This is a genomic window from Paracoccus sp. SMMA_5_TC, assembly GCF_009696685.2.
GTDB lineage: Bacteria > Pseudomonadota > Alphaproteobacteria > Rhodobacterales > Rhodobacteraceae > Paracoccus.
The window spans coordinates 47,501-162,843 of record NZ_CP102356.1 but is presented as its reverse complement, the minus strand read 5'-3'; the positions used below and the strand labels follow the sequence as shown (position 1 = coordinate 162,843).

Annotated in this window: 91 protein-coding genes, 1 tRNA gene, 2 rRNA genes, 1 pseudogene and 1 riboswitch (2 of these 96 running past the window's edge); of the genes and pseudogenes, 53 read left to right on the top strand and 42 right to left on the bottom strand. The window is 66.3% G+C overall.

What is annotated here, in order from left to right:
- The 5 genes from GB880_RS14400 to GB880_RS14380 form a co-directional block, all read left to right on the top strand.
- Positions 1-650 carry the 3' portion of an aminotransferase-like domain-containing protein gene (locus GB880_RS14400; protein WP_154492685.1) on the top strand. 637 nt of this gene lie to the left of the window's left edge, so 650 of the gene's 1,287 nt are visible here — the last part of the coding sequence; its start codon lies off the left edge, out of view; its stop codon occupies positions 648-650.
- Positions 651-745: 95 nt separating this feature from the next.
- Positions 746-944, top strand: a riboswitch (cobalamin riboswitch).
- Between the two features lie 132 nt (positions 945-1,076).
- Entirely contained in the window at positions 1,077-2,978 is a 1,902-nt protein-coding gene (locus GB880_RS14395) for a TonB-dependent receptor plug domain-containing protein (protein ID WP_154492687.1), read from the top strand.
- On the top strand, positions 2,972-3,811 hold the full coding sequence (locus GB880_RS14390; RefSeq protein WP_263467419.1) for an ABC transporter substrate-binding protein: 840 nt from the start codon (positions 2,972-2,974) through the stop codon (positions 3,809-3,811). Before GB880_RS14395 ends, GB880_RS14390 begins: the two co-directional genes overlap by 7 nt.
- Positions 3,808-4,800, top strand: a complete 993-nt coding sequence (locus tag GB880_RS14385; RefSeq protein ID WP_263467418.1) for a FecCD family ABC transporter permease — start codon at positions 3,808-3,810, stop codon at positions 4,798-4,800. Before GB880_RS14390 ends, GB880_RS14385 begins: the two co-directional genes overlap by 4 nt.
- On the top strand, positions 4,800-5,582 hold the full coding sequence (locus tag GB880_RS14380; protein WP_154492691.1) for an ABC transporter ATP-binding protein: 783 nt from the start codon (positions 4,800-4,802) through the stop codon (positions 5,580-5,582). Before GB880_RS14385 ends, GB880_RS14380 begins: the two co-directional genes overlap by 1 nt.
- Positions 5,583-5,611: 29 nt before the next feature.
- Here the strand turns inward: GB880_RS14380 and GB880_RS14375 are convergent, their stop codons facing one another.
- The 7 genes from GB880_RS14375 to glpD are packed head-to-tail and all read right to left on the bottom strand — an operon-like array spanning position 5,612 to position 13,238.
- A complete protein-coding gene (locus GB880_RS14375) occupies positions 5,612-7,333 on the bottom strand; it encodes an ABC transporter substrate-binding protein (protein WP_154492693.1) in 1,722 nt (573 codons plus the stop codon).
- Between the two features lie 33 nt (positions 7,334-7,366).
- Positions 7,367-7,783, bottom strand: coding sequence for a DUF2160 domain-containing protein (locus GB880_RS14370; protein ID WP_154492695.1), 417 nt, complete (start codon positions 7,781-7,783; stop codon positions 7,367-7,369).
- A complete protein-coding gene (locus GB880_RS14365; RefSeq protein WP_154492697.1) occupies positions 7,783-8,586 on the bottom strand; it encodes a carbohydrate ABC transporter permease in 804 nt (267 codons plus the stop codon). Before GB880_RS14365 ends, GB880_RS14370 begins: the two co-directional genes overlap by 1 nt.
- Positions 8,586-9,473, bottom strand: coding sequence for a carbohydrate ABC transporter permease (locus tag GB880_RS14360; protein WP_154492699.1), 888 nt, complete (start codon positions 9,471-9,473; stop codon positions 8,586-8,588). The genes GB880_RS14365 and GB880_RS14360 overlap by 1 nt, the downstream gene beginning before the upstream one ends.
- A complete protein-coding gene (locus GB880_RS14355) occupies positions 9,473-10,555 on the bottom strand; it encodes an ABC transporter ATP-binding protein (protein ID WP_263467417.1) in 1,083 nt (360 codons plus the stop codon). The genes GB880_RS14360 and GB880_RS14355 overlap by 1 nt, the downstream gene beginning before the upstream one ends.
- Before the next feature lies 1 nt (position 10,556).
- The gene (locus tag GB880_RS14350; RefSeq protein WP_154492701.1) at positions 10,557-11,633 is read right to left on the bottom strand and encodes an ABC transporter ATP-binding protein; all 1,077 of its coding nucleotides are present in this window, start codon (positions 11,631-11,633) and stop codon (positions 10,557-10,559) included.
- Positions 11,634-11,654: 21 nt separating this feature from the next.
- Positions 11,655-13,238: a glycerol-3-phosphate dehydrogenase gene (glpD, locus tag GB880_RS14345; protein ID WP_154492703.1), complete on the bottom strand. Its 1,584-nt coding sequence runs from the start codon at positions 13,236-13,238 to the stop codon at positions 11,655-11,657.
- A 290-nt stretch (positions 13,239-13,528) separates the two neighbouring features.
- Between glpD and cysD the strand changes: the two genes are divergently transcribed.
- The 17 genes from cysD to GB880_RS14260 all read left to right on the top strand — a co-directional run bounded on the left by cysD (position 13,529) and on the right by GB880_RS14260 (position 43,832).
- Positions 13,529-14,464 (top strand): sulfate adenylyltransferase subunit CysD, encoded by a 936-nt coding sequence (gene cysD / locus GB880_RS14340; RefSeq protein ID WP_154550599.1) that lies wholly within the window; start codon positions 13,529-13,531, stop codon positions 14,462-14,464.
- Positions 14,464-16,386, top strand: a complete 1,923-nt coding sequence (gene cysN, locus GB880_RS14335) for a sulfate adenylyltransferase subunit CysN (protein WP_154492707.1) — start codon at positions 14,464-14,466, stop codon at positions 16,384-16,386. The genes cysD and cysN overlap by 1 nt, the downstream gene beginning before the upstream one ends.
- Positions 16,387-16,452: 66 nt before the next feature.
- Complete coding sequence (locus GB880_RS14330; protein ID WP_263467416.1) at positions 16,453-17,889, top strand: cryptochrome/photolyase family protein; 1,437 nt, start codon at positions 16,453-16,455, stop codon at positions 17,887-17,889.
- A gap of 90 nt (positions 17,890-17,979) precedes the next feature.
- Positions 17,980-19,053 carry a trypsin-like peptidase domain-containing protein gene (locus tag GB880_RS14325; RefSeq protein ID WP_154492709.1) on the top strand — a complete coding sequence of 358 codons (1,074 nt, stop codon included), beginning with the start codon at positions 17,980-17,982 and terminating at the stop codon, positions 19,051-19,053.
- A complete protein-coding gene (locus GB880_RS14320; RefSeq protein ID WP_154492711.1) occupies positions 19,050-20,102 on the top strand; it encodes an effector-associated domain EAD1-containing protein in 1,053 nt (350 codons plus the stop codon). Before GB880_RS14325 ends, GB880_RS14320 begins: the two co-directional genes overlap by 4 nt.
- Positions 20,099-22,867 carry an ATP-binding protein gene (locus tag GB880_RS14315; protein ID WP_154492713.1) on the top strand — a complete coding sequence of 923 codons (2,769 nt, stop codon included), beginning with the start codon at positions 20,099-20,101 and terminating at the stop codon, positions 22,865-22,867. Before GB880_RS14320 ends, GB880_RS14315 begins: the two co-directional genes overlap by 4 nt.
- A gap of 129 nt (positions 22,868-22,996) precedes the next feature.
- Positions 22,997-25,234 carry a hypothetical protein gene (locus tag GB880_RS14310; RefSeq protein ID WP_154492715.1) on the top strand — a complete coding sequence of 746 codons (2,238 nt, stop codon included), beginning with the start codon at positions 22,997-22,999 and terminating at the stop codon, positions 25,232-25,234.
- Positions 25,235-25,250: 16 nt separating this feature from the next.
- A complete protein-coding gene (locus GB880_RS14305) occupies positions 25,251-27,554 on the top strand; it encodes a hypothetical protein (protein WP_154492717.1) in 2,304 nt (767 codons plus the stop codon).
- A gap of 12 nt (positions 27,555-27,566) precedes the next feature.
- Positions 27,567-29,939, top strand: coding sequence for a hypothetical protein (locus tag GB880_RS14300; RefSeq protein ID WP_263467415.1), 2,373 nt, complete (start codon positions 27,567-27,569; stop codon positions 29,937-29,939).
- 21 nt (positions 29,940-29,960) lie between these two features.
- On the top strand, positions 29,961-32,417 hold the full coding sequence (locus tag GB880_RS14295; RefSeq protein ID WP_154494169.1) for a hypothetical protein: 2,457 nt from the start codon (positions 29,961-29,963) through the stop codon (positions 32,415-32,417).
- Between the two features lie 15 nt (positions 32,418-32,432).
- The gene (locus tag GB880_RS14290; protein WP_154550686.1) at positions 32,433-34,034 is read left to right on the top strand and encodes a phospholipase D-like domain-containing protein; all 1,602 of its coding nucleotides are present in this window, start codon (positions 32,433-32,435) and stop codon (positions 34,032-34,034) included.
- Positions 34,035-34,045: 11 nt separating this feature from the next.
- The gene (locus tag GB880_RS14285; protein WP_154494171.1) at positions 34,046-34,747 is read left to right on the top strand and encodes a hypothetical protein; all 702 of its coding nucleotides are present in this window, start codon (positions 34,046-34,048) and stop codon (positions 34,745-34,747) included.
- A gap of 15 nt (positions 34,748-34,762) precedes the next feature.
- Entirely contained in the window at positions 34,763-37,033 is a 2,271-nt protein-coding gene (locus GB880_RS14280) for a hypothetical protein (protein WP_154494172.1), read from the top strand.
- Between the two features lie 8 nt (positions 37,034-37,041).
- Complete coding sequence (locus tag GB880_RS14275) at positions 37,042-39,276, top strand: hypothetical protein (protein WP_154494173.1); 2,235 nt, start codon at positions 37,042-37,044, stop codon at positions 39,274-39,276.
- The gene (locus GB880_RS14270; protein WP_263467414.1) at positions 39,273-41,369 is read left to right on the top strand and encodes a hypothetical protein; all 2,097 of its coding nucleotides are present in this window, start codon (positions 39,273-39,275) and stop codon (positions 41,367-41,369) included. The genes GB880_RS14275 and GB880_RS14270 overlap by 4 nt, the downstream gene beginning before the upstream one ends.
- On the top strand, positions 41,366-42,895 hold the full coding sequence (locus GB880_RS14265; RefSeq protein WP_154494532.1) for a tyrosinase family protein: 1,530 nt from the start codon (positions 41,366-41,368) through the stop codon (positions 42,893-42,895). Before GB880_RS14270 ends, GB880_RS14265 begins: the two co-directional genes overlap by 4 nt.
- 4 nt (positions 42,896-42,899) lie before the next feature.
- Positions 42,900-43,832 carry a trypsin-like serine peptidase gene (locus GB880_RS14260; protein ID WP_154494533.1) on the top strand — a complete coding sequence of 311 codons (933 nt, stop codon included), beginning with the start codon at positions 42,900-42,902 and terminating at the stop codon, positions 43,830-43,832.
- A 15-nt stretch (positions 43,833-43,847) separates the two neighbouring features.
- Here GB880_RS14260 and GB880_RS14255 read toward each other — a convergent pair whose 3' ends face one another.
- The 12 genes from GB880_RS14255 to GB880_RS14200 form a co-directional block, all read right to left on the bottom strand.
- Positions 43,848-44,093 (bottom strand): cytochrome c3 family protein, encoded by a 246-nt coding sequence (locus GB880_RS14255; protein ID WP_195840853.1) that lies wholly within the window; start codon positions 44,091-44,093, stop codon positions 43,848-43,850.
- Positions 44,077-44,841 carry a hypothetical protein gene (locus GB880_RS14250; protein WP_195840852.1) on the bottom strand — a complete coding sequence of 255 codons (765 nt, stop codon included), beginning with the start codon at positions 44,839-44,841 and terminating at the stop codon, positions 44,077-44,079. Before GB880_RS14250 ends, GB880_RS14255 begins: the two co-directional genes overlap by 17 nt.
- 33 nt (positions 44,842-44,874) lie before the next feature.
- Positions 44,875-45,315, bottom strand: coding sequence for a c-type cytochrome (locus tag GB880_RS14245; RefSeq protein ID WP_154494368.1), 441 nt, complete (start codon positions 45,313-45,315; stop codon positions 44,875-44,877).
- Between the two features lie 13 nt (positions 45,316-45,328).
- Positions 45,329-45,778 carry a c-type cytochrome gene (locus GB880_RS14240; protein WP_154494369.1) on the bottom strand — a complete coding sequence of 150 codons (450 nt, stop codon included), beginning with the start codon at positions 45,776-45,778 and terminating at the stop codon, positions 45,329-45,331.
- Positions 45,775-46,302: a methylamine dehydrogenase light chain gene (locus tag GB880_RS14235; protein ID WP_154494370.1), complete on the bottom strand. Its 528-nt coding sequence runs from the start codon at positions 46,300-46,302 to the stop codon at positions 45,775-45,777. The genes GB880_RS14240 and GB880_RS14235 overlap by 4 nt, the downstream gene beginning before the upstream one ends.
- Before the next feature lie 30 nt (positions 46,303-46,332).
- The gene (locus GB880_RS14230; RefSeq protein WP_154494371.1) at positions 46,333-46,923 is read right to left on the bottom strand and encodes a redoxin domain-containing protein; all 591 of its coding nucleotides are present in this window, start codon (positions 46,921-46,923) and stop codon (positions 46,333-46,335) included.
- Positions 46,920-47,456 (bottom strand): MauE/DoxX family redox-associated membrane protein, encoded by a 537-nt coding sequence (locus tag GB880_RS14225; protein WP_154494372.1) that lies wholly within the window; start codon positions 47,454-47,456, stop codon positions 46,920-46,922. Before GB880_RS14225 ends, GB880_RS14230 begins: the two co-directional genes overlap by 4 nt.
- 1 nt (position 47,457) lies before the next feature.
- Positions 47,458-48,594, bottom strand: coding sequence for an amine dehydrogenase large subunit (locus GB880_RS14220; protein WP_195840849.1), 1,137 nt, complete (start codon positions 48,592-48,594; stop codon positions 47,458-47,460).
- A gap of 280 nt (positions 48,595-48,874) precedes the next feature.
- Positions 48,875-49,846 (bottom strand): cytochrome c, encoded by a 972-nt coding sequence (locus GB880_RS14215; protein ID WP_263467413.1) that lies wholly within the window; start codon positions 49,844-49,846, stop codon positions 48,875-48,877.
- Entirely contained in the window at positions 49,843-50,424 is a 582-nt protein-coding gene (locus GB880_RS14210) for an SCO family protein (protein WP_154494375.1), read from the bottom strand. Before GB880_RS14210 ends, GB880_RS14215 begins: the two co-directional genes overlap by 4 nt.
- Positions 50,421-52,190, bottom strand: a complete 1,770-nt coding sequence (locus GB880_RS14205) for a hypothetical protein (RefSeq protein ID WP_263467412.1) — start codon at positions 52,188-52,190, stop codon at positions 50,421-50,423. Before GB880_RS14205 ends, GB880_RS14210 begins: the two co-directional genes overlap by 4 nt.
- The gene (locus GB880_RS14200; protein ID WP_263467411.1) at positions 52,187-59,455 is read right to left on the bottom strand and encodes a hypothetical protein; all 7,269 of its coding nucleotides are present in this window, start codon (positions 59,453-59,455) and stop codon (positions 52,187-52,189) included. Before GB880_RS14200 ends, GB880_RS14205 begins: the two co-directional genes overlap by 4 nt.
- Positions 59,456-59,619: 164 nt before the next feature.
- Here GB880_RS14200 and GB880_RS14195 point away from each other — a divergent pair, with 164 nt between their 5' ends.
- A complete protein-coding gene (locus GB880_RS14195; protein WP_263467410.1) occupies positions 59,620-62,223 on the top strand; it encodes a C1 family peptidase in 2,604 nt (867 codons plus the stop codon).
- A gap of 77 nt (positions 62,224-62,300) precedes the next feature.
- On the opposite strand, the gene GB880_RS14190 is transcribed toward GB880_RS14195, so the two are convergent.
- Complete coding sequence (locus tag GB880_RS14190) at positions 62,301-63,752, bottom strand: NCS1 family nucleobase:cation symporter-1 (RefSeq protein ID WP_154492009.1); 1,452 nt, start codon at positions 63,750-63,752, stop codon at positions 62,301-62,303.
- A gap of 187 nt (positions 63,753-63,939) precedes the next feature.
- On the opposite strand from GB880_RS14190, the gene GB880_RS14185 reads away from it, so the two are divergent.
- Positions 63,940-64,590 (top strand): GntR family transcriptional regulator, encoded by a 651-nt coding sequence (locus tag GB880_RS14185; protein WP_229774312.1) that lies wholly within the window; start codon positions 63,940-63,942, stop codon positions 64,588-64,590.
- Between the two features lie 18 nt (positions 64,591-64,608).
- Here GB880_RS14185 and GB880_RS14180 read toward each other — a convergent pair whose 3' ends face one another.
- The 12 genes from GB880_RS14180 to GB880_RS14125 all read right to left on the bottom strand — a co-directional run bounded on the left by GB880_RS14180 (position 64,609) and on the right by GB880_RS14125 (position 78,209).
- Positions 64,609-65,592, bottom strand: coding sequence for a copper chaperone PCu(A)C (locus GB880_RS14180; protein ID WP_154492012.1), 984 nt, complete (start codon positions 65,590-65,592; stop codon positions 64,609-64,611).
- Between the two features lie 79 nt (positions 65,593-65,671).
- Positions 65,672-66,046: a DUF2946 family protein gene (locus tag GB880_RS14175; RefSeq protein WP_195840796.1), complete on the bottom strand. Its 375-nt coding sequence runs from the start codon at positions 66,044-66,046 to the stop codon at positions 65,672-65,674.
- Positions 66,047-66,194: 148 nt separating this feature from the next.
- On the bottom strand, positions 66,195-66,899 hold the full coding sequence (locus tag GB880_RS14170) for a GntR family transcriptional regulator (protein ID WP_154492018.1): 705 nt from the start codon (positions 66,897-66,899) through the stop codon (positions 66,195-66,197).
- Between the two features lie 113 nt (positions 66,900-67,012).
- Positions 67,013-68,680, bottom strand: coding sequence for a cis-3-hydroxy-L-proline dehydratase (lhpI, locus tag GB880_RS14165; RefSeq protein ID WP_154492021.1), 1,668 nt, complete (start codon positions 68,678-68,680; stop codon positions 67,013-67,015).
- On the bottom strand, positions 68,677-69,678 hold the full coding sequence (locus GB880_RS14160) for a 4-hydroxyproline epimerase (protein WP_154492024.1): 1,002 nt from the start codon (positions 69,676-69,678) through the stop codon (positions 68,677-68,679). Before GB880_RS14160 ends, lhpI begins: the two co-directional genes overlap by 4 nt.
- Positions 69,675-70,895 carry an NAD(P)/FAD-dependent oxidoreductase gene (locus tag GB880_RS14155; RefSeq protein WP_442793784.1) on the bottom strand — a complete coding sequence of 407 codons (1,221 nt, stop codon included), beginning with the start codon at positions 70,893-70,895 and terminating at the stop codon, positions 69,675-69,677. Before GB880_RS14155 ends, GB880_RS14160 begins: the two co-directional genes overlap by 4 nt.
- A gap of 151 nt (positions 70,896-71,046) precedes the next feature.
- Positions 71,047-71,769, bottom strand: coding sequence for an amino acid ABC transporter ATP-binding protein (locus GB880_RS14150; protein WP_154492027.1), 723 nt, complete (start codon positions 71,767-71,769; stop codon positions 71,047-71,049).
- Positions 71,762-72,412: an amino acid ABC transporter permease gene (locus GB880_RS14145; RefSeq protein WP_154492030.1), complete on the bottom strand. Its 651-nt coding sequence runs from the start codon at positions 72,410-72,412 to the stop codon at positions 71,762-71,764. Before GB880_RS14145 ends, GB880_RS14150 begins: the two co-directional genes overlap by 8 nt.
- Positions 72,413-72,423: 11 nt before the next feature.
- Complete coding sequence (locus tag GB880_RS14140; RefSeq protein WP_154492033.1) at positions 72,424-73,089, bottom strand: amino acid ABC transporter permease; 666 nt, start codon at positions 73,087-73,089, stop codon at positions 72,424-72,426.
- A 54-nt stretch (positions 73,090-73,143) separates the two neighbouring features.
- Positions 73,144-73,950, bottom strand: coding sequence for an ABC transporter substrate-binding protein (locus tag GB880_RS14135; RefSeq protein ID WP_154492036.1), 807 nt, complete (start codon positions 73,948-73,950; stop codon positions 73,144-73,146).
- A gap of 219 nt (positions 73,951-74,169) precedes the next feature.
- Entirely contained in the window at positions 74,170-75,798 is a 1,629-nt protein-coding gene (locus tag GB880_RS14130) for a peptidoglycan-binding protein (protein ID WP_154492039.1), read from the bottom strand.
- 230 nt (positions 75,799-76,028) lie between these two features.
- Entirely contained in the window at positions 76,029-78,209 is a 2,181-nt protein-coding gene (locus GB880_RS14125) for a malate synthase G (RefSeq protein WP_195840795.1), read from the bottom strand.
- 125 nt (positions 78,210-78,334) lie between these two features.
- Between GB880_RS14125 and GB880_RS14120 the strand changes: the two genes are divergently transcribed.
- The 4 genes from GB880_RS14120 (at position 78,335) to ilvD (ending at position 83,601) form a co-directional block, all read left to right on the top strand.
- The gene (locus GB880_RS14120; protein ID WP_154492042.1) at positions 78,335-78,700 is read left to right on the top strand and encodes a hypothetical protein; all 366 of its coding nucleotides are present in this window, start codon (positions 78,335-78,337) and stop codon (positions 78,698-78,700) included.
- Positions 78,669-80,948 (top strand): NADP-dependent malic enzyme, encoded by a 2,280-nt coding sequence (locus GB880_RS14115; RefSeq protein WP_154492045.1) that lies wholly within the window; start codon positions 78,669-78,671, stop codon positions 80,946-80,948. The genes GB880_RS14120 and GB880_RS14115 overlap by 32 nt, the downstream gene beginning before the upstream one ends.
- 412 nt (positions 80,949-81,360) lie before the next feature.
- Positions 81,361-81,537 (top strand): hypothetical protein, encoded by a 177-nt coding sequence (locus GB880_RS14110; RefSeq protein WP_195840794.1) that lies wholly within the window; start codon positions 81,361-81,363, stop codon positions 81,535-81,537.
- Between the two features lie 225 nt (positions 81,538-81,762).
- Positions 81,763-83,601, top strand: a complete 1,839-nt coding sequence (gene ilvD, locus GB880_RS14105) for a dihydroxy-acid dehydratase (RefSeq protein WP_154492048.1) — start codon at positions 81,763-81,765, stop codon at positions 83,599-83,601.
- Positions 83,602-83,635: 34 nt separating this feature from the next.
- On the opposite strand, the gene GB880_RS14100 is transcribed toward ilvD, so the two are convergent.
- From GB880_RS14100 to GB880_RS14085, 4 genes are all read right to left on the bottom strand, one after another.
- A complete protein-coding gene (locus tag GB880_RS14100) occupies positions 83,636-84,568 on the bottom strand; it encodes a pirin family protein (protein ID WP_154492051.1) in 933 nt (310 codons plus the stop codon).
- Positions 84,569-84,605: 37 nt separating this feature from the next.
- Complete coding sequence (locus GB880_RS14095) at positions 84,606-85,136, bottom strand: gluconokinase (protein WP_327077766.1); 531 nt, start codon at positions 85,134-85,136, stop codon at positions 84,606-84,608.
- A complete protein-coding gene (locus tag GB880_RS14090; RefSeq protein WP_154492054.1) occupies positions 85,124-86,500 on the bottom strand; it encodes a GntP family permease in 1,377 nt (458 codons plus the stop codon). Before GB880_RS14090 ends, GB880_RS14095 begins: the two co-directional genes overlap by 13 nt.
- A gap of 94 nt (positions 86,501-86,594) precedes the next feature.
- Positions 86,595-86,846: a hypothetical protein gene (locus GB880_RS14085; RefSeq protein ID WP_154492057.1), complete on the bottom strand. Its 252-nt coding sequence runs from the start codon at positions 86,844-86,846 to the stop codon at positions 86,595-86,597.
- A gap of 114 nt (positions 86,847-86,960) precedes the next feature.
- Here GB880_RS14085 and GB880_RS14080 point away from each other — a divergent pair, with 114 nt between their 5' ends.
- The 4 genes from GB880_RS14080 to GB880_RS14065 are packed head-to-tail and all read left to right on the top strand — an operon-like array spanning position 86,961 to position 90,667.
- Positions 86,961-87,554, top strand: coding sequence for a 2'-5' RNA ligase family protein (locus GB880_RS14080; protein ID WP_154492060.1), 594 nt, complete (start codon positions 86,961-86,963; stop codon positions 87,552-87,554).
- A gap of 9 nt (positions 87,555-87,563) precedes the next feature.
- On the top strand, positions 87,564-88,487 hold the full coding sequence (locus tag GB880_RS14075) for a YcaO-like family protein (RefSeq protein WP_263467408.1): 924 nt from the start codon (positions 87,564-87,566) through the stop codon (positions 88,485-88,487).
- A gap of 10 nt (positions 88,488-88,497) precedes the next feature.
- A complete protein-coding gene (locus GB880_RS14070; protein ID WP_263467407.1) occupies positions 88,498-89,940 on the top strand; it encodes a hypothetical protein in 1,443 nt (480 codons plus the stop codon).
- Between the two features lies 1 nt (position 89,941).
- A complete protein-coding gene (locus tag GB880_RS14065; protein ID WP_154492066.1) occupies positions 89,942-90,667 on the top strand; it encodes a hypothetical protein in 726 nt (241 codons plus the stop codon).
- Positions 90,668-90,940: 273 nt separating this feature from the next.
- Here GB880_RS14065 and GB880_RS14060 read toward each other — a convergent pair whose 3' ends face one another.
- The 3 genes and pseudogenes from GB880_RS14060 to GB880_RS14050 form a co-directional block, all read right to left on the bottom strand.
- Positions 90,941-91,561, bottom strand: a complete 621-nt coding sequence (locus GB880_RS14060; RefSeq protein WP_154492069.1) for a helix-turn-helix transcriptional regulator — start codon at positions 91,559-91,561, stop codon at positions 90,941-90,943.
- A gap of 367 nt (positions 91,562-91,928) precedes the next feature.
- A pseudogene (cas2, locus tag GB880_RS14055) lies at positions 91,929-92,161 on the bottom strand (CRISPR-associated endonuclease Cas2); the annotation flags it as partial.
- 1 nt (position 92,162) lies between these two features.
- The gene (locus GB880_RS14050) at positions 92,163-92,543 is read right to left on the bottom strand and encodes a CRISPR-associated endonuclease Cas1 (RefSeq protein ID WP_154492072.1); all 381 of its coding nucleotides are present in this window, start codon (positions 92,541-92,543) and stop codon (positions 92,163-92,165) included.
- Between the two features lie 94 nt (positions 92,544-92,637).
- Between GB880_RS14050 and GB880_RS14045 the strand changes: the two genes are divergently transcribed.
- The 21 genes from GB880_RS14045 (at position 92,638) to GB880_RS13945 (ending at position 112,532) form a co-directional block, all read left to right on the top strand.
- Positions 92,638-93,180 carry a Chromate resistance protein ChrB gene (locus tag GB880_RS14045; RefSeq protein ID WP_154492075.1) on the top strand — a complete coding sequence of 181 codons (543 nt, stop codon included), beginning with the start codon at positions 92,638-92,640 and terminating at the stop codon, positions 93,178-93,180.
- A 15-nt stretch (positions 93,181-93,195) separates the two neighbouring features.
- The gene (locus tag GB880_RS14040) at positions 93,196-93,393 is read left to right on the top strand and encodes a DUF1127 domain-containing protein (RefSeq protein WP_195840871.1); all 198 of its coding nucleotides are present in this window, start codon (positions 93,196-93,198) and stop codon (positions 93,391-93,393) included.
- 36 nt (positions 93,394-93,429) lie between these two features.
- Positions 93,430-94,635 carry an MFS transporter gene (locus GB880_RS14035; RefSeq protein ID WP_229774314.1) on the top strand — a complete coding sequence of 402 codons (1,206 nt, stop codon included), beginning with the start codon at positions 93,430-93,432 and terminating at the stop codon, positions 94,633-94,635.
- A gap of 30 nt (positions 94,636-94,665) precedes the next feature.
- On the top strand, positions 94,666-94,890 hold the full coding sequence (locus GB880_RS14030; RefSeq protein WP_154492081.1) for a hypothetical protein: 225 nt from the start codon (positions 94,666-94,668) through the stop codon (positions 94,888-94,890).
- Positions 94,891-95,078: 188 nt separating this feature from the next.
- A complete protein-coding gene (locus tag GB880_RS14025) occupies positions 95,079-95,762 on the top strand; it encodes a hypothetical protein (RefSeq protein WP_263467406.1) in 684 nt (227 codons plus the stop codon).
- 174 nt (positions 95,763-95,936) lie between these two features.
- Positions 95,937-97,244 (top strand): tyrosine-type recombinase/integrase, encoded by a 1,308-nt coding sequence (locus GB880_RS14020; RefSeq protein ID WP_154493863.1) that lies wholly within the window; start codon positions 95,937-95,939, stop codon positions 97,242-97,244.
- The gene (locus tag GB880_RS14015) at positions 97,231-98,088 is read left to right on the top strand and encodes a hypothetical protein (RefSeq protein ID WP_154493862.1); all 858 of its coding nucleotides are present in this window, start codon (positions 97,231-97,233) and stop codon (positions 98,086-98,088) included. The genes GB880_RS14020 and GB880_RS14015 overlap by 14 nt, the downstream gene beginning before the upstream one ends.
- A 123-nt stretch (positions 98,089-98,211) precedes the next feature.
- Positions 98,212-98,493 carry a hypothetical protein gene (locus GB880_RS14010; protein WP_195840819.1) on the top strand — a complete coding sequence of 94 codons (282 nt, stop codon included), beginning with the start codon at positions 98,212-98,214 and terminating at the stop codon, positions 98,491-98,493.
- Positions 98,490-98,714 carry a hypothetical protein gene (locus GB880_RS14005; RefSeq protein ID WP_154493861.1) on the top strand — a complete coding sequence of 75 codons (225 nt, stop codon included), beginning with the start codon at positions 98,490-98,492 and terminating at the stop codon, positions 98,712-98,714. The genes GB880_RS14010 and GB880_RS14005 overlap by 4 nt, the downstream gene beginning before the upstream one ends.
- A complete protein-coding gene (locus GB880_RS14000; RefSeq protein ID WP_154493860.1) occupies positions 98,707-99,174 on the top strand; it encodes a hypothetical protein in 468 nt (155 codons plus the stop codon). The genes GB880_RS14005 and GB880_RS14000 overlap by 8 nt, the downstream gene beginning before the upstream one ends.
- Complete coding sequence (locus GB880_RS13995; protein ID WP_154493859.1) at positions 99,171-101,624, top strand: DUF7146 domain-containing protein; 2,454 nt, start codon at positions 99,171-99,173, stop codon at positions 101,622-101,624. Before GB880_RS14000 ends, GB880_RS13995 begins: the two co-directional genes overlap by 4 nt.
- A gap of 339 nt (positions 101,625-101,963) precedes the next feature.
- Positions 101,964-102,476, top strand: a complete 513-nt coding sequence (locus GB880_RS13990) for a hypothetical protein (RefSeq protein ID WP_154493858.1) — start codon at positions 101,964-101,966, stop codon at positions 102,474-102,476.
- Entirely contained in the window at positions 102,466-104,274 is a 1,809-nt protein-coding gene (locus tag GB880_RS13985; protein WP_154493857.1) for a phage terminase large subunit family protein, read from the top strand. Before GB880_RS13990 ends, GB880_RS13985 begins: the two co-directional genes overlap by 11 nt.
- Before the next feature lie 172 nt (positions 104,275-104,446).
- Positions 104,447-105,478, top strand: a complete 1,032-nt coding sequence (locus tag GB880_RS13980) for a DNA cytosine methyltransferase (RefSeq protein WP_263467420.1) — start codon at positions 104,447-104,449, stop codon at positions 105,476-105,478.
- Complete coding sequence (locus GB880_RS13975) at positions 105,478-106,497, top strand: HNH endonuclease (protein WP_154493855.1); 1,020 nt, start codon at positions 105,478-105,480, stop codon at positions 106,495-106,497. Before GB880_RS13980 ends, GB880_RS13975 begins: the two co-directional genes overlap by 1 nt.
- On the top strand, positions 106,406-107,848 hold the full coding sequence (locus GB880_RS13970) for an Eco57I restriction-modification methylase domain-containing protein (protein WP_154493854.1): 1,443 nt from the start codon (positions 106,406-106,408) through the stop codon (positions 107,846-107,848). The genes GB880_RS13975 and GB880_RS13970 overlap by 92 nt, the downstream gene beginning before the upstream one ends.
- A gap of 218 nt (positions 107,849-108,066) precedes the next feature.
- Positions 108,067-109,362 (top strand): phage portal protein, encoded by a 1,296-nt coding sequence (locus tag GB880_RS13965; protein ID WP_263467405.1) that lies wholly within the window; start codon positions 108,067-108,069, stop codon positions 109,360-109,362.
- A 1-nt stretch (position 109,363) separates the two neighbouring features.
- Positions 109,364-111,166, top strand: a complete 1,803-nt coding sequence (locus GB880_RS13960; RefSeq protein ID WP_442793785.1) for a prohead protease/major capsid protein fusion protein — start codon at positions 109,364-109,366, stop codon at positions 111,164-111,166.
- A 1-nt stretch (position 111,167) separates the two neighbouring features.
- The gene (locus tag GB880_RS13955) at positions 111,168-111,377 is read left to right on the top strand and encodes a phage head-tail joining protein (protein ID WP_154493851.1); all 210 of its coding nucleotides are present in this window, start codon (positions 111,168-111,170) and stop codon (positions 111,375-111,377) included.
- Positions 111,378-111,380: 3 nt separating this feature from the next.
- Positions 111,381-111,725: a DUF2190 family protein gene (locus GB880_RS13950; RefSeq protein ID WP_154493850.1), complete on the top strand. Its 345-nt coding sequence runs from the start codon at positions 111,381-111,383 to the stop codon at positions 111,723-111,725.
- A gap of 177 nt (positions 111,726-111,902) precedes the next feature.
- Entirely contained in the window at positions 111,903-112,532 is a 630-nt protein-coding gene (locus GB880_RS13945) for a hypothetical protein (protein ID WP_229774415.1), read from the top strand.
- Positions 112,533-112,654: 122 nt separating this feature from the next.
- On the opposite strand, the gene GB880_RS13940 is transcribed toward GB880_RS13945, so the two are convergent.
- The 3 genes from GB880_RS13940 to GB880_RS13930 form a co-directional block, all read right to left on the bottom strand.
- Positions 112,655-112,731 (bottom strand) — tRNA-Met (locus GB880_RS13940).
- 37 nt (positions 112,732-112,768) lie between these two features.
- Positions 112,769-112,883: ribosomal RNA gene (gene rrf, locus GB880_RS13935) — 5S ribosomal RNA — on the bottom strand.
- A 91-nt stretch (positions 112,884-112,974) separates the two neighbouring features.
- Positions 112,975-115,343, bottom strand: a 23S ribosomal RNA gene (locus tag GB880_RS13930); it runs 467 nt beyond the window's last position.

The window sequence follows — 115,343 nt, the reverse complement described above, 5'->3', positions numbered from 1 at the left end:
CCTGGCTGATCGAGGACGACCCCTACGGCGTTCTTTATTACGATGGCGAACCCTTGCCGCGACTGCTGGAACTGTCCGCGGCAAGCCAGCCGGGGCGGCCCTATGATGGCCCGGTGATCTACATGGGATCGCTGTCCAAGGAACTGACGCCGGGCCTGCGCATCGGCTGGGTGATCGCCGCCCCCAGGCTGATCGCGGCATTGGCCACGGCCAAGCAGGGCACCGACATGTGCAGCAGCGGCCTGTCGCAGATGCTGGCGCTGCGCGCGCTGGAACTGGGGCTGACCGAACGCATCCGGCCCCGCATCCTGGAACTGTATCGCGCCCGCAGGGATGCGCTGTGCCAGGCGATGCAGCAGCATCTGGCCGATCTGCTGGACTGGCAGGTGCCCAGCGGCGGCATGTTCGTCTGGGCCACCGCCCGCGATCCGCGCCTGAACACCGATCTGCTGCTGGAACAGGCGCTGGCCCATGGCGTCTGCATCTCGCCCAGCAGCGTCTTTGACCCCGAGGGGCTGGACCGGCGCGCCCTGCGGCTGAACTTTACCCTGAACGAGCCCGCGCAGCTGGCCGAGGGTGCGCGACGACTGGCCCTGGCCATCCGCGCCACCCTGGCCCAGGCCGGCACGCCCAGCATCGCCGCCGGCTGATCCGCAAGCCTTGAACAGCCGGCCGCGCCCCTTCGTCGAAGGGCGCGGCTTGGCATTTCGGGCGCAGGATGCTTGACAGCCGGCCCCGGCTTGCGGCAAGGCAGGCCCGCTACGGTTCCCTGGTGCAAGCCAGGGTGAAAAGGGAACGCGGTGCGCCCTCGGGCAAGGCCGCGGCTGCCCCCGCAACTGTGAGCGGAGAGCAAAGGACCACCCCTGGCCACTGGGTCATCCCGGGAAGGCCGGTCCGCGCGATGATCCGCAAGCCAGGAGACCTGCCGCAGCACTCACCCATTTCCGGCGCGGGGCGCGCCCGGAAAGCGGCCCGACCGCAGCGGTGATTGTCACAGCGCGGGCTTGCGGCCGGTCGGCCCGGGGCGCGCGCGCCCTGCTAACCGCGGCCTTGCGCCGCGACCGAAAGGCCCGGACATGACCCTTGCCCGCAGTTCCATCCTTGCGCTGACCGCCGCACTGTCCCCGGCGGCCGCCCTTGCCCAGGACGCGATCACCCTGCAACCGCTGATCCTGTCGGCCGGTTTCACGCCGGTTCCCGGCAACGCCTATGGCCGCGCCTATACGGTGCTGGACGAACAGCAGATCGCCCGGCGCGGGTCCAGCCGCATCCAGGATGCACTGCGCACGGTGCCGGGGGTCTCGGTCAACAGCGTCGGCCCGTCCTATACCCAGCTGCGGGTGCGCGGCAGCGAATCGGGCCATGCGCTGTTGCTGATCGATGGCATCGAGGCCACTGGCAGCGCCGAGGAATATATCCTCAGCGGCTTGGAAACCGCCAATATCGAGCGCATCGAGGTGCTGCGCGGCCCGCAGTCGGTATTCTACGGCTCGAACGCGGCGGCGGGCGTCATCAATATCATCAGCCGGGGGACCGAACCTGGCCTGCACTATGGCGCCAGCGCCGAGCTGGGCAATGGCGCGGCAGCAACGGCCCATGTCAGCCATAACGGCGAAAGCGGCGGGCTGGCGCTGAACCTGTCGGCGCGCGACGACCACGGGTTCGACCAATCGGGCGACGGCGGCGAAAAGGACGGCATCAACCGCAAGACCATTGCGCTGTCGGGCTGGATCGCCGCCACGCCGGACTGGCGCATGGGGGCCAGCCTGCGCCGCGCGGATGAGAGCTACGGCTATGACGGCACCAACCCGGCGGCCATTGATCCGGCCGATTTCGTGGTCGACGACCCCAACGCCCACAGCGACCGCGACGAACGCCAGGGCGCCCTATGGACCGAATTCACGGCCCTGGACGGCCGGTTGGTCCAGCGGCTGGAATATCAGAAAACCGATTTTCGCCAAAGCTTTGACGACGGGCCGCAAAATCGCGGACGGGTGGCCAAGCTGAAATACCGCGCCACCGTGTCGCTCGACGGGCAGCCGGCGGCGCAGGCCGGCCACCTGCTGAACATCATGGCCGAGCGCCAGCGCGACGATTCCTCGGTCGCACCGGACTATCGGCGGCGGATGTCCTCGGTCGCGGTGGAATATCGCGGCTTTCTGGACAACGGGCTGGACGTGCAGGCGGGGTTGCGCCGCGACCTGAACCAGGTGTTCGCCGATGCCACCAGCTGGAACCTGGGGCTGTCCTGGGCGGTGCCGGACCGGCCGTTCCGGCTGCATGGGTCGGCCGGCAAGGGCATCGTCAACCCATCCTATTGGGAACTTTTCGCCGATGCGACCTACAGCGGCCCCTGGGGTACTTCGGTCTATCGGGGCAATCCGCTGCTGCGGCCGCAACAGAACCGCGGCTTCGATCTGGGGGTGGAATGGCAATTGCCCGACGACCGCGGCAGCATCGATGTCACCTGGTTCCGCGAGACCCTGCGCGACGAGATCGAGGACTATCTGGTCAGCAGCGACGGCACCACACAGTATTTCAGCTATCGCAACCAGTCGGGCGACAGCCCGCGCCAGGGGGTCGAGGTCAGCGCGCAGCTACGTCCGACCGATCGGCTGGATGTGGGACTGGCCTATACCTATCTGGATGCCACCAACCCCGACGGCAGCATCGAGCTGCGCCGGCCGCGCCACGAAGTCGGGCTGACCGCATCGCTGGCGGTTCTGGACGGGCGCGGCCGCATCACCGCCGATTACCGGCATGTTTCGGGCAATTACGACACCCGCTTCTTTGGCGATTACGCCACCGCGGAACTGCCGGCGATCAATCTGGTCAACCTGTCGGGCGGCTATGACATCGACGACAACCTGCGTGCCACGCTGCGGGTGGTGAACCTGTTCGACCAACGCCATTCCGAAAGCTGGGGCTATTACGGTCAGGGCCGCACCGCCTATGCCGGGCTGGAGGCGCGGTGGTAACGCGCCTGCTGGCCGCCGCTGTGTTGTTTCTGGCCGGGCTGACGGCACCCGTTCTGGCCGCGCCAGCGCGTGTGGTGTCGCTGAACCTGTGCACCGATCAGCTGGCGATGATGCTGGCCGCGCCCGGGCAGCTGGTGTCGGTATCCTGGCTGGCACGCGATCCCGCCTCCTCGGCCATGGCGGCCGAGGCGCGGCGCTATCCCGTCAACCGCGCCGGCGCCGAAGAGGTGCTGCTGATCCGCCCCGATCTGGTGCTGGCCGGCAGCTGGACCGCGCCTTCAACCTTGCGGATGCTGCGCGACCACGGGCTGCGGGTCGAGGTGTTCGCGCCGGACGCCGACATCGCCGGCATCCGCGCCAATATCCTGCGCATGGGCGCGCTGCTGGGCCGCCAGCGGCGCGCAGCCGACCTGCTGGCACAGTTCGACGCCGATCTGGCGGCGCTGACCGCCCCCGTGTCGCCCGGCCCACGCCCGCAGGCGGCGCTTTATGGTGCCAATGGCTACAGCGCCACGGCGGACAGTCTGGCCGGCCAGATCCTGGCCGAGGCCGGCTTTGACAATGTCGCCGACCGCATCGGCCTGTCCGCCGGCGGCCAGATCCCGTTGGAGCGGTTGCTGCTGGCCGCGCCCGATCTGGTGCTGCGCGACCGTCCCTTTCCAGGCCATTCCCGCGCCGAAGAGGTGATGGACCACCCAGCGCTGGACCGGCTGCGCGCGCAGGACACGCTGTTCGACGCCACCGGGCCCGAATGGGTCTGCGGCACCCCGCATGTGCTGCGCGCCATCGCAGGGCTGCGCGACGCGCGGCAAGTGATCGGCGCCCGACCGTGACCCGCCAAGACATCCCCCTGCTGGCACTGCTGGCGACTTTGGTGCTGGGACTGTGCCTGGCGTCGCTGCTGATCGGCCCGGCGCGATTGCCGCCCGGCGCCAGCCTGGCGGCGCTGTGGTCCGACGATGGGCTTTACGGCACCATCATGCGCGAAATCCGCCTGCCGCGGGCGCTGCTGGGTGGGCTGGTCGGCGCGGCCCTGGGGGCATCCGGCGCCGCGCTGCAAGGGTTTCTGCGCAACCCGCTGGCCGAACCGGGGCTGATCGGCACCTCGGCCGCGGCCGCGCTGGGGGCGGTGCTGGCAATGCAGGGGGGGCTGGCGGCGGCATGGGCGCTGGGGCTGCCTCTGGCCGCCCTGACGGGGGCGGGCATCGCGATGCTGCTGGTGCTGGTCCTGGCGGGACCGCACGGCACTGCGCTGGGGCTGATCCTTGCGGGCATCGCGATTTCGGCGCTGGCCGGGGCCGGCAGTTCGCTGGTGCTCAGCCTGTCGCCCAACCCCTTTGCCGCGAACGAGATCGTGTTCTGGATGATGGGATCGCTGGCCGACCGGTCGCTGCTGCACCTGGCCATCGCCGCGCCGCCGATCCTGGTGGGCCTGGCACTGCTGTGGCGGCTGGGCCGCGCCATCGAGGCACTGAGCCTGGGCGAGGACGCCGCAATGTCGCTGGGCGTGCATCTGCGCCGGGTGCGGCTTGTGCTGACCCTGGGCATCGCGCTGGCGGTCGGCGGCGCCACCGCGGTTGCGGGAGCCATCGGCTTTGTCGGGCTGGTGGTGCCGCATCTGCTGCGGCGCGCGACCCAGGGCAGCCCGGCGCGGCTGCTGCCAGCGGCGACACTGGGCGGGGCGGCCATGGTATTGGCGGCCGATATCGCGGTGCGGCTGATCGCGCCCGACCGCGACCTGAAGCTGGGGGTGCTGACGGCGCTGGTGGGCGCGCCGTTCTTTCTGCACCTGATCCTCAAGACCCGGCGCGAGGGCCTGTGATGCAGCTGCGACAATTGACGGTCAGGCGCAGGGATCGCAGCGTGGTGACGGGCATCGACCTCAGCGTGGCGCCGGGCGAATTTCTTGGCCTGCTGGGTCCGAACGGCGCCGGCAAGTCCACGCTGATGCGCGCGGCCTTGGGGCTGGTGGCTGCGGAGGGCCACAGTTCGCTGGCCCGCCTGCCCGCGGCGCAACGCGCCCGTGCGGTCGCCTATCTGCCGCAGGTGCGCGACATGGCCTGGCCCATGCCCGTCCAGGCGGTGGTGGCTTTGGGCCGTATTCCGCACGGCGGTAGCGGCAATGCCGCGGCCCGCAGCGCCGTCGAGGCGGCCATCGCGACCATGGGGTTGCAAGACCTGCGCCACCGTCCTGCCGACAGACTGTCGGGCGGGGAACTGGCACGCACGCTGATCGCGCGGGCGCTGGCGCAGGACACGCCGCTGCTGCTGGCCGATGAGCCGATCGCGGGTCTGGACCCGGCCGCGCAGCTGTGGGTGATGGAAGTCTTTCGCAAACTGGCCCGACAAGGCCGAACGGTCGTCGCCTCTTGCCATGATCTGGGGCTTGCTGCGCGGTATTGCACGCGGCTGGTGCTGCTGCACCAGGGAAAGATCGCAGCCGATGGCCCGCCGCATGAGGTGCTGACCAAGGCAAACCTGGCCCTTGTCTACGGCATTTCCGCGCATCTGGCGCAAGGCCCCGAAGGCCTGATCGTGCAGCCGCTGGCGCAACTGGCCACGACAGCACTGCATTCAGAAAAAAGGCAGGCGCCGGCGGAATGAACCGCCGGCGCCCTTCGTTTGCGCCCGGCTTATTGCCAGGACTTGATCAGCTCGTCATAGGAAATCGTTTCGCCCTGGGGCTTTTCGTTTTCCAGCGGACCCACGGGCGAGCCCTCGGCATCCAGCCATTCCTGCGGATCCTTTTCCTCGTTCAGCTTGGGGCCCAGGTCGCCCTGCACGCCCGAACGCTCGATCCGCGCCAGCACCTTTTCCTGTTCGGCGCACAGCGCATCCAGTGCCTGCTGCGGCGTCTTGGCACCCGACAGTGCATCGCCGATGTTCTGCCACCACAGCTGTGCCAGCTTGGGATAGTCAGGGATGTTGGTGCCGGTGGGCGACCACTGAACGCGCGCAGGCGAACGATAGAATTCGATCAGACCGCCCAGCTTCGGCGCGCGCTCGGTGAAGGATTTGTCCTGGATCGTCGATTCGCGGATGAAGGTCAGGCCGACATGCGATTTCTTGACGTCCACCGTCTTGGAGGTCACGAACTGCGCATAAAGCCATGCCGCCTGGGCGCGCTCGACCGGGGTCGATTTCATCAGCGTCCAGCTGCCCACGTCCTGATAGCCGATCTTGGTCCCCTCGCTCCAGTAAGCGCCGTGCGGGCTGGGAGCCATGCGCCATTTCGGGGTTCCGTCCTCGTTCACCACGGCGGTGCCGGGCTTGACCATGTCGGCGGTAAAGGCCGTATACCAGAACATCTGCTGGGCAATGTCGCCGCGCGCCGGGACCGGTCCGGCCTCGCCGAATGTCATGCCCTGGGCTTCCGGCGGGGTGTATTTCTTCAGCCAGTCGATGGCCTTGGTGACGGCATAGACCGCGGCCGCGTCGTTCGTAGCGCCGCCTCGCGCCACGCATGAACCGACCGGTCGGCTGTTCTCGTCGACGCGGATACCCCATTCGTCGACCGGCAGGCCATTCGGCTCGCCCTTGTCGCCCATGCCCGCCATGGACATCCAGGCGTCGGTGTAGCGCCAGCCAAGGCTAGGATCCTTCTTGCCGTAATCCATGTTGCCCCAGGCTTTTGTGGGACCACCCTCGATATAGGACATGTCCCGGCCGGTGAAGAATTCGGCAATATCCTCATAAGCCGACCAGTTGACCGGCACGCCCAGGTCATAGCCGTATTTGGCCTTGAAGTCGTCCTTGGTCTTCTGGTCGCTGAACCAGTCGTAGCGGAACCAGTAAAGGTTGGCGAACTGCTGGTCGGGCAGCTGATACAGTTCGCCATCCGGCGCGGTGGTGAACTTCAATCCGATGAAATCGTCCAGATCCAGGGTCGGACTGGTGAAGTCCTTGCCCTCTTCGGCCATCCATTTGGTCAGGCTGCGCGCCTGCTGATAGCGCCAGTGCGTCCCGATCAGGTCGCTGTCGTTGACATAGCCGTCATAGATATTCTCGCCGGTCTGCATCTGGGTCTGCAGTTTTTCGACGACATCGCCCTCGCCGATCAGGTCGTGGGTGACCTTGATGCCGGTAATGGCGGTAAAGGCCGGGGCCAGCACCTTGGATTCGTATTCATGCGTGGCGATGGTTTCCGACACCACCTTGATTTCCATGCCGGCCAGCGGCTTGGCGGCATCGATGAACCACTGCATTTCCTTTTCCTGATCGGCCCGCGACAGGGTCGACAGATCGCCGATCTCGGCGTCCAGGAATTTCTTGGCGGCCTCCATGTCTGCCCAGGCCGGGGCCCCGATGACCAGCAGCGCAAGTGCCATGGCCGTGGTGGTCTTGATGGGTCTCATGTCTTTCTCCCTGATGAGACGGCTTGTTATGGATCACACCCAGCGGAACACCGCTGCGGCATATGCAAGGCACAGTGCCAGGGCCCACCACAGCGGCGGACCGGCAAAGAACAGCCAGGCCAGGCAGATGAAGGCCGAGCCCAGAAGCGAGATGAACAGCCTGTCGCCGCGCGTGGTCTCGATGCGCAGGATGCCCATTCGCGGCGTTTCCGGGAAACGGATTGCCAAGATGGTAAACAGCACCAGCAGGCTGGCGATGACCCAGAAGAATACCGCGACCGGAAAGGTCCAGGCCATCCAGCCGCCGGGGATCATGGGGGCAAACCACTGTTTCTGGCCATCCACCACCGGCACTGCCCAGATCAGAAGGCCCATCACGGCGCCCAAGGTCACCACCGCGGCCGCATAGATCGCAGGCCAGTTCGCGCGAGGCGCGGCAAGATCGGTCATCACACCCTCCCCAGGGCGAAGCCCTTGGCGATGTAGTTGCGCACAAACCAGATGACCAAGGCACCCGGCACGATGGTCAGCACCCCCGCTGCGGCGAGCACCCCCCAATCCATTCCCGACGCGCTGACCGTGCGGGTCATGGTCGCGGCGATCGGCTTGGCATTGACGCTGGTCAGCGTGCGGCTCAGCAAGAGTTCGACCCAAGAGAACATGAAACAGAAGAAGGCCGCGACCCCGATCCCGCTGGCGATCAGCGGCATGAAGATCCTGACGAAGAACCGCGGGAAACTGTAGCCATCGATATAGGCAGTCTCATCGATTTCCTTCGGCACCCCGCGCATGAAGCCTTCCAGGATCCAGACTGCCAGCGGCACGTTGAACAGGCAATGGGCCAGTGCGACCGCAATATGGGTATCGAAAAGTCCGATCGATGAATACAGCTGAAAGAAGGGCAGCGCAAAGACTGCGGGCGGCGACATGCGGTTCGTCAGCAGCCAGAAGAACAGGTGCTTGTCCCCCATGAAGTTGTAGCGGCTGAAGGCATAGGCCGCAGGCAGCGCGACCGCGATCGAGATGACGGTGTTCATCACCACATAGATGATCGAGTTGACATAGCCCATGTACCAGCTGGGGTCGGTCAGGATCACCTGATAGTTCCGCAGGGTCAGCTGATGCGGATACAGGGTGAAGGCACCCGTGATCTCGGCATTGGTCTTGAAGCTCATGTTGACCAGCCAGTAGATCGGCACCATCAGGAACAGCAGATACAGCGCCATCACCAGCGTCGAGGATTTCAGGCGCATCACAGGGCCTCCGGAATGTCGGACTGGCTGCGGTCCATGTTGGTCATGACGGTGTAGAACACCCAGCTGACCAGCAGGATCACAAGGAAATACATCAGGCTGAAGGCCGCGGCCGGACCAAGGTCGAACTGACCCACAGCCATCTTGACCAGGTCGATGGACAGGAAGGTGGTCGAGTTCCCGGGCCCACCGCCGGTGACCACGAACGGTTCGGTGTAGATCATGAAGCTGTCCATGAAGCGCAAGAGCACCGCGATCAGCAGGACGCCCTTCATCTTGGGCAGTTCGATATATCGGAATACGGCCCAGCGGCTGGCCTGATCGATCTTGGCCGCCTGGTAATAGGCCTGCGGGATCGATTGCAGCCCGGCATAGCACAGCAGCGCGACCAGGCTTGTCCAGTGCCAGACATCCATCACGATCACCGTGACCCAGGCATCAAGCGGATCGTTGGTATAGTTGTAATCGATCCCCAGGGTCTTGAGCGTCCGGCCCAGCAGGCCGATATCCACCCGCCCGAAGATCTGCCAGATGGTGCCCACGACGTTGAACGGGATCAGCAATGGCAGCGCCATCAGCACCAGCACCAGGCTGGCCCAGAACCCTTTCTTGGGCATGTTCAGCGCAACGAAGATGCCCAGCGGCACCTCGATCGCCAGGATGATGGCCGAAAAGATCGCCTGCCGACCCAGCGCCTCGTGCAGGCGCGAGCTGTGGACCATCTCGTCGAACCATTCGAGGCCCGCCCAGAAGAATTCGTTGTTGCCGAAAGTGTCGTTGAAGGCGTAGTTCACCACCGTCATCAGCGGGATGATCGCCGAAAAGGCCACGATCACCAGCACCGGCAGAACCAGGAACCAGGCCTTGTTGTTCTGGGTCTTTTCCATCACTCAGCCCCCTTTTGCGCCGGAGCGACGCGCCAGTCGTCGGCATAGACGTTGATCTTGTGCGGCGTCAGCAGGACGTGGGGCTGCGCGGGCAGGGTCTGGCCCTCTGGCAGGACCAGGTTAAGCGGCTGCCCCGCCACTTCACCGCGGACCAGACGGTGGCGGCCGACATCCTCGACCCGCAGCACCTTCAGCGCCAGGCCGCTTTCTGCCAGCACGACATGTTCGGGACGAATGCCGATCTGCACCCGGCCCGACGGGCTGCCATGATCCCCCCCCAGGGCGACAACACTGCCATCGGCCAGTTGCGCCTGTCGCCCGCGCACCTCGGCCGGCAGGAAGTTCATTCCCGGAGAGCCGATGAAATAGCCCACGAACGTATGAGCCGGGGTCTCGAACAGTTCCTCGGGCGTGCCCATCTGCACCACCCGGCCTTCGTGCATCACCACCACCTGCTGGGCAAAGGTCAGCGCCTCGGTCTGGTCATGGGTGACATAGATCATCGTGTGGCCGAATTCGCGATGCAGCTGTTTCAGCTGCGTGCGCAATTCCCATTTCATCTGCGGGTCGATAACGGTCAGCGGCTCGTCGAACAGGATCGCGTTCACGTCCTCGCGCACCATGCCGCGGCCAAGGCTGATCTTCTGCTTGGCATCGGCGGTCAGGCCCATGGCCTTGCGCGACAGCATCGCCTCCATCCCGATCATGCGGGCGATCTGTTCCACCCGCGCCTTGACATAGGCCGCATCCTGGCCGCGGTTGCGCAACGGGAAGGCCAGGTTGTCGCGCACCGTCATGGTGTCGTAGACCACCGGGAACTGGAAGACCTGGGCGATGTTGCGTTCGGCCGTGGGCGCATCGGTCACGTCGCGGTCGCCGAACAGGACCCGGCCATGGCTGGGCGTCAGCAAGCCCGAGATGATGTTGAGCAGCGTGGTCTTGCCGCAGCCCGAGGCCCCCAGCAGCGCATAGGCGCCACCGTCGGCCCAGACATGGTCCATCTGCTTCAGCGCGTAATCCTTGTCCGATTGCGGCTCTGCCAGATAGCTGTGGGCAAGGTTTTGCAAGGTGATCCGTGCCATGTCATGCGGCCTTTGCATAAGCGGCGGCGGCGGCCAGCTGGCCCTTGCCGTCGAACAGATAGACGTGGCGCGGCTCGAGCCAGACGGTAACCGGCTGTCCGGCGGTCAGCGGATGCACGCCCTCGACCAGGCCCACCCAGCGGTCGCCGCCGTGATCCAGGTGCAGGAAGGTTTCCGAGCCGGTGATTTCGGTCGCGATCAGCGTGCAGCGCAGCTCTGCCGCGCCTTCGACCGGATGCAGGGTCAGATGGTTGGCGCGGAACCCGGCCGTATATTCGCCGTCCGACAGGCCGTGGAAGCCCGCCAGCACAGTGCCATCCGCCATGCTGGCCTGACCCGCGCGCAGGCGCAGGCTGCCGAAATTCATCGGCGGGTCCGAGAAAACCCGCGCCGTCGTCGCATCGCGCGGCTGACGATAGACCTGGGGCGTCGGGCCGAACTGGGTCACGCGACCTTCCCACAGCGTCGCCGTATGACCGCCCAGAAGCAGCGCCTCTTCGGGTTCGGTGGTGGCATAGACGAAGATCGCGCCCGACGCCTCGAAGATGCGGGGGATCTCGATGCGCAGTTCCTCGCGCAGCTTGTAGTCCAGGTTGGCTAGCGGTTCATCCAGCAGCACCAGCCCCGCGCCCTTGACCAGCGCCCGCGCCAGCGCACAGCGCTGCTGCTGGCCCCCCGACAGTTCCAGCGGCTTGCGCTGCAGCATCGGGGTCAGGCGCAGCATCTCGGCCGTCTCGCGCACCTTGCGGTCGATTTCGTCCTGCGGCCGTCCCAGGATGCGCAGCGGCGAGGCGATGTTTTCATAGACGCTCAACCCCGGGTAATTGATGAACTGCTGATAGACCATGGCCACGCCGCGATCCTGCACCCGCATCCCGGTGACATCCTGACCGTCCCAGAAGATGCGGCCGGTGCTGGGCTGATCCAGACCCGCCATCAACCGCATCAGGCTGGTCTTGCCCGACAGTGTCGGGCCCAGCAGCACGTTCATCGTGCCCTTCTGCAACTCCAGATCGGTGGGATGGATGTGAACCCGCCCCCCTACCGACCGCGATACGCCGCGTAACTCCAGCCCCATGTCGTTTTCCCAATCTCCACCCTATTCAGCCGCCGCATTCACGGTCGGCAGGTTCCGGACATAGGCCGCCAGCCTTTGCGCCTGCTCGTCCGTCATGTGCAATCCCAGTTTCGTGCGTCGCCACAGGATATCCTGGGCATCGCGCGCGAATTCCTCGCGCACCAGCCAGTTCACCTCGACCTCGGTCAGACCTGCGCCGAAATCCTGCCCCAGATCGGCGGCGCTGCGCGCACCGTCCAGCATCAGGAAAGCCTCGGTTCCATAGGTGCGCACCAGCCGGCGCTGTTGCCGGGCCGAAAGGAACGGATAAGCCGCCCCCAGCCGCGCCACCTGCTCATCGAAACCATCGACCGGGAAATCGCCGCCGGGCAGCGCCACCCCTGCCGTCCAGTCCGGGCCCGCCTGCGGAAAGAACCGCGCCAGCCGCCCCAGAGCGCTTTCGGCCAGGCGCCGATAGGTGGTGATCTTGCCCCCGAACACATTCAGCAGCGGCGCGCCCCGGTCATCGAGGCTGAGCACATAATCGCGCGTGGCGGCCGTCGCCGATTTGGCGCCATCGTTGTAAAGCGGGCGGACACCCGAATAGGTCCAGACCACCTGATCGGGCGTCACGGGCCGGGCGAAATACTGGCTGGCAAAGGCGCACAGATAGTCGCGCTCCTCATCCGTGCAGCGGGCGTCGCCGGGCGCGCCCTTGTGATCCATGTCGGTGGTGCCGATCAGGGTGAAGTCATCCTCGAACGGAATGGCAAAGATGATGCGCCCGTCGCTGCCCTGAAAGAAATAGCAGCGGTCGTGATCGTATAGCCGCGGCACCACGATATGGCTGCCGCGCACCAGACGCACGCCTTCGGTCGAGTCGATATGGGCAACGTCGCGGATGACGTTTTCCACCCAGGGGCCGCCCGCATTGACCAGCGCCCGCGCCCGATGCTGCCGCGGACCCGCCGGACCTTCGGTGCTGACCAGCCACAGATCGCCCTGACGTTCGGCGCGGGTCACGCGGGTGCGGGTCATGATCGTGGCCCCGCGCGCCTGCGCGTCACGCGCGTTCAACACCACCAGCCGCGCATCCTGCACCCAGCAGTCGGAATATTCCCAGCCCCGGCGAAAGCCCGGCTTCAGCGGCTTGCCCAGCGGATCGTTGGCCAGATCCAGACGCCGCGTGCCGGGCAGGATCTGACGGCCGCCCAGATTGTCGTAAAGAAACAGCCCCAGGCGGATGAGCCAGGCCGGACGCCGGCCGCGCATCCACGGCATGACCATCCCAAGCAGCCGCGAGGTCGGCGTGTCGCTGTCAAAACGCATCTGCGGCGAATAGGGCAACACGAAGCGCATCGGCCAGGATATATGGGGCATGGCGCGCAGCAGCGTCTCGCGCTCCTCCAGCGCCTCGCGCACCAGACGGAATTCAAAGAACTCGAGATAGCGCAGGCCGCCGTGGAACAGCTTGGTCGAGGCGCTGGAGGTGGCCTGCGCCAGATCGCCCATTTCGGCCAATGTCACGGACAGACCGCGCCCGGCCGCGTCGCGCGCGATACCGCAGCCGTTGATGCCGCCGCCAATGATGAACAGGTCGGCAATCTGCCCTGGTGCCGATGACAAGCCCGAACCCTCCCTTGTGCGCAACACAGCATCTGAACCGAAGGTGCAACAGCCAGATGACAACGGTCAAGCGTGAATTTTCGTTTATGATCGTTTTTTGTCGAAAAGGAACATTCGCAACTACATTCTTGCCGCAATCGCAAAATTTTGCTGCACGTGCAGCATGGATGTTCCCCCGGGTCGCGCATTGCGCACATGCGGGATGATACCGCCGGCAACCCCCCAATCGGACTTGGTATTGCTGTGAAAATCTGGCAAAGGACGCCCGACCGCAGAACAGGGGCATTTCCATGACCAGCCAGACCGCCGCCCGCGCCGAAACCGCAAGTTCGACCCTTACGCATCTGCAGCGGCTCGAGGCCGAAAGCATCCAGATCATGCGCGAGGTCGTGGCCACGGCCGAAAACCCGGTGATGCTGTATTCGGTGGGCAAGGATTCGGCCTGCATGCTGCATCTGGCCAAGAAGGCGCTCCATCCGGCGCCGCCCCCCTTCCCCCTGCTGCATGTGGACACCACATGGAAATTCCGCGCCATGTATGAATTGCGCGACCGCGCGGCCGAACAGGCCGGCATGCGGCTGATCGTGCACCACAATCCCGAGGCCATGGAAAAGGGCATCAACCCCTTCGACCACGGCAGCCTGCACACCGACATGTGGAAAACCGATGGCCTGAAACAGGCGCTGACGAAATACAATTTCGACGTGGCCTTCGGCGGCGCGCGCCGCGACGAGGAAAAGTCGCGCGCCAAGGAGCGGATCTTTTCCTTCCGCTCGGCCAATCACCGCTGGGATCCCAAGAATCAGCGCCCCGAATTGTGGAGGCTTTACAACACCCGCAAGGGCAAGGGCGAATCGATCCGGGTGTTCCCGCTGTCGAACTGGACGGAACTGGACATCTGGCAATACATCCATCTGGAAAACATCGACATCGTGCCGCTGTATTTCGCAGAGGAGCGGCCGGTGGTGGAACGCGACGGCCTGCTGATCATGGTCGACGACGACCGGTTCCGGCTGCGCGAAGGCGAAGTGCCGATGATGCGCTCGGTCCGCTTCCGCACCCTGGGGTGCTATCCCTTGACCGGCGCAGTCGAATCGACCGCCAAGACCTTGCCCGAGGTCATCCAGGAAATGCTGTTGACCACCACATCCGAACGTCAGGGCCGGGCCATCGACCACGACCAGACCGCTTCGATGGAGAAAAAGAAACAAGAGGGGTATTTCTGATGACCGCCGCGCCCAAAGACCCCGTCTACGTCACCGACGCGCTGATTGCCGAAGACATCGACGCCTATCTGCTGAAACATCAGCACAAGACGATGCTGCGGTTCATCACCTGCGGTTCTGTCGATGACGGCAAGTCGACGCTGATCGGCCGACTGCTTTACGACAGCAAGATGATCTTCGAGGATCAGCTGGCCAGCCTGGAACACGACAGCAAATCCGTGGGCACCCAGGGCGGCGAGATCGATTTCGCGCTGCTCGTCGACGGCCTGGCGGCCGAACGCGAACAGGGCATCACCATCGACGTGGCCTATCGTTTCTTTGCCACCGACAAGCGCAAGTTCATCGTGGCCGACACCCCCGGCCACGAACAATACACCCGCAACATGGTCACCGGTGCCTCGACCGCCGATCTTGCCGTCATCCTGATCGACGCGCGGCAAGGCGTGCTGACCCAGACCCGGCGTCACAGCTATCTTGTGAACCTGCTGGGGATCCGCAACATCGTGCTGGCGGTGAACAAGATGGACCTGGTCGACTACTCGGCCGAGCGGTTCTACGAAATCGTCAGCGACTATTCGCATTTCGCCAAGCAGATCGGCATGGAAAGCTTTCTGCCGATCCCGATCTCGGGGCTCAAGGGCGACAATATCGTCAGCCGCAGCGCCCAGATGCCCTGGTATCAGGGCCCGACGCTGCTGTCCCATCTGGAGGAGGCACCGGTCAACGACAGCCGGATGCAGGACCATCCCTTCCGCATGGCGGTGCAATGGGTGAACCGCCCGAATCTCGATTTCCGCGGCTTTGCCGGTCAGATCGGATCAGGGACGGTGCGGCCGGGCGATGCGATCCGGGTGCTGCCATCGGGCAAGACCACGACGGTGAAGGCCATCGTCACGTATGACGGCGACCTGGATCAGGCCGTCGCTGGCCAGTCGATCACCCTGACCTTCGCCGACGAGATCGATTGCTCGCGTGGCGATGTGATCGTTCAGGCCGATGCGCCTTGCGAGGTCGCCGACCAGTTCGAGGCCACCTTGGTCTGGATGGCCGAACAGGAAATGCTGCCCGGTCGGCCCTATCTGCTCAAGATCGGCACACAACTGCTGACCGCCTCGGTCACCGAGCCGAAATACGAGGTGAACGTCAACACGCTGGAACATCTGGCCAGCAAGACCCTGAGCCTGAACGCGATCGGCGTCGTCAATATCTCGACCGATCGGGCGATCCCGTTCGAGCCCTATGCCAGCAATCCCGATCTGGGCGGCTTCATCCTGATCGATCGCATGACCAATGCCACGGTGGCGGCGGGGATGATCCATTTCGCCCTGCGCCGGTCGCAGAACGTGCATTGGCAGGCGCTGGACATCGACCGCGAGGCCCACGCCAGCCTGAAGAACCAGAAACCCGCCGTCATCTGGTTCACCGGCCTGTCGGGTTCGGGCAAGTCCACCATCGCCAATATCGTCGAGAAAAAGCTGCATGCCCTGGGCAAGCACACCTTCCTGCTGGATGGCGACAACATCCGCCACGGGCTGAACCGGGATCTGGGCTTTACCGATGCCGACCGGGTGGAAAACATCCGCCGCGTGGGCGAGGTGGCACGGCTGATGACCGACGCCGGGCTGATCGTGCTGACCGCCTTCATCTCGCCCTTCCGATCCGAACGGCGGATGGTGCGCGACCTGATGGCCGAGGGCGAGTTCGTCGAGGTCTTTGTCGACACGCCGCTGGAGGTGGCCGAGGCGCGCGACGTCAAGGGGCTTTACAAGAAGGCCCGCGCCGGCCAGCTGAAGAACTTCACCGGCATCGACAGCCCCTATGAACAGCCCGAGAACGCCGAACTGGTGGTCAATACCGTCGATCTGACGCCCGAGCAGGCCGCCGAACAGATCGTGCAATATGTGCTGACCCGTCTGGGCTGAGACCATGGCGCATCCCGGTCCGCGCCTCGACACAACCGCAGCCGGCCACAGCCGGGAGGCGGCGCGATGAGCGGGGCCGGCCTGCTGTGGCTGTCGCGCAATTTCCGCTTTGCCGACAACCCGGCACTGCTGGCGGCGCTGCGCGACGGGCCCTTGCGGGCGGTTTTCTGCCTGGATCGGGCAACCCTGGCCATGGGCAGCGCGCCGCGCTGGCGGCTTGAATGCGCGCTGCGCGCCTTTGACGCGGAGCTGCGCCGCCGCGGCGGGCAAGGGCTGTTGCTGCTTCGGGGCGAGCCCGAAGAGCTGCTGCCCGAACTGATGCGGCGCAGCGGCGCGCCGCGCGTGCATCAGGCCGACTGGCCCGAACCCGCCATGCGCGCATTGCAGGAGCGGGTGGCCGCAGCGCTCGGTGGGGCGCTGGTGCTGCATCCGGGCCATCTGCTGGTGCATCCGGCCGCACTGCGCACCGGTCAGGGCGGCGTCTATCGCGTCTGGTCGCCGTTTGCCCGCGCGTTGCGGGCGCTTGGCCCCGACCGGCCGGCACCCCCGGCCCCGAACCCTCTGACCATGGCCGCGCCCTTGGCCGGGGGCGATCTGCCGATTCTGGACCTTGACGACCTGAATCTGGCGCCCGATCTGCACAGCGGTCGCGCGGTTCTGGAACGCTTTGCCCTGCCCGCCGGCGAAGCTGCGGCGCTGGCCCGGCTTGACGATTTCCTGGATCGGGCGGGCGATTATGCAAGGCTGCGCGACCGCCCCGACCTTGACGCCACCTCGGGCCTGTCCGAGGCCCTGGCCCTGGGGGAAATCAGCCCGCGCAGCATCTGGCAGATCGCCCGCGCGCGCGCCTCATCCGAACCTGCCTTGGCTGAGGGTATCGAGAAATTCCTGTCGGAACTGATCTGGCGCGAATTTGCCTGGCATCTGCTGATCGATTTTCCGCGCATGGACCGCGCGCCGTGGCGGGCGGAATGGTCGGATTTCCCCTGGCAGGGGCACGGTCCGGCCTTCGACGCCTGGCAGCAGGGCCGAACCGGCGTGGCGCTGGTCGATGCCGGGCTGCGGGAAATGCGGGTGACCGGGCGGATGCACAATCGCGTGCGCATGGTGGTCGCCAGCTGGCTGACCAAGCATGTGCTGACCGACTGGCGTCTGGGGCTGGCGCATTTCCAGGACAGCCTGACCGACTGGGATCCGGCCTCGAACGCGATGAACTGGCAATGGGTGGCGGGCTGCGGCCCCGATGCCGCACCCTATTTCCGCGTGTTCAACCCGCTGCGGCAGGCCGAGCAGTTCGACCCCGACGGCCGCTATCGCAAGACCTGGCTGCCGCAGGGCGGCACCGCGGACAGTCCCCAGGCCCGGGCCTATCTGGAGACGCTGCCCCCCGACTGGCAGCTGGCCCGCAACTGGCGGCCGGCCGCGCCCGAGCTGATCGCCCAGGGCCGACAAAGGGCACTGGACGCCTATCAGCAATTCCGCGATCGCCTTCCCGCCGGCTGATGCAACCATGACTTGCGGGTGACAGGTCGGGGCTTCTGCGCTAGGATTTCCCTGTCACTTTCGTTCTTTGGTCAAGACATCGGGCTTACCATGGACAAGACAAGGCTGCGCAAGGCCCTGCTGGCTGCCTTTCCCCTGCGCGAGCGCATGGCAATGCTGCTGGCCCAGTATTTCGACCGCAACTATGCCACGCTGACCGCCCCCGGCCCGCTGGATGTCGAATATTTCCAGATCATCACCCAGGCCGAGGCCGAAGGCTGGCTGCTGCCACTGGCGCGGGCAGCCTATGAATCGGTGCCGGGCAATCCGCTGCTGGCCGATCTGGTCCTGGCCGAGGGGCTCAGCAGCGCCCGCCCCCTGACCCAACGCCCTGCGGCGGGCGACAGCGCGCTGCAGCGGCTGGTTCGGGAACGCAGCGATTTCGTCGATGTTGCCGCCTTCATGGCGCGTCTGGCCGGGCTCGAGGGCCAGACCTGCCGCATCGAACGCGCCTTGCCGGCGCCCAAGGCCATCGGCACCGGCTTTCTGGTCGGGCCCGATCTGGTGATGACCAACCAGCACGTGATTGCCGATCTGACGCCAGCCGACCGGCTGCTCTGCCGCTTCGACTATCTGACGGATGCGCAAGGGGTCGAGGTGCGCGCGGGGCGGGTGCAACCTTTGGCCGAGGACTGGCTGCTGGCCTCGGCCCCGCCCGACGCCGCCGATTCCAGCCTGGACGAAAGCCTGGAACCCGAGCCGGAAAACCTGGACTTCGCCCTGCTCCGCCTGGCAGAGCCTTTGGGCGAGCAGCCCCGGCAGGGGCAGGAGGGGCCGGGCAATCCACCGCGCGGCTGGATGACGATCGACCCGACCATTCCCGCCGGGGCCGGCGACGATCTGTTGATCCTGCAGCATCCGCAGGGCGCGCCGCTGAAACTGGGCCTGGGCAGGTTGACCGAGCTGCGGGCCCACGGGCTGCGCTGGCGGCACGATGTTGCGACCGAACCGGGATCCTCCGGCGCGCCGGTGTTCAACCGCAACCTCGACCTGATCGGCCTGCACCATGCGGGCGACCCGAACTTTGCCCGCACCGCCGCCTTCAACCAGGCGGTGCCACTTGCCGCCATCATCGGCCGGCTGACCGGCCAGGTCGATCCCTTCTGGACCCAGGTGCCGCCATGAGGCTGAGCGGCGCCGAATGTCAGGAACTGCTGCGGGCGCTGATCGCCGCCTTCCCGCAGGCGGCCCGGCTGGACATGATCCTGACCGCCCCGCCGATCGAGCGGGCGCTGGCGCGCATCAGCGCCCCCGATACGCTGGACGTGCAGTATCATCGCCTGGTGCAGGCGGCCAATGACGAAGGCTGGATGGACCGGCTGTGCCAGGGGTTACGCCAGGCCGATCCGATCAACCCGGCACTGCTGGCGCTGATCGACCGGCTGACGGGGCCGCGCACCGCCGCCGCGCCGCAGCCGCATCTGGAACTGGTCCTGGACGGCGCGCCCTTCGTCAATCAGCACCCGCTGCGCCATGTGCTGCAAACCATGACCCAATCCTTCGGCCCCAAGGTTCTTCAGGTCACCGGTGCCAATGCCAGCGGCAAAAGCTACAGCCAGACGCTGATCGGCCATGTCGCCCGCAGCATCGGGGCCGAGGTCTATCATATCCCCATGGTCGAGCCGACGACCACCGCCCGCGACCTGGTCGAGGATATGGCCCTGTTCATGGACCTGGGCGCGCCGCCGTCCCTGGCCGACCAGCCGCAGGATTCGACGGCGGTGATGCGGATGGTGCGTTGGCTGGCGGCCATGGGTCGCAAGCTGGATCGCGACTGGTGGCTGATCCTGGACGGCTTCGATTCGCAGCGCATCGACGACAGCGTGACCATGCTGATGCACGGCCTGGCGCAAAGCATCGGCAATGGCCAGCCCGAACGCATGCGGCTGTTCCTGCTGGGCTGGGACCGACCGATTTCCGGCCCGCCGCCGGGAAGGATCCTGGAACAGGGCCTGCGCGCCTTTGCCCGCGAGGATCTGCGCGATTACCTTGACGCTCTGATCGGGCAATACGCCATGCCGGCAGACATGCATAGCACCGATGACATCCTGTCATTGTGCTATCAGGGCTGGGATGACAACAGCGAACCCTATGCCCGGGCGCAGGCCCTGACCCAGCGGATCCAGCTGGTCGCCCTGGCCGCGATCCAGGCGGCCCAGGGGGGGCAGCCATGAACCTGCGCGAATCGCTGGGCCGCATCAGCCTGACCGCCGCCCCGACGGCCGAGGCCACCCCTCAGGATGTCTGGCCCTGGGTCGAAGCCGCGGCGGTGCTGGTGCATTTCGACCCGCTGACGCTGCGGTCCCGCAGTGGGTTCCTGTCGCCGCTGTCACCGGAAATCCCGCAATTGATCGACCTGTCCCAGCCCAGCCTTGCCGCCCGTCAGTTGCGCCGGCTGCGTGACGATACACGCCGTCAGGCGCTGGCCGGGCTGGGCAACGCCGCCGCGATGCAGGCCCAGCTGGCACTGAACCCGCAGCCTGACCACCCGACGCAGCAGGCACTGGCCGCGCTGATCGCCGGGCCGTCGGCCACCGAGCCGCTGCTGCGGTCGCAGGATCCCGGGCAGCTGGCCGCCCTGGCCGAGGCCCTCGCCTGGCTGCAGGGCATCCTGCCCGACCTGCCAGATCCGCAGCAGGTGGCCCAGCAGGCGGCACGCGCGCGTCTGCTGGCACCGCTGCGCAAGCTGGTGGGCAGCCATTTCGCCGGCCGCGCCGATGTCCTGGCGCAGATTGCCGATCACCTGCGCCTGGCCCCGCCCGGCGCGGTGCTGATGGTCCAGGGACCGGGCGGCGTCGGAAAGTCGACCGTGCTGGCGAAATTCATTCTGGACGCCGTCGAGCACGATCCGAACCCGCCCACGGTGCTGCTGCTGAACCTGGACGATCCGCAACTGGTCATCGACGACCCGTTCACCCTGCTGCTCGAGGCCGGGCGCCAGCTGCGCATCCAGCACCCGGAACTGAACCCCGAACTGGACGGGATGCGCGATCACATCGCCTCGCTGCGGCTGCGCAGCCGCTCGACCGAGACGATGGAATCCGTCACCGGCGGCGCCGTTGACTGGCACGAGGTCAGCCGCATCGCCCGCGCGGCCATGGCCATCATTCCCGGCAACCAGCCGGTCTTGCTGGTCATCGACACCTTCGAGGAAGCGCAGACCACCGGCCCCAGCGCCGTCAGCCGCCTGATGCAACTGGTCGACAGCCTCAAGTCCGGCAACCCGCGGCTGCGCGTCATCATCGCCGGACGCGCGCAGGAAGATGGTCTGCCTGCCGAAAAGGTGACGCTGCGGGCACTGGACCCCATCGCGGCCCGCGCCGTGCTGGAAAAAAGCGCCGGGCTGGGGCCGCTGCCGCAAGCGGTCGCCGATCAGGTCTATGCCATTGCGCGCGGCAATCCGCTGGCCACCTATCTGGCAGGCCGGGTTCTGGCGACCGAGGGCCGCGACGCCTTTGCCGACAGCGCCCGGATGGCGCAACTGATTGGGCAGATTCGCACCGAAAAGGTGCAGGCGCAGCTTTACGGTCGGGTGCTGGGGCATATCCATGACGAACAGGTGCGACGGTTGGCCTATCCGGGGCTGGTGCTGCGCCGCATCACCCCCGACATCCTGCTGGCGGTTCTGGCCGAACCCTGCGGCGTGACCATTGCCGACAGCGATGCAGCGCAGGATCTGTTCACGCGCTTCGGCCATGAGGTTGCGCTGGTGCAGCCCGAACCCGGCACCGGCGCGCTGCGCTATCGCGAGGACGTGCGCCGGCTGGTGCTGACCGACCTGCGCCGCGATCAGCCGCAGCTTGCCGCCGACATCGATCGCGCGGCGGTGCGCTATTACCGCGACCGCCCGGGTGCCCTGGCCAGAGCCGAGGAGCTTTATCACCTGCTGGCGCTGGACAGCCCGGCCGAGGAGCTGGACCCCCGCTGGGACGAGGCGGCAGCGCCGCTGCTCTCTGGCGCGCTGGACGAACTGCCGCCCCGGGCGCAAATATGGCTGGCCAACCGCTTGCGCATCGACCTGCGCCCGGAATGGCAGGACTTGGCCGACCAGCAATCCTGGGAAACCTCGGCCGAACAGACCGCCCGCGCCCTGATGCGCGACAAGTTGCCGCAAGAGGCGCTGTCGGTCTTGAACCAGCGCCAGCAACGGCTGCCGGCATCGCCGCTGTTCCTGACCGAGGCCGAGGCGCTGGTCATGCTGGGTCAGCCAGAAACTGCGTTGCAGATCCTGCGTCAGGGCATCGCCAGCGCCGAAACCGCCGGCGACCGGCTGACGCAGGTGGCATTGCTGCTGGTGGAAACGCTGATCCATGAAACCCGCCGGGCATTGTTGCGCGCGGGACAGGCCGCCAGGCGCGCGGTGGACCTGGCGCAACTGACGGAAAACACGCCGGCGCGGCTGCGCAGCCTGATGGCGCTGTTGCGACTGCACCGCCACCGCCGCGGCCTGCCCGGACCCGCCCCGGAAACCCTGGTGGCCGAGGCCGAGCGGCTGTTGCGCAATGATGGCGTCATGGCCCAGCTTTCGGCCACGCCGGGGTTGATGCGGGAACTGGCGGCGGAACTGGGCATGCGCGACCCGCAGGTTCTGGCTGCCGCCCTGCGCGGCAGCGGTGCCGGCATCGCCCTGCCCCCGGCGCTGCGCGGCGCCAGCGCCGCCTCGATCGTCAGCGACCGGCGGGCGCGGCCGCTCTTGGGCGACATGCTGCTGCCCGATGAACCTTTCGCCAACGGCCTGGCGCTGGTCAACGACGCCCCGGACCGCCAGCACCGCTTTGCACGGGTGGCGCTGGTCTGCGATCTGATGGCCGCCGAAATCGATCACAGCCGCGGCGGCCTGCCGGCACGGGCGATGCGCGCCCGCCCGACCCCCTGGCGGCAAAGCCCGCTGGCACCCGATCAGACCGCCTGGGGCGATCTGGTGCAATCGGCGTTCTGATCCGGCGCAAGCGTAGCCATTGCTTTACTTTTTGCGGCCACTGGGGCATGATCGACCCATCCCAGGTACGAAAGATTTGTCTGTTCCGGCCCCTGCTTCCAGCGGGTCAGCCCAGCACGGAGTATTGGCATGCTTTCCCTGACGGATGGTTTTGAAATCGAGGGCGTCCAGTTCTTTCGCGACGACGAAGCCCCCGAGGTTTTCTATTACCTGCCCAGCACCGTCGCCCTGGCACGTAATCCCGACGGGTCGCCGCAATTCCAGTTCGTGCTGTATCAGGCCGGCCTGCCCATCGAGGGCAAGCAGCAGGGCGGCGGCTTTCTGGTGATGACCACGGTGCTGACCGCGCCCGCCGATGTGGTCGGACAAAAGGCGACCGACCGCGCACAGGCGATCCTGCGGGCCGAGGCGCCGTCGCCGGGCGCGCCGATTCCGACGCCCAAGATCCGTTCCGTGCCCTTCACCGGCGGCACGGCGGTGCTGCGCATCGCGCGCGGGCCGAACAACAGCCTGGTCGAACGCATCGATCTGGGCCGACCATCGCTGATCGGCAGCAACACGGTTTCGGTCGTGGCCGATTTTCCGCTCATGGGGGCCGAGGTCTTTGCCGACACTTTGCGCCAGGGCGGCGCCATCGCCGCGGTCGAATACAACCTGGAATTCGAGGTGCGCCTGCCCGCCGTGGTGATCGAGGCCCATATCGACGCCGGCCGCGTGCGCGAGGTGGTGGCGACCTATACCGAACAGGAAATCGTGGATGAGGATTTCTGGGGCGGCGATACCACGACCCAGGTGCGAAAGCGCACCGGCTACAGCGAATTCCTGCGCGAAAACAATCTGGTGACGCTGGATATTCGCGCCGGCTCGGCCCAGGTGGAACTGGACGACGACATGATCGCCGATCTGCGCGATTTTGCCCTGGGCGCGATGGACAAGTTCATCAACGAACAGTGGATGAATGTCGGCGGCATTCTGACACCCGAGGAACTGCGCAGCGAATGGCTGACCTTCATCAACGAGGACTTCCAGAAGAACTTCGACCTGACGCTGACGCAATCGGATGTGGTGATCCGCCAATACAACCCCAGCGCGACAATCAACCCGTCGTTCATTTCGGCGGATATCAAGGACTATCTGCTGATCGTGGACACGCTGGCGCATCCTTTCTTCAAGCGGCTCGAGGTGGATGTCTCGACCAGTTTCGATTTCGAGCGCTTCGACGATTACGTTCATTCCATCGTCGTGGACCTGACCTATGACAGCCCCGACGATACCGGCCGGCGCATCCAGAAGGCGGAAAGCTTCATCTTTACCAAGGACGACAACCGCCGGCGCAAGTTCGTCACCGCCAAGGGGCGCAGCAACGAATACCAGGTCACGGCCGAGGTGCATTACCGCAACGGCCCGATCCTGAAGCAGCGGTTGCTGAATGCGACATCGGTGGCTCCGGCCCAGGTCATCGCTGTGGCCAATCCGGGCGAAATCAACGTCACCTTCTCGGCCCCCGCCGCCGGGTTCGAGGGCGAGTTGCGCTCGATCGACATCGAACTGGCCTATGAGGATCGCCGCAGCGGCGTCACCCCCTTTGTCGAGGAACGCAGCCTGACCAAGGAGGCACCACAGGTCGTCATCCGCCGCCCGGTCTATTCGCCCGAGCTGAAGCCTTTCCGCTATCGTTTCACCCATGTGTTCCCCAACCAGAAGGTCTCGACACCCTGGATCGAGGCCCCGGCCGGCACCACCAACCTGCGCGTGCCCACCCCGTTCGAGGACCGGTTGATGCTGGATGTGGTGCCTTCGGCGGATTGGAGCGAGCTGGCCGGCATCCTGGTGTCGCTGACATACAACGATCCCGACAACGACCTGCGCACCCAGCAGTCGCTGTTCTTTGCCCCCGAGGATCAGGGCAAGATCAAGACCTTTTTCGCGCCCTTGAAGGATCCGGCGCGGCGCACGGTCGCGGTCAGCGAAACTCATCTGTTCCGCAGCGGCGTGGCGCGCAATTTCGCCCCGCGCGTGGTGCAGGCCAGCGGTGTGCCGGTGATCGTGGGCAATGCCCCGGGCGGGCTTTACCGGGTCACGGTCTCGGGCGACGATCTGGCGCTGGGAACGGATGTGCGGCGGGCAACGGTGTCGCTGTCCTATAGCGATCCGGTCAACAACGTTCTGGATACGCATGGCGTGCTGCTGCGCAATCCCGGCGACAGTTCGGTCTGGTCGGTGGCGCTGGCCGATCCCCAGCGGCTGGAATACCGCTATCGGGTCGACTACTTCATGGCCTCGGGCGAGCGGATCGCCGGCCAGGAACAGACCGCGAGCTTTGCCCACCCCGACGACTGGCTGTTTGTTCCTCCCCCCAACGGTTGAGGCAAGGGATGACGCCATGCTGTCCTTTGCCCCTCCGATCAGGCTGATCGCCGGCCACCCGGTTCTGGCCGACCACGACCGCGCCGACCTGTTCCATGTCCTGCCCGCAGCGCCGGCGCTGGCGCTGGCCGCCAATGGCGACCCGGCCTTTGGGCTGATGCGCTATCTGGGCGACGATGCCGGGGGGGCGGCGCTTGCCGGTGGGTTTCTGTCGCTTGCCACCGAACTGACCGTGCCTGACGGCGTTCAGGCACTGATCCGCCAGCAACTGGCCGATCAGATCGGTCGGGTCGTGCAACTGAGCCAACCGTTGTTCGACGATGGCCAGGTCGAGCTGGTGCTGCTGGGCCAGGCCAGCGGCGCCGACCCCGGCAGCAATCCCGGCCCCTTTCAGGTCGATGTGCTGGGCAGCGCGCGCCCCGCGATGGCCGGGCGCAATGCCGCCAGCTTTCAGGTGGCGCTGAACCACACCGCCGCCGCCTTCATCGAGGCGGCGGTTGGCGACCCGACCCTGCCGGCGCTGGTGATCTACCGCATGGCACTGACCGGCCTGCAACCGGGCTATCGCATCCAGGTCAATGGCGATCTGTCGCGTCTGCAAGACGAACTGGACGCGCGGTTTCGTGCCAATGTCTATTACCTGCGCGCAGACATCGCCCGGGAAACCCGGCTGGCGATGGCCGCGGCCGGGGTGCGGGTCGATACCGTGGTCATGGACGAAACCGCCCAGGACGATGCCGCGGCGGCCGAACGCGCGCTGCTGGACTGGATCACCGACAGCTTCTTCGATCCACAGCCCGTGCCACCTGCCCCGGCCGGGCCCGCCGCCGGCCTGGTGGACGGCCTGCTGGGCGGTGTCGCGGAACTGTTCGACACGCTGATGCCCGGCGCCTCCTTCAAGCTGAAATCCCGCCGGACCGAGGATCTGCGCCAGGTTCACGCCGTCTTGCAGCGCACGCTGGCGCGGCGACGCGACCTGGTGTTCCAGGCCACCCTGGGGGCCGAGCTGAACGCCCGCCGCATCGACGAAACCGGCGTCGAACGCGCCGACTGGCCCTCGCTGCGCGACCGGCTGATCGGCGGGGTGAACATCGCCGCCATCCCGCGCCGCGAAATCCGACTGGGCATCATGGACCGGTTCGCCAGCGACGGGCTTGCGGCGGTCGAGCTGGACATCGCGCTGTCCGCACCCGATGCGGCCGTGCCGCTGCACCCGCGCACGGTGGTGTTTCACGACGCAAACCAGCAGCACCTCTACGCCGTCAACCTGCTGGACCAGCCGGCGCGGCTGCTGACCGATCCCTATCACTATCGCCTGCGCTGCCATTACGATCCCGCCAGCGCCTTCGGCCCCCGCCCGACCGAGGAAGGCCCCTGGACCCAGGGCCGTGCTGGCGAGCTGATCGTCGATCCGCGCGTCGACGGACCGTATCGGCTGCGCGCACCGCTGCTGGCGGTGACGCCCGGCTTTCCCTTTGCGCAGTTCCCGCAGGTCTCGATCGATCTGCGGCGGGTCGAGGACGGCGTCGAAACCCAGCGCGGCGCGCTGCTGTTGCGCGCCGACACGCCCGAGGCGCGCTGGATCTTTCGCGGCCATGGCGCCCAGCCCGAACGGTTCCAGTTCCGCACCCGGTTCGAGCGCCCCATGCCCGAAGGCGGGCCGGTGATCAGCGACTGGCAGGATGAAACCGGCCTGCGCATCACCCTGCCCGACCCGCTGCCGCACCGCCGGCGCGCGACCTTCTTCGTCAGCCTGCCCTGGGCCGAGGTCGGCCTGGCCTTTCTGGAGATCCGCTATGACGACGACGCCAACGGGCTGCACATCGACGAACGCGTGACCCTGAGCTCCGATCAGCCGGTGGTGGACCGCGATTACGCCGTCGCCGACCCGGCGCTGGATCGGCTGCAGTTCCGGCTGACCGCGCTGATCCTGGGGCGCGGCTTCGTGCAGGGCGACTGGCGCGAGACCACCGACACCACCATCGTTCTTGGCCGCGAACTGGTCGAGATGCGCGCCGTGCGCCTTCGGGTGCTGGGCCTGCCGCTGGCCGCGCACGGCCTGGCCCAGCTGCGCCTGTCGGCCGAGGCCATTGGTCCCGGCGCGGTGTCCCTGCATCCCCATAGTGTCCTGGTCGACGCCGACCGGACCGATGGCGATCTGGGCGTCTGGAGCTTTCCGCGTTTCGTCCCGCCCGTCTCCGGCCTGCGGGTGCGGGCCGACTGGCGCAATGCCGACGGCTTTCCCGACAGCACCGGCTGGCAAGGGCTGGACCGCGATCTGGCGCTGTTCCGCGTCCCGCAGATGCGCTTTCAGCTATAGGGGAGGACGCCGATGCTGAGTTTCGAAACCCCGCATGTCGAAGCAGACGGCATCATCCTGTTCCCCGATCATGAGGATCCGCTGCTGTGGTATTACAGCGCCGCAGACCCGCGTCTGGCCATCGGCCCCGGCCGGCGGCCGATGTTCGACCTGTGGATCTATACCGAGGCGCTGGTCCACAGTTTCCTGGGCGGCACGCAGATTCCGCAGGAAATGGGCGGCGGCTTTCTGACCCTGGGCGTCAATTGCCGTCATGACGATGCGGCGTTGCGGCGGGCGCGCAAGGCGGTGGCGCGGGCGCTGTCGCTTGACGACGAGGACCGGGTGACGCTGTCGCCGATCCCCTATTCCGAGGGCAAGGTCAGCCTGATCGCGCTGGATGCGGTCAGCGCAGGCGGCGACACCGGCGCGGGCGAGCCGGCGGCCGGGCGGCCGCGCTTTGTCACCGCGGTGCTGGGGGCGGGCCGGCCGGCGCTGCTGGGCGATTTGCAGGCGATCTTTTCGATCTCGCTCAGCGACCGCGGCGCGGCCTTCATGTCGGGCATGTTCGAGAATGGCGGCATGCCGGTGGGCGTGGTCTATGAGCTGAGCTTTCAGGGGCTGTCGCCGGCGGTGCAGGTGGTTGTCCGCGCCGATATGGACAAGCTGCGCCAGCATTTCGGCGGCGGGCTGCAAGGCCAGGTGCAATGGTTCCGCGCCGATGTCTCGGCCGCGATCGACCAGCTGGTGCAGACGAATGCGGTGCAGATCGAAAGTTCGATCCTGCTTGATGCCGATGCCGCGCGCGAGGCCGAGGCCCGCGCACTCGCCCTGTTCAAGGAGGACATCATCCAGACCCTTTTCCGCCCCAGCCTGCCGCAGCCGCCGCAGCCGGCGCCGGGCCAGGGGCTGGGCCAGGCCATTGCCGCGCTTGGCGGCGCGGGGGCGGCCGCAGGCGGGGGCGCGGCCGCTGCCGGCAATGCCGCCGCTGCGGCAGCGACCGGCGGATCACTGGGGCTGACGCTGAAATTCCAGCACGAGACCGCCGATCTGTCGGGCGAGTTCCGCTATGACGCGCGCATGCCCAGCACCCGCACCGACGCGCCGCAGGCCTTTCTGCAGACGCTGATTGCGCCACAGGACCACGCCAGCCACACCACTGTCATCAACCTGGGCACCGCATCGGCGTTTTTCGACCGGGTCGAAGCCATCGTGTCCTTGCCCGAGGACGCGGTTTTTGCCGAACTGAACCTGCGCCAGGCCGTCGTCAGCATGAGCTATGGCGACGACGACCCGCAGCGCCCGCCCGAAATCAAGCCGCCGCTGATCTGTCGTCCCGGCGGCGAGCGCCACCGGCTGCTGGCCTTTCTGCGCAACGGCCGGCCCAGCATGGCGGTCAGCTATGACATTACCTATGAATTCGACGATCCGGTCGATGCGACCGTCGATGCCAGCCGCTATGTCACCCCGCGGCAAACGTCTAGCACCCGGGCGGTGATGATCGATCCGCGCGGCGATTTCGGCTATCGTCGGCTGGTGCTGCGCCCGGGCCGCATCCCGGCGGATGTGCGCGAAATCGGCGTCGAGGCCCGGTTTCGCACCGACTCGGGCGGGTTTGCGGCCGAGCGCCGCTTTCGCCTGCTGGCGCCCTTTGACCGGCCGGTGGCCGAGGTGGCGCCCGAAGGCGCCGACTGGCCGATCCGCACCCGGGAAAAAGGCTTTGGCCGCTTCGACCTGCGCCCGACCTATGTCTTTGCCGAGGGCGGCACCTGGACCGCCGCAAGCGACCAGGCGCGCGCGCCCCTGCACACGCTGGACGCGCCATTTCGCGGCGAACGCCAGCTGATCGTGCAACCCAACGTGCTGTCCCCCTCGGTCGAGGGGATCGATGTCGAGGTGGAATACAACGATCCCGCCGCCGCCTATGCCCGCAGCTTTCGCGCGACGCTGACGCCGCCCTTTGCCGCCCTGACCCTGCGCTGGTCGATCCTCGACCCGGCGCGACAGCAGGTGCGCATCCGCGCCACCGTGCGCGAAGGCGGCATCGTGTCGCGCGGCGATTGGGTGGAAACTCCGGAAACCATCCACATCGTCGGCACCGACGCGGCGCGCCCAGACCTGTTGACGTTGCGCCTGATCGGCGGCGATCTGGCCGCGGCGGGGCTCGACGCGGTGCTGGTCGAATTGCGCGCCCCCGACGAAACCGGCCAACCGCGCCTGACCGAACTGTTCTTTGGCCCCGGCGATCCGCTGACCGCGCAGGCCACGCTGATCCGCCGCCCCGGCCAGCCGCTGAGCTACGAATTCCGCACCCATGCCTTTCGCAGCACCGGCGACAGTGCCGTCAGCGACTGGCAGACCCGCACCGACGGCCTGCAACTGATCATTTCGCTAAGGACTCTGTGACCCCCGCAACCGGAGCTTGCCATGCTGGACCTCGATACCCGGTTCGAACTTATGGGCGTGACGCTGTATCGCGACGCCGACCAGCGCGACGTGTTCTTTTACCTGCCGCAGAACCCGACCATTCCGCGCGACCGCGCCGGGCTGATGTTCGACCTGATGCTTTATGAAAAGGGCGGGCAGGCGCAGGATCTGCAGACCGGCGGCTTTCTGACGCTGGCCGTCGCCACCGGGCTGGGGGCGCTGGAACAGCCGTTGCTGCGCGAATTGCGCCGCCAGTATGGCAGCCAGGCGCGGCTGGTCTCGATCCCCTTTACCGAAGGTTCGGTGCGGCTGGCGGGGCTGGATACCGGCGTGGCCCCGATCAACCCCGACGGCAGCGGCCCGCCGGCCAGCGACCCCGGCCCCACCGGCCTGCGCCTGGTCGAAAAGGTATTCGGCACCGCTGTTCCCAATCTTGACGGCGACAATCGCGCGGTGTTCTCGCTGCAACTCAGCGAAGAGGGCGCGGCCTTCTTCGCCGATCTTCTGGAACAGGGCCGCGCGGCGCGGCCGCTGATCGCCATCTACGACCTGAAATATACCGGCCTGCTCGAGGTCGAAAGCCTGCGCATCGAAATCGACTATGCGCGGGTCTATGATTTCCTGCGCACGCGGCTGGGCTTCAACGCCATCGTCGTGGCCGGCGAAATCGACAACATCGTCGAAGAGCTGCGCGACAATCAGTCGATCAGGATCGACGACACCGTGCGCAGCCTGGAATTATCCACCCCCGAGGCGCTGGCCCAGCGGCAGACCCGCATCGACGCGCTGGTCAAGGAACTGGCCACCGGCGCCTTCTTTGCGCCGTCGTTGAAGCTGGGCGATCCGTCGGTGAATGAAAGCGAGGTGTTCGCGGCGCCGGCCAGCGACGGCTCGGTCGGGCTGTTCCGCCAGGGGATGCCGGCGGCGATCGGCCAGGCCATCGGTCAGGCGATCAGCAGCCGCGAAATGGCCGGGCCCACCGACATCAACACCCCGCCCCCCGAGCCGGGCGAGGGCACGCCGCCGCCGGCCGCCAACAGCCAGGTCGCGGCGCAATCCTCGGCCATGGGGCACCCGCGCGCCACCTTTACCATGCGCCGCCTGCAACAGCGCGAATTGCGCAAGGTGGTCTATGACCTGTCGCGCACCACGGCGATGCAGCGGTCCACCGGGCCGCAGAACCCGCTGCTGTTCATGGGATCCGAGCGTGAGATCCGTAGCCGCATCCACAAGATCAGCCTGAACCACCCGTTCTTTGCCCGGCTGCGCATCGACGTGGACGCCGGCGGCACCGATTTCGCCGCCGAAGGCATCCGGGCGATGACGGTGCGGCTGCGCTATGGCCGGCGGCCCGACGGCCAGCCGCGCGAATCCGCCGATTTCATCCTGGACAGTGCCGATGATCGCGCCAGCTTTGTCTTTGCCCGCGACCCCGGCGCCGGCATGGGCTACGAATATCAGCTGACGCTGCATTACCTGCCGGGCTTCGGCCTTGGGGATACCCGGCAGACCCTGACCGGTCCCTGGACCCCGACCGAGGCGCGGCAGCTGTCGCTGCATCCGTCGATGCTGGCGCGGCGCCAGCCGATCACCCTGGCGCTGCCGCGCGCGGTGCCCCCCGACCTGGCCGAGGTGCGCGCCAGCGTCACCTACAGCGATCCCGACGGGCTGATCCAGGACAGCCGCAGTTTCGTGCTGCTGCCCGGCCAGCCGGGCGTGACCGTGCATGTCCGCCTTGCCGATGCCAATGATTCCGTGCGCATCGCCGCCGAGGCGATCTTTGCCGACGGGCGCAGCCTTGCGCTGCCGGAACAGATCCGCCCCGATCCGCAGGGGCTGCGCCCCACCGATCTGGTGCTGATGCCGGTGCCGGGCCGGCCGGCAGCGCAGTTTTCGGTGATGCTGTCGGACCCGCTGGACGAGCTGCGCTCGGTCCTGGTCGATTACGAGGTGCGCCAGAACGGCAGCCTGGTCGGCAGCGGCGGGATCGAGGTGACCGAGCCGCTGCAGGCCATGCCGGTGCAAGTGATCCTGCCCACGGCCGAGCCGCGCCCCGAGGTGCGGCTGCGCGAACGCCGCATCTTTGCCAGCGGCGGGATCGAAACCCTGCCCTGGCGCGTGCTCAGCGACACGCTGCAAGTGGTTGGCGTGCCGGCCGGCGATGTGATGGAGGTCACCTTGCGCTATGTCGGCCCGCCGCTGGCCACGCTGGGCGTCGTCGGGTTGCTGGTCAACCTGTCCTACACCGCCCAGGACGCCGACCCGGAATTTGCCCAGACCGCCAACCTGTTCGTCGAGGGCAGCGAGCCGGCGCGCTGGCTGGTGCGGCTGAAACAGCGCGGCGAGCGGCGCTTTTCCTACCAGACCGTCGTGCTGCTGCAAACCGGCGAACAGCGCGAACTGCCGCCCGTGACCACCGATGCCAGCCTGGTGCTGCTGCGCGTCGCCACCCCCTGACCATGAGGCGTTCCGATGAGTTTCGAGACCGACAGACAGCGCTACATGTTCGACAGCGAAACGGTGCAGGGCAGCGGCAGCTTGGGATCGGCCGGGGGGGCGGCGCTGGCGCAGCCTGTGGTGCCGATCCATCTGGCCAACGAGGTCGAACCGCTGCTGATGGGCCCGGCCTATTTCGCCCGGCTCAAGGCCGCCATCGACGCCCTGCCCAATGCCGGCCACCCCATCCTTTGGCTGGCGGGGTGGTGGTTCACGCCGCTGTTCTCGCTGGAAAAGATGACCGGCGGCCCCGAGATGACGGCGCTGCTCAAGGCCAAGTCGCGGGCCGGCATCGACGTGCGGGTGCTGGGCTGGGTGCTGGCTCCGGAAATGATGGCCTCGGCGCTGGTGCAGGGGCGCGCGCCCGATGCCTTTCGCACCAGTTACGGCACGATGCGCTTCATCAAGGAATTGCGCAGCGAGCCGACCCTGGCCGACAAGGTGATGTGCAACACCCTGTCCCACCCCGCCGGCGCGGTCCATGCCAAGCTGGCGCTGGTCGGCAACGACGATCAGATGACGGTGTTCACCGGCGGGCTGGATTGCGTGAACGACCGCCACGACCCGATCTGGCGCGATGTGCAGCTGCGGCTGACCGGGCCGGCGTCCCAGCCCGCGCATGATTTCTTTCGCGACATGTGGAACGAAATCCAGGCGCGCCCGGTGCGGCCGCTGTCGTTTTCGGTGACGCTGAACGGCGCCACCCACGCGATCAGCCTGGACAACCGCACCGCCGCCACCGCAGCCATCGCCGCGCGCAGCGTCGGTCGCGCCTCGGCCGGGCGGGTCCATGCCCAGTCGCTGCGCACGGTGCCGCAGTTCAATTTCCCCTCGCTGCTGGGCCTGTCGCCGGTGCCGATGAACGACCCTTGCAGCTTTGCCCCCGCCGGCGTGTTCGAGGTTGATCGCGGCTGGCGCGCGGCCATCGCCGGGGCCGAAACCTATTACTATGTCGAGGATCAGATGCTCAGTTCGGCGCCGCTATGCGATGCGCTGAACGCCCGCCTGCTGGCCGACGACGATTTCCGGGTGATCCTGGTCACCGGGCGCTTCGATCCCAACGACCCGCCCAGCGACATCGGCGCCTGGACCCGGGCGCGCGCCATCAATTTTCACCTGATGCGCGGCCTTGGCCCGGCGCAAAAGGCGCGGGTCGGGATCTTCAACCACTCGGCCAAGGTGGTGCATAGCAAGCTGGCGCTGGCCGACGACAAATGGGCTTTCGTCGGTTCGCCGAATTTCTCGGTCCGCTCGCAATTCACCGATTTCGAGCACGGCTTTGCCTTCATGGACGAGGCCGAGGCCGCCGTTCCCGCCTTTCGCCGCCAGCTCTGGGACAGCATCTTCGGTGCCCCCGCCCCTGATCTGGCATCGGCGCTGGACCGCTGGTTCGCCATCCCCGAGGGCGGCAGCCAGGGCGTGCTGCAGCGCATCCGCACGCCCCTGGCGGTGCCGGCCCTGGCCACGGTCGAACGCCTGGCCGCCGATGCGCTCTTTGAAATCGACAGTCGCCAGAACTGGGGCACCGATCTGTTCCTGATGCTTGCCGCCAATATCGGCGTGCCGGCTGGATCATAGAGGGGTTATCGATGCTGATCTTGTCCTCTGCCCGGATGCCGCCCGATCGCGACGACCTGGTGATATTTGACGACGACGGCGATCTCGGGCTGCACCATGTCTTGCCGCTGCGATTGCGTGTGGCCGAAGGCGCCACGCTGACGGTGATGGGGCGCGGCGCCCGTCACGAGCCACGCGCGATCCTGGGCGGTTTCTTCAATCTGCCGCTCACCGCCTGCCCACCGCCGATGCAGCGCCGGCAGATAATCGCGGCCTGGCTGGGCAGCGATCCCGACCAGCTGCGCCTGTCGCCGGTGGTGGCGGCGCTGGATCTCAGCGTGACCCTGTCTGCCGACGCCGGCGTGGTGGTCCGCCATGACGCTCCGAACTGGCAGGGCAGCGACATCGTTCTGTCGGGCGAGGTTCCCGTCGGCGAGGCGGGCGCCGCCTTGGCACGCGACTGGGACGCCGGACTGCCGCATCTGCAGGCAACCATGCGGCTGCGCGTGCAGGGTATTTCCAGCGCGGTCGAATCCGGCTTCAGCGACCAGCGGCTGCGGCTGATCCTGGCGCCAGGCCAGATACGCCACGAATCCCGCCAGGAAAGCATTCACAGCCGTCGTCGGGTCACCGGCGAACTGGCTCTGGCACCCCTGAGGCCGGTCCGCGCCGCCGACGGCGACGGGGGCATCGGCCTGCCGCCGTCTCTCTGGGCCGGATTTTCGGCCCCCTAGCAAAAGGAGAACCGTATGCTTTCCCTTTATGGCAGTTTCACGGTTCCCGGGGTGCCGGATGTCGTGCTGTATCGCGACGACGAAAACCCGCGCAAGTTCTACATGGTCTCGGGCAAGCCGCGGATCCTGCGCGCCGATCCCCGGGACCCGACCAGCCGGCCGATGCTGGACCTGATCGCCTATGTCCGCGACCTGTCCCAGCCCCGGCCGCCAAACGACGATGTCGAACGCGGGCAGTTGCAGATGACGGTGGGGCTGGCGATTTCGCTTGCCGAACAGACTCGCATCCGCGATCACCTGCGCCAGCGCCTGGCAGAAGAGGTCGACCGCGGCTTTCGCTTTCTGGGCATGCCGGTGCTTCCGGGCGAGCCCGAACTGGGTTATGCCCCTCAGTTCATCGGCGGCACGGCGGTTGCCACCACCTTTGGCGAGGAGCTGCAGATCGCCGCCCAGGGCAGTTGCCCGATCATGTCCACGGGCGTCAACAGCGCCAGCTTTTCCTATCAGCTGACCCAAAGCGGCGCCCGCCTGCTGCGCCAGACCATGGAAGAGGGCGTCCTGCCCATCCAGGTCCGCTATCAGGGGCTGATGATGATTGCCCGCATTCCGGCGCTGACCATCCGCATCCGCGCGGATCGGCAAGAATTCCTGGAACAGGCCCGACAGAACGCGATCATGCGTCGCTATGTCACCCTGGGCGGCGGCATCGTGCTGCGGCCGGTCTGGTATCCTCCGCCGACGCTGTCCAGTTTTCGCAGCAGCCATCACAGCCTGACGGTCGAAATCGACGACGGCGATTTCCGCGACGCCGACCCGTCCGAGGATCTGACCCAGGAACTGGAACGCATGGCCATGAACATCCTGCAGAACAACATCCTGCCGGGGTTCTTTGAACGCGCCATCCCCGCCGAGGACGAAACCGACGCGGAAAAGGATCGCGGCTACTGGTTTCGCGAAACCACCACAGACACCGGCAGCGTCGATGTCACCATCAGCCGCCGCGACGTGGTGCAGATCGAACATGGTGCCAACGCGATCCTGGGTGCCGAGCTGACGCCCGCCGATACCGCCGCCGCCATCGTCTATGCCAACCTCAGCCAGGCCAATATTCCGATCATGCGCTTGACGGTGGCGCCCAACATCAATTTCCAGATCGACCCGATCCAGAGCGTCAGCGTGTTCGTCGATTATGACCAGTTCGACGACATCCGCGGCCGGCGCATCCGCACGCAACGGCAATTGCAGCTCAGCCGCAACGGCGAACCGCAGCAATTCGCCTTCGAGCTGGCCATGAATACCGACCGCACGCCCAAGCTGGACTATCGCTATCGCACGGTGATCCATTTCGTCGGCTCGATGGTGACGGCCGAACATCCCCCGGCCGGGGGGTGGAATACCGCCAGCAGCGAATATCTGGTCATCAGCTACGCCCAGCTTGGACAGCTGAAGGTCGATCTGCTGCTGGCGCCGATGCCGCCCGAGGTCGCCTCGGTCGATGTCACGCTGACCTATCCCGACCCGGCGGCGCGCGGCGCGGTCAAGACGCTGACACTGTCGCAGGCCCAGCCCACCGGCAGCTGGCTGGTGTCGGTCCCGGCGGGCGGGCCGATCCGACCCTATCGGGTGGAGCGGACCTATCGCATGACCGACGGCACCACCCTGTCCTTGCCCGCCGACGAGAACGCCGCCGAGACGCTGACCATCACCAGCCCCTTCGAGGCGCGGGTGACGACCACCTTCGTCGGCCGCGGCGATTTCGCCAATGACGTGCAATCGATCCTGGTCATCGCAACTTATGCCGACCCCGCCCATGACCTGACCGAGCGTATCACCCTGACGCTGGACGGCACCACGCGCACCGCCCCCTGGACCGTGCGGTTGGCGGACAAGGATCTGCTGGATTTTGCCTATGACGTGCAGGTGCTGCGGCGCAACGGCTCGGAAAACCGCAGCAGCCATCGTGGCCGTCTGGGGGACGTGATCACCGTCGGGCCGACCGGCGCCGATGCGCTGGAAATCATCGTCGATGCGGAAATGGTCGACTGGGCGCGCTATGCGCGGGTGATGGTGACGCTGGACTATGCCGATCCCGACAACGGCCTGGCCCTGCGCAAGCCGATGCTGTTTTCCGACACCGGCCTCAAGCTGCAAAGCTGGACGGTGCTGCTGGCCGATCCGGCGCGGCGCGGCTTTCGCTACAGCGTGCGGCGCGTGGGTCGCAGTCCCGCCGACGACCTGACCGAACCGCCGGTCGATACCGAAGATCCCTTTGTCATCCTGCGATAGGTGTGCCGATGGACAAGGCCATTCTCAGCGTTTCGCCGGCTCCGCTTGCGGCGGTCGAGATCAGCCCGCGGCCGCGGCCGGCGGCAGCCGACATGGGCATGGTGATGCGCGCCGCGCGCATGGCCATGACCGCCGAGCCGGTGTTTGCCAGCGCCGAAGAACCGGTGGCCGACGGCCGCAGCTATCGGGCGCTGGACGGGCAAAGCTATGCGCGACCCGATCTGCGCCTGGGCGAGCGTCAGGGCAGCCTTCCGGGACCGGACGTGATGTTCCTGCGCGAACTCGACGGCGCGACCTATCTGCACATCGGCCTGGTCCAGAGCCTGCCCGAAGGCGCCCTGCCGCTGGGCAGCCCGGTCGGGCCGCCCCGCATCGACTGGAACGGCGGCAGCCTGCCCCTGCCCGAACCGACACCCGTCGATGGCGGCGGCTTGCGCATCCTGGCGCGGCTGACCCCCGATGACGTGGCGCGGCTGGTGGCGGCAATGACCGATGCCCATGCCGGGGCGGTGCTGGTCATCGACCATGTCGCCAGCTATCTGTTGCGCACCACCGCCGACACCAACCCGCATGGCCCAAGGCCGCGCCGGCCCTGGCAGCGACTGCCGCGCCTGCCGCCGGTGCTGATCGAACATCCCCGGCCCAACCCTGGCGAGGTGGTGGCCCTGCCCACCGACCTGTCCGGCGTCACCGGCACGCTGGCCATGCCGCCCGGACAGCTGTCGGGGCTGCTGGTGGCCGCAGAACACAGCCCCAGGGTGGCGGTGGCGCCCGTCAGGCTGGGCGACGGCGCCTTTGTCAGCGCCTCGGCGGTGATCGCACCCGAATTGATCGAACGCTGGCGCGACCGCCGCCTGATCGACATTCCCGAACTGACCCTGCCACCCGACAGCAGCAGCGAGCGGCGGGTCGAGACCCGGTTCAGCCGGCGACTGGCGTTTTTCTTCGATCGCAGCCTGGATCAGCACGCCGCGATCTTTCGCGCCATTGCCGGCCGCGCCGAACTGCCCGGTGAATGGCAGGACAGCGAATGGGGCACGCTATGCCCGGCCGAATTCGTCAATACCGTCTATCTGCTGCCGCATGAATTCCGCCTGTCCTATGACGGCGCCCGCGGCCTGCCGCATATGCTGCCGGTGCAGTATCAGGCCAGCGACGGCAGCCGCCGCATCCGCGTCATCCTGCGGGCCGAACCCTGGTTCGACACCACCCGCGTGGCCGGGTTGCAGGCGGCGCTGTCACGACAGACCGGCGGCGCCTATCTGCATCCGCAGGTGATCGGCGGCGGCATCCAGTCGGCGCGGCTGCAATTGCTGACCATCTTTCCCGAGGACATCGCCCTTGATGGCGCGGGGGACGGGCTGGCGGTCGACGTGACTACACCCTTCGACCTGACACTGGACCTGAGCGAGGAATATTACGCGCTGCTGGTCACCATCCTGACCGGTCCGGTCGGGCTGAACGGCTGGGTCGAGGCGGTGCTGACACCGGCAAGCGGCGACCGCCCGGCCAGCAGCCGGCGCATACCGCTGAGCCTCAGCTTCCAGCGGCTGGGCGCGCTGCCGCTGGAACGGCGCGTCGCCAGTGCCGCGATCAATCCCGACCGGGTCGAGATCACCAACCGCGCCGCCCAGCCCGTCACCCTGGCCCAGGCGCAGGCAGCGTTGCTGCTGCTGGATGCCAATGCGTTGCTGCCGGCCAATGTGCTGGCTGCTCAGCCGGCGGAAAGCCTGCCGATCACGCTGGCACCCGGGGCTCAGGCCGGGCTGACCTTTGCCCCGGTCTCGGCACCCGAGGGGGCGATATGGAACGCCGTGGTGCCGGTGCTGGCCGGGCTGGCCGTCGATCTGGACCCCGATGTCGCGCTGCGCGCCATCCACGCGCTGGCACCCGCCGGTGGCGCCGGCTGGCAGCTGCGCATCATCAGCCCGCAACTGGCCGCGGCCGCCGCCGCACCCGCCCCCGATCAGCCCATCGCGGTCGAGGTGCAGATGGCGCGCCCGGGGCGGGCGCCTGTGCAGGCGACGCTGATGGCCGGCACGCCCGAACGCAGCCTGACTTTTCCGCGCAATCTGGACGACCTGACCGGCGCGGCCGACCCGCAGGCGGATGGTTTCCTGCGGCTAAGCGTGCGCGCGCGCGGCGTCTGGGCGGACGGTTTCGGCCCCTGGAGCACCGAGGCCGAACATGTCGGCGATACGCTGTTCGTGTTTGTGCCGCCAAAAGACGGGGGCGGCACATGACACACCCGACCCCTGCACCGCTGCTGGCGGCACTGACGCGGCATATGTTGCGCCAACAAGGGCGCGACGGGCTGTGGGGGGCATTCCGCATGGGTCCGGGGCAAAGCCGGGAATGGGTGGGCGCGGTGGCGGCGCTGGCCCTGGCCCAGGCCGGGCACAGCGGTCGTCTGCCCGCGCCCCTGGCCGCGCGGGCACTGGACGCGGCGGGGGTTGCGGCAGATCGGCTGCTGGCAATGGCGCGGCCCGCCGGCGGTTGGGGCTATCACCCCGACCTGCCCGCCGACAGCGACAGCACCGCGGCGGTGCTTCGCTTGCTCGCGGCGCTGGACCGACCGCCGCCCGCAGCCGCCTCCGACTTCCTGCTGGCGCAGGGCGATGTTCATGACGGCTGGGCGACCTATGGCCCGATGCGGCGCTGGGACGCCTGGTCGCTGCCCTGCCCCGAGGTGGACGCCGCCTGCGGGCTGGCGCTGGCGGGGGCGGGCGCGCTTGGCCCGGCGGCGCTGTGCAAGCTGTGGCGCCAGCGTCTGGCGCCGCTGCAGGACAAGGCGGGGCACTGGCGCGCCTATTGGTGGCCGGGACCGGGCGTTGCCACCGTGACTGCCATCGAACTCTGGCATGCCGCCGGCCGGCCCGAGCCCCCGCCGCGCTGGCCCCAGCCTGCTGACCCTGCGGCCGCCAGCCTTGACCGCCTGCTGATCGCCCATGCCCGGGCCTTGCTGGACCCCGCGGGCGGCTCGGCAGCGCTGATCGCCGAAATCGCACGCCCGCAGCCGTTCCCGGCGGCCGAAGCGCGTCTGCTGGCACCGCCGCGCTATCCGGCCAGCGCGCGGGGCGAGGAAAGCCTGGAGGGCGCCGGGGTCTTTACCCTGGCGGCGGCAATGCGTGCGCTGGGCGCCTGCGAACTGCCCCCGCGTGTCAGGCCGCCGCGCCCCGCCGCGCCGGCGCGGGTCGAAGGGCTGGCCCGTGGCCTGCGCGAACTGGCCGAAGCCCAGGGGCTGCCCACCGATCCGGCCGCGACCCTGACGCAGGCCGCCATGGCGCTGCTGCGGCCCTTGATCTCGGCGCCGCTGCCATGGCCGAACCCGGCGGTCTCAAGCCTGGCGCGGGGCTGGCCGCTGGAGTTTTCGGCCCCGCTGTCCCCGCAACCTCACCCGGCACTGCGGCTGGCCTGCGATCTGGGCGATCCGCGATTGCCGGGTCCGGCGCGGGCGCGGGTGGCCAAGGGCTCGCTGCTGCGCGCGGCCGCGTGGCTGGGGCTGGATGCGGCCCCCATGGTCGCGGCGCTGTGCCCGTTGATGGCGGCGTTTGCCGCCGCGCCGGTGGGCGATGATCGTTTCTGGCTATGGGGCGGGCTGGACGCGACCTGGCAGGATGGCCGGCTGATCCCGGTGTTGAAACTTTATGCCAACCTGGCCCATGCCGGCCCCGACAGCGGCGCAAGGCTGGATCTCGCTGAACGCGTTCACCTTGCCCTGGGTGGGAACCGAATCCGCGACGGGCTGGCCGACCTGGATGCCGCCATGGCGCCAACCGCCCGCCCTCAGCAGATCGGCCTGGCCGTGGCCCCCCAGGCCCGGGTGGGGGCCAAGATCTATTGGGAACTGCCCGCGCATGATCCAGTCGCCACCCGCCGCGCGGCCGCGTGTCTGGGCATGTCGCTGCCCCCAGGGTTCGATCCGACGATTCCGGGCCTGCTGAGCCATGCCCAAGCCGGGCGCGTGCTCTCGGGGCTGGCGGTGCGGCTGGACCCGCAGGCCGGGATCTGCGCCGATCTGACGCTGGCCACACGCGCCGAACGGCAGGTCATCTGGCGGCCAGAACACGAATATGCGGCGCTGGCCGGTTGGGCGACGAACCTTGGTCTTGACCCCCAGTCGTTGCTGCAACTGATGACCGACCTGCGCCGTGCGGGCGAGGCGCGGCGCAGCCTGCACACCCTGACGCTTGATCGCCGTGGCCGGCTGCGCGCGGCGGTCTATCTGCACCCCGACGGCTGGCTGTCGCGCCTGATGGCGGACGGCCGGCCGCCTTTATCCATTCCCGTCGGCCGGCATCCCCAGCCCGCCGCCACAGTCGGAGTTTTGCCATGACCAGATCCCCGATTTTCCCGCCCGTCCTGCCGCTGTCGCGCCGCGGCTTCCTGCGCGCGGCAGCGATCGGCAGCACAGCAGCCGGCCTGTTCTGGGCCGCCCAGGCCCCCGCCCAGCCCAGTGGTGGCTCGGGCGGTTCCGGGGGCTCTGGCGGAAGCACCACCCAGGGCAGCCGGGTGCGGCGCAACATCTATGCCCTGGCCCAGACCGCCGAGGGTCGCGCCACCATCGACGCCTATCGGCGCGGGGTGCAGGCGATGATGGCCAAGCCCTTCAGCGATGTCACCAGCTGGCGCTTTCAGGCGGCAATCCACCTGCCCAACCCGGCCGATGCGGCCGATTTCGCCAACCTGCCGCCGGAATTGCAGATGTATCTGGCGCCCGGGAACCTGTGCCAGCATCGCAACCTGCGCTTTCTGCCCTGGCACCGGATGTATCTGTATTTCTTTGAACGCATCCTGCGCAAGGCCGCCAACCAGCCAGATTTCGCGCTGCCCTACTGGAACTATACCGATTCCGTGGCAGAGCGCGCCCTGCCCGAGGCCTTCCGAGACAAGGACAATCCGGCCGGCAATGCACTGTTCCGGGCCGAACGCGCCGCGGGGATCAATGGCGGCACCGCGCTGGGTGCCGCGACCGTCAGCACCAGCGCGGCCATGCGCGAAACCGTCGCAGCACCGGCCGGGGTCCGCCCGGGCTTCTATCAGATGATCGAAAGCCAGCCGCATAACGTCATCCATGTCGCGCTGGGGGGTGATGACGGGCTGATGTCGGACCCGGCCACGGCGGCGCTGGACCCGATATTCTGGCTGCATCACTGCAACATCGACAGGCTGTGGACGCGCTGGATTGCCCAGGGGCGCACCAACCCGACCGATTCCGCCTTTCTGGCGCGCGTTCACCGTTTCTGGGACGAGGACGGCAACCTGGTCGAAATGACCACCCGCGAGGTGATGGATACCGTCACCAGGCTGGATTACCGCTATGACGACGCCAGCGCGCCGGAGGCCGGCACCGTGGTGCTGGCACAGGCCGGCAGCGGCATCGAGGCCGGCGGCATGGTGACCGAACTGGCCGCCACATCGGCCCCGGTAACGCTGTCGCGCCAGCCCGTCCGGGTCGAGGCGCAGCCCTTGGTCGAGGCCGGCGGGGCCGAGCTGTTCGCCACCACCAGCCCGCAGGATCTGGATCGGCCGGTGGTCCTGCGCCTGGGCGACATTCGCTATGACGCGCCGCCCCGCACCATATTCGAGGTCTATCTGAACCCGCCCGAGGGTGGCGCCCGCGATATGGACCCGCGCTATTTCGTCGGCCTGTTCGCCCCGTTCAGCGTGCCGCAAGGCGATGACACCTACAGCGAAAGCTACGATGTCAGCGGGCTGATCGACCGCCAGATCCAGGATGGCATCTATGAAGGCGGGCCGGTGGGTGTCGAAATCGTGCCGCGCGTCACCCCGACCGAGGGCGGCGTCGAGGCCGGCCCCGCGCCGCAGGTCACCGTGTCCAGCATCGCCTTGCTGAGGTAGCGCCATGGCCCTGTTCAGCGTCAGCAACAAGCCTTTCCCGCCCCCGTCGCCGGCCGCGACAGAGGCAGACCCGGCCACGCCGCCCGCCGCCCCCGAGGCCGGCGTGGCGGCCGCGCCGACGGGCAAGGTTTCGGACAATCCTGTGCCGGTGCAGGGCAAGGGGCCGCCGCTGCCAGGCACCCGTCAACGCAACCCGCTGACCGGCTTTGAAACCATCATCGGCGATACCGACGAACGCCAGCCGGTCGCGGATGCCAGCACCGATCCCTGGCGGCGCATCTGCCAGCTGGACCTGATCGGCAGCCGCGGCACCTTCAAGGGCACGGGCTTTCTGATCGGCCCGGCCACGGTGCTGACCGCCGGGCATTGCCTGCACTATCCGCCGTTCTTTGCAGGCTGGGCCGATCACGTCCTGGTCGCGGCCGGGCGCGGCGGCGGCAATTTTCCCTTTGGCCAGATCAGGGCCGAATATTTCTCGACCCTGAACCTGTGGATCGAGGGACAGGCGGCCGATTACGACATCGCCGCCATTCATCTGCAAGAACCGCTGGGCCAGCGCACGGGGTGGTTCCCGTTGCAAGTGCGCGACGATGCCGACCTGATCGGGCGGCTGGTCAACATCTCGGGCTATCCGACCGACAAGGATCTGGCGCGGACGCAATATCACCACGCCAACCGGATCATGGCCGTCACCCGCCGGCGGCTGTTTTACGACGTGGATACCGTCAGCGGCCAATCCGGCGCCCCGGTCTGGGTGCAGGACGATGGCCAGGACGCGCCGGTCTGTGTCGGCATCCATGCCTATGGCGTGCCGGGCACCCCGATCGACCTGCACATCACCGCCAATTCGGCGCCGCGCCTTGACGACGAGGTGATGGCGCTGATCACCGCCTGGGTGGCCGAGGACTGCGCAAGGCTGGGACTGCCGGCGCCGTGACCGGGCAGGACCGGCCTAGAATTCGGTGTCGGGCACATGGCAATCGCCACAGCGACGCATCGGCCCCGAGGCTTGCCCGCGGGTCCGGGTTTCGGTGTGGCAGGATTGGCAAAGCTGGTGGAACTGCTCGCGCAGCAATGGCGAGACCTTCACATCGGTGACATGGCAGGTCAGGCAGGGCGGACCGGTGGTCGCATCGACGAATTCGTGGTGGCAGCCCGCGCAAGGCAGGCCCAGATGGTCGTCATGGCCAAAACGCATGGGCAGCACCGCCAGGGTCGTTCCCGGCAGCGGCGCGCGCTGGATGGGCGGGCCGATGCCGGGCCAGCCCAGCAGCACCGAGCCCAGCCACAGCCCAAAGGCAAAGGCCAGCCACAGCTTCATGACCCCAGACCCCGCGGGTCACGAAAGCCGCGACGGCCAACAGCCCAAGCCCCAGATAGCCGCGCACGGTCGCGGCCGGCGGCGGACCCAGCCGGGCCCAGGCGCCCCGCCCCAGCCCGGCGCCAAGGCTCAGCAGCAACAGCCCAGCCACTTGCCACCAATGCGGCAGGTAAAAGCCGCTCAGCAGGACATGCCCGGCCGCGGCCAGCACCACCGCCAGCCCCAGCCCGCGATGCCACCGCCGGAAGCTGCCATGGTCGCGGTGCAGGTTCCGGCGATCGGGCAGGCGTGCCAGGACCGTCAGCACCGACAGCAGGATCACGCCTGTCAGGCCCAGCCACATATGGATGGGCGCTCCCGGCAGCAGGTAAAAGCGCACCGCCGCGTCACCGGTCAGCAGCCAGAACCCATGTGCCAGCACCAGACCCAGGACCGCATAGCCCAGCGTTTCATGCCGCCTGAGCATCCTGCCGCGGCGGCCCGGGATGGCCTGAAACAGCAGCCCGCCATAGGCCAGAAACCCCAGACCATTGCCCAGATCCCAGAACCAGCCGCCACCCAGCCATGGAAATGTCAGGAACCCCAGGGCGAATATCCCCGCGATCATGGCGGCAAGCATGGACATGGAGTGTTTCCGCTGCGCGTCGTCAGGGAATGGTCATGGCCAGGGGTATTCCGCGATCTCGATTCCCGCGCGGCGCAGATCGGCCACCACCTCGCGGCGATAGGCGACGACATCGCCAATGTCGATGCCACGGCGGCGCGTCACCTCTTGCGCGGTGAAAGGCTCGGCCCCCTGCCCCCAGTTGTCGAGGATATAGTTCAGCACCTCGGCAATCTCGGCGTCGTTCATGCCGGTCGAGATCACCCCCGGCACATGCATGATGTAGCTGCGGCCGATGTCGCTGCCGGCGATATGGCCCACCGACCCGGGAAAGGGCGGCACGCCGCCCTGAACCGTGCCCTCGCCTGTCATGCCGTGACAGCCGGCGCAGTGCAGGATGTAATCGGCGCGCGGCTTGCCCAGGTGCGGCGCCCCGTCGGCAAGGGCCGCGCTTGCGCCAAGGACAAGGCAGGCCGTCAACAGGTATCGAGCCATGGCGTTCCTCAACTCATTCGCTTGGCGGTCGCATCGCCTTCAAATCGTCGTTGCTGACGCCCTGGCGCGCGGCGGCGATATCGTCGGCGGTCACGACATGGTCGGTCTGGCCCAGCGTGGCCACGACATAGGTCGCGGCCGCAGCCAGCTGATCGTCGGGGATGCCGGCGGGGGGCGGCATGATCATGCCCCGAAAGCTTTCGCCGCGCACGGTGATCGCCATGTTCAACCCCTTGGCCGCCACGCCGGCCGCATATTTGCCGGCATTGTCACCCAAGGCCTGCCAGAACTCGGGCCGGTCCAGCGCCGGCGCCAGGCCCGCCGTGCCAGTGCCGGCTGTATTGTGACACATGGCGCAATGGGCCTCGAACTGGGCGGCGGGGTCCAGGGTCGCGTCCTGGGCGGATGCGGGCCCGGCCAGCAGGCCCGCAAGGATGGATGTCGCGATCAGGGCACGCATCATTCGGCCAGCCCCACCACCACCGACACCGTGCAATGATAGCCCTTGTCGGTATTGGCCATGCACCAGTTGATGTCGTTATACAGGCCCATGCGATAGCCGGGGCGCTCGCCCTTGTTGTTGTTGCAGAAGGTGGCATGGGTGGCGACGGCGGGCTTGCCGCAGCAGTCGTTGTAGCTGACCAGATAGTCCTTGCCGTCCTCGGGGTTATGGCAGGTGCCGACCCAGGACACGGCCGAGACGGTGGACCCCGGCGGACAGCTGGTCAGCGACCCGCCCGATTCCGCGCACAGAAAGCCGTCGATGGCGCATTGCCGCCAATAGCTGCAGGCATCCGCCGCATCGGTCGAGGCCATGGCACCGCGCCGGTCGAAGGGCAGCACCGGGGTCAGCACCGCCGCACCCAGCAGGCTGGTGCCGGCCTTGGCCAGGAACGAGCGACGGCCGAACTGGCGGGCCGAGCTGCGGACATTGCGTTCGACCGTCTTGTCGAGGCGCTTGAAGAGATTGTCGATAAAGCGGGGCATGGATCGATTCCCTTGCTGATGTCGGTTGAATTACGAAGTGACGCCGGCGATGGCGGCCTGATAGGAGGGGATGCCGGTTTCGGATGCGGTGAACAGGCTTTCCAGCTGTTCGCGGCTGTTGATCAGACCCTTGGCGCGCACGCGGCCCTGGGCATCGATCAGCACCGCGAACGGCAGCTTGGCGACGCGGAAGCGCATCCCCAGTTCCGGCGACAGGACATAGGGAAATGCCTGCAACCCCTCGGCCTCGATCAGGCGGCGATGCAGCGCCTCGCGCCCGTCCGAGGCCAGCACCACGTCCAGCCAGTTGCCTTCGTCGGCGCGGATGGATTTCAGCGCCGGCAGCAGCGCCTTGCAGATGGGGCAACTGGTGGACAGGAAGAACACCAGCTGCGCGCGTCCGCCGCCCTGGCCCAGGGTCAGGCCGGGGCCGTTCAGGTTCGGCAGCTCCAGCGGCGCCACCTGATCGCCAAGTTCGGGCCCGCTGTCCGAGATCATCGCGCCCACCGGCGAGACCCGCTCGAACAGGATGCCGATCTGCCGCGCCAGAGCAAAGCAGACCCCCAGCTGGATCAGCATGATGATCCACAGCAGCACATTGGAAAAGACGAGCAGGTTCATTTTACCGATCCCCCGGTTCTGATGTTGGGCAAATGCGAGGCCAGACGTTCGATGGTGGCGTGGATGGCCGACAGCATCAGCGCGGCCAGGATGGCGGCGGCGGCCTCGGCCGGGCTGACCGTGCCCGCCGGCAGCAGCGCCAGAGCCAGCGCCAGCAGCGTCAGCACGCCGTTGCGCATCAGCGTATAGGCCGACACGATCTGTGGCGGTCCGCCGCAACCGCATTCGATGCGGCTGCGCCCGCGCGCCAACGCCAGTGCCATGGCCAGGCCGTAACCGGCAAACAGCGCCGCCGCCAGCACGCCGCCGGTCTGGCGCAGGCCGGGCCACAGCAGCGCCAGCAGGCTGGTGGCCTCGACCGCGATCAACAGCCGGACCACGGGCGCGGTCCATGCCTCGGGCAAGAGCCCATAGCCCTGGGCGAAGCCTACGGTTTCCAGAAACCGCCCGGTCTTGTGCCAGAGGCTGCGCGCCAGCAGGATCGCCAGAAACCCGGTGATCGTAACCGACGCCAAAGTTGCCTGCGCGCCCATGTCAGAAATCGGTCGCAACGATGGTCGGGAAGGTGGCAACCTGTTCCCGGGCCTTGGTTTCGGTCAGGGTCACCGTATCGCCCATTTCGGCGTCATAGCGATGCACGCCGCCCAGGTGGTCGATCCCCACCAGCACCGGCTTGTCATCCTGGCTGACGGTGATGCTGGATTCGCCATGGGCCTTGGACCGCCCGACAACCTTGCCATCGGCCATGCTGACCGCCCAGATTTCTTCGGCCGGCATCTTGTGCGAGCCGTCGCTGGGATTGGCATGCATCAGCACGAACATGGTGTTGCTGGGCTGGTGATAGGCCATCAGGTTGTAGCCCGAGGGCGCCCAGCCTTCTTCGGCGAACTTGTGCTCGGCGCTCAGCACCGGCTTGTCGCCGCTGTCGTCGATCACGAACAGGCTGCCGGTGTAGGACACATAGACCAGCTTGCCATCGACGCGATGGGCATCGCCGAACAGCGGCGTTGTGTCGGGGTCGAAGATCTTGTCGGATTTCGCACCCTGACCGAAGCTGCCGTCGGCGCCATAGCTGTATTTGGCGATGGTGCCGTCACCGCACAGGGTGGTGAAGGCCGTGCCTTCCACGCTGGGATAGGCGGTCCAGCAGCCGGGGGTCGGTATTTCGACCAGGGGCTTGCCCGCCGCCATGTCGACGATATCGACCGATGTGGCGGGGGTGGCGTTCTGCACCACCATGTATTTGCCATCGGCCGAAAGGTTGATGATGCCGCGCTGGCTCAGCGCCTGGGCAATCTTGTCCGAGACCATGACCTCGCGTCGCATCTGCAGGGTCTGGGGATCCCACTCATGGATCACCGCCTCGACATCGCCATAGGTATAGCGCCGCAGATAGACCGACGCCGAATACAGCGCCGACTTGTCCGGCGTCATCATCATCTGGGCAAAGGTGCCGGTGCCGATGCTGCCCACCAGCGACAGATCGTCCGCATCCAGCACATAAATCGGGCTGGAGCCGTTGATTCCGAAATCCATCACATAGACATGCGGACCTTCGGGAATGCGTTCCTGCACCGTCAGCGTTTCGGGTTGGATGTCCTTGTCCTGCGACAGTGCCGGCATGGCCGACAGCGCCAAGGCCGAAACCGTTGCGATAAGATATGTTTTCATTGGCAACCTGCTGTTCTGGGGTGGACGGGGCTCAGGCATCGGGCAGCGCCCGACCGCGCGGATCGGACACGTCGGGCGGATCGACAGGCGCGCAGTTCGGCCAGCGTGACGGCTGGTATGGCCAAGGTTTTCATGCACTCCCCCACGGCTGTGACCTTCCGCCGCCTCCTGGCCAAGGACAGCATGAAGCCCCCTGTCCGGTCTTGGACTATGGTGCCAATATCTGGGGTGGCTGCGCCAAAAATATCGTGTTAAATCAAACAGGATAGGGGACGAGCGCTTACGGTTGCCGCGTCTGGGACTGGCGGTAGGTCTCGACAAGGCCCCCGTAATCGAGCCGCTCGAGATCGCGCAGATAGCGGGCACGCCCAAGATCGCGGCCTTGCTGACGCAGCAGGTCCAGCGCGGCGCGCACCGCCGCATAGGCATGGGCGCCCGCGCCGGTAGAGCCGGCGGCGATCGCCCAACGCATCGCCTCGGCCGAGGGGCCGATCACGGTGACATCGGCATTGGCCCCAAGCAACTGCGGCAGCTGCGGGCCGATTTCGTCCAGCGTCCCCGCGACCTTCTGCGGGGCCTCGGGCGGCAACGGATCGACAGGGGGTTTCAGCGCCGGATTCTCGCGCCATATCTGATCCAGACGCGCCGCCTCGGCCGCGCGCAGGCGGGGAACCAGCATGGCAATGACATCGTCCAGCGCAAGGAATTCTGGCTGTCCGACGACAATAAGGCGGCCAAAGGCGCCCCCCTCGGCATTGAAGGCGGCGATGGCGGCTTGCGCGGCGGCCGCCGCCTCGGGCGCGTCGGGCAGGGCAACGGCGATGGTCTGCGGGCCAACCCCCTGTCGATCCTGCGCGTCCAGCGCCGACAGATGCGCGATCAGCGCAGGCAAAGCCTCGGGTGCCAGGCGAAAACGCGGCATCCGCCCCGAAATCACCCGCCCCGAAGGCGTGACGCCCTGCGCCAGCAACCGCCCCAACGCCTCGGCGTCGTAACCCGGCCGCTCGGGCGTCGGCGCCGACAACAGCGACCAGCCGATGGCGGGGGCAGCCTGGGCCCCGCCTTCGCTGCCGCCGCGCCCATCGCGGCCATGACATCCCGCGCAAGTCACCCGCGCCGCCGGCAGTTCGGCACCCTCCAGCGAGCCCAGATGCGCCGTCAGCCCCTGGCCGCGTTCATAGATCGCCGCCCCATCCTGCGCCGGCAGGCTTGCGGGCATCAGCAGCCACAGCGCGATCCATGCCGTCCTCATCGCAATTGCCGCGCAAGCGCCAGCAGATCCTCGGGCTGGGCATCGCCCGGCAGGCGCTGGAACAGCCCGCTGCGCAGATCGCCCAGCAGATAGGTGGCCGGATGCTGTTCCAATGGCCCGGTCGGCAAGCCAAAGGCCTGCAACAGCGTGGGCGTGTCCGCGGGGCTGGCCACCACCCAGTCCCAGCGCGGGCTCGCCTGCACCAATCCGGCCATTTCCGCCAGAACCTGCGGGGTGTCACGGCGCGGATCGATGGATATCGCCACCACCCGCAGCCGCGGCGCCCCTGGCTCCTGCAGCAGCATGTCGACGATCCCCAGCACCGAGATCGTCAGCCCGCAATATTCGGTGCAATTGGTATAGAGAAAGGCGATCAGCACCGGCCCGGCATCGGCATAGCGCGATACGAACCCCTGCCGGTGGCCAGTGCTGTCGGTCACCGGCAGATCCGGCAACAGCAAGTGTTCGCGCGTGCGATCACCGCGCAAAGCGATTGCCGCCGGCGACTCGTCCATCGCCAGCGCGGGTAACGCCAGCGTCCCGGCCACGGCTGCGCACCGAAGGATGCGGGCGATCATCGCGGCTCCTCCAGCATCAGGGGGGGAAATTCGACCGCAGTGTCGGCGCTGACGGTGACGACCAGCGGCCGCATGCCGTCCAGCTTCCAGCCTTGCCGCGTCAGGCCCGAGGAATCGGTCTGGAAAGGCTGCCGCTGGCGCCAGTTGCCGATCAGCGCCGCCATATCCACCCAGCCGGTCAGGTCCGCGACCGGCTGGCCATCGTCCCGCAACAGGCGCAACCGCAGCGTGCCGTCGGGCTGGGTCTGGGCGGTGATCCGTCCCTGGGGCAGCGCGGGCGGCTGTTCGCCCGGTGCCACCGGCAGCAGGGCGCAGAACGCCGCCTGACCAAGCCCGGCACTGACCACCAGTTGCCAGGGACCGGGACGGGGCAGGCTGGCCGCGGCGATGAACTGGCCCGGACCCTGCGGGCGCAGGCTGCGGTCCAGCACAGAGGCCATGCGGGGGATGCCCCCGCGCAAGCGCATCGCCTCCATCGGCGGGCGGTTGCTCAGGGCGTTGCGCGCGTCCAGCACGAAGCCGGTGAAGCTGTCGGCGTGAATGGCCAGCATCGCCGGCTCCGGCAGCAGCGGGACCAGCAGGCGTTGCAAGCCGCCGTCCCAGACCGGCTGCGGCGGACCCAGCGCCACCTGCCCCATCGCGGCCTCGGCATCCGGGCGGACAAGGCGCAGATCCATCACCCCGACCACAGACTGGTCCTGCAGCCGCAGCATCGCGGTGTCGGGCAGGAACGCCACCTCGGCCACGGGGCTGGCGGTTTCGGCCCCTTGCACCACGCGCCCCAGCGCCAGGTCCAGAACGGCGAACCCGCTGCGATCATGGGCGAACAGATAGATCATGCGGCCCTGCGGACTGACTGCCAAGCGGTCGAAATTGCCCGGCAGGGCGATCTGCACTTCGCGCTCGGGCGTATCCAGCCACAGCAGATGCAGCCTGCCGGGACGCAGCCACATCACCGCGTCGGGCCCCAGACCGACCGCCAGGGCACCGGGCGCCGGGTGGTTCAGCAGCGTGGTGCCATCGTCCTGCAGGACTACCACCTTGTCGCCCGCCAGCACCGCCACCCGCCGCGCCGGCCCCGCGGCAGCGTCGCCGACAAGGGCACGGGCGCCCAGCGGCCAGCGCGCGGTTGTCCCCGCGCCAAGCCGCAGCAGGTCGCCGCTGCCCTCCTCGATCAGCCAGGCCCCGCCCGAGGCGGCCGCCAGCAAGGCGCCCGGGCGATCAAGGCCGCGGGCGACGGGCTGCATCTGGCCATAGGGGGTCATGGCCACCACCTCGCCCCGCGCGGGCAGGCTCAGCAGGAACCGCCCGCTCTGGGGATCGGCCACCATATCCGCGGGGGCACCCTCCTGAAACAGATGCGCGGCCAGCAGGTTGGCGCTGCCCAGCGAGCGCTGCGGGTCCAGCACCGACAGCGCCCCGTCGCGGGCCAGCACCGCCAGAACCGGGCCGTTCAGATCGACGCTGCCCAAGGCGGCGCTGCCGCTGGCGCGATAGGCGGCGGCGGTTTCGGCGCAGGTCAGGTCGCCCTGGCCGGGCTGGCGCAGCCAGGCCATCGGCCGCAAGTCCGAGGGGACCGAGCCCATGGCCGCCTGAAACTGCAGCCGGATGCGAAAGGGCACGCCCGGCGTGATCTCGGCCAAGCTTTGGCCGGTGTCGTCGACAAAGGCCGCGCTGGCGGTCAGAGGCTCTTTCAACTCCTGCGCGGTGCCCGCGCTGGCCAGCCCCAGCAGCAGCGCGACCGCCGCCCGCCAGCCCGCTGTCATTTCGCCGGTCCCTCGCAATGGCGCGGGTCGAATTCCAGCAGACCCCAGGTGCCGCCGGCCATCAGGAAATTCGGCCCATCGTGCCACAGCACCTTGCCGGTAAAGGGCTGGCGCTGCGCGGCTTGGCCGGGGCCCGCACGCAAGAGCCGGGCGGGCGGATGCACCCAGGCCGATACCGCCTTGCCCGGCGCCAGCAGCGCGGCGTTGGGAAAGCCGAAGCCGGGGAACAGATCGTCATAACCCAACCCGTTCAGAGCAAAGGCCCGCTGCCTGGCCCTGCCGCCGGGATGAACGGCCCGGATTAGCACCTGATCGCCCGGACAGGCGCCCAGTGTCAGCGGCTGGCGCGCGGCTTCCGTCGGCCCGCCACCCGAGCCCTGGCCGGCAAAGAAGCGGTCGGGAAAGCGCAGCGCGTTCAGATCGTCGCTGGCCTCGATCCGGCCGTCGCGGCCGATGTCGGCAAAGCGCAGCAGGCTGGCAAAGGGCCGCGAGCGATAGCTGACCCCCTGTTCGCCACGGTCATAGCTGTCGTCGCACACCGGGCAATCCGGCGTCAGGCGCAATTCCGGCATCGCCCGGTCGTTCATCCGCCAGACGATCTTGGAGCGGCTGTCGTGATGGTTCAGCCCATCCTGATAGAAGATGACGAATTCGCGGATGCGGACCCTGGGCGCATTCGCCGGCCGTTCGGGGTCCAGCACCACGCCGTGATAGGTGACCGGGGCGCCGAATTGCAGCCAGCCGGGCCCGGCCTGCGCCAGGCTCAGCGGCGCGCTGCGCCAGGCGGGCAGCCGCGTGTCATCGGCATCGATCAGCCCCAATCCGGCCAGCCGCTGCAATTGCAACGTGGCGCTGCGCGGGGGGGTGATCGCGGGTTGCAGCGCGGCGGGGATCGCCCAGCCCTGCGGCACCACGTCGATGATGCCAAAAAGCCCGTGCGCCGGCTGCGAGACGATATCCCCCGTAACCCGCACCGGCACCGCACCGAAGGCATAGGGGATGAAATGGAAACGCCGCTGCAAACGACTTTGCGCCATGTCCTGCATCAGCTGGATCTGGTCGGGCTGCAACACAGCGGTTTTCTCTACCCAGTAATCCCGGCCCAGCAGGCTGAAATGCGCGGCCTGTCCGGTGTTTTCGCGCGTGGCCCCCGCTGCGGCGATGCCCCAGTTCGTCAGACTGAACGCCATCGCGTTCACGGTTTCCTGCGCCACGTCGTCGAAATCCTGATCGGTCGGCATGTCGATGCGCAGCCGCCCGGCATAAAACTGGTAAGGGGGCGAAACCTCGGCCAGATCGCCGCCTGCCGCCGGCATCGACCAGCGGTTGATGCCGTAACCCAGCGGCAGTTCGCGCAACAGATCGCCGCCCGGCAGACCGATCGAAAGCCCCAGCCGCCCCGAGGGCCGCAGCCCCGTCGCCGGTCCGTCCGCGACCGTCGGCTGCAGCGTCGCGCGCAGGCCGTTGGCGTCGCGCCCCTCGACATGAGGTGCGGGATCGACGTTCAGCGGCGCGATCGGCGGCAACAGCGCATCACCCAGGGCGTCGGGCAGGCTGCCCTGGGCATCGGTTCTCAGCAGGTTCACATAGCGCAGGGTGATGCAATCGCCGGCATTGACGCGCAGCACGAAGGGCTCGGGGCGGCTGTAAAGCCGGCGCACCGCCGCGATCACCTCGGATCGCGTCAGCCGCTGCCAGTCCTGCTTGACGCTGATGTCGCGCGACAGCGCAACCGGGTTCAGCAGCGCAAGCATCAGCCCGTCGGGATCCTTGCGATGCGCGCCGTAATCCGTGCCAGCCTGCTCGGGCCAGACATCGGCGGTGCGCAAGGCGACCACCAGCGCCGCGACATTGGTGCCAAGCTGGCGCGCGCCATCGCCCTGGGCGTCCGCGTCCAGCAATTCGCGCGTCGGCATCGGGCAGACCGCCCCGGCGGCCAGGGCTTCGACCGCGGGGCCAGTGGCAGGCCCTTGCGGCTGGGTATCGGATTCCTCGGTCTCGGCCTGGGGTCGGACAGGGACCAGTGCCTTTGGCGCGGGATGGTCCGGCCAGGCGTCCCGCAGCAACTGGGCGCGAGCCTGCGGATCGGCATAGACCCGCACCAGCCCCCAGGCCCCGTTCCACAGCGCATCCAGCGTGCCGAAATTGTAAAGATAATCCGATGCCTGGGTCAGACCCTGACCGGGCACGGGTTGTTGGGCCGGCTGGGTCATCATGCCGGCCGGATTGGCGCTGTCGAATTCAAAGGTGGACAGGTCGCTGCGCAGCCGGCCGCGCATTTCGAAATGCTCGGAAATGCCGATTTCCTGGGCAAAGGTATAGCCTTCGACATTGTCGCAACGTGCCAGCGCCCGTTCCAGCCGGGCGAACCAGTCGCGCTGTTCGTCGGTATAGGCAAGGCTGGCCGGTCCGCTGCGCCGGCTGGGGGAATGGTTCAGCCACTCTTCGTAATCCTGCGGCCGCGTCAGGCGCAGGCGGGTGAAGCAGGCCTGGCGTGCCGGCGGCGCAGAGACCGCCAGATCGCGCATGCCTTGCGAAAACCGCTGGTCGATGTTGCGCGGTGCCGCCAGCCCGGCGATGTTGAACACATGCTGCACCTCTTGCGCGCCCTGAACCAGCCGGAACAGCAGCCTTTCGTCCTGATAGGCCTCGAACAGCGGGGTTTCGGGCTCGCGCTCGGGCATTCCGGCCGTCTGGTCCGGCCACCACGAGCTCAGCACATTGCCGGCGTCGCCGCGCGCCCCGGCCAGCTGATAGCTGTAGCTGCATCGCGGCATCCGACCTTGGGTCAGATTGCGCACGACCTCACTGGGGTTTTGCGGGTCCATGCGCAGGCCGGCCTGGGTGATGGCCATGGGCAGGCAGTCGGGCGAAACGCTGCCATCGCGGCGATTGCCCGCCAGGCGCAGCGGCAGCGGCGCGTTGCGGTAGTTGACCAGATAGGGGTCGTGATGATCGACCGAGATCGATTCCGGCCGTTCCGGCGGCGCCACCGCCTTGGCCAGATCCGGCCCAGAGACCGGCGCGCCGTGCGGCGATGCGGCGCGGCGGCGATAGTCCAGCAGATGCTGGCGCAGCGCCGTCGCCTCGTCGATCAGGGTGGTTCCCGACATCCACCGGCGATGCGGCTCGATGTCCCCGGGCAGCCCCGCCGCCCAATAGGCGGGCGCGACATCGGGTTCCGGGCCCAACACCCCCCCGCATTGATCGGCGATCGCGGTGGCCGGGTTGGCCTGCTGCGCCAGCCGCGCCTCGCAATACAGCCGCGCCATGCCGGTCAGATGCGCACCGGGGCGCGGCTCGATCGCGCTGGCCTCTTCTCGGTCGCGCGGGTCGTAAAGCACGGCAAAATCGGCGACAGCCAGCGCGAATTCCCGATAATCGGGATGGAAGGGGTCGTTGCTGGCATAGCGCACGATCTTGTGCGAGCCCACCCAATCGGGCGTTCCCTGGTGCAGGGCAAAGCGGTCGAAGGTGGTCAGCGGCTCGGAACAGGCATCGGGGCGATGCGGGTCGCAGACCTCGGCCGTGGTGTCGATGCGGCCGTCCGCCAGCAGCCGCGTCGGGGGTTCGATCAGCAGGGCGGTATAGAACCCGTGCTGCTGGATCGAGGACGGGCCGAAATGATCGTGGCTGAACACCGTGCGCAAGGTCCGGTCGGGCACCGTCTGCGGGTCGATCCGCGTCAGGATCGGGTCGGCGAACCAGCGCTGCACCGTGGTCTGGAACAGATCGCGGTGGCTGCTCAGCTTCTTGCGCCAGATCTGGCCGTCCAGTTTCAAATGCCCTTGTGCATCACGGGGACAATCCGCGGCAGCGGGCGTGCGCGTGCCCCATGGCCCCAACAGGCCCGCGTCCACCTGTTGCGGCGTCAGCAGGCCGCCGCCTACCGCCGCGCAGCGCCGCGCCATCAGCTCGTCCGGGGCAAAGGTGCCATCCTCGTAGTTCCAGCCATTGCCCGACCCGTCCGAGGAGGTGACGTCGAATTTCACCAGATGGATGTGCTGGCCGATGGTATCGGTGGGGGTGCGCACCTGGAAATCGTCGAGCTGCAATTCCTTGGGCAATTCGTTGGTGTGCCGGAATTCGATGCATTCGCCGGAACGGGCGCGGAAGAAGAACGGTTCGGCATCGTCGCGGGTGGTGGGCGAGATGCGGCTGCCGTCATCATCGTCCAGCTTGAACTGGTCCGATCCCGCCTGCTCGGCCCAAGGCCGGGTCAGCACGTCGATGCGCGCCTGCGGGTCGTGCCAGCCCGCCCGGTTCACCACCAGGTCCAGTTGCACCGCCGAAACCTCGTAACGGCGAAAGCCCAGCAGCGCCGGATCGACGACGTAATCGGCCCGACGCGTCAGCGGATCGGTGCCGCGCAAGTCGCCGTCCCGGTTCGCCGCGCCACCGCAAGGATCGGCAAAGGGCGCCCCCGGCGCCGGCGGGGCACCGTTCACCTGATATTCGCCCGGCTGAGTCGCGGTGCTGCCCGGAACCGGCGCGCGCGGCAGCTTGTAGCCGCCATTCGTGGCCGCATAGCTGACGCCGTTTTCGACCCGCGCCGGCAGGGGCGTGCCATCAGGGGCCAGCACCGTCAGGCCGCGCCCGTCGTGGTGAAAGGCCTGGGCAGCGCGTTCCAGCGGCTCGCCTTCGGGGTTCAGGGTCAGGATACGGGCGCTGTCAAGATGCAGGGTCATGTCGCCAAGCGCCAGCGCCTTGGCGACGATCTGCCCGCGCAAGCGTTCCAGACGCCGCGCCTCGTCGGGCTGGTCCAGCGCGGCCTCCAGCCGCTGCTGTTCGGCCTCGATCTCTTGTGGCAGGTCAAAGGGTAGGCTGCGCGTGCCCTCCAGCACAATATGCCGGCCCAGCCCCCCGGACAGCAATTCGTCGGTCGGCGCCTCGGTGCTGTCCAGCTTGCGCGCGATGTCGTAGGGGGCCTGCGGCGGCCGCCGACCCGCCATGCCGGCGATGTAGAAGGGATAGCCCGGCATCGCGTCCGGCACCGGCCTTTCATCGCGCAGGGCCGATGTCACGGTCGCTTCGGCACCGCTGGCCTGGGTGCGGATCAGCCGTTCCGGGCCGGCACCCACCGCCACCAGGGGCCGCGCCGGCCCGCCCCGACGCGGCAGCAGCGCCGCCCCCCGGTCGGTGGGGGCCGTCGGCTGCAGGGCCTGATCGGCGGGCGCCGGGGCAGCATCGCCATAGGTCGGCAGCGGCGGCAGCGCCTCGCCCGGCAGCGGGATCAGCGCCGGCACCGGCGTGCCGGCCCCCTCGATATCCGGGGTCGCCGGATCATCCTCGCCCATCCAGGCGCCGGACCGGCTGTCGACGCTGCCCAGTCGGCGAAAGCGGGCTTCCTCGGGCGTGCGGATCGTGGCCGACAATCCGGGCTGGGCCTGGCCATCGGGAAGCTTGCGGGTTCCGTCCTCGAACACGTCATGCACGCGCCAGAGCGCCCACATGCCCTGGGCGAAATGCGGATAGAGGTGGCAGTGAAAGATGGAATCGCCCACCGTGCGGTTGCGGTTGCCCGCACCGCCTACCGCCCAGCCGCCCTGCCCGCCGCCGCGCCCGCCGTGATAGATGTTGTAGGTAAAGCCCTGGGCCGGCGCCACCGTCTGGCTGTCCAGATAGCTGCCGCGCGCCGGGTCATTGCCGGCGAACCACTGATGCGCATGCAGGTGAAAGACGTGGGTTTCCTTGGGCCCGGCATGGAAATTGCGAAACACCACCGGGTCGTTCAGATAGGAATGATGCACGTTCGACGGATCGTCGGGATACCACTCGAGCAGCGCCGGGTCGCCATTCGCCCATGAGCTGAGAAAGAATTCCTCATACAGACATTCCATGCAGGAGGCCGCCGGCCCGATGCCCTTGCGATTGGCCAGCAGCATCGTGCCCATGCCGCTGGCGCCATAGTTGATGGCAAAGCCGTCGCGCACCCCCGCCAGCTGGCCAAAGCGCGCCAGCTCATCGAAATTGCGGGTGTAGAAGGTCTTGAGTTCGTCGTGGAAGAATACAGAAAACTCGCGAAACGCCTGATAGGGCTGTTCGTGGGTGACGCCATAATCTGCATCCTGCTGGGCGCAGCCCTTGGGTTGCGCGGCCTTGGCCGCGTCCGAATCCGCGTCGCACCAGATGATCGCGTTCAGATCGGCATGGACCAGTTCCAGCGCCCGGGCGCCGCGATAATCGCCCCCCGTCACCACCCGCGCCATGTTCAGCACCGGCACCCCGTCCACTGCAACGTCATAGTCGATGACCCCCTGGCGCGCGTGGCGGGGCTGATCCTTGCCCGGCCAGGCCAGATTCAGCGCCGCTGCCGTCACCTGGCTGCGATACCAGCGCGTGCCGGGACGTTCGACCAGAACCGCACCGAACAGGCCGTGGGTGATCGAGCCACCGTCGCCCTCGCCACCTGCGGGCGCCGCCCGGCTGGCAAGGAAATTGGTGCCTTCGTGCACCAGCTCGTAAAGGCAATCGACGCTGCGCCCGGGGGCCACCGCGTCCAGCGCCAGGCAGGCGGGATCGGGTTGGCCCTGACCCGGCATCGGCACCGGCATCAACCCCTGGATCGCCAGATTGACGCCCCGCGTGCGCGGCCAATCGGCATGGATCAGCCCGGCGTCGGGTTCTGTCGTTTTGGCAGGTTGTTGGGCGCCCGCCTGCTTGGCCTCCAGCGCGGTCTGCTGCGGATCCTCGCACAGCGCCTCGCCATGGTCGCGCATGGTCTGCGAGCCGTCAGACACCAGCGGCCGCAGCGGCGATGTGCCCTTGTCGCAGAAATCGCGGCTGAGCTCGCGCGCCAGCAGGTCGTCCGGCTGGCCGGCTCGCGGCCGTTCCGGCGGTGGCGCCAACAGGTTGGTCAGCCGGATCAGCATCAGATCGCCGACATTCCCGCGCAGCACCACCGGGCGCGGGCGGCGACAGTCGCGCAGCCGCACCGCGCCGGCGCGCAAATCCGCAGGGGGTGCCTGCGTTCCGGTGTCGCCCGTGCAATCGGGCAGTTCCGGGGCCCCGTTCCCCATCGCGACAACGTCGCGGCGCAGCGCAAAGATCATGCCGAACGGGTTGAAGGAACCGAAGCGGTTATAGACCAGCGTCTGATCCAGCGCGACCAGATCGGCGCAAACCACCCGGCGCTCCAGCCCCTGCCCTGCCTGGGCGCAGGTTGCCTGAAAATCCGGCGGTGCTGAAACCCCCTGCGCGTGAACGGGCAACGGCCCGGTCGTGGCGATCAGAAACACGGCTGCGATGCGACGCATCCCGAACATGACAACCCCCGAAACGGTCGTCGCGGGTGGCAGCCCCGGCTTGGACCTGTGACAGATTGGTTCTGCTATTCCCTGGGCCGATACTGGAAATAATGTTGCCGCGAATCGGTGATGATCGCAATAATTTTTAAGTGCTTGGCGATCATGGCAGTGTCGAGGGGCCCATGGATTACAGGCTTGCCGCCGCGCGGCGACTGCTGGCCATAGGCGCGGAATGTGAGCGCGCGCGCTCGATCATCGACAGCCAGCGGCCGTTCTTTCCGGCGGCCAGCCTGCTTGCCAGCCCCGATCCCGCGCTGGCGCGGCTGGCGCGCGGGATCGCGCCGCGCGTGGCCCGGCTGGAGGTCGTCTTCAACGGCGTTCCGCATCCGATCGGCACCGCATGGCCAGTCACCACCCAGGGCAGTTTCGACAACCCCGCACCCTCGCTGCGATTCCTGACCGCGGGCCACATGCTGAAGGTCTTTCGCAAAAGCCGGCAGGCCCTGGCCCATGCAGCCGCCCTGGCCGGCGAAGATCTGTGGCCGGGACAGGTGGTGTTTCCGAATGGCATGACCTACGCGATCGATCGCTGGATCTGCGCCGCCGGCTGGGATCTGGCGGTGTTCGACATCAGGCTGGATCAGGGCCAGCCGCCCCCGCCCGGCCTGCTGCTGACCCCGCCTGCCGGACCCCCAGGGGATCTGGTGGTGATCGGTTATGCCTTGCAGCGCAATGTGGCCTTTTACGAACAACTTTATCCCGGCTATGCCGGCCAGCTGTTTCTGGGCATCGGCGGCCGCCGGACCACACGGCCGCCCGACGCGCCGGTTTTCGAACACGACGCGACCACCATTCGCGGCTATTCCGGCTGTCCGGTGCTGGACCGGACCAGCGGCCAGGTCATCGGGCTGCATTTCCAGGGATCGGGCGGCGGAACCATGCTGCGCAGCCCCGGCGCCAGCGACTGGAACGACGCGGTCTGGACCCTCGCCTTCATGCAAGGCTGGCTGGGGCAGATCATCGCGGGGAATCTGCATCAGCCCCCGCCGGACCCGGCAATCATTCACTGGATCGGCGGGGCCGAGCCGCGGCCGCTGGAGATGCAGGACGACCTGCTGTCGCTGGCATCCTTCGGCCTGCCGCAGGCCGCGCCGGATGACGGCAGCGGCGTGGTCGCAGACCGGCCCGATGCCCGCGACCGCATGTATCAGCCCGGCGCCGGCCGCAGCCTGGCCGCGGTCGCGCCATGGCGTGGCCCGGTCGGCAACCAGTTCCACGAAGGCAGCTGCGCCGCCTTTGCCGTCGCCGCCGCGATCGAACGACAGTTGCAGGACCGCGACGATTACACCCTGTGTCCATGGCCGCAATTCACCGCCAGCGTGCGGATGCTGGATCGCATGGCACGACGCCACGACGAATGGCTGGATGATGTCCAGGACGGCACCAGCCTGCGCGCGGTGCTGAAAGGCTTCTACCATAACGGTGTCTGCCGCGAGGCGGACTGCCCCTATCTGCCCTGGCAGACCGATTTCTTCCTGACGCGGCCCCTGGCCAGACAGGCGCGCGACATCACCCTTGGCGCCTATCTGCGGGTGGCGCTGACGCTGGACGACATGCTCATGGCCGTGCAGGACACCGGGGCGGTGATGGTCACCGCGCGCGTGCATCGCGGCTGGCTGCGGCTGGGCAAGGGGGGGCGCATCGGCTTTCACCCCGCGCGCCCGCCCCGGACCCTCGGCCATCATGCCTTTGTGATCACGGGTTATGACCGCGACGGTTTCATCGTGCTGAATTCGCGCGGGCGCAGCTGGGGCGGCTATCGCGGCGCCCCCGGCCATGCGCTGTGGAGCTTCGAGGACTGGGCGGCGAACTGCCTCGACGCCTGGGTGCTGCGCCTGGCCCCGCCGGCCGAACGCGCCTTTGCCGTGCCGGTCGCGGCCGCGACCGGGTCCGCGCCGCCCCGCCGCCAGGCGCTTTTGGGTCACATGATCCGGGCCGAGCGCAGCGGCCTGGTCGAGGAAGGCACGCTGGGGCTGGGCCTGCGAGGCATCGCCGAGACCGCCGCCTATCTGGGCTCGTCCGAGGGGGCACGAAAGTATCGCCGCATCCTGCTGATCTTTCATTCGCCGCTGCTGGATGACGACCAGATCGCGCGGCTGGCGCAACAACTGACGCTGCCGCTGAAGGCGCGGCGCGTCTATCCCCTGCACATCCTTTACGGCAGCGACGAACTGGCCGGGCTAAGGCTGCGGATTTCCAGCCAGATGGCCGAGGCTCAGGCACGTTACCAGCGCGAAGGCGGTCTGCGTGATGCGGCGCTGCTGCGGCAGCTGCGGCCGATGGTGCAGGCGCAGATCGGCTTTCACCTGCATGGGGCGCGGCTGGCCGCCCGACGCATCCTGCGCGATGCGCTGGCGGTCCTGCCGTTGGCGGCGGCAACGCTCGACCGGCCTATGCAGGTGGTCTCGGCAGGCTTGGGGGCGGCGGCGGCCACGGCGCTGGCGCAGGTCGCGCCCGAATTTCGCCTGCCGCATCTGGCCATCGCCCCGCCGCTGGCGCCGGCGCGCGACGCCCGTTGCTGGCTGCTGCGCGACCGAATGCGCGACGACAGCGACCTTGCCGGCTGGCAGGGCTCCTGGGACGACCTGATCGCCGATGCCCATGACCGCAGCATTCGCAGCCACGACGGCGCAGCAGCCGCCACGGTGCAGCAGTTCATGGCGGCCCCGCAGTTCATCCCCAGCATATTGGCGCGCCTTGACGCAGAGTTCGGCCACCCACGCTGAAAAATAAATGCGCAAGCCCCGCCGCAGGACGGCGGGGCTTGTCTCAGGCGCTGCGGGGGAGGACGCAGCGGCCTATATCATACGGCGCGGGCGGGGGCCGTGCCGTTGCGGGCCAGCATGACGTGGAAGGCCCCACCCAGCACGGCGCCGATGATCCAGCCGAAGCCGGAAAGGGCCGCCAAGGCCGGCACCCAGACCGTCGCCACGGAGAACACCGCCGCACATCCAAACGCGGTGATCGCGCGCTTGTTCCAGCCGCCTTCATAGTAATATGGGCCGCGCGGATCGGCGCTGAACAGCGCATCCAGATCCAGCTGCTGCTTTCTCACCAAATAATAGTCGGCCACCAGGATGCCATACAGCGGCGCCAGAACGGCACCCAGCGTATCGACAAAGGCGGCGATCCCGACGGTCGAAATGAACGATACCCACAGTGCGCCGATGAAGAAGGCGATCGCCGCAGTAATAAGGCCACCCGTTCTGGCGGAAATGCGTTCGGGCGCCAGGTTGGCAATGTCATAGGCGGGCGGAATGAAGTTCGCGACAAGGTTGATGCCGACGGTCGCGGCAAAGAAGGTGATGGCCGCGATCAGCGTCAGCCAGAAATTGTCCACCCGATCGACGATCTCGGCCGGATTCACCAGCTTTTCGCCGAACAGAACCACCGTTCCCGCCGTCACGAACAGCGCGATGAAGGAAAACAGCGCGATCGACACGGGCAGGCCCCAGAAATTCCCGCGGCGCATCGCCCCCTCGTTCGAGACAAAGCGCGAGAAGTCGCCAAAATTGATCACAACCGCCGCAAAATAGGCGATCATCGTGCCGACGACAGCGACAAAGCCGGCAATGGGACCGCGCGGGTCGGCGACATCCCCGCCCTCGAATATGTTGCCCAGAGCGGCAAAGATGCCGTTGCCCGCCTTCCACCAGATCACCAGCATCAGCGCGATCATCACCGCATAGACAAACGGGCCGGCCCAGTTCAGGAACCGCCCCACCCATTCGATGCCCATCATGAACAGCCCTACCTGAAAGGCACAGACGATGACATAGGACAGCCAGTCGATGCCGTTCATGCCCAGAAAACCCGGGCCGCTTTCACCGCCCACCAGCGTGTGCAGCAGCAATGCAACGGCGGTTGACGCAAAATATGTCTGCACCCCATACCAGAAAATGGCGACGATGCCGCGGATCAGCGCCGGAAATTTTGCCCCGTAAATCCCCATCGAGGCACGCGCCACCACCGGATAAGGCACACCGTGGCGCACCGACGGCCGACCGCTGAGGTTGACCAGCCACATGACGATGAAGCCCGCCAACACGATTCCTGCGAAAACCGCCCAGCCGTTCAACCCGTAGCTGATGAACAGCGACGCCGCCAGCGAATAGCCGAACAGGCTCTGGATGTCGTTGTTCCAGACGTTGAATATCTCGAACGCGCCCCATTGTCGCTTTTCAGCGGGAATTGGAGCCAAATCCTCGTTGTAAAGGGATCCATCCTGCGGGGACGGGTTGTGGTGATGGGACATTCGCACCTCCTGGCTGGGACATGGGCCGGTAGGCAATCTGCGACGCGCCCGGCCTTCTGGTGTTTCTGGTAAAATGTTAGTAGAAATATCGTGAACGCTGTTACTCAGCATATCAGAAAACACCTTATTGGATTTATTGACAATCCAGGGCCGGCGAATCGTGTCAGATAGCCTTAGAGGTCACGCCATGTCTGATGATCAAATGCTGAACACGCGCGCCCAGGTGTCGCTGACCGAGGCATTGCGCAGGGGCGATCTGCGCTCCGGCCAGTTCCTGTCGATGCCGCAGCTGGTGCAGATCCTGGGCTATCCCATGGCCGCCGTCCGCGAGGCGGCCCGCCATGCCAGCGCAGCCGGCTGGCTGGACATCATCCCCAAGCGCGGGGTCCAGGTGCTGGAGGCACGGTCGGAAACCATTCGCGACAGTCTGGATGCGCGCATGGTGCTGGATCAGGAAGGCGCCCGACGACGCATCCGCTGCGACCGCCTGCATGGGCTGGACGATCTGCGCCGCGCGCATCAGGACATTCTGGCCCAGTTGCCGCGCCGACCCGAAGCCGAACTTGCCGCCCAGGCATCCGCCGTCGACCTGTCGCTGCATGATTACCTGGCCGAGGGGCTTGATAATGCAGTGCTGCGCGCCAGCTACGAAACCAATCGCATCCGCATTGCAATCATCCAGCGCGTGCGCCCCTTTGTGACCGAGCGCATCGGCTCTTCGATGCAGGAACATCTGCGCATCATCGATGCGCTCGAGCGGCGGGATCTGGCCGCCGCGCTGGAGGCGATCTCGCACCACAGCGAACGCACGCAACACTGGTGGGGCGGCACCGCCTGAGCGGCGCCGCCCGTCTGCTCAATGGCCGCTGTGTCCGGCGTGGCCATCATGGGCTGCTGCGCCAGCCGACCGCGCGCTGACCGGGCCGATCGCAAACGGCAGTTCGATCGAGCCCGCGTTCTCGAATGTCAGCGTGACCGGCACGGTCTCGCCTTCGACAAAGGGCTGCTTCAGCTCCATGAACATCAGATGATAGCCGCCCGGTTTCAGCTCCACGGTCTCGCCGGCGGGAAGGATCAGCCCCTCGGGCAACTCCCGCATGGTCATCACATCGCCGTCCATGCGCATTTCATGGATCTCGACCCGTGCTGCCGCCGGCGACTGCGCCGCGATCAGCCGGTCGTCGGTGCTACCCTTGTTGGCAATGCTGACAAAGCCACCCGCCACCGGTGCCTTGGGCGCCGTTGCGCGACTGAAGGCGCCGGTCAGCGTCAGGTCGCCCAGCGTATGGCTTGCCGGCTGATCGGCATGGGTCTGATCCGCCTTGGCGGGCGCCGCCGTCACCGTGACATAGGGGGCGGGGTTGGGCACGTCGTGGCTTCCGCTGGTGTCGGTCCATTCCGCACGGGCATTGCCGCATTCTTGAACGGTGCGGAAGAACAGCCTTTCCCCGGCTGCAACTTCGGGTCCGATGACGCCGCGCAGGACAAACTCGTCATACCATCCGTCCTCGAGCGTGCCGCCTGACCAAATGATGGTGCGCGGGCCCTCGACCTGCTGCTTTCCGTGATTGTCAAACGGGCGAGCATAAGGCCCGGTGACTACCTGCAACTGCCAACCCGGCTTCGGCATGGGCTTGGCATTGTAGAATCCATCCGGCAATTCGACGCGAACGACCTGCGTGGGCGCCCCGTCACAGCCGTGACCGATGCTGATGACGGCACGATAGGGTTTGCCCGCAGGGCTTTCGGCAGGTTGCAGGCCGGCATGTGACCAGGCCGGCGCGGCAAGGGCAAGGGATGCGACCGCGGTCAGCGCGGCGCCAAGATATTTCTGGGTCATCTCATGATCCTGGGTGCTGTGCGCCGGTGCGGCGTTCGTTCCGCGCACCGCGCAACCGATAACAAGGAAAAGCTGCGATCTAGGCGGCTTGCGTCGGCGGCGCACGTGCCAGCGCGGCCAGGATCGGCCGCAAGCGCAGTTGGGATCCTGTCTCGGGCGCGGGTCGGCGCAGCAAGTGCGGCAGGCGCTCTGGCAGCAGCGGCGGTTCGGACAGGGCCAGCATGGGCTGGCCATGCGTGGTGGCCCAGACACAGACCTCGCCGGCCCAGTCGCCGGCACCATGCCCGCGCCCGGCATCGGGGCGCAGACTGCCATCGGCTGCCAGGATCATTGATGTCGGCTGATGATCCCCACACAGCACGACCAGAACCTGCTGGCCACCCGGATCCCGGGTCAGCATCGTGCCCTGTGCCATCAGCGACAGCAACAGGAACGGAACCAGCAACAGCAGCACGGGCAGCCGCGCGGCCGCCCACCCTGACTGCTCTGACCGGCCGACCCTGCCCCTCACTGCGTTCGTCCCCCCTGATCTCTGACCGGCTTCTATCATGCCGGGCTGCGCAGGCGAAAGGGCCGAGACACCGCCTGCGGCAATGCGCCCGCTAGAGCTGCACCTCGGACCTGCGATCAGGGACGAGCAGCCTCTGGATCTGGCGGACGATCTGTTCGGCATGGGCAGCGGCAAGGGCATCCGCACGGTCCGCGTCGCGCGCCTCGATCGCGGCGATCATGGCATCGTGTTCCTCGACATAGCAATGCGGCAGACGGTCATCGAAGGATTGATAGTAAAGCCGCAGCAGTCGCCGCCCATCATCAAGCAATCGCGCAAACAGCCCCGTGTAATAGGGGTTGCGCCCCGCATGTGCGATGGCCGCATGAAAATCGCGATTGGTCGCGATCATTGCCAGGGCGTTCTGCGCCGCCACCGCCTGGGCAAAGCGGGCCTGACAGTCGCGAATTGCCACCAGATCGGCGGCATTGTGCAATTCGGCGGCGCGACGGGTGGTGACACGATACATCAGCGTGATCGCATCGAAAAAGCTGTGCAGATTCAGAAAATCGATATGGGACACGATGGTCGAACGGTTCGGCAATGTGCTGACCAGACCCTCCGACGCAAGGCGCACCAGCGCCTCGCGGATCGGAGTGCGCGACATTTTCAGCCGCTCGGACAGTTGCACTTCGTCGATCGGGCTGCCGGGGGCCAGCGTCAAGTCAAGGATTTCATCGCGCAGGGTATCATAAGCGTGTTGAACGCCCGATCCGCGCTTGAGAGTCTTTTCCCGTTTTCCGGCCATCTCGATCATTCCGTTTTCCTTGCCCGACCGCAGATAGCGCGAGACGCCGCGCGCGGAAAGCAAAAGCGCAACCCCATCATCCCCGTTGTCGTCCCCGCCCGGGCGCAGGTGGGCAGGTCCGCCTAATCCGACCACGCCGGATTGTCCGGCGCTCGCCCCCCATGCGCCGCACGGGCGCAATCCGCCAGGCTGGCCAGACGCAGGCTGCGCCCTGAAAGCCCTGGTCCATAATGCGCGTATTTGCCCGAGTTCGTCAGGATATGGCGGGCTTGCGGCGGCAGCACCGGTTCGGTGATCGAACACCAGCACAGATCGGTGACAACCCTCACGCCCTGTTCGCGCAGCAGGGCCAGGGTGCCATCACCGGCCAGCTCCTCGGCCGTGCTGCGCCCCAATGTCACCACGACCGGCACGCGCAGCGGCTTGCCCGACAGGTTCGCCGCCAGCAGCCGGCATTCTGCGGCCGAAGCATGCGGGCTGCCTATGGCGATCAGATCGACGTCTGCCGGCCCGGGATTGAGCGTCTGCCAGCCGTCACGAAGCTGCGTCGGGCCGATCTCTAGGCTGTCGGCATGGGGCGCGATGCGATCCGCTTCGGCGGTGATGCCTTCGATATGCAGCATCGGCGCTGCGGAGGTGGTGCCAAAGGCCGCGCACAGCGCCTTCAGGGCATCCTTGCCCGGCGCCAGTTCCGCCAGCCCCTGCAACAGCGGAATGCGGTCCGGCGAGGCCAGGCCGGCAAGGTATCCCGCAACCGGCCAGAAACTGTCGTCGATCCGGGCAGGCGGGCGGAACCGGATCAGCCGTTGTGCCTGTCGCGCGGTGTCGAGATAGACCCCCGCCAAGGGGGCGCGCCCGGTCACGGCCATGCAGATGTCAAGGAAATCGGGATGCTTCGGCGTCCGCGCGCCCAGGATGCTGTTGGCATAGATCACGGCATTCGATTCCGCCCAGGCAATCGCCTCGTCCTTGGCGGGGGGAGAATCCAGCAGATATGGCGCACAGGTGAAGCTGGGCTGGCAACCCATGCGCAGATAGGCATCTGCCAGGCGTTGGGCCAGCCGGCCGAAGTCCGCGTCCACCCCCTGCGCGCGCCAGTGCAGATATTCGACCGAAATGGCATTCGTGCTGGTCGGCACCCGCACGCGCACGCCGGTTTCGGCCAGGGCCTCGGCAAAGGTCAGGTTGGCGCGGCTGGCAAGAATGCAGCCATCGACATGGGCGCGACTGATGGGCAGCAGACGCGCCGCCCCCTGATGGCGCGCCATGGCTGTCAGGATCCGCATGGCCAGCGCCACGCCCGGACCCTCGGCTCCGTCAAGCATCGCCTGTTCGGCCGCGCTCAGCGTCAGCCTGCCCGGCAGTTCGGACGACAGGGGCAGATGCAGCCCCGGCGCCGTCACCGCCTGTTCCGAGATCCGGGCCCAGGGGCAATCGGCCAGACGCAGGAAGTCATCTCTGGACAGGCGCACGACCGGAATCGGCCTTTGAAACATCTGCGCGGCCACGATGGCGCCCAAGGTCAGCACATCCTCGGCCTCGCAAAAGACCAGCGCCGCGGGCGCCTTTCCGGAAAGGGCCAGATCCAGCAAGATCCCGGATCCCGTGCAGGATCCCCGGCTTGTCGGCATCATCACCACCTTGCCGGCCAGATCCTGCCCGTGCCAGCTGTGATGGGCATCGATCACACGCGCGGTTGCGGGATCGACCCCTCCCCAGAAGCTCAGCCCCTGCGTGCTGGCCAGAACCGGGCCCTGGGCAGCGCCCCCCAGCAGCAATTGCCCGCTCATCGCACCACGAACCCATGGGCGAAGGGATCGCGACTGTCGATGAAGATGGTATTGTAACCGGTCATCCGCGCCCAACCCGCCACCGACGGAACGATGGCCGGCAGTCCTGCGACCGTCGTGGCGGCTTCGACCCTGCCCTTGAAGATCGAGCCGATGATGGATTCATGCCAGAATTCGTCACCGGGGTGCAACTGACCGCGCGCCGCCAGCTGCGCCATGCGCGCCGATGTGCCGGTGCCGCATGGGCTGCGATCGATGGCCTTGTCGCCATAGAAAACCGCATTGCGGGCATGTGCGCCAGGCTGCGTGGCGGCCCCCGTCCACAGGATATGGCTTAGTCCGCTTATCTGCGGCAGTTCGGGATGCACGAATTCGTATTTGCGGTTCAGTGCCGTGCGCAGACGTGGCGACCAGCCGATCAGATCGCCGGCACTGTGGTCTGCGATATCCCGGAAATGGCGCTGCGGTTCGACGATGGCGTAGAAATTGCCGCCATAGGCCACATCGACCACGATTTCACCCAGGCCCTCGACCTCTGCCGTCAGCCCCTGCGCATAAAGAAAGGCAGGCACGTTGGTCAGCCGCACCTCCTCGACAAAGCGGCCTTCCTGTCGATAGCTGATGTCGACCTTGCCCGCCGGAGTTTCGATGGACAGGGTGCCCGGCCGCCGCGGCACGATCAGCCCGTTTTCTATCCCCATGGTGATGGTGCCGATGGTGCCATGCCCGCACATCGGCAGGCAGCCCGATGTCTCGATGAACAGCACCGCCACTTCGCAGTCGGGGCGCGTCGGCGGGTAAAGTATCGCACCGGACATCATGTCATGGCCGCGCGGTTCATACATCAGCCCGGTGCGTATCCAGTCATAGTCGCGCAGAAAATGCGCGCGTCGCGACAGCATGTCGGCGCCCTGCAGCGGGGGCGCCCCACCGGCCACCAGTCGAACCGGATTGCCGCACGTGTGACCATCGATACAGGAAAAAGTGTGCAGGCTCATCTGCTGGAAAACCTCTGAGGCGAAAACGGGGTCAGATCGATGGCAGGGGGGCGGCCGGTCACAAGATCGGCGACCAACCGCGCCGTGGCAGCCGATTGCGTCAGCCCGAGATGGCCGTGGCCAAAGGCATAGGTCACGCAGGGCGTCGCCCTGGACCGTCCGATGGCGGGCAGGCTGTCGGGCAGCGACGGCCGAAAGCCCATCCATTGCCTGCCGGCACGCGGATCCAGCCCCGGCAGGAAATCCTGGGCCTTGCGCAGCATCGCTTCGGCCCGCCGAAAGTTCGGAGGTCGCTCAAGACCCGCCAGTTCGACAGCACCGCCCACGCGAATACCGCTGGCCAGGCGCGTGACGACAAAGCCATGCCCGCCGAAGGTGATCTGTGTGCGCAGATCGAAGGCCCCCGGTGGCAGGGTGGTATTGTAGCCGCGTTCGGTCTCGAGCGGCAGGCCTTCGCCCAGTGTCCGGGCGATCCGGTGGGAAAAGGCGCCGGCCGCCAGCACCACGTGTTCGACGACCGGGCCGCCGTCGATGCTGATCCCATCGGCCCGGGGCTGCAAGCTGCGCACCTCGACCCGTTGCAGCTGTCCACCGCATGCGCAGAAATGTCGCGCCAGTGCCAGGGTATAAAGCCGGGGCTCCAGCACGGAATACCATTCGGGCGTGAAGGTGCCGCGCCGGAACCTGGGCGACAGGCCGGGCTGGATCGCCGCCATGCCCTGGGCGTCCAGATGTTCAAAGGCAATGCCGTGATCGGCGCGCGCCTGCCAGCCCGGTAACGCGGCGCGAAACTCGGCCTCGGTTTCGTAGACTTGCAGGTTTCCCTCCTTGCGCAGCATGGGCAGGGTTCCGGTCAGGGACATGAAAGGTTCCAGCTCGGCCCTGGCCAGATCCATCAATGCCGTCTGCGCCACGGTCGAGGCCGCCACCCGTTCCGGGGCACAGGCCCGCCAGAACCGCCACATCCAGGGCGCGACATGCAGCGCATAGGCCGGCGGCACCGACAGCGGGCCAAGCGGGTCCAGCAGCCACATCGGCGCCTTGCGCAGCAGCCCCGGCGACGCCAGCGGCAGGATGTCGCTGAAGGCGAATGCCCCCGCATTTCCCGCCGAGGCGCCGGCCGCCGGTCCCTCGCGATCAAGAACGGTGACCGCGATCCCCCGCGCCTGCAGTGCTATCGCGATCGACAGCCCGATGACCCCGGCGCCAATGACCACCACCGCGCCGGGCGCAGGCCCGGAACGGGGGGCAAGGCCCCCCGCGCCGCTGCAGGCCCTCGATGGGCTTGCAGCGGCGGGCTCCGGCTGTCGCATGGCGGCAGCAGGCGAGGCAACTCGTTCTTTCGTCATCAGGCTTCCACGTTTCGTTTCAGTGCGTTGCCGCAAGGAACCGGCGCAGTTCCGGGTTTTGGGGTGCGTCGAACAGTTCGGCGGGGGGCGCGATCTCGGCCATGATCCCCTGATGAAAGAAGGCTACGCGGTCGGATACCTCACGGGCAAACTTCATTTCATGGGTCACGCAGATCATCGTCATGCCCTCGCTCGCCAGCATCCGCAGGGTATCCAGAACCTCGCCCACCAGCTGCGGATCCAGGGCCGAGGTTACTTCGTCGAACAGCATGTAATCGGGCGACATGGCAAGCGCGCGCGCAATGGCCATGCGTTGCTGCTGACCGCCAGACATGCGGTTCGGATAGGTGTTCAGTTTTTCCGCCAACCCCACATGGGTCAGCTGGCGGACCGCAATCACCTCGGCCTCGGCGCGACTGAGCCCAAGAACCTTGCGCGGGGCCAGCATCACGTTTTCCAGCACTGTCAGATGCGGAAAGGCGTTCCATTGCTGAAAGACAATGCCGACGCGCCGGCGCAACCGGTTCAGATCGGTCGAAGGGGCATGCACCTCGATCCCGTCGACCAGGATGCGCCCGCTGTCGATCGGCTCCAGGCCATTGATACAGGTCAGCAGCGTCGACTTGCCCGATCCCGACCCCCCGATCACTGTCAGAACCTCTCCCTTGGCCACGGTCAGATCGATGCCCTTCAGCACCTCCAGCTGGCCAAAGGATTTGCGCACATTCCGGATCTCAATCATCGGACCACCGCTTTTCCAGATAACCGCCCAGCCGGGCTATGGGGAAACTGAGCAGGAAATAGATTGCCCCGCAAAGGGTCAGGATGAACAGCGGCTCTTGCAGCCGCGTCACCAGGATCTGCGAGGCACGCAGCAACTCGATCAGGCCAAGCCACAATACCAGCGAGCTGTCCTTCATGACCCCGAGCGTCAACCCGATCCACGAAGGCAGGGCCACGCGCGTTGCCAGCGGCGCAACGATATGCTGCATGTCTTGGCGCCAGCTCATGCCCAGCGAGCGGGCCGCACGCCGCGTGGTTGCCGGCACCGAATCGATCGCACCGCGCACGATCTCCGTGCAATAGGCCGCGGTATACAGCGACAGCACCACGCAAGAGGTCGTGAACGGCCCCCAGCCCAGCTTGGCGATGGATTGAAACGCATTGCCCAGCACCAGCTGGATCAGCAGCGGCACCGACCTGAAGACATCCAGCACGAATGTCAGCGGCGCGGCCCACCATGGGCCAAGCTGCACGCGCAAGATCCCGAACACGACGCCCAGCATTGTTCCGGCCAGGACCGATACCCCGGTCACAGCCAGTGTCATGGCAGCCCCGCGGGCCAGGAACCACAGATCGTTGACGCTCAGCGCGGTCTCGAACATGGCCGTCCCCCTCAATAGCGAAACAGTCGCCAGGCCAGCAGACGCGCACCCAGCGTGACGATCTTGGCAATGGCGTAATAGATCACCGCAGCCAGGGCGAAGAACTCGAAGGTGCGGAACGAGCGGGCGTTCAGTTCCTGCGTGACCCCTGCCAGATCGGTGTTCATGCCGACGGTCACGCCCAGAGAGGTCATCAGGATGGCCCAGACCATCTGGTTGGTCGCCGGCAGAAAGGCCACGCGCAGCATCTGCGGCATGACGATCAGGCGGAACGCCTGCAAGCCGGTCATGCCCAACGATCGCGCCGCCCGCGTCTGGGTTTCGGGAATCGCCTTCAGCGCACCGCGAAAGTTTTCCGCAAGATAGCCGGCATTGTTGAAGGCAATTCCGGCCAGCAATGCCGCAAAGGGGCTGAGGTGCAGGCCGAAGCTGCCCAGGCCGAAATGGGCCATGTATATCTGAAACAGCGCCGGCGTGTTGCGCGCCACCTCGACCCAGCCTGTTGCCAGCGCCGCCAGCAGGCGGTTGCCCGACATCCGGCACAAGGTCAGCACGATGGCACAGGCCAGACCGATGACCATCGACAGCAGCGCGATCTGCAAGGTAACCAGCGCGCCTTCCAGCATCTGCGGCAATGCCCGCAGCGCCTGGTTCCAGTGAAAGGTATAGTTGAACATCCGCGCCCCCGGGCTGCGGGCGGCGCCATTGCTGGCACCCGCCCGCATTTCAGATCAGCGATAGACGCCCGTCACGGTCAGGTCGGGCAGATCGCCGCCCACCCATTTGTCATAAAGTTCGGCATAGCGGCCCGTGCGCACCTGCTGGTTCACGAACAGGTTGAGATAGTTCAGGAACCCGTATTCCTCACGATTGGTGAACAGGGCCACGTAATCGATGTCGAAAGGTGCCTTGCCCACAACCGTGATTCCCGGGAACTTGCCCGATTTCACGTTCGACTGCGCCACGGTCGAGGTGGACACCGTGGCGTCGATCTGACCCTGGCTCAGGGCCAGGAACACATCCGCCTGGGTCTGATAGGGCCGGAAGGTGCCCGATCCCCATTCCTTGATCTGCTTTTCCAGCGCGATTGCCTCGAATGTGCCGGCCGTGGCGCCGACGGTCTTGCCCTTCATGTCGTCAAAGCTGGCAATGCCTGCCTTGTCATTTGCGGTGACAGCCATCTCGAAGGCGAAATAGGGGATGGACATGCCCACGGTCTTGGCGCGTTCCAGGGTATCGGATGTCGAGGCAACGCCGACATCGACCCGCCCCGACATCAGCGCCGGAATACGCTCTGGAAATGGAGTTTCGACGATTTCCGCCTTGACGCCAAGTGCAGCGGCCAGATCGTTGCAATAGTCCACATCGAAACCGATGGGATTGTTGCTTTCATCGCGCGATCCCATGGGTGGAAAATCCAGCACCACCGCACAGCGCAGCACGCCCGAGGCGATGATGTCATCAAGCTTGTCGGCGGCTGCGGGCATGGCCAGCACAGCGGCAAGCAGCGCAGCGGCGGCAGGTATGGGGGTTTTCATCCGTCATCTCCCTGATGAATCGATTGTCGGTGCGATCGGCCTTCGTCCGTGCCGATTCTCCTGTCCCACTATCGACAGGCACAAAGGTTAAATCAAATAAAAAATACACACTGTATTTCTGACGGATTTTCGATGAATGCGTGTCGTCGTGCCATGCGCGAAAGGCCGGCCCAATGGGACCGGCCTCGAAAACTTCAGGCCTTTCAGGCTGGGACGCTGCTATTTCGACAATTCGCGGATGATCGCCTCGAGCCCGATGATCGCCGGGTCGACGGGCACACGCCCCTGGTTCAACAACTGGCTGCGGCGGGCACGCGCCTGCGCAGCATGTTCGCCACGTGGCCAGTTCTGCAAATAGAGATCATAGGCCTGGACCGTATCGACCTGGCGCGCACGCGCCCATGCGCGGTCCTCGCGTTCGCCTGGCGTCACCACATCCTGCTGCAATTCGGCCAGGCGGCGGCGGGCGGTATTGGCGTAGATGCCATCGGGATAGCGGTCCAGATAGGCGCGCAGGTTGCGCACCCCGCCCTTGGCACCCGTCTGCTGCCAATAGGCGCGGTCCTGCTGTTCCTGGCTGGGCGTCAACGCACCCGCCTGAGCCCGCATCTCGGCCACCTGGGTCGAGGTCAGATAGCCGGTGACCGCAAAGCCGTTGCGCTGTTGCCAGCCGCGAATGGCCGAGCGCGTGCGCGAGCCGAACACGCCATCGGTGCCGCCGGTCGAATAGCCAAGTGCATTCAGCCGCCGCTGGATCACCACCCGGTCGCCCCGAGACAGGCCCAGCCGGCGCTCGGCCAGCTCTGCCTGCGACGCTTGCGGTGCCGGCGCGACCGGACGCGGCTGCTGGATTTCGGGGGCGGAAGGTTGCGCGGCGCGGGGTGACGGGGCGGGCTGGGCCGGCGGCGACAGCTCGTCCAGGCGCTTGCGGGCAGCCTGGGCGAATTCGCCCTGCGGATAGCGGTTCAGGTAATCGCGATAGGCTTCCGGGGTATTCCTTGCAGCCGCATCGGCCCACAGGTTGCGGTCGGTCTGCTGGGCGTCCAGCGCATTTAGCCGCGCCGTCGCTGCCGCGGAATAGGCGCCCTGCGGAAACCGATCAAGATAGCGGCGATAGGCCAGCGCCGTGTCCTCGGCGGCGGCATCTGCCCAGACGGCGCGATCATCGGCCTTGGGGTCGGCCGGCGCCGCTGCGTCGGCAGTCGCAGGCCCCGCGACCAGCTTCAGATCGGGATCGCCCCCCGGCACCAGCGTCAGATCGGGATGCGCCTGCAACACCTGCGCCAGCGTCGTCCCCGGCTGCAACAGCGCCACTGCGCCTGCACCAACGGCGGCCGCAGGGCCAGTGACGACCGTGACCCCTTCCGGCGGGGACAGATCGCCCAGCCCGCCTTGCAGCCCCTCGCCCGCCGGCAGTTCGGTCGCGGTCTCTCCCAGCATCAGCACCGCGCCGGGACGCGCGGTTTTCAGCAGGTCGAACACCGCCGACAGCGAAATCCCCTGCGCATCGGCGTTCAGCAGATTGGGGGTATCGGCATCGGTGCCCATGAACCAGCCGCCGCGGTCACTGCGCAGGAAGCGCCCGTTGAGCACCACCATTCGCGCCCCGGGTTCAGGGTCGGGTTGCAACAGCACCGACAAGGCCTCGCGCAGATCGGCAGCCTTGAGCTCCGAACCCGAGACGGCGCGGAAGCCGGCAGCCTTCATCGCTTCGGCCACCGCCGAACCCGATTGCGCGGCCGCGGCACTGTCCTGGGACTGGAAATTGGTTATGACAACGCCGCGATCCTCGGCCAGGGCAGCAGTGCCAGCCAGCAGTGCAGCCAGCAAGAGCGGAAGGGGACGCATGGCATACTCCTTTCATGCCCGCCCCAGGATCGGGACGGACCTGTGCGAATGTTCCGGCCCAGATATGCGCAGGCCGTCGGCGGGACAAGCACACCGGTTCGGGGCAAGCGCAAGTTTGCCAGTCATGAACCCCGCCAGCGCGCGTCCGGTTCCGTTGTAGCGACCGGATCGGACCGGCAACGGTGCTGCCGGTCCGAACGATCATGACAGCTGTGCGCTGGCTGCGCGGATCACTGCCTCAGGCTGGCCTTCAGTTCGCGTCTGCGGGCATGCAGCACGGGCTCAGTATAGCCCGAGGGCAGTTCGCGCCCCTTGAACACCAGATCGCAGGCCGCCTGGAAGGCGATGCCGTCGAAGCCGGGCGCCATTGGCCGATACAGCGGATCGCCGGCGTTCTGGCGGTCCACCACCTGGGCCATGCGCTGCATGATCTGCATCACCTCGGCTTGCGAGACGATGCCGTGATGCATCCAGTTGGCGATATGCTGGGCCGAAATCCGGCAAGTGGCACGATCCTCCATCAGGCCGACATCGTTGATATCGGGCACCTTCGAGCAGCCGATGCCCTGATCGATCCAGCGCACCACATAGCCCAGGATGCCCTGCGCGTTGTTTTCCACCTCGCGCCGGATCTGGTCAGAGGTCCATTTGCGATAGCTGGCGATCGGAATTTCCAGGATCGCCTCGACATAGGCCCGGCGGCCGCCCTTGGCCAGCGCCGCCTGCACGGCGAACACATCGACCTTGTGGTAATGGGTGGCGTGCAGGGTGGCGGCGGTGGGGCTGGGCACCCAGGCGCAATTGGCGCCGGCCTTGGGATGTTCGATCTTGCTTTCCAGCATCGCCGCCATGCGGTCGGGAACCGCCCACATGCCCTTGCCGATCTGCGCCCGGCCGGAAAAACCGCATTCCAGCCCGATGTCGACGTTCTGGTTTTCGTAGGCGATGATCCAGTCCTTGCGCTTGATGAAATCCTTGCGGCTGAAGGGGCCAGCCTCCATCGAGGTGTGGATCTCGTCCCCGGTGCGATCCAGAAAGCCGGTGTTGATGAACACGATCCGGTTCTTGGCGGCGCGGATGCATTCCTTGAGGTTGACCGAAGTGCGGCGCTCTTCGTCCATCACGCCCAGCTTGACGGTATGCTGCGGCAGGCCCAGCACGGATTCGACATGGGTAAAGACGTCGTCGGCAAAGGCAACCTCGTCAGGACCATGCATCTTGGGCTTGACCACATAGACCGAGCCTGCGACCGAGTTGCGCGGACCGTCGGTCTTTTTCAGGTCATGCATGGCGATCAGCGCGGTAACCATCGCATCGATCAACCCCTCGTAGGCTTCGTTGCCGTCGCGGTCCAGGACCGCCGGATTGGTCATCAGATGGCCGACATTGCGCACCAGCAGCAGCGCCCGACCCTTGACCGTCACCGTGCCGCCATTCGGTGCGGTGAATTCAAGGTCGGGGTTCAACCGTCGCGTCATCGGCGCACCGTCCTTGACGAAGGTCTCGACCAGATTGCCCTGCATCAGGCCAAGCCAGTTGCGATAGGCCACGACCTTGTCTTCGGCATCCACACAGGCGACCGAATCCTCGCAATCCATGATCGCCGACAGCGCGCTTTCCAGCCGCACATCCGCCAGCCCGGCCTGGTCGCGGCTGCCGATCGGATGCGTCCGGTCAAAGACCAGTTCGACATGCAGGCCATTGTTGCGCAGCAGAACCGCGTCCGGCGCCCGCGGGTGGCCGCGATAGCCGACAAACTTCTCGGGCGAGACAAGCGGCATGTCATCCACCAGCAAGGCACCGTTGTGGATGTGATAGCGGCGGGCATCGGCGTGGCTGGTCCCTTGCAACGGGAAGCATTCGTCCAGAAACACCCGGGCGCGGGCCACGACCCGGGCACCACGGCCGCGGTCATAGCCCCCCTTTGGCGGGGCGCTGCCCATCGCATCGGTGCCGTAAAGGCAATCATACAGGCTGCCCCAGCGCGCATTGGCCGCATTCAGCGCAAAGCGGGCATTGGTGATCGGCACCACCAGCTGCGGCCCGGCGACGGTGGCAATTTCGGGATCGACATTGGCCGTTTCGATGGTGAAGGGACCGCCCTCGGGCAGAAGATAGCCGATCTCGGTCAGGAACGCCTTATAGGCCGAACGGTCGTGCGGCTGATTGCGCCGGGCAAGATGCCAGGCATCGATCTGTGCCTGCAATTCGTCGCGCCGACGCAGCAGCGCCGCGTTTCTCTGACCGTAGTCATGGACCAGATGCGACAATCCGCGCCAGAACGTATCGGCCGCGACGCCGGTGCCCGGCAGCGCCTCTGTCTCGATGAAGGCCGCAAGCTCTGCAGCCACCTGCATATCCTGGCGCCCCACATATCCGGACGTTTTCTGAAGATCGGTGGCGTCGTTCATGATGGTCCCTTTCTGTCAGCACCGGGTTTGCGCAGCCCCGCCCCTGGCTTGCTGCAGGCAAACCGCCCGGGCCCAGCATAGACAGGACAAGCGGGCCGTGAAGCCCCTTGTGCCAGCCGTGCGCCTTGGCGATCATCGTCCTGCCGATCCAAGCGGGCGACAAGATGCGGCCGTGGACGCGGAAATCGCTTGCCTTGCTGGCTTTGCCGGCGATGATCGCAGATAGGCAGCGTCGTATTTGCAACAAAAACCAAATGATGATTAAAGAAAACGAATATAATCATCGGCGGGCAAATCTGCAAAAAGCGGCCTGCGGCGGCGCGACCGACCAGCTTGCGGTTGCACGGCCTGCGCCAAGGCTGCGCAACCCTGCGGTCAGGTCGCTGCCGTCCCGGCACATCACGACCCGCGCAGCGCCCCTTGCCAGGGATGCGCTGCATCAGAAACGAGGGGGGAACCATGTCGCTCGACACCACGAAGGCCGCTGCTGACCGGCAGGCGGCGCTTGACTATCACGAATTTCCCAAGCCCGGAAAGCTCGAGATCCGGGCGACCAAGCCCATGGCCACCGGCCGCGACCTCAGCCGCGCCTATTCCCCCGGCGTGGCCGAAGCCTGCCTGGAAATCGCCGCCAATGCCGAGGATGCCCGTCGCTATACCGCCAAGGGCAACCTGGTGGCCGTCATTTCCAATGGCACTGCCGTTCTGGGACTGGGCAATATCGGCGCGCTGGCCTCGAAGCCGGTGATGGAGGGCAAGGCCGTCCTGTTCAAGAAATTCGCCGGCATCGATTGCTTCGATATCGAGGTTGACGAGCCCGATCCCGAACGCCTTGCCGATCTGATCTGCCGCTTGGCGCCGACATTCGGTGCCGTCAACCTCGAGGACATCAAGGCCCCGGACTGCTTCGTGGTGGAACGGATCTGCCGCGAGCGCATGCCGATTCCGGTCTTTCACGACGATCAGCATGGCACAGCAATTGTCGCGGCGGCCGCAGCCGTCAACGCGCTGAAGCTTGCCGACAAGCGGCTCGAGGATATCCGCATCGTCGCGCTTGGCGCCGGTGCCGCAGGTGTCGCCTGCCTCAAGATGCTGATATCGATGGGGGCGCGGGCAGAAAACATCCTGATGCTGGACTCCAAGGGCGTGATCCACAGCGGGCGCAACGGCCTGTCGCCTGAAAAGGCCGAATTTGCCCGCGACACGCCGCTGCGCACCATCGACGAGGCGCTGGAGGGCGCCGACCTGTTCCTGGGCGTTTCCGGCCCCGGCCTGCTGACCGGCGAAATGGTCGCCCGCATGGCGGACCGGCCGATCATCTTTGCCCTGGCCAACCCCACCCCGGAAATCATGCCCGAAGAGGCGCGCGCCGCCTCGCCCAACGCGCTGATCGCCACCGGAAGGTCGGACTATCCCAACCAGGTCAACAACGTCCTGTGCTTCCCCTTCATCTTCCGCGGCGCGCTGGACGTGGGCGCAACCGAAATCAACGATCAGATGAAGATTGCCTGCGTCGAGGCGATCGCCGGCCTCGCTCGTGCCACCACCTCGGCAGAGGTGGGGGTGGCCTACCAGGGCGAACAGCTGACCTTCGGGCCGGATTACCTGATTCCCAAGCCTTTTGACCCCCGCCTGTTGCCCACCGTCGCGGTGGCGGTCGCTCGGGCGGCGATGGAGTCGGGCGTGGCGACGCGGCAACTCGATCTCGAGGAATACCGCCAGCGCCTGCAAACCCAGGTCTATCGTTCGGCCCTGATCATGCGACCGGTGATCGAGGCCGCGCGACAGGTTCAGCGCCGCATCGTCTTTGCCGAGGGCGAAGAGCCGCGCGTGCTGCGCGCCGCGCAGGCCATCCTTGAAGAGACCACCAGCAAGCCGGTCCTGATCGGCCGGCCCGAGGTCATCGAGATGCGTCTTGAGCGCGAGGGTCTGACCCTGCGTCCCGGCACCGATTTCGAACTGGTGAACCCCGAAAGCGACGCCCGCTTCCGTGACTACTGGAGCAGCTATTACGAAATCGTCCGCCGCAAGGGTGTGACCCCGGACCTGGCCAAGACGATCATGCGCACCAACACCACCGCGATTGCCGCGGTCATGGTCCGTCGCGGCGAGGCAGACAGCATGATCTGCGGCACCGTCGGCCAATATGCCTGGCATCTGCGTTATATCCGCGAGGTGCTGGCCAATGAAGCGCTGAGCCCGGCCGGCGCCTTGTCGCTGATCCTGCTGGACAAGGGGCCGCTTTTCGTCGCCGATACGCATGTTCATGTCGAACCGACCGGACCCGAGCTGGCGCAGACGGTAATCGCCGCTGCCCGGCACGTGCGCCGCTTTGGCATCGAGCCCAAGATCGCGCTTTGCTCGGGGTCACAATTCGGAAGTCGTGACTGCCGCTCCGGCTGGGTTGCGCAGGAGGCGCTGTCGATCCTGGACCAGCAGGACCGCCAGTTCGAATACGAAGGCGAGATGCATACCGATGCGGCGCTTGACCCCGAACTGCGCGAACAGCTGTTCCCCGGCGGACGGCTGACGGGACGCGCGAATGTGCTGGTCTATACCAATGCCGATGCCGCGGGCGCTGCGCGCAACCTGCTGAAATCTGTCGCCGATGGCCTTGAGGTCGGGCCGATCCTGATGGGGATGGGCAACAAGGCCCATATCGTCACGCCCAGCGTCACCGTCCGCGGCCTGCTGAACATGGCGGCGCTGGCAGGCACCCCGGTCTCGAGCTACGGCTGAGCGCAGGATCGACGCGTTCGACGCTCTGATCCGGCAGTTGCAGGAAGGATACGGCGCGGTTGCAATGACCGCGCCGATTGCTTTTGCCCGCTGTCATGCGCGAATCAGGGGACAGGCCACTTCCATCACGACAATGCAAGATTCTGTGTTGTCCATGTGACAGTTCGCCGCAAAAATGCACAACGCATGCAAGAGCGCAGCCCGGGCAATTCGCCATGACGATGCAACGTGCGTGCGCAGCGTTTAACAAATATTAGGATGTTTCATTGTCTTATCGGTTCTGACCCACGCAGTGCAGGCATGGGGCGCTTGTTTGCCGGGCCGTTGCTGAACCGGGCTGTCCGAAAGGGGAACTTGATGGAACCCATTGCGGCGCTCAATCTTGATCCATGGCCAGTCAGGAGATGATGCCATGAAGGGAACTGTCACATTGATCTCGCGCCGGGGGGCGCTGGTATCCGGCGAATATGAGGTGGTCGGCGACATGATCCGTGTCTTTTACGGCGGTCATCAACGCGCGGCACGTCTGGACGGCGGTTCGGTGGATCATCTGGCGCAAGCCCTGCTGCGCGATCTTTGGCTGGGATAAGGGCGGTTTGCATCGGGACGGCGCAACAACTGCCATCGCCCCGTTTTCACCACCACCAGGGCCTTGGCGACACCGTCCCGAATCCGGCCCCGGCCCTTGGCCGGGGCCGCATGATTTTCACCATTCCCAAGAAACTGAACTCATGGCTGCATTTGGGGATAAACTCGGCGCCCGGTCCGTGATAGGACGCTGCGGCAAGACCGCAGACGACGAGAGAGTCCAGCCATGCCCGCATATCGTTCCCGCACCACCACCCACGGCCGCAACATGGCAGGCGCACGGGGCCTTTGGCGCGCCACCGGCGTGAAGGACAGCGATTTCGGCAAACCGATCATTGCCGTTGTCAACAGCTTCACCCAGTTCGTGCCTGGTCATGTGCACCTGAAGGACCTGGGTCAGATCGTCGCCCGCGAGATCGAGGCCGCCGGCGGGATCGCCAAGGAATTCAACACGATCGCCATCGACGATGGCATCGCGATGGGCCATGACGGCATGCTTTATTCGCTGCCCTCGCGAGAGCTGATCGCCGACAGCGTGGAATATATGGTCAACGCCCATTGCGCCGACGCCATGGTGTGCATTTCCAACTGCGACAAGATCACCCCCGGCATGCTGATGGCGGCAATGCGGCTGAACATCCCGTCGGTCTTTGTCTCGGGCGGCCCGATGGAGGCTGGCAAGGTGACCCTGGGCGACGGGCGCACCATCGCGCTGGATCTGGTCGATGCCATGGTGGCGGCGGCCGATGATTCCGTCTCGGATGCGGATCTGGCAGCGATCGAACAGGCCGCCTGCCCGACCTGCGGATCCTGTTCGGGCATGTTCACCGCCAATTCCATGAACTGCCTGACCGAAGCACTGGGCTTTTCGTTGCCCGGCAACGGATCGACACTGGCGACCCATGCCTATCGCAAGAACCTTTTCCTTGAGGCCGGCAGACGTGCTGTCGACCTGTGCAAACGCTATTACGAAGGCAATGATACCTCGGTTCTGCCGCGCAGCATCGCCACCAAGGCCGCGTTCGAGAATGCGATGGCGCTGGACATCGCCATGGGGGGATCGACCAATACCGTGCTGCACATCCTTGCTGCCGCGCAAGAGGGTGGCGTCGATTTCACCATGGACGATATCGATGCGCTGTCGCGCAAGGTGCCCTGCCTGTGCAAGGTCGCGCCGAACAAGGCCGATGTGCATATCGAGGACGTGCATCGCGCCGGTGGCATCATGGGTATCCTGGGCCAGCTGGACCGCGCCGGCCTGATCCATCGCGACTGTCCGACCGTCCACGCCCGCACCATGGGCGAAGCGATCGACCAATGGGACATCGCGCGCAGCAACGACCCGCAGGCGCATGAACTTTTCCGCGCCGCGCCCGGTGGCGTGCCAACCCAGACCGCGTTCAGCCAATCCTCGACCTGGCCATCGCTGGATATCGACCGCACGAATGGTGTCATCCGTTCGGCCGAAACACCCTTTTCCAAGGACGGCGGCCTGGCGGTGCTGAAGGGCAACATGGCGCTGGATGGGTGCATCGTCAAAACCGCCGGGGTCGACGAATCGATCCTGGTCTTTTCCGGCACGGCCAAGGTCTATGAAAGTCAGGATGCCGCGGTCTCGGGAATTCTGACGGGAAAGGTGCAGGCCGGCGATGTGGTGGTGATCCGCTACGAAGGGCCCAAGGGCGGGCCGGGCATGCAGGAAATGCTGTATCCGACCAGCTATTTGAAGTCGAAGGGCCTGGGCAAGGTCTGTGCCCTCGTGACCGATGGCCGGTTTTCGGGCGGAACATCGGGCCTGTCCATCGGCCATGTCAGCCCCGAGGCTGCGGCCGGTGGCACCATCGGTCTGGTGCGCGACGGGGACCGGATCGAAATCGACATTCCCAACCGCAGCATTCATCTTGCCGTGGCCGACGAAGAACTGGCCCGCCGGCGCGCCGAACAGGACGCGCATGGCTGGAAGCCCGCGGCACCGCGGCAGCGCCAGGTTTCGCCTGCACTGCGGGTCTATGCCCAGTTTGCCACATCGGCCGACAAGGGCGCTGTCCGCGTGCTGCCCGAATAGTTGGTGATGGGGGGGCGCCGCCGCCCCCTTGCAATCAGGGCAGGGGGATGAACTCCTGCCGGTCGGTCGGGGGCAGGTCGAACAGGCCCTGTCCCCAATTGGCGGCGCGCCATTCCGCCTTGGCGTGTTCGATCCGTTCGCGGCTCGAGGCGACAAAGTTCCACCAGATGTGCCGCGGCCCGTTCAGCGTCGCGCCCCCCAGGGCCATCAGCCGCGCCCCCTGCGGCCCCGCCGCCACGGTGATGCGATCGCCGGGGCGGAACACCATCATCTGCCCGGCCGCAAATTCCTGGCCCGCCACGCTGATCTCGCCCTGGGTGATGTAGATGCCGCGATCCTCGTGGTCGTCCGGTAGCGGAAAGCGCGCACCCGGGGCCAGGGTGACATCCAGATAGAAGGTTTCGGAATAAAGCGTCGCCGGCGCACGTTCGCCATAGGCACTGCCCAGGATCAGCCGCGCCGTCACCCCGTCCGAGCGCAACTCGGGCAGGCTGTCCTTGCCGTGATGCTCGAATACCGGAGCCATGTCCTCATGCGTTTCGGGCAGCGCGATCCAGGTCTGGATGCCGAAAAGGCTGTGCGGCCCCTGGCGGGCGGCTTCGGATGTGCGCTCGGAATGGGTGACCCCGCGCCCGGCCACCATCCAGTTCACCGCGCCCGGCAGGATCACCTGATCGGACCCGATGCTGTCGCGGTGATGGAAGTCTCCGCGGTAAAGATAGGTGACCGTGCCCAGCCCGATATGCGGATGCGGCCGGATGTCGACGCCCTTGCCGGTCAGGAACTCGGCCGGACCGGCCTGATCGAAAAAGATGAACGGCCCCACCATCTGGCGGCGCGGCGCCGGCAGCGCGCGGCGCACCTCGAAATCGCCAAGATCGCGCGCGCGCGGAATGATCAGCGTCTCGATCTGATCGGCGCCGATGGCGTCGGGACAGCCCGGTTCAAGGGCGGGATTCCAGCTCATGGCCTGCTCCTGTCATCGCGACCGCCCAAAGGGCGCGCTAGCAGGACTCGGGCGTCTCGATCCAGGTCCGAGCCAGCAGCACCTGCTGATCCACCCCCAGTCCCAGGTCGATCATCATGCCATCTTCGTCGGCTTGCAACATTTCCAGTGTCTGCAACTGTGAATCGAGCAGTTGCGGCGGAAAGAAATGTCCCTTCCGCCCCTGCAGACGGGCGATCAACTGTGCCCGACTGCCATGGACATGCAGAAAACGCACGCGCGCCGCCCCGCTGCGCAACACATCGCGGTAGGAACGCCGCAGGGCAGAACAGCCGAGGACAACGGATTGGCCGGCTCGATCGTGCCGTCCAATCTCGTCCGCAAGCGCCCGAAGCCATGGCCAGCGATCGTCATCGGTCAGAGGCGTGCCCGCCCGCATCTTTGCCACATTGGCCGCGGGGTGAAACGCGTCGCCCTCGACAAAGACCCAGCCAAGTTCCCGCGCCAATGCCTGACCGGTGGTGCTTTTGCCGCAGCCCGAAACCCCCATCACCACCACATGTTGCAGCCCGCCGCTCACAGCAGCCACCAGCCCAGCAGGGCGAAGCCGAAGGCGATGCTGCCCAGCAGCGTTTCCATGACTGTCCAGGTCTTGAGCGTGGTCTTTTCGTCCATCTGCAGGAAGCGTCCGACCAGCCAGAAACCGGAATCGTTGAAATGGCTCAACACCGTGGCCCCGCCGGCGATGGCGACGACCAGAAAGCAGCGGTCCAGTTCCGAAAGGCCGGTGGTGGCGGCGACGGTGGGCGCGATCAGGCCGGCGGTGGTGGTCAGCGCCACCGTGGCCGAGCCCTGCGCCACACGAAGTGCGGTCGAGATCACGAAGGCCGCCCAGATCAGCGGCAGGCCCGCGGCATCCAGGCTGGCGGCCAGCGCCTCGCCGATACCGCTGGCTCGCAGGACGCTGCCGAACATGCCGCCGGCGCCGGTGACCAGGATGATGGCACAGATGGGCGCCAGGGCCCCGTCCATGATCCGTTCGATCTGGGCGCGGCTGCGACCGCGCCCCAGCAATGCCATGGCAACCAGCAGCGTGATCAGCAGCGCCACCGGCGTCTGGCCCAACAGCCGCAGCAGCGTGACCCAGCCCGCCTTGCCATCGACCAGCCCCATGGTGGCCAGCGTGTTGAGCCCGGTGTTCAGAAAGATCAACCCAAGCGGCAGCAACAGGATGGTCATTACCGTGCCGAAGGCCGGCGGCGGCCCCTGCTGGTCCTTGGGCTCGACGACGCCCAGGATCTGCGGCACCGGCAGAACGATCCGCCGCCCCGACCACAGGCCGAACAGGTAGCTGCCCAGATACCAGGTCGGCAGCGCCACGATCAGCCCGACCAGAACCATCAGCCCGATGTCCGCGCCCAGAAGATCCGCGGCCGCGACCGGTCCGGGATGCGGCGGCAGCAACGCATGCATGGCCGCGAATGCCCCCGCCGAAGGCAGCGCATAAAGCAGCACCGAGCCGCCGAAGCGCGTGGCCACGCTGAAGATGATCGGCAGCATCACCACCAGCCCGGCATCGAAGAAGATCGGAAATCCGAACAGCAGCGATGCGACGCCAAGCGCCAGTGGTGCCCGCTGCGCGCCGAAACTGCCGATGAGGCGGTCGGCCAGCACCTGTGCGCCGCCGGTGATCTCCAGCAAGCGCCCTATCATGGCGCCAAAGCCGACCAGCAGCGCCACGGTGGCCAGTGTCGAGCCGAAACCTTGCAGCAAGGTCGGCACGATATCGCCCAGCGGAATGCCCGCGACCGCCGCCGTCAGCAAGCTGACCAGGACCAGCGCGACAAAGGCATGCAAGCGAAAGCGCATGATCAGGATCAGCAACGTCAGCACCGCGGCGGCGGCAATCAGCAGCAGACCAGCCGTGCCATAGACAGGTTCAACAGGGGTCATGGTGTCCTCCTCACCCTTCAGCAGGGATGGACCCTGCCCTATTGACGCTGCGCATTGACATGTTAGCGGTAACTTTGCAAGCGCGCAGTTTGGCTCATGACCGCTCGGCCAATGCAGCATGCAACAGGCGCATCTCGTCGGCCAGGGCCAGTTCCAACGCGGCAGCCTCGATCGGCAGAACGCCCGGATCTTCCTCGGCGTCCTGCATCACGGCGCGTTCGTCCAGCCACAGCAGCATCTTCTGACGCAGATCGGCACCGCCCAGTGTCACCAGCTGCTGCAAGATGCGTCTATGCGCGATCACGCGTCCTTCCAGCGCCTCAAGGCGCGCGGTCAACCGGTCCATCTGATCCCCTTGGGTTGCGAACCGGATCATGGTGACACGGATGGGGTTAACGACAAAGCCCGGCTGCGCCCGAAAGCGTTTTGCCATCGGCAAGGTCTCGCCTATCCTCGATCCATGCCCGACGATCCAGTTTCCACGCCCTTGCCGCACTTTCTGCTGCTGCTGGCAGTGCCGCCGCCGATTGTCGCCGCGCGCATCGAGGCGGCATGGCGCAGCATCGGGCGGCGCGAGCGCTTTCGCGGGCACACCCTGCACATGACCATCCTGCCGCTATGGCGCAGGCAAGCAGCCGAGCCGGAACTGATCGAGGCGGTTCGGGCCGCACTTGCACCGCTCAGCTTTCCAGCCTTCGACCTGCGACTGGACCGGTTGACGACCTTCGGCCCCCAGCGACGGCGCACGCGGCCCCTGGTGCTGACATGTTCCCAGCCGCATCCGCAGGCGGACGCGCTGGCTCAGGAATGCTGGCGCCTGCTCACCGCAGCAGGACTTGGGGTCGCATGTCACAATGTGACCGCGCATGTGACGCTGGCTTTCGGGCGGCCGCTGCGGCCGGATCCGATTGCAGTGCCCCCGATCCTGTGGCGGGTCGACGAACTGCGCCTGATCGACAGTCTGCAGGGACAGGGGCGGCATCTGACCCTGGGGCACTGGCAGCTGGGGGCCGGGACATCACAATTCACGCCGCGATCACACCCTTGCACGTAAAGCTAGGTCATGACGCCGATGATGACCGAATCGACCACGGACGCCCGACCCGCGATGCAGACGCTGCACAGTGCCGATGCCCTGATTGCCACCTGGCTGCGCCACGACTGGCGCGAAAGTTTCTTTGCGCCCGGACTGTCCATCCTGCAGGCGCTGACGCGCGACGGGCGCACCGCCAGCGGCGCCGGGATGGACCGCGAAGAGGCGCTGAATCGCTGTCTGGGCGAAACCGCCGAAATTCTGGCCCTGAACATGCTCAGCCGCGATCGCAGCGGCGGGCAATCCCGCCCGTTTGATCCGCGCTGTGACGGGCTTGCTGCCCATCCCGACCCGCATATTGCCCGACAAGCCGCACTGAACGAGGCATGCGAGCGCTTCGCCGTCGCCAAATGGTGGCTGGGGCATAGCCGTGTCCACGCGATGCCGCCGCTCTGGCTGGACAGCTGCGGACTGACAGCCGAGTTGCAACAGATGCGCGACGGGGCCGCGTTGCGCAGGCGCACGGACTGGTGGCAGATCGACATGCACCAAGGTCCGATCACCATGATCTGTCGAAGCATGAGCGTCGAGGGTCAGGATCCGCTCCTGGGTTTCGGCACGCATGCCGATCCCGTCGCCGCGGCAGGCAAGGCGCTGCGCGAACTGCTGCTGATGGAGCTGAACCTGATGGAGCTTCTGGCGGCGCGTTCGACCGGCGGCGTGCCGGCGCTGCGGCCGGTGAATGATCGCATTCGCGACTACACGAGGCGACTGCCGATGCTGCTGCGATCCTCCATGCCAGACCCACCCGGCAGGGAATCTGTCAACACTTTTCCTCCGAGGCCGGAATGTCGTGAAATCACTGGTGCGGGGGCCCCGCTCAGCGTCTGGCTTTGCCAGCCCGACGTTGCCCCGCCGCCCTTCACTGCCGAAACCGGATCGCCCTATTTCTGACAGGAGCCCGATGAACCAAGGCGACACCTCCACATCCGGCCCATCGGGCGCCTGTCCTGCCGGTTGCGCACCGCGCCGCGGCGAGCTGGCGGTTGCCATGCTGCGCGCCCGCGCCGACGCCGGAACAGGCGCCGGCGCTCTGCCGCCCAGCGATCCTGCGCCCGAAATCGCACAGGCACGGCCAGAGATCCTGCTGCGGCCGGACCCGGCCTGGCGGCGCGCCTGCCTGGGACAGGTGGCGCATATCCCGTCGGGTTACACCTACCTGGCGCAGTTGATGGGGCATGACATCGGCAGCACCGTTCTGGCGGAAACCGTGCCCTATGCCCGCCCCGCAGGGGCGCTGCCGGACCGGCCGCCCCTGCGCTACAACCTGATCGACAATCCGCTGACACTGGAAACGATCTATGGCCCCGGGCCGACGTTTCTTGCCCATGTCTTTGACCCGGAAACCTGCCTGTTCCGCGTCACCCCCGGCGCGCGCCTGGCGCGGCTATACGCACGAGGTCAGGCCACGCTGGCCGATCCCGACCCGCAGCCGATCCGGGCGCTTTACGACGAACGCAACCGCGATTCCCTGATGCTGCACGAACTGGCCGTGGCCTGGATGCAATATCACAACCTCATCGCCCGGCCGCTGCTGGCCGCAGGCCTGCCGCCGCTGCGCGCCTATGCCTTGGCGCGCATCCATGTCACGCGCTGCTGGCACGCCATACTCACCGGTGACCTGCTGGCACGTTTTCTGCATCCCGACATCGCCGCGCTGTCCGCGACGCAACTGGATCCGGCCTGGCAGCTGGATGAAAATTCGCTGCTGCACGGGCTGTGCCGGGCGTTCCACGCGCTTCCCCTGTCGGCCTATCACCTGGGACGCTCGGGGCTGCACAATCTGGGCGGGCTGCTGCGGCGCGGCTATGGCATCAGCGATGCGGAAACCGATTGGCACATCGACTGGCCGCTGTTTTTCGGCCAGAAACCGGGCGGCCCGTTGACCGGCATCTCTGCCAGTGTGGCGGCGGAAATGCGCGTGCCCATCACCGCCGTCTCGATCATGATGCTGGACGCGCAATCGGCCGATCACGCCGATCCGCTGCGGGCAGGAAATGCCGCGATGCGTCAGGCGATCGATGCCTTGCCGACACGCTGGCGTCGCGCCTGCACGCCCGCGACCCTGGCCACCGAATTTTCCGCCCGCTTTCCCGACGCGCCGGCCGCCGTCACCCCGGAATCGCTGGCATGGGGGCCACTGTTCCATTTCCTGATGGTTGAGGCACATCTGCACGGTCAGCGCGGGGGCTTCGGCCCTCTGGGCAGCGCATTGCTGCGCAGTTCGGTCAAGGGCATCATCGACCGGGTGGTGATGCCTCCGCCCGCCCCGGAAACCGCGGCAATGCCAAGCCCCGCGACCATGCTCGAACTGATAACCCTTGTGCGCAGCAACCGGAGTCCCTGACATGCCCCAAAGACGCAAATACATCGTCGTCGGATGCGAGGTCGATCAGGCCGAGCACTGGCTGCACCCCGATGGCCGCATCGATCGCGATCCCGGCAGCGACGGCCAGGCGTTGAACGTCGAATACATCGGCCGCCTGATGGTCGAACTGTCGGCCCGCGGCAAGGCCGGCGTCTCGCCTGCGGAATTGCGAGAGCTGGAAAACCGTGTCAAGCACGCGCTCAACGTTCAGGATTTTTCCGCCCTGACCGGAGACGCCCCCCTGACCGAGGCCGAGCGGCAAGAGATCCTTGCCAATACCACCGTCCGGATCGAGTTCGAAAGCCGCCGCCCCGGCAAGCACAAGCCGGACCGGAACATCCGCATCCTGGTGGTGCCATCAGACGAAACCCTGGGCGTTACCGATGCAATGTTGCGCGCGCAGGGCCAGGCACAGGGCTTTCGCCCGCCCTTGTCCTACGAACTGGACCAGGCGTTGATCCTTGCCAGCCTGCGCGACGAAATCCTGGAAATGGTGGCCGAATTCGCCGCCGACCCGCCGACCGGCTGGACGGCCGAACTGCAGCAGGCGTTGACCGCCCACATGGAACGCGCCATCGCCGAGCGCAGCCAGTTCAAGGACGCCGCCGGCCAGCCCGCCCAGGATGTCAAGAACCAGATCCTGTCCAGCCCCTTGCGCGCCTTTCACCGCTCGGTCGGCATCTACGCCACCAACATGTGCCGTTAGCGGCTCGGACAAATGGCGGGGCTTTAGTGCAAGCTCCATTGCAGGATCAGGGTTCCAGCTTTCAAACCTGCGCCAAGGTTTGCCTCTGCCTTGGCGACTATCTTTCTTTTCTTGAACGCCCACGCGCGCAATATCCGCGATGGCTGCACAGATCACTGGCTTGCGTAATCAGTGTGTGGCGATGGTGGATTCCCGGCGGGAAGCCAGGGAATCCACCCTCGAGGAAGCCACTGGTTTGGAAGCCGTCTGGTCTGGCGGCAGAGGCCGGAGGCGTCAGGCCCGCCCCGTTTCCTTTTCAAGCAGGCCCTCCAGCAATGCCAGACGATCCGCGCTGAAGTTGCCCGCGCGCGGGGTGAGATCGCGGATAGCCCGAACGAAGAACTGGCGGAAGTCGCCGCGCTCTTCGCACCAGGCGAGCAGCTTTACGCCCTGCGGCGGGTGCACCAGCGCCAGCGGCAGGACCGTCCGCGCAGTCTCGTTCCCCGACAGGTCTGTGTAGCCGATCGACACTGGCTGACAGGCGCGGATGGCGGCGTGCAGTGTTGCCAAGTCGGCGGCGGCCGCCTCGGGCACGTCCTCGGGCCAGTATTGCGCCGGGCGCACGTCGAGCATCTGGTATAGGCGTGCCAGGATCGCGCTCTCGGGGTCGGTCTGGGCCAGCCGCTCGATGGCCGCATTGGCCGCGGCGGCAGTGACGGGATCGCCGCGGTAACCTGCAAGCGCCAGGCCACGCAATGCCGCATCGCGCAGATCGGGGTCGAGGACGGGGACCGGGGTCGCCATGCTGCTGGCCGCAGCACCATTCCCGAAGCCGATCGCAGCAGCAGCACCGGCAAGCCGGGTGCCGAGAGCGCGGCGTGTCAGGGTCAGGGGCTGAGTGCGACCGGGTCGCATGGCGATTCCTCCTTGGGATTGAAAAGGCGACCTTCATCGCATGGCGCGACCCTTTCGGTCCAGCAAATTGAAAGATCGTGCGTGATTTCTCTTTGGCGTGTTCTGAACCGCCGCAACGAGGTCCCGCGATGATCAAGGGCGATGAAAATGCGCTCTGGGTCTTACCGTTCCGACCAGCGACGACTTGGCTTTCAGCTGGGGTGGGATGTGCCTTTCACGATTGACGTGTTCCGTCTGGTTAGTGCCCACCATCGCCGCGAGAAGCTCGCAGTCGCCGACCCGCACCGCAGCGCACGCCCCCGCATGGGGGCGACTGCCTTTCAATACCGCATTGAAAAATCTGGAAAAGGCCGCCTGAATCTGCGGACCGCCTCCGCCCTTCCCGGCCCAACACATAGAAGCGGAGAGAGTCTTGCTCGGGGTCGATCAAGTCGATCAGCCGCGCCCGCAAGCGCACACAAAGGCCTGGGTCGAGATCGCACTCGAAGACAGAAAGCTGAACCCGCTGGCCGTAATCCTCGCATGCCCGAGCGTCTTGTCGAAGGCGGGCCGTCCTTCCTTGGTGTCCGTCCGGACATGGTAGGTCACCAGCACCAACATGTCATCCCCACACAAACGCCGGGTAGCCGTCCAGCTCGCCCCGCAGGTGCCGCGCAAGAAGCTGGGCTTGCAATTGCGGGAAAAGGCCAAGTGGGGCCGCTTCGTCAAACCAGGCGTGGCGGAGGTCATTGCGCTTGCGTGCCTGCCATGCCTCGATCACAACGCGCCTTCCCCGTTCGGTTAACAGCACCGCACCTGTTTCCTGATGCTCGAAATCTGCCGGTTCCAATTGCCGACGGTTGACCAGCGTAAGTGCGGCGCTTTCAACAAGGGATCGAGCATCAGCCTCAGCGCAATCAATCACAGGTTGATGTGACGGTGAAATCGAACCTGATGATGCTGATGATTCACGCTTGCCAACCGGTCGACTGCCCGGCTGCAATTCCTTCTACCCTGCCGCCGCCACAAAAAGCGGGCATGTCAATTCGATTCTTGCACTATTGACATGTAACTGCTGTTACATCAATAATGTCCACATGAACGATATCACATGGCTTCTCCTGACCTACAAGATCCCTGCCGAACCATCGGCAAAACGCATCGCCATCTGGCGCAAGCTGAAGGGAATGGGGGCCGTCTATCTTCAGAACGGCGTCTGCGTGCTGCCCCGAACGGATGACCATATCCGTCGTCTCAAGATGGTCGAGAACGACATCGACAAGGCCAAGGGTGAGAGCGTGATCCTTCAGACCGTGGCCCTGGATCAGGCGCAAGAGGCCAAGGTTGTGGCCCGCTTCAAGGCTGACCGGGACGAAGCCTATGCCGAATTCATCGACAAATGCGACGACTTCGAACGCGAGGTCGCAAAGGAAATCGCGGCCGGCCATTACAGTTATGCCGAATTGGAAGAGAACGACGTCGATCTGAAGAAGCTTCAGGGCTGGCTGGAAAAGATCGGGAAGCTCGATTTCTATGGCGCCGCGCGCGCCGACGAAGCGCGAACACGGTTGGACGGCTGCGAGGCCGTGCTGGATGACTACGCCAAGCGGGTCTTCGACGCGAAGGGCGAGAACGGCTGATCCCGGAGGATGGACATGAACCGGACCGCATGCCTGAAATCTTTCTTTCCGCATTTCCCGCCGGGGGTGCCGAGCGGCAAACCGTCGCCATTGCTGGCTTGGGCAGACCGGCAGAGGCAGCGCGCCGCGTTGGCTCGGCTCGAGGACCGGATGCTGGACGATATCGGTGTGACACGGACCGAAGCTGCGGCGGAGTGTCAGCGCCACGACTGATCGACCGGAACACCAGGCCAGACCGAGGAGGCCGCCATGGCAGAAACGACGGAGGACAAGGCCGCATCAGCCTGGCGGGGATTGCCCGCGGGGATCTGGGCGCTCGGCTTCGTGTCGATGCTGATGGATATCTCATCCGAGATGATCCATGCGCTCTTGCCCGTCTATCTGACCATAGGACTTGGTGCGACCGCCCTTGCTGTCGGGGTGATCGAAGGCATTGCCGAGGCGACGGCCGCGATCACCAAGGTGTTTTCCGGGGCGCTGTCGGACCGGATTGGGCGGCGCAAGGAGCTGGCCGCCATGGGTTACGGTCTCGCCGCCCTGACAAAGCCCGTATTTCCGCTCGCGCCGTCGATCGGCTGGGTGGTCACTGCCCGTTTCATCGACCGGGTCGGCAAGGGCATCCGCGGCGCACCGCGCGATGCGCTGGTCGCTGACCTCGCCCCTGAAGGGCGGCGCGGCGCAGCTTTCGGCCTGCGCCAGTCTCTGGATACTGTCGGTGCCTTCTTGGGGCCTCTTCTGGCCATCGTGCTGATGTGGGCTTTTTCCAATAATTTCCGGTCCGTTTTTTGGGTCGCCGTCATCCCGGGTTTCATGGCGCTTGGTCTGATGCTGTTTGCCGTGAAGGAGCCCGCCCGCCCGGCAGGGCTGCGCAAGGTCCGCAACCCGTTGTCGCGCGACGAACTGCGCCTTCTGGGCGGCATGTATTGGGCCATTGTCGCTGTGGCGACCGTGTTCACGCTCGCACGGTTCTCCGAGGCCTTCCTGATCCTGCGGGCAGAGGAGGTGGGTCTGCCTCTCATGCTGGTGCCACTGGTTCTGGTGGGGATGAACGCGGTCTACGCCCTGTCGGCCTGGCCTGCGGGCGTGCTCTCGGACCGGATGAGCCGACCGGCGATGCTGATGGCGGGGCTTGGCTTGCTGATTGCATCCGATCTGATGCTGGCGCTGGCGCCTGGGTTCACCGGCTTCGCTCTGGGCATCGCGCTTTGGGGGCTGCACATGGGCGTCACGCAGGGACTTCTGTCCGCGCTGGTTGCCGAGGCGGTGCCGGCCGAGCTGCGCGGGACAGCCTATGGCATGTTCAACCTGATCACCGGCGGCGCACTGCTATTGGCCAGCGTGATCGCTGGCGGGTTGTGGCAGGGCTTCGGGTCCGAGGCGACGTTCCTTGCTGGCGCCGCCTTTGCCCTCGTCGCGGCGCTTGGTCTGATCCCGCTGCGGCACAAGCTGGCGTGAACCGGTCAGGCTGCTGCCTGCGTTCTCGGCATGTATCGGAACCCGCACCGCCAGCGCGGGGTCAACCAGAACGTTGGAATACCCGCCGCGACGGCGGTGATCCAGCACCCTCTGACCGAGGCCCGGAAATGCATCAAGGATCCCGAAGGCCGCATTGCCGCCAAGGGCGACGTCTATCTCGACGTCAAGGAAATCAACGACAAGACCTATGTCATCTGCAAGTCCGACAGGATGCTCAAAGAGCACATCAGGTAAGGATCGACCCTGGTCATTGATGGGTTCTCGGGCCATGGCGATGACTGCGCCCGCTGGGCAGGTAGCCTCTTTAAGGCCCCACCCTTGAGTGAAGTGGCGCATCATGAGCAAGACGCGGCGCGGCCCTGCGGCGCAGGTATCTGCTCTCGGGGCTCGTGCACTGCGGGCAATGCGGCGGCGCGCTGATCGTGGCCGGCAGCGGCCGCTCCAAGGGCTACTACTGCGCCAATGCCAAGCAGAAGGGCGCGGCGGTCTGCCCCGGCATGCCGGGGCTGCGCAAGGCCGCGGTCGAGGAGATCATCCTGAGCGGGCTGCGCGAGGCGCTGATGACGGAAGAGGCCGTGGCGCAGTTCCGCAGGGACCATTCCCGGCATCTGGCCGAGCAGAACCGCGGCGCGAGCGAGCGCATCGCCCGGCGCAACAGTGCCATTCGTAGCCTCGAGCAGAAGCGGCAGGGGTTTCGCGACGCGATCGCCGCGGGCCACGCGAACCCCTCGCTCTTCGAAGGGCTGACCGAGACGGAAGCTGAGCTGGCCGCCCTGCGGGCGGAGGTCGCAGCCGAGGCCGGCACGGTGATCGCCCTTCCCGCGGATCTCGGCGCGCTCTACCGCGCCCATGTCGCGGATCTGGCCCGGACGCTCTCGGGCGGCGAGGTGGTGGGCCGGGCGTCGGAGGAGCTGCACCGGCTGATCGCGCGGATCGATGTGTCGTGGAACGCCGCGGACGGCGGCCACGATCTCGACCTGCAGGGCGATCTGGTGGCGCTGCTGTCGGCGGCGGACAGCAAAAAAGCCGCCTCGTATGAGGCGGCTGGATCTTCGCTAAGACTGGTTGCGGGGGCAGGATTTGAACCTGCGGCCTTCAGGTTATGAGCCAGATACAACACAACATCTAGAGCCTTGATTGTTGACGCGTTTTCCGGCCTAGTCTCCTAGACGGCTGTTTTATCAAAGCTATCTGGCGCGACTGCCTGTTACTCGCCGCCAGCGAACGACAAAAACGGCCATATGATGTGTTGACACAGTGTTGACACGGGGGATGCCGGAATGACCGAGAGACTGACCGAAGCCGCCGCCCGGAAGGCCCTGCCGCCGGTCCGCGGGCAGACCATGCTGTGGGACGCGGAGGTGAAGGGGTTCGCCCTGCGGGTGACGCCGGGCGGGGCCAAGTCCTTCGTCCTGGACTACCGCGCCGAGGGGCGGCAGCGCCGGATCACCATCGGCGCCTGGCCCGACTGGACGGTGGCCGCCGCGCGCCAGACCGCGAAGGACATGAAGCGCGAGGTCGATCTCGGCCACGACCCGATGGGCGAGCGGCAGGCGCAGCGCGAGGCGCCGACCGTGCAGGAGATGTGGGAGCGCTACGCCCGCGAGCACCTGCCCAAGAAGGCCGAGCGCAGTCAGGCCGACGAGCGCATCATGTGGGAGAAGATCATCCTGCCCCGCTTCGGCAAGATGAAGGTCGCCCAGATCAGCCATGACGATGTGGACGCGCTCCACCGCGACATCACCGAGATCCGCGGCACGCCCGTGCGCGCAAACCGGACCGTCGAGGTGCTGAGGAAGGCGTTCAACCTCGCGATCCGCTGGAAATGGCGCGACGACAATCCCGCCTCGGGCGTGCGCCGCAATCAGGAGGAGAAGCGGAACCGCTATCTGAACCGCACTGAGATCGCGGCGCTGGCGCAGGCGCTGAACGACCACTCGGAGCCCATGTCCGCGAACGCGATCAAGCTGCTGATGCTGACCGGCGCGCGGCGCGGCGAGGCGTTGGGCGCGACATGGGAGATGTTCGACCTCGAGAACGGCGTCTGGACCAAGCCCTCGGCGCACACCAAGCAGCGCAAGCTGCACCGCGTCCCGCTCTCGGGCCCGGCCGTGCAGCTGCTGGTCGAGATGAAGGCCGCCGCAAAGGCAAAGGCCGAGGCCGAGGGCACGCCGCCCAGCCCCTACGTCTTCCCCGGCCCGACCGGCAAGCCGCTCACCGAGATCAAGCGGACGTGGGTCTCGGTCTGCCGCCGGGCGGGGCTCGGCGCGGAGGTGCCGGTGCTGGACGCGAAGGGCAAGCCGGTCCTCGACCGCAAGGGAAAGCCCAGGACCGAGTTCCAGCCGAATGTCCGGATCCACGACATCCGCCATTCCTTCGCCAGCATCCTCGTGTCGGCGGGCGCGTCGCTGCCCTTGATCGGCCAGATGCTCGGCCATACGCAGGTCCAGACGACCCAAAGATACGCCCATCTGTTCGACGATCCGCTGCGCAAGGCCGCCGAGACGGTGGGCGCCTTCGTGTTGCAGAGCCCCGCGGAACAAATCATAAACAAGAAAAACGCGGAGGCCGACGATGCCCGTTCTTGACTATGGACACCTGCTGGCACCCGGAGGCCTCTACCGCGCTCAGATCGCGGTCCGCACCGTCATGGCATGGCCCGACATTGCCGACGAACAATCCCGCCGGGAGTATGTCGCCACGCTGATGTCGATCCATCTGGCCGACCTCAAGGCCAAGCGCGACGCCCTTCCGGACCCCGCGGCGGCAGACGGGTGGGAGGACACGATCCTCGCCATCGAGCAGCACGAGGCGTGGATGGCAACGCACGAGGAGTTCGAGGCATGGTTCGATGAGGCCGGAGGTCATGCGACCGTCAGCATGGCGCCCGGTTTCCGGTTCTTCGAGAAGGACATGGAGAAGCGCGTGGGCGGCTGGTTCGCGGCCGGTCTCATCCTCGCGCTGGTGCGGCGCATGGCCATGCATCACGCCGACCTGCCGGGCGGGGCGAGCGTCAACAAGGCCGTGTTCATTCTCGAACGGGTCAAGCTGCCCAACGTCCCGCGCAACAGCCACGACCTGCGCAAGGCTTGGAAGACCTACAAGCCCGTCGCACATTTCTGCGCCGTGCTGTTCGACTGGTTCATGATCGCCTTCACGCACAACGAGACGCCCGAGGAAGTCGGCGCCGCGATAGAGGGCGAGCTGAACGAGAGCTTCATGATGTTCCTGTCGCAGGCGGAAGCCTACCTCGAGTTCGGCTTGTCCTATCAGCCGCCCCGCACCAAGGGGCAGATTCTGCTGGATCCGAAGGAAACGTGGATCCTGCCGCAGTATCGGCCATGGCCCGAGGCGATGAGCACGCCGCAGCCCCTCACGGGCGACCTCCTTGCGGCCGCGCTGGAATACAAGGCGCCGATCCCCAGCTTCTGACTACTGAGCCGATCCGGCTCACTAGATAACGGTCCCCCCCTCACCAATAACGGACCATCGAGAACGTCGGCATCTCTCGGGCATCGGCGGCGCGTTGCGTCGCCTGGCACGAAGGAGACGCCCATGACCCAATCCCTTGCATCCGGAGGCGCCGAGAGGCCCGCCCCCGTCGCCCCGCCGCCCGATTTCCTCGACGGCTTCATCTCGGAGGAGGACTACGCCGCCCGCCGCGGGGTGTCCCTGCGCACCTGTCAGCGCGACCGCCAGCTGCGCCAGTCCCCGCCCTTCGTCGTGATCGGCCGGCGCGTCTACTACCGCATCGAGGCGGTGCGCGACTGGCTCATCGCCCGCGAACAGGCCGCGGATCGCAAGCCGAGCGCCCCGTGCGCACGGAGGGGCCGATGACCGCGCCCGCCACGCTCGCGCCCGACATGATGTTGGGCGCCGCCGAGATCGCCCGCTTCCTCTTCGACTCCGACGAGTTCCGGTTCCAGCGCCGCGTCTACTACCTCTGCACCCGCTCGAAGCGCCCGCTGCCGCATTTCCGGCTGGGCAGCCGCATCGCCACGCGCCGCTCCACGCTGATGGACTGGATCGCCCTGCAGGAGGGCTTCGCCAATGCCTGACACCCCCATCCAGTTCACCGGCTCGATCCTCGAACAGCTGGAAGCCAAGGTCGCTGCGGAGGCCCCGCATCTGCTGCCCATTGTCCACGCGATCCGCGATCACGGTGTCGGCTTTCTGGTGATCCCCCAGCGCGCGACCGGGCTCGACCGCGGCCTCGCCCTGCTGGAACGGCCCTTCGTCGTCATGGTGGGCGACGACACCGACTGCGCGCTCGGCCCCGATCAGTATGACAGCGCCGCGCTCGACCGGCTGATCGGCATGGCCGACGGCGTCGCCATCGTCTCCTGCGCCCCGCCGCCCGAGGCCTATTCCAGCATCGCCCTGATGGCCGTGGCGCAGCGCAACGGGCTGATCATCGAGACCCGGCCAGAGCAGGAGATCGCCTGGACCAACCGCGTGCAGGCAGTCTGCCCCGAGATGCCGATCCTTCTCTGCACCGTGAAGGCGCAGCGCCAATGACCGTGCAAAACCAGACCCTCGACTTCAACGGCACGCCGCCCGGCTCCTGCGCCCGTGCCGCCACGCGCATGTCCGTCGCCCAGCTGGCCGACATGCTGCAAGACCGCATCGCGGACTTGGCCCGCGACCTGCTGGGCGAGCCGAACCGGCAGCTTTCCGGCGCGCAGCAGCTGCGTTTCGGCACCAAGGGCAGCCTCGCCGTGGAGATCGACGGCGCGAACAAGGGCCGCTGGTTCGACCACGAGCATGGCGGGGGCGGCGCTGCGCTCGAGCTGATCGCCCATCGCCTCGGGCTGGACGAGAAAGCCGCATGGGACTGGGCGCGGGCCTGGCTGGGCGAACCCGACGCCGGTCCCTCCTGGTCGGCGAAGCCGCCTGCGGCGCGCGCCCCTTCCGCCTCGGGCTCGGCCCAACCGAAGGAAACCACGCCCGAGGAACGCGCCGAGAAGGTGGCCGAGATCGTGCGCCGCAGCGAGAGCCTCGTCTCGACGCCGGTCCTTGCTTACCTGCGCCATCGCGGGATCTCGGCCACGCCGCCCGACTGCATCCGCTATCGCCAATATGCCTACCGCCAGTTCGGCGCCATGGTCGCGCTCGCCACCGACGAGGCAGGCGAGGTGCTGGCGATCCAGCAGGTCTATCTGACCGCCGAGGGGCGCAAGGCCCCCGTGAAGGTGGTCAAGCGCACCAACAAGGCCGTCGAGGGCTGGGCCGAACGCGCCGCCGTGCGCCTGCCAGGCCGCGAACCGCTGGTGCTCTGCGAGGGGGTCGAGACCGCGCTCTCGGTCTGGCAGGCGACAGGACAGGAGACCTGGGCCTGCCTCGGCATCTCGAACATCGGCCGCGCACCGGTGCCCGCGAACGCCACGGTGATCGTGGCCCGAGACGGCGATCTGCCCGGCAGCAAGGCCGAGGGTCAGATGGCCCGCGCCGCGAGCCATCTCGCGCATCGCGGCATCACCGTGCTGATCGCCACCCCGCCCGAGGAGCAGGACTTCAACGATGTCCTGGTCCGCGAGGGCGAGGCGGCCGTGCGCAACCGGATCGCCGCCGCCGAACCCTTCCGCCCCGAGGAGGCCGGCATCGGGCGGAAGCAGCTCTACATCGGCTCGGACGTGGAGATCGCCAAGCGGGTCCGCGAGGATCTGACCGAACGCCACGGCCGCATCGTTCATGCCGACGGGGCCTTCTGGCGCTATGGCGGCACCCATTGGGAGGCGATCCCCGACCACGAACTGCGCCTGCCCGTCCACACCTATGACGGCGCGGGGTTCTTCACGCCTGCGGGCGAGCCCTCGAACGTCAAGCTGACCAAGATCCGCGTCGACTCGATCCTCAACGAATGCGCGGCCCTCTGCGCCATGCCCGGATACTTCGACGCCCCGCCCGCTGGCATCAACTGCGCCTCGGGATTCGTCCGCTTCGACGCGGAGGGGACGCCGCGCCTCGAACCCCATCACCGCCAGCACCGCTGCCGCCACACGCTGCCCGGCCGCTGGCAACCCGGCGCCTCCGGCACCCCGCCCGCAGGCTCGCTGCTGGCGAGGCTCCTGACCGGCAGCTTCAAGGGCGACCCTGAGGCCGAGGCCAAATGCGTGCTGCTGGCCGAGGTCTGCGGCGCGGCGGCGCTCGGCTACGCCACCCGACTGATGCAGCCGCGCGCGGTGGTGCTGCACGGCAAGACTGCCGAGAACGGCAAGAGCCAGGTGCTCGAACTGGCGCGCGGCCTCCTGCCCGCCTCCGCCATCTGCTCGGTCCCCGCCTCGAAGATGGGCGACGAGCGGCATGTCATCGGGCTCGTCGGCAAGCTGCTGAACGCCTCCGACGAGCTCTCGCCCGAGGCCATCGCGTCCGACACATTCAAGGCGGTCGTCACCGGCGATCCCATCGAGGGTCGCGACGTCTACAAGAGCCGGGTCGAGTTCCGCTCGGTCGAGCAGAACCTCTTCGCCGCCAACCAGCTGCCCAGCTTCAAGGGCGGCCTGGACCGGGGCGTGCAGCGCCGCCTGCTGCTGATCCCCTTTACCCGCTCGATCCCGCTGGAGGAGCGCGTCGAGGACATCGGCAAGCGCATCGCGGCCGAGGAACCGGACCTGCTGCTGGCATGGGCGGTCGAGGGCGCCTCGCGGCTGATCCGCCAGCGCAACTTCGCCATCCCGCAGGGCTGCCACGACGCGCTCCTCGAATGGGTGCTCAGCGAGGATCCCATCGCCGCCTGGATCGACGCCTGCGTATCGGTCGTGCCGATCGTGAACGGCGGGCCGATGCTGGCGACGCGCGATGCCCACCTCCGTTTCCAGAACTGGGCGCTGGCCGAGGGCTACAAGCCCGAGAAGCTGCCCGCCATCAACGGCTTCGTCCAGCGCGTGCAGGCCCGCGTGGCCGGGATCCAGCACAAGCGCACGAAGGAGGGGCGGTTCTTCATCGGCCTCGCGGTGACGCAGTGGTGACGCACCAAACCGGCTTTTTGGCCCCTAACCCATTGAGAGTGTTGAGATGACGCACTTCGGCTCAGATATTTCGATAAGGGGGGAAACTCTCTCCCCAATCCTCATCACTTTCCCCCTATATGGAAAGGTTGCCGGGGCAAGTGCGTCATCTCAACACTTTCAACGGCTTAAGCCCGAAATCCCGTCACCCTTGCGTCACCGGTGCGTCACCCGAGGCGCCGGGCGCGCCCGCCCGAGGCGGGGTCAAGTCGGAAGGATCGGGAAAGCGGCGGTTCCTCCCGGGCCGATCCGTATGTGGGGACGCGCAGCGCATTGGCCCGCCAGCGCCAGGGGGCGGAAATGACTAAACTCGACAGCCATGAGACCAAGACCGCCTTCGCCGCCCGCGTCGGCCTGACCAAGGGGCGCATCTCGCAGCTGGTGGCCGAGGGGTTGCCGGTGCGCGCGGACGGGCGGATCGACGTGGCGGTGGGCCTTGCCTGGATCGAGGACAACCTCGACCCGGCGCGGCGCAACAGGGGTGGTGCTGCTGCGACCGCTGCCCGCGTCTCGACCACGCTGGCCGAGGCCAAGCGGCTGCATGAGATCGTGAAGGTCCAGCGCGCCAAGCTGGCCTTCGAGAAGGAACAGGGCCTGCTGGTCGAAACCGCCGCCGCCACCCGCACCGTGTTCGCCCGCGCCCGTGCCGAACGCGACGCGCACATGGCGTGGGTCCAGCGCACCGCGCCGCTGCTGGCGGCCGAAGTCGGGGCCGATCCGCGCGCCACCTTCGCCGCGCTCGACCGGATGATGCGCGAGCATCTCGAACACCTGGCCGACCTGCCGCTGGGGAGCTTTGGCGATGGTGCCTGACATCGACCTCGCCTGGCGGCGCGGCATCCGCCCCGAACCGCCGATCCCGGTCTCGGACTGGGCCGACCGTCATCGCGTCCTGCCGCCGACCTCGGCCGAGCCCGGGCGCTGGCGCACGGATCGCACGCCCTACCTGCGCGCCGTGATGGACGCGCTCTCGACGGCGAGTCCCTACGAGCGCGTCGTGCTGATGAAGGGCGCGCAGACCGGCGGCTCCGAGGCGGGGCTGAACTGGCTCGGCTACATCATCCAGAATGCGCCAGGGATCGCCATGCTGGTGATGCCGTCGCTCGACATGGTGCGGCGGAACACCACCGTGCGTATCGACCCGCTCGTCGAGGCGACGCCCGCGCTCCGCGAACTGGTCGCCGCGCCCCGCTCCCGTGATGCGGGAAACAGCCTTTTCCGCAAGTCCTTCCCCGGCGGCCAGCTGGTGATGACCGGCGCGAACAGCGCGGTCGGCCTGCGATCCACGCCCGTCCGCTACCTGTTCCTCGACGAGGTGGACGGCTATCCCGGCGACGCCGATGGCGAGGGCGATCCGGTCGATCTGGCGATCCAGCGAACCGCCACCTTCCGCGGCCGACGCAAGATCTACATGGTCTCCACGCCCACGCTGAAGGGCCACTCACGCATCGAGGCGGCGTTCGAGCATAGCGACCGGCGATTCTACCACGTCCCCTGCCTGCATTGCGGCGACATGGCCCCGATCACCTGGGCCCGCATCCGCTGGCCCGAGGGGCGGCGCGACCAGGCGAATCTGGTTTGCGAGGCCTGCGGCGGCGTCCATCACGAGCACGAGAAGCCCCGCCTGCTGGCGGCGGGCGAGTGGCGCGCGACGGCCCAAGGCGATGGCCGCACCGCAGGCTTCCACCTCTCCGCGCTCTATTCGCCGTGGGAGACCTGGGCCGAGATCGCCACCGAACACGGCCGCGTGCGCAAGGACCCCGCGCGCCTGCAGGTCTGGGTCAACACCAAGCTTGGCGAGTCCTGGGAGGATCAGGCGGGCGACACCGTCCCGGCCGATCCGCTGATGGCCCGGCGCGAGGACTGGGGCGAGGCGCTGCCCGCCTCCGTCGCCGTGCTGACCGCGGGCGTCGACGTGCAGGGCGACCGGATCGAGGTGCAGATCCTCGGCTGGGGCCGCGACGAGGAGGCATGGGTGATCGACTACCGCGTGCTCTGGGGCGACCCGTCCGGGCCGCGGCTCTGGTCCGATCTCGACATGGTGCTGCAGGCGACCTTCCCGCATCCCGCCGGGCTCGACCTGCCCGTGCGCGCCGCCGCCATCGACACCGGCGGCCACCACACCAAGATGGCCTACGAGTTCTGCCGCACCCGCCTCGCCCGGCGCATCTGGGCGATCAAGGGCCGCGGCGGGCCCGGCATCCCCGTCTGGCCGCACCGTCCGACCCGGACGAACAAGGGCAAGATCCCGCTGTTCATCGTTGGCGTGGACGCGGTGAAGGACGCGGTCTACGCCCGCCTGCACCTCACCGAACCCGGCCCCGGCGCCATCCACTTCACCCGCCGCCTCGACGCCGACTACTTCCGCCAGCTGACCGCCGAACGCGTCGTCACCCGCTTCGAGCGCGGGCGCCCCATCCGCTCCTGGCAGCCCAAGCGCGACGGCGAACGCAACGAGGCCCTCGACACCTTCGTCTACGCCCACGCCGCACTACACGGGCTGATCAGCATGGGGCTCAGGCTGAACGAGGAGGTGGAACGGGTGAGTACGGCACAGACGCGAACGGATGCGGCGGCTGCGGTGGTGATTCGGTCCGCGTGGATGCGATAGTTTCTTCGGTGACGCAAGATGTTGAAACGCAGGCTGGCTTCGGATACCAAATAGGGGATACCGAAGGCCCGAGCACGCAGACTCGGGTCACGAACAATTAAAGAACATTTGCGACAATCTGCGCGGTCTCATGCCAGGCGGTGTCGCAAGGTTACCGAGGGAGCAGCCATTGGTGAAGTGTGTCAGCATCTTTTCTGGAGCAGGAGGTCTCGACGTTGGAGCCAAGAATGCTGGCGCCAAGATTATGGCATGTGTCGAGAATGACCCCGATGCTGCAGAGACGCTGCGCCTGAACCGCACCAGTATCGACAATCCTGAAATTTTCGCAGTCGACATACAGAGTGTCGACTTCACCCAGCTGAGAACGGACGAACCAACGATCCTGATCGGGGGGCCACCGTGTCAGCCTTTTTCGAAGAACGGTTACTGGGTGAAGAACGACAACCGGCTTATCGACGAAGATCCACGGAACATGATCGGGCAGTTTCTTCGCGCCATCTCTGAACTACAGCCATCTGGCTTCATTTTTGAGAACGTCGAAAGCATTCTGCATCCAACGAATATTGCTACGTTCGAGAGATTTCTTGCCGAGGCCAGAGCTCTTGGATACGCATGCACCGTCTACAGAGCGAACTCGGCAGACTTTGGCGTTCCCCAAAAGCGAAAGCGCGTATTTGTATTTGGCGTACGGAAGGCTAGAAGCCCGATCCCTCAACCGCACCCAACTCATGGCGACCCCGCCAAGCCCGAACTAATGAATGGCTTCCAGCCATATACCGGGGTCGGCGACTTCATCTCGAAATACGCCTCTGACGATTTCCGTGAGCCCCAAGAGGACGCCTCTAACGGAAACTACTTCTATGAACTTACTCATGTGCCACCAGGCAAAAATTATATCGCGCTCTCAAAGCTGAAGGGCTATAATGGTCGAAAATTCCGAACTGGTGGACGCTTCTGGAATTTTCTCCATAAGCTACATCCGGAAGAGCCCTCTATAACCATCGCAGCCCAGCCGGGTCCTTGGGTGGGCCCATTTCACTGGGATAACCGCCGCCTTCGCGTTCCTGAAGTCGCAGCCATTCAAACATTTCCAGAGGGCTACAAGTTCTTTGGCAACCGCAGGTCGGTCCAGAAGCAGATCGGCAACGCCGTACCGTGTTTGCTGGGCGAGAAGATGGTGGCGCACCTGATTGAGTATTTGTAATGGCGCTTGACCGCAATCTCCTCTTTTACTTTGTAAGGGACGCGCTTGCGCCCTACTCAGAGAACTTCCGCATTATTGACCGACAGAATCCGGTGCAAATGACACTCAATGGGGCTCGTTATTCCGCACACGTTTCCTACGTCCATGACTCGGGAAACGCTCGTGACAATGATGATGAGGTACGAATTCAGCTAGGGCGTGGGATCATTGAGGAGCAAAGGGCGAGGCAAGCGCGAGGAGACCGCGTTGCCTTTATCGGTTTCTTCGATACTGGCGACACTTTCGTGGCATGGGATCCACGACACGTATTCTCCCTACAAGCAAAGACTGTCGTGTCAGTCTACGCGCGGCAATCCCAGAGAGTGTCGGTCTCAACGCAACAAGCAGCGGTGCATCAATTCATGGCGCGGCAGCTTGGCGAACAGAGTTTTGCAATCGCGCTGCCCGCATCGGCATTGGGATTCTATCTTGAGAATGTCGAGCACTTTCATGCTCTGCGCAGTGAACATGCGATTGTCAATCTCGTCGGACGGCATACGGAAACCTTCGCTGATGCCGGCTTAGGTGCTAGCGGTGAAATTGAAGTCGATGAAGCCGGGGTACGGGAGAAATTCACGTTTGAGCGCACCGCATATCCGAGGGATCCGAGGTTCAAGAAGTGGGTTCTTGAAGCGTACGGGCAAACATGTTGTGTCTGTGATCGCCAGCTGGCGATCGTCCAGGCAGCGCACATCATTCCTCACTCAGTTGAGGGCTCGCCAAATCATGTAACAAATGGGCTCGCGCTGTGTATTGAGCACCATCGGCTTTATGATGATGCGCTTCTGTTGCCTGGCCCGGGGTGTCGCCTTGTCTTCAACACTGACCGAGCAGAATACCTACGCCAGACGAACCAAGACAAAGGCATCGGGGAGATAAGGAACTTACATGAACGACCTTTCGCCGTCCCCACCGATCCGGCACGACGTCCGCGAAACGACTACCTGCAGCGTGGGCTCGACATCCGTATGGGCGCTTGACGCTCAAGTGGCTGTCTCGGCCGCCGAGACTGCGGAAGCTGAACTCTCATACTCGTCGGAATGTAAGTCCGAGAGCAAACGAAAGCTGGCCGGAGCATACTACACTCCCGCTGATGTTGCCGATCATTTCTGGCAGATTTTTTTCGACCGCCGAAACATCACAAGTTCTCTTTCAGCGCAGAACCTTCTCGAAGGCGCCCACTTCGTTGAGCCATCCGCTGGCGCGGGAGCGCTGTTCTTCTCGCTAATCAAGGGACTAATTAATCAAGGACTATCGCCACAAATCGTTCGCTTGATTAACGCGGACCTAGTAGACATAAACCAACAAGCACTCGAATTTATTCGAGATCAGATTGAGACTCTGGAGCAGCGCTGGGACATAAAGTTCGATCGAGTAAGGCTAATCAATGGGGATTTTCGGTCCTATGAGTTTCCTGCCACAGATCGGACTGGTGTCTTTTTTGGAAATCCGCCCTTCGTGGCGAATCAGAAAGGTTCATCTAAATGGAAGAATCTCTATGCGGATTTTATTGAGCGCTCACTGGAACTGTCGCGCAAACCCGCTCATCTACACTTCATTGTCCCCCTATCGTTAGCCTTCAGTCGAGACTACAGCGCGCTGCGATCACGCATGCAGAGGCTCAAATCGGAGATATCGATATCAAATTATGACAACATCCCAGATACTTTGTTCAAGTCCGGGAAGCCAAAGCATACAAATACGAACAAGGCGAATAGCCAGCGATGCTCAATTCTTAGCATTGCCCCTGCGAGAACATCGAGAGTTTATGCTTCGGCACTTCAGAGATGGAGTAAGGGGGAGCGAACGAGCCTTCTCTCCTCCATTCCAACATTCTATGATGTCACTGATTATTACCTTGATGATCAAATTCCGCGACCCGCCAATCAATTGGTAGCTGATTATCTCCGGGCGAGTATCGAGGAGAAGCGGCTTGGATCGCTAATTTGTGGCGCGTCACGGTACCGTCTCGCAATTGGATCAGTCGCGCGGAACTATATTGGCTTTCGCGAAGAACTTGATGGGAGCAGCAATGTCCTAGGCTTCGGTAGCGAGAAAGACTTCCTCACTGCTCTCGGGGCTCTCTCTTCCCGTCTGTTTTTCGATTACTGGCTGACTGTGGGTGACGGGTTTCATCTGACCAAGTCAACGATTCTCAATTTCCCACTGGCTCAGCACGTTGAAGAAGAGTTGCAGCGACTGCAACCTGAGGTCCGTAAAATGTGGAGGAATCGCAATCACTTTCAGAAAGCAAAATTGAATAACGGCCGGCAAACTAAGTCATTTGACTTTTCGGCGGTAGCGCCGAGCCTTTATGTGAATGGGCGCTAATCTCGCGGGTGGTTTCCGCCTTCTCCGCTCCCCCGACGGGGTGCACGTTTCCCAAACATTCCCAATAGCTTGAAGGTTCGTTTCGGGCGATTCTGCCGCCCATGCGGACCTTCTTACATCGCCTTCTCGGCCTCGCGCGCGCTCGCGGCTTCGACGCCGCGGGTGGCGGGCGGCGTTGGGAGGGGGCGCGGACGGTCGACGGGCTGAACGCGGCGATCATGGCAGGCGCGACCACGGCGGCGCGGCGGGCCGGATGGTACGCGCGCAACAACCCGTGGGTCGCAGCGGCGGTGGACAGCCTGGTCGGCAATGTCGTCGGCGCCGGGATCAAGCCGCAGTCCACCCATCCTGACCGCGCAGTGCGCGAGCGGCTGCAGGCGCTCTGGCTGCGCTGGACCGATCACGCCGCCCCGGACGGGCTCGCGGATTTCTACGGGCTGCAGGCCATGGCCGTGCGCGCGATGGTCGAGAGCGGCGAGAGCTTCGCCCGGCTCCGCATCGCAAGCAACGCCGCCAGCATCCCCCTCCACCTCGAGCTTCTGGATCGCGAGCAGGTCCCCATGGACCTGCACCGCGAGATCGGCGGCGGGGCGCGGATCCGGGCGGGCATCGAGTTCGATGCCGCCGGTCGCCGCGTCGCCTACCGGGTCTTGTCCTCCCGCCCGGGCGATCCGCTGGGGTCTCTCCGCATGGACCCGCTCCGCGTCCCCGCCGCCGATTGCCTGCACCTGTTCAAGCCGCTCGCGGCGGGCCAGCTGCGCGGGATCACCTGGCTCGCGCCAGTGCTCCTGCGGCTGCACGAGCTCGACCAGTTCGAGGACGCCGCGCTGGTCAAGGCCAAGGTCGCGGCGCTGTTCACCGGCTTCATCACCGATCCCGACGGCAGCGCGGGCGGGCTTTCGGGCACCAAGACCGGCGGCGCGCTGACCGTGGGCATGGAGCCCGGCAGCCTGATCCCGCTGCCGCCCGGCACGGACATCCGGTTTTCCAACCCGACCGAGCACGACGCCTACGCGCCCTTCGTGAAGAACCACCTGCGCGCCGTCGCGGCGGGGCTGGGCCTGCCCTACGAGCTGGTCTCGGGAGACCTTGAGGGCGTCACCTATTCCTCGATCCGCGCTGGGCTCATCGAGTTCCGCCGCCGCGTCGAGCAGCTGCAGCACAATGTGGTGGTGCACCTGTTCTGCCGCCCGGTCTGGGAGCGGTTCGTTCGGCTCGCGGTGCTGACCGGCGATCTGCCCGCGCGGGACTTCGACCGGAACGCGAACGCCTATCTCGGCTGCGAATGGCTGCCGCCGAAGTTCGACTACGTCGATCCGATGAAGGACGTGCAGGCCGAGATCCTGGCGATCGGCGCGGGGCTCAAGAGCCGGTCCCAGGCGATCTCCGAGCGCGGCTACGACGCCGAACAGGTCGATGCCGAGATCGCCGCCGACCGCGAGCGCGCGGAGGGGCTGGGGCTCGCGTTCGGTCAGACGGCGACGGAACAGCAGAAGGAGGCCGCCGATGGCTGAGATGCTCGAACTGCTCACCCGCCGCGCAACCCTGGCGCCCGCGACGGCCGATCCGGAGGGCCGCACTGTCGAGGTGGTCTGGTCCACCGGCGCGCCCGTGCGCCGCCGCGACATGGCCGGGCAATACATCGAGCGGCTGAGCCTCGCGCCCGAGGCGGTGGACCTCTCGCGCCTCGAAGGGGCCAGCGTCCTCGACGCACACCGCCAGACAGCCGTGCGCGACGTGCTGGGCTCCGTCCGCAGCGCCGCCGTGGACGGCAAACGCGGCACCGCCCTCATCCAGTTCTCGGCACGGCCAGAGGTGGAGCCAGTCTGGCAGGACGTGCTGGCGGGCATCCTGCGCCACGTCTCGTTCGGCTACTCCGTCGAGGACTGGGCCGAGACGACCGAGAACGGCGCGCGCGTGCTGACCGCCGTCCGCTGGACCCCGCACGAGATTTCCCTGGTGCCGACGCCCGCCGACCCCGGCGCCCATATTCGCACGGAGACAGAGATGACTGACACGACCACAACCCCGGCCCCGCCCGAGGATCAGCAGAAAGAGATCCGCGCCGAGGCAAATGCCGAGATCCGCTCCATCGCCCGCATCGCCGGGCTGGACCAGTCGTGGATCGACGGCCAGATCGACAGAGGCGCCGATCCCGACACCGCCCGCCGCGCGGCCTTCGAGGCGCTGGCAAAGCGATCCGCGCCTCCGATCCGCACCGAACAGGTCCGCGTCGAGATGGGCGAGAGCCACGACGACCCGGCCCTGCGCGCCCGGCAGATGGGCGAAGCCCTCTACGCCCGGATCAACCCGCGCCACGAGCTCTCCGAGCCCGCCCGCCGCTATGCCTATTCCACGCCCGTCGACATGGCGAAGGAACTGCTGATGCTGCGCGGCGTGTCCACCATGGCGCTGTCGCCCGCGAGCCTCGTCACCCGTGCGCTGCACACCACCTCCGACTTCCCCATCATCCTCGGGGACACGGTGGGCCGCGTGCTGCGCGAAGCCTACCAGGCCGCGCCCTCGGGTATCCGCCGCCTCGGCCGCCAGACCACGGCGCGGGACTTCCGCGCGGTGAACAAGATCATGCTGGGCGAGGCACCGCTGCTGGAGAAGCTGAACGAGCACGGCGAGATCAAGGCCGGGACCATGGCCGAGGCGCGCGAGGCCTACAAGGTCGAGACCTGGGCCCGGAAGATCGGCATCACCCGGCAGGTTCTGGTCAATGACGACCTCGGCGCCTTCGCGGACCTTGCCCGCCGCATGGGACAGGCCGCCGCCGAGACCGAGGCGCGGATCCTCGTCACCCTCCTCGAGGCGGGCAGCGGCAATGGCCCGACGCTCACGGACGGCAAGGCGCTGTTCCATGCCGATCACGGCAACAAGGCGGCCAGTGGCGCGGTGATTTCTGACACCACCCTGTCGGCCGCCCGGTTGGCGCTGCGCACACAAAAGGGCATCGAGGGCCGCGTGATCCGCGTGACGCCGAAGAACCTGCTGGTGCCGCCTGCGCTGGAGACGATGGCAGAGAAGTGGCTCGCCAGCATCGCACCGGCCACCGCGGCGGACGTGAACCCGTCCTCCGGGTCGCTGTCGCTGGTGGTCGAGCCGCGCCTGTCCAGCGCAACGCGCTGGTATGTCACCGCCGACCCCGGCGAGATCGACGGGCTGGAGTTCGCCTATCTCTCGGGCGCGGAGGGTCCGCAGGTCGAGAGCCGCTCGGGCTGGGACGTCGACGGCGTGGAAATCCGGGTGATCCTCGATTTCGGGGCGGGCTTCATCGACCATCGGGGCTGGTTCATGAACCCAGGGGCGTAAGGTGGCCGACCTCGCCCAACTGATCGCCTGGCGGGACGCCCTGATGGCCGCGCGCTATCAGGGCGTCCGCACCGTCGAATACGACGGCAAACGCGTCACCTACGCAAGTGACGGCGAGATGGCCGCCGCGCTCGCCGACCTCAACCGGCAGATCGCAGGGGCGACCGAGCGCATCTCGGTCGTCCGCATCCAATCCTCGAAAGGGCTCTGAACCATGAAGACCTACATCCAGAATGGCCACGTCATCACCGTGCCCACACCCGCAGGCGGCATCGCATCCGGCGACGGGCTGATTGTCGGCAACATCTTCGGCATCGCCGCCTACTCGGCCGCCGAGGGCGATCCCCTCGAACTGGCCACCACCGGCGTCTACAAGCTGCCGAAAGCGACAGCGACGGTCCTGGCAATCGGCGCGCGCGTCGCCTGGGACACCGCGGCCAAACAGGTCAACACACCTGGCGCTGGGCGTTTCCCCATCGGCATCGCTATCGAGGCCGCGGGGAACGGGATTACCAGCGTCGCGGTGCGGCTGGATGGGGTCGCGACGGCGGCGGCGTGATCCCCGGAACAAACATCACAGGCGCCGACACCTGATCCCAAGGGGGGTCCAGTCTTCAACACCCCTGTCGTGGAGCATTGTCGGGCCGTCTGCTTGTTGAGATGGACGGAGCCATCCAGTAGAGAACGGAAAGAGCGTCGGCGCTCCGGATACCCCACGGCAATGTTGGAGCGCCGATTGGACCTCGACATCCCTCACCTGCTCATCGACCTCGCCGCGCGTCGGCCCGTCTTTCACTCTGAGGCTGACCTGCAGCACGAACTGGCGTGGCACCTCCGGGAAGTTCACCCCAATCTTCAGGTGCGCCTCGAATACCCGCTCGCCCGCCCGAGCAATGTCGCCATCGACATCCTGATCAGGAATGGCGATCAGGCGATGGCACTGGAACTGAAGTACCTCTGCCAGCGCGTCGAGTACGACGTCGATGGCGAACCGTTCGCTCTCAAGCCACAGGGCGCCCAAGACATTAGGCGCTATGACGTCCTGAAGGACGTCTGGCGCATGGAGCAGTTTCTGGCGGCACGTCCCAGCGCGTCCGCCGCCGTTCTCGCCCTCACCAACGACCCGGCCTACTGGCGCGGACCTCGGGGCCTGAGCACATGCGATGCCGCCTTCGCGTTGCGCGAGGGACGTTCTGTCACCGGTCTGCTCGACTGGGCCCCGCACACAGGGGCGGGCACCAAGCGGGGCCGGGAAACGACGATCAACTTCATGGGCGAATACCGGATGACGTGGGCCGACTATTCCCGCGTCGAAGGCCCTTTCGGGGAGTTCCGGTTCCTCTACCTACCGGTTGCCCGTCCTTGAGTCGGGTGCCATCCGTTGACACGCGCCGCCATCGCTCTGTTGACACAGTGTTGACACGGCTCGGAAACGCAAAAGGCCTCCCGCGAGGGAGGCTCTTATGCAACTGTATTCTGTGATGTTTTTGGTTGCGGGGGCAGGATTTGAACCTGCGGCCTTCAGGTTATGAGCCTGACGAGCTACCGGGCTGCTCTACCCCGCGTCATGATTTGTTCTGAGGGATTGTCGCTTCTTTTCAGGTCTGGCGGTGACCTACTCTCCCACGTCTTGAGACGCAGTACCATTGGCGCTACGGCACTTAACGGCCGAGTTCGGGATGGGATCGGGTGTTTTGCTCGTGCTTTGGCCACCAGACCTGAGAAGGAGCGACATCGGCGTTATCCTGATTTTTCAGGATGGGTTGTCCAAGGCTGCTTCTGGAAGGAGGGTCTGCCTTCTTCCGGATCAAATCAAGCCAATCGAGCCATTAGTACCGGTCAACTGAACGCATTGCTGCGCTTACATCTCCGGCCTATCGACGTGGTGGTCTTCCACGGCTCTCAAGGGATACCTTGTTTTGAGGGGGGCTTCACGCTTAGATGCCTTCAGCGTTTATCCTGTCCGTTCATAGCTACCCAGCACTGCCGTTGGCACGACAACTGGTCCACCAGTGGAACGTTCACCCCGGTCCTCTCGTACTAGGGGCAACTCCTCTCAAGTATCCTACACCCACGGCAGATAGGGACCGAACTGTCTCACGACGTTCTAAACCCAGCTCACGTACCTCTTTAAATGGCGAACAGCCATACCCTTGGGACCTGCTCCAGCCCCAGGATGAGATGAGCCGACATCGAGGTGCCAAACGATGCCGTCGATATGGACTCTTGGGCATCATCAGCCTGTTATCCCCAGCGTACCTTTTATCCGTTGAGCGATGGCCCTTCCACTCGGGACCACCGGATCACTATGGCCGACTTTCGTCTCTGCTCGACTTGTCAGTCTTGCAGTCAGGCTGGCTTCTGCCATTGCACTCAACGAGCGATTTCCGACCGCTCTGAGCCAACCTTCGCGCGCCTCCGTTACTCTTTGGGAGGCGACCGCCCCAGTCAAACTACCCACCACGCAGGGTCCCGGACCCGGATAACGGGCCGCGGTTAGACATCAAGAGTGCGAAGGGTGGTATCTCAAGGGTGGCTCCACGGGGACTGGCGTCCCCGCTTCGATGCCTACCACCTATCCTGCACATCACAATCCTGATGCCAGTGCGAAGCTATAGTAAAGGTGCATGGGGTCTTTCCGTCTAACCGCGGGAAGTCTGCATCTTCACAGACAGTTCAATTTCGCTGAGTCCACATTTGAGACAGCGGGGAAGTCGTTACGCCATTCGTGCAGGTCGGAACTTACCCGACAAGGAATTTCGCTACCTTAGGACCGTTATAGTTACGGCCGCCGTTTACCGGGGCTTCAATTCAAGGCTTGCACCTCTCCTTTTAACCTTCCGGCACCGGGCAGGCGTCAGACCCTATACGTCGCCTTACGGCTTCGCAGAGCCCTGTGTTTTTAGTAAACAGTCGCCACCCCCTGGTTTGTGCCCCCCGCCCACAGTTGCCTGCGAACGGGGCCTCCTTCTCGCGAACTTACGGAGGTATTTTGCCGAGTTCCTTAAATGTGGTTCTCTCAAGCGCCTTGGTATTCTCTACCAGTCCACCTGTGTCGGTTTAGGGTACGGTCATGTGGAGGGCTATTTCCAGGAACCGCTCAGCAGCCCGATCAATCCGTTAAGACCGAACTACACCTGCGATCCGTCACCATCTCCTGGCCCAGGAATATTAACCTGGTTCCCATCGACTACGCCTTTCGGCCTCGCCTTAGGGGCCGGCTTACCCTGCTCAGATTAGCTTTAAGCAGGAACCCTTGGACTTTCGGCGACAGGGTCTCTCACCCTGTTTGTCGCTACTCATGTCAACATTCTCACTTCTGATCACTCCACCGGATGCCTTACAGCCCGGCTTCACAGTCAGAACATTGCCTCCGCTGCTTCTTGCGAAGCAGAAGAGGCAGCGTTCCATATCACAGAACGCTCCGCTACCGCACATCCCGAAGGATGCACCCAAAGCTTCGGCTCGTGGCTTGAGCCCCGTTACATCTTCGCCGCAAGACCTCTTGATTAGACCAGTGAGCTGTTACGCTATCTTTAAAGGATGGCTGCTTCTAAGCCAACCTCCTGGTTGTTTTGGAAGTCTCACATGCTTTCCCACTTAGCCACGAATTGGGGGCCTTAGCTGTTGGTCAGGGTTGTTTCCCTCTCCACGACGGACGTTAGCACCCGCCGTGTGTCTCCCGGATAGTCCTTCCTGGTATTCGGAGTTTGCTTAGACTCAGTAAGGCTGTGGGCCCCCATCATCCATGCAGTGCTCTACCCCCAGGAGGATACGTCCGAGGCGCTACCTAAATAGCTTTCGCGGAGAACCAGCTATCTCCAGATTTGATTGGCCTTTCACCCCTAGGCACAAGTCATCCCGACCTTTTTCAACAGGTGTGGGTTCGGACCTCCAGTTGGTGTTACCCAACCTTCATCCTGCTCATGCCTAGATCATCTGGTTTCGGGTCTGATCCGTCTGACTCATGCGCCCTTTTAAGACTCGCTTTCGCTGCGCCTACACCTAACGGCTTAAGCTTGCCAGACAGACCAAGTCGTTGACCCATTATACAAAAGGTACGCCGTCACCGCGCAAGGCGGCTCCGACTGCTTGTAGGCGTCCGGTTTCAGAAACTGTTTCACTCCCCTCGTCGGGGTGCTTTTCACCTTTCCCTCACGGTACTGGTTCGCTATCG

Coding starts and splice junctions, on each gene's coding strand:
- GB880_RS14275 (WP_154494173.1), top strand. CDS start 37,042: ATGGACAAGGCCATTCTCAGCGTTTCGCCGGCTCCGCTTGCGGCGGTC.
- GB880_RS14060 (WP_154492069.1), bottom strand. CDS start 91,561: ATGCGACCCGGTCGCACTCAGCCCCTGACCCTGACACGCCGCGCTCTC.
- GB880_RS14395 (WP_154492687.1), top strand. CDS start 1,077: ATGACCCTTGCCCGCAGTTCCATCCTTGCGCTGACCGCCGCACTGTCC.
- GB880_RS14045 (WP_154492075.1), top strand. CDS start 92,638: ATGAACGATATCACATGGCTTCTCCTGACCTACAAGATCCCTGCCGAA.
- GB880_RS14315 (WP_154492713.1), top strand. CDS start 20,099: ATGAACCTGCGCGAATCGCTGGGCCGCATCAGCCTGACCGCCGCCCCG.
- ilvD (WP_154492048.1), top strand. CDS start 81,763: ATGCCCGCATATCGTTCCCGCACCACCACCCACGGCCGCAACATGGCA.
- GB880_RS13965 (WP_263467405.1), top strand. CDS start 108,067: ATGGCAGGCGCGACCACGGCGGCGCGGCGGGCCGGATGGTACGCGCGC.
- GB880_RS14200 (WP_263467411.1), bottom strand. CDS start 59,455: ATGTTCGGGATGCGTCGCATCGCAGCCGTGTTTCTGATCGCCACGACC.
- GB880_RS13985 (WP_154493857.1), top strand. CDS start 102,466: ATGGTGCCTGACATCGACCTCGCCTGGCGGCGCGGCATCCGCCCCGAA.
- GB880_RS13975 (WP_154493855.1), top strand. CDS start 105,478: ATGGCGCTTGACCGCAATCTCCTCTTTTACTTTGTAAGGGACGCGCTT.
- GB880_RS14240 (WP_154494369.1), bottom strand. CDS start 45,778: ATGATGCGTGCCCTGATCGCGACATCCATCCTTGCGGGCCTGCTGGCC.
- GB880_RS14110 (WP_195840794.1), top strand. CDS start 81,361: ATGAAGGGAACTGTCACATTGATCTCGCGCCGGGGGGCGCTGGTATCC.
- GB880_RS14000 (WP_154493860.1), top strand. CDS start 98,707: ATGCCTGACACCCCCATCCAGTTCACCGGCTCGATCCTCGAACAGCTG.
- GB880_RS14375 (WP_154492693.1), bottom strand. CDS start 7,333: ATGAGACCCATCAAGACCACCACGGCCATGGCACTTGCGCTGCTGGTC.
- GB880_RS14380 (WP_154492691.1), top strand. CDS start 4,800: ATGCAGCTGCGACAATTGACGGTCAGGCGCAGGGATCGCAGCGTGGTG.
- GB880_RS14370 (WP_154492695.1), bottom strand. CDS start 7,783: ATGACCGATCTTGCCGCGCCTCGCGCGAACTGGCCTGCGATCTATGCG.
- GB880_RS14160 (WP_154492024.1), bottom strand. CDS start 69,678: ATGAGCCTGCACACTTTTTCCTGTATCGATGGTCACACGTGCGGCAAT.
- GB880_RS14325 (WP_154492709.1), top strand. CDS start 17,980: ATGGACAAGACAAGGCTGCGCAAGGCCCTGCTGGCTGCCTTTCCCCTG.
- GB880_RS14310 (WP_154492715.1), top strand. CDS start 22,997: ATGCTTTCCCTGACGGATGGTTTTGAAATCGAGGGCGTCCAGTTCTTT.
- GB880_RS13950 (WP_154493850.1), top strand. CDS start 111,381: ATGAAGACCTACATCCAGAATGGCCACGTCATCACCGTGCCCACACCC.
- GB880_RS14195 (WP_263467410.1), top strand. CDS start 59,620: ATGGATTACAGGCTTGCCGCCGCGCGGCGACTGCTGGCCATAGGCGCG.
- cysD (WP_154550599.1), top strand. CDS start 13,529: ATGACCAGCCAGACCGCCGCCCGCGCCGAAACCGCAAGTTCGACCCTT.
- GB880_RS13990 (WP_154493858.1), top strand. CDS start 101,964: ATGACTAAACTCGACAGCCATGAGACCAAGACCGCCTTCGCCGCCCGC.
- GB880_RS14285 (WP_154494171.1), top strand. CDS start 34,046: ATGCTGATCTTGTCCTCTGCCCGGATGCCGCCCGATCGCGACGACCTG.
- GB880_RS14255 (WP_195840853.1), bottom strand. CDS start 44,093: ATGCGTTTTGGCCATGACGACCATCTGGGCCTGCCTTGCGCGGGCTGC.
- GB880_RS14300 (WP_263467415.1), top strand. CDS start 27,567: ATGCTGAGTTTCGAAACCCCGCATGTCGAAGCAGACGGCATCATCCTG.
- lhpI (WP_154492021.1), bottom strand. CDS start 68,680: ATGAGCGGGCAATTGCTGCTGGGGGGCGCTGCCCAGGGCCCGGTTCTG.
- GB880_RS14260 (WP_154494533.1), top strand. CDS start 42,900: ATGGCCCTGTTCAGCGTCAGCAACAAGCCTTTCCCGCCCCCGTCGCCG.
- GB880_RS14130 (WP_154492039.1), bottom strand. CDS start 75,798: ATGCGTCCCCTTCCGCTCTTGCTGGCTGCACTGCTGGCTGGCACTGCT.
- GB880_RS14180 (WP_154492012.1), bottom strand. CDS start 65,592: ATGACCCAGAAATATCTTGGCGCCGCGCTGACCGCGGTCGCATCCCTT.
- GB880_RS14015 (WP_154493862.1), top strand. CDS start 97,231: ATGCCCGTTCTTGACTATGGACACCTGCTGGCACCCGGAGGCCTCTAC.
- GB880_RS14230 (WP_154494371.1), bottom strand. CDS start 46,923: ATGAACCTGCTCGTCTTTTCCAATGTGCTGCTGTGGATCATCATGCTG.
- GB880_RS14305 (WP_154492717.1), top strand. CDS start 25,251: ATGCTGTCCTTTGCCCCTCCGATCAGGCTGATCGCCGGCCACCCGGTT.
- GB880_RS14010 (WP_195840819.1), top strand. CDS start 98,212: ATGACCCAATCCCTTGCATCCGGAGGCGCCGAGAGGCCCGCCCCCGTC.
- GB880_RS14280 (WP_154494172.1), top strand. CDS start 34,763: ATGCTTTCCCTTTATGGCAGTTTCACGGTTCCCGGGGTGCCGGATGTC.
- cysN (WP_154492707.1), top strand. CDS start 14,464: ATGACCGCCGCGCCCAAAGACCCCGTCTACGTCACCGACGCGCTGATT.
- GB880_RS14080 (WP_154492060.1), top strand. CDS start 86,961: ATGCCCGACGATCCAGTTTCCACGCCCTTGCCGCACTTTCTGCTGCTG.
- GB880_RS14005 (WP_154493861.1), top strand. CDS start 98,490: ATGACCGCGCCCGCCACGCTCGCGCCCGACATGATGTTGGGCGCCGCC.
- GB880_RS14035 (WP_229774314.1), top strand. CDS start 93,430: ATGGCAGAAACGACGGAGGACAAGGCCGCATCAGCCTGGCGGGGATTG.
- GB880_RS14070 (WP_263467407.1), top strand. CDS start 88,498: ATGAACCAAGGCGACACCTCCACATCCGGCCCATCGGGCGCCTGTCCT.
- GB880_RS14235 (WP_154494370.1), bottom strand. CDS start 46,302: ATGCCCCGCTTTATCGACAATCTCTTCAAGCGCCTCGACAAGACGGTC.
- GB880_RS14360 (WP_154492699.1), bottom strand. CDS start 9,473: ATGGAAAAGACCCAGAACAACAAGGCCTGGTTCCTGGTTCTGCCGGTG.
- GB880_RS14265 (WP_154494532.1), top strand. CDS start 41,366: ATGACCAGATCCCCGATTTTCCCGCCCGTCCTGCCGCTGTCGCGCCGC.
- GB880_RS14220 (WP_195840849.1), bottom strand. CDS start 48,594: ATGAAAACATATCTTATCGCAACGGTTTCGGCCTTGGCGCTGTCGGCC.
- GB880_RS14350 (WP_154492701.1), bottom strand. CDS start 11,633: ATGGGGCTGGAGTTACGCGGCGTATCGCGGTCGGTAGGGGGGCGGGTT.
- GB880_RS14150 (WP_154492027.1), bottom strand. CDS start 71,769: ATGATTGAGATCCGGAATGTGCGCAAATCCTTTGGCCAGCTGGAGGTG.
- GB880_RS14295 (WP_154494169.1), top strand. CDS start 29,961: ATGCTGGACCTCGATACCCGGTTCGAACTTATGGGCGTGACGCTGTAT.
- GB880_RS13970 (WP_154493854.1), top strand. CDS start 106,406: ATGAACGACCTTTCGCCGTCCCCACCGATCCGGCACGACGTCCGCGAA.
- GB880_RS14100 (WP_154492051.1), bottom strand. CDS start 84,568: ATGAGCTGGAATCCCGCCCTTGAACCGGGCTGTCCCGACGCCATCGGC.
- GB880_RS14290 (WP_154550686.1), top strand. CDS start 32,433: ATGAGTTTCGAGACCGACAGACAGCGCTACATGTTCGACAGCGAAACG.
- GB880_RS14170 (WP_154492018.1), bottom strand. CDS start 66,899: ATGATCGAGATGGCCGGAAAACGGGAAAAGACTCTCAAGCGCGGATCG.
- GB880_RS14090 (WP_154492054.1), bottom strand. CDS start 86,500: ATGACCCCTGTTGAACCTGTCTATGGCACGGCTGGTCTGCTGCTGATT.
- GB880_RS14040 (WP_195840871.1), top strand. CDS start 93,196: ATGAACCGGACCGCATGCCTGAAATCTTTCTTTCCGCATTTCCCGCCG.
- GB880_RS14215 (WP_263467413.1), bottom strand. CDS start 49,846: ATGAGGACGGCATGGATCGCGCTGTGGCTGCTGATGCCCGCAAGCCTG.
- GB880_RS14210 (WP_154494375.1), bottom strand. CDS start 50,424: ATGATCGCCCGCATCCTTCGGTGCGCAGCCGTGGCCGGGACGCTGGCG.
- GB880_RS14190 (WP_154492009.1), bottom strand. CDS start 63,752: ATGTCCCATCACCACAACCCGTCCCCGCAGGATGGATCCCTTTACAAC.
- GB880_RS14085 (WP_154492057.1), bottom strand. CDS start 86,846: ATGGACCGGTTGACCGCGCGCCTTGAGGCGCTGGAAGGACGCGTGATC.
- GB880_RS14225 (WP_154494372.1), bottom strand. CDS start 47,456: ATGGGCGCGCAGGCAACTTTGGCGTCGGTTACGATCACCGGGTTTCTG.
- GB880_RS14075 (WP_263467408.1), top strand. CDS start 87,564: ATGACGCCGATGATGACCGAATCGACCACGGACGCCCGACCCGCGATG.
- GB880_RS13960 (WP_442793785.1), top strand. CDS start 109,364: ATGCTCGAACTGCTCACCCGCCGCGCAACCCTGGCGCCCGCGACGGCC.
- GB880_RS14250 (WP_195840852.1), bottom strand. CDS start 44,841: ATGTCCATGCTTGCCGCCATGATCGCGGGGATATTCGCCCTGGGGTTC.
- GB880_RS14145 (WP_154492030.1), bottom strand. CDS start 72,412: ATGTTCGAGACCGCGCTGAGCGTCAACGATCTGTGGTTCCTGGCCCGC.
- GB880_RS14065 (WP_154492066.1), top strand. CDS start 89,942: ATGCCCCAAAGACGCAAATACATCGTCGTCGGATGCGAGGTCGATCAG.
- GB880_RS14030 (WP_154492081.1), top strand. CDS start 94,666: ATGTATCGGAACCCGCACCGCCAGCGCGGGGTCAACCAGAACGTTGGA.
- GB880_RS14140 (WP_154492033.1), bottom strand. CDS start 73,089: ATGTTCAACTATACCTTTCACTGGAACCAGGCGCTGCGGGCATTGCCG.
- GB880_RS14135 (WP_154492036.1), bottom strand. CDS start 73,950: ATGAAAACCCCCATACCTGCCGCCGCTGCGCTGCTTGCCGCTGTGCTG.
- GB880_RS14320 (WP_154492711.1), top strand. CDS start 19,050: ATGAGGCTGAGCGGCGCCGAATGTCAGGAACTGCTGCGGGCGCTGATC.
- GB880_RS14205 (WP_263467412.1), bottom strand. CDS start 52,190: ATGACAGCGGGCTGGCGGGCGGCGGTCGCGCTGCTGCTGGGGCTGGCC.
- GB880_RS14185 (WP_229774312.1), top strand. CDS start 63,940: ATGTCTGATGATCAAATGCTGAACACGCGCGCCCAGGTGTCGCTGACC.
- GB880_RS14330 (WP_263467416.1), top strand. CDS start 16,453: ATGAGCGGGGCCGGCCTGCTGTGGCTGTCGCGCAATTTCCGCTTTGCC.
- GB880_RS14020 (WP_154493863.1), top strand. CDS start 95,937: ATGACCGAGAGACTGACCGAAGCCGCCGCCCGGAAGGCCCTGCCGCCG.
- GB880_RS14115 (WP_154492045.1), top strand. CDS start 78,669: ATGTCGCTCGACACCACGAAGGCCGCTGCTGACCGGCAGGCGGCGCTT.
- GB880_RS14125 (WP_195840795.1), bottom strand. CDS start 78,209: ATGAACGACGCCACCGATCTTCAGAAAACGTCCGGATATGTGGGGCGC.
- GB880_RS14245 (WP_154494368.1), bottom strand. CDS start 45,315: ATGGCTCGATACCTGTTGACGGCCTGCCTTGTCCTTGGCGCAAGCGCG.
- GB880_RS14355 (WP_263467417.1), bottom strand. CDS start 10,555: ATGGCACGGATCACCTTGCAAAACCTTGCCCACAGCTATCTGGCAGAG.
- GB880_RS14270 (WP_263467414.1), top strand. CDS start 39,273: ATGACACACCCGACCCCTGCACCGCTGCTGGCGGCACTGACGCGGCAT.
- GB880_RS14365 (WP_154492697.1), bottom strand. CDS start 8,586: ATGCGCCTGAAATCCTCGACGCTGGTGATGGCGCTGTATCTGCTGTTC.
- GB880_RS13995 (WP_154493859.1), top strand. CDS start 99,171: ATGACCGTGCAAAACCAGACCCTCGACTTCAACGGCACGCCGCCCGGC.